Genomic DNA, 115,343 nt, shown 5'->3' with positions numbered 1-115,343 from the left:
TCTGATAATGATTCTTCTTATTTAAATGGGGAAACCAGAAATGTAGGTGAGTTTTCGGGATTAGAAGTAAGTACGGGAGTGGATGTAGTTTTCAAACAGGAAAATGCGACCAATGTAAAAGTATTTGCAGATTCAGACAAGCTTCAATATATTATTACAAAAGTTGAAAACGGCATTTTGAAAGTCTACATCGACAACAAAGGTGCAAAAAAGATGAAATTTAAAAACTTAAGTGTCAACGTTTCTTCGCCAAGAATGGAAAATATAAAAACTTCCTCTGGTGCAAGTTTTTCAACGATCAATAATCTTAACGGGTCAAATATCAATATAGATGCATCATCAGGATCGTCTGTGAAAGGTAAATTTAATATTTCTAAAACGAGTTTTATTGAAGCAAGTTCAGGATCTAATGTAAAAGTTGACATCAATACTGTAAGTATTTCGGTGAAAAGTTCAAGCGGTTCAAATGTTAATGTAGAAGGAAATTCAGACGAAGGGATGATTGATGTGAGTAGCGGAGCGGTTGTAAAAGCAGATAATCTTAGAATAAACAATGCAGAAGTAGAATCTACATCGGGAAGCAGTGCTTCTGTGAATGTGAAAGACAAAATGAGAGTGAAAGCATCTTCAGGAGGATCGGTAAGATACAAAGGAAATCCTAAGATTGATTCTGATGTAAGTAAAATGTCCGGAGGAAGTCTTTCATCAATCAACTAAATACTAAAACCATGAAAATTTTAAAAACAATCTTTATTGCTATTTGTACAATGTTTCTGATGCAGTCATGCATTGTTTCAGAAAAACCAAATATGGCTTTTTTCTCAAAATCAGAATATGATTACAAAGGAGCAAAATTCGTAAGCATCAATGTACCGCTGTTTTTAGCTAAACCTTATATCAAAAAAGCTTTGAGAGAAGAAGGTGACAACGAAGCTGTGATTGCATTGGTGAAAAAAGTTTCTAAAATAAAAGTTCTCACTGTAGAAAACGGAAACAAAAAGATGCTGAAAGATTATGCGAGTTATTTAAATGACAACAATTATGAAGACTGGGCAACCATCAAACACGACGGTAATAACGTCAACATTAGAGTAAAACAAAATGGCGAGTCTATCAAGAATATGCTGATTACTGTAAACTCAGACAAAGATCTTGTCTTTGTGGACGTGAAAGGAAGTTTCACATCGGATGATATCTCTCAGATGATCAGTCATGTTTCAGATAAGTAGAATTCATATTAACTTATTTTTATATTGTAGAAAGTCGTAATCGTTAAGATTGCGACTTTTTTAATAAATATAATTGATTATTAAGTTTTATTTAAACTATTAAAAAGGATTTTCGTATCTCGCTAAAAAGCCTTAATTTTGCAAGAAAGTAAAGATGTCTATTCATAACAAAATTGTAGAGACAGCCATCACTTTCGATGACGTGCTTCTAGTCCCTGCTTATTCTGAAGTTTTACCTAATCAGGTTTCATTAAAATCAAGACTTACCGATAAAATTACGCTTAATGTTCCCATAGTTTCCGCAGCGATGGATACTGTTACAGAAGCTGATTTGGCAATTGCCTTGGCAAGAGTTGGTGGTTTGGGTTTCATTCACAAAAACATGCCGATTGCTGAGCAGGCTGCACAGGTTAACCGTGTAAAACGTTCAGAAAACGGAATGATTTCAGATCCTGTTACGCTTTCAAAAGATCATACTCTAGCTCAGGCTAAAGAAACGATGGCTAAATATAAAATCTCTGGTCTTCCCGTGGTAGATGCAGATAATGTTTTAATTGGGATTATCACCAACAGAGATGTGAAATATCAGGAAAATCTTGATATGAAAGTGGAAGAGATTATGACGAAAGATAAGCTGATTACTTCTGACAAGAGCACAAACCTTGAAAAAGCAAAAGAAATTCTTCTTAAAAACAGAGTTGAAAAACTTCCGATTGTAGATAAAGAATATAAGCTTGTTGGTTTGATTACCATTAAAGATATTGATAATCAGTTAGAATATCCTAACGCAAACAAAGACGAAAACGGTCGTTTAATCGTTGGAGCCGGAGTTGGAGTAGGAGAAGATACAATGGATAGAATCGCTGCATTGGTGAAAGCAGGTGTAGATATTATCGCTATTGATTCTGCGCACGGTCATTCAAAAGGAGTTTTAGACAGAATTTCTGAAATCAGAAAAGCTTATCCTAATTTGGATTTGGTAGGTGGAAATATCGTAACTGCAGATGGTGCAAAAGATTTGATCAAAGCGGGTGCAAACGTTCTTAAAGTAGGTGTTGGCCCTGGATCTATCTGTACAACGAGAGTTGTTGCGGGAGTCGGAGTTCCACAATTATCAGCTATTTATAACGTGTATGAATATGCTAAATCTAAAAATGTAACCGTAATCGCTGATGGAGGTGTTAAGCTTTCCGGTGATATCGTAAAAGCAATAGCAAGTGGAGCAGGAGCTGTAATGGTGGGTTCACTTTTAGCAGGAACGGATGAATCTCCGGGTGAAGAAATCATTTACCAAGGAAGAAAATTCAAAGCTTACCAAGGAATGGGAAGTCTTTCTGCAATGAAAAGAGGTGGTAAAGAAAGATATTTCCAAAGTGAAGCTAAAAAATTCGTACCGGAAGGTATTGAGGGCAGAGTGCCACATAAAGGGAAGTTGGAAGATGTGATTTTCCAATTGACAGGAGGTCTTAGAGCCGGTATGGGTTACTGTGGAGCAAAAGATATTGAAGCTTTACAAAAAGACACCAAAATGGTGATGATCACAGGAAGCGGATTAAAAGAATCTCATCCACATGATGTGATTATTACTCAGGAAGCTCCTAATTATTCTTTGTAATAATCCGAGTTAAAGAAATAATTTTATTTATATAGAATCGGCGGTCGCTTTGCGACCGCCGATTTTTTTAAGGTACATAGTTCACTCTGTGATTGAGTTCTTAAATATGACCTTATTTTTATGATGTTGTTGTAAGGAAACTCACACTTTAGTAAAATAAACTGGCTGAATCTCACTTCTAAGATCTTATTGGCATCTGAAGATTGGTTGTCTGAAAGTCACAAGCTTGTGGTATTTTAAATATGATATTAATTATATATATTTGCAAAAAAAACATGAAAAAATCTTTCCTTTCTTTAGGAATTTTATTAGGAATTCAATTTGGTTTTGCACAGTCTATTGATACTAATTTTGGAAGTAATGGTACTGTAACACATGCCGAAAAAGGTTCTTTTTTCCAGACCACTCTTTTGCCGGATGGGAAAATGATTTTAAGTGGAAGCTATGAAAGCACTACTTCCAAAAAAGCAGTAATTTTAAGATTAAATACTGACGGATCTTTAGATCAAACTTTTGCAACAGCGGGTATTTTTACGATGGATCTTCAGGCAAGTACTGACTATTATGAAGCTTTTTCGAAGGTTTTGGTTCAGAGTGATGGCAAATTATTCTTTGCGTATGGAAACCAACTCGATAATGGTATTGATCCAGAATCTCTTACATTAAATCTTATGAGACTTAATGCTAATGGCACACCAGATACTACGTTCACGAACCCATGGTCTACTACCACTACTGATATTGATAATGCTCCTATTGATTTCAAACTGCTTTCATCAGGAAAATATCTTACCTATGGTCCAAATTACATCATGAGGTTTAATTCAAATGGAAGTCTTGATACAACTTATGGTACAAATGGAATCAGAACAATTACATTTGAGATTAATGAGCTTTTCGTAAGTGGAGATAATGTTTATATTGACGGATACCCAACAAGCAACTCTAATAACAGAACTTTATATAAATTGCTAAACGAAACTACCGGTATTTCGGGTTCTAATAACTATGTAATGGGAAGAGTTTATCAAAATAATTCATCTTTTTACATCGATCAAAATAATTTTAATGTTCACGAATTGCTAAAATTGGATGCTAATCTTGCTCCGGCTGCTGGATTTGGAACTAATGGGAAAGTTTCATTATCATCTCAGCTTTACACCTCTGAAATGCTATTTCAGTCAGGGGGGAGTATTATAATTTATGCTAATGATAATTCTGGTTCACAAACTAACCATACTTTTACAAGATTGAATTTTAATGGTGCTGTCAATACAGGATTTGGACAAGGGGGAACTTTCACAATGACAATCCCTAATTCAGCTGGTTTTCAGCCTTATGCTGAGAATCTCGTACATCCAAACGGGAGTATTTATAATTTGTTTTATGGAAATAATAATACTAATAATATTTTTCTAAAAAAAATTCTCCTTCCAAATGAAGTTCTTGCTCTAAAAGACAATCTTAAGCCAAATGATAAGATAACTATTTTAGAAAATCCGGTAGAAAATATACTAAAACTTTCTGATGATTTAAAAAGTGCCACTATTTATGATGCATCTGGAAAACTTATTATGAATAACCTGAAGGGACGTGAGCATGTAGTAGGTTCACTACCTAAAGGCGTTTACATTATTAATGATAAATCTGATAATGGGCAAGGTAGTAATCTTAAGTTTATAAAAAAATAAGTTTGTATTTATAATAATTTAGAAGGCAAGCAGATGAATTTTTGTTTTCTATTTGAATTTTTTTAAGCTTTTAAAAAAAATATTAAACTATATTTTAAAGCTGTTCAATTAATTGAACAGCTTTTTCTTTTAATATATCAAGCTATTTTGTCTATAAGGATAAAATATTTAGTTTTTTTAATGAATACTTAAAAAAATATTAAAAAAGTATAAAGTATGTAATTAATAGTATTTTAAAAATTTTTTTAAAGATTAACTAGAAATCAAGAAAGTATTACTTTACGGAGCTCTATTATTTTCTATATCCTTAACAGCACAGCAGAAAGAGAGGTTTTACGGTTTTGATCAGACTTTAGAAATTCAGGATAGAAGTAATCCAGGAATGAGACAGGCTTTTGATGACATTGTTAAAAAAAAATCATATTCAAAGGCAAAATAATCAGTCAACAGATTTCGGTAAGGGAATGGTGAACGGAGCCTATGAAATTCCTGTCGTAGTACATGTTGTTTATCCTAACGGAGCTGCAGTTGATAGTGCATATAACAAATCGGATGCACAAGTTCAGGCATGGCTTGATCGTGCAAATCAAATGTATGCAGGTACTTACGCGTGGCCTGCTAGTGGGACTCCCGCTGACTTCGGGACAATCAGCAGTCTTTCCAATCAGATTAGTTTTAGCAAAAAGAGATCCAAACTGTAATGCTACAACAGGTATTGTGAGATATAATAGAGGAACTTTAAGTGGTTATAATACTTATGGGATGGCTTATCAGACGGGAAATGGAGCGAACAGAGCTGCTATTAAAACATTAGCTCCACATTGGCCAGAAGCGTCGTATTTTAATATCTACGTCATCAGTACATTTAACGGAAGTACCACACCTAATGCAGGATTAATGGGATTCGCTGCTTTTCCAAATAATTTCGATTCAAATTATGAATCATTTATGAAAGCTGGCGTGGTGACTAATCCACATGATACGACATTTGCGCACGAATTTGGCCACGCAATGGGGCTATATCTTTTGATGGAGGAGCATATGATGCACTGCCAGGAGATCTAGATTTTTGCCCACCAACTACTGGTGTTTGCACAGATGACGATAATGGAATTTGTGATACTGAAAAAGCGGGAAGTGGATATCAACTATTGCCAGTACCTATCAATTCAGAAATTAATCCATGTACAGGTGTTAATTACGCTGGGGTTCAATATAATATGATGAATTATTCTAATTCTGTTGCGCAAAATTCACTGCTGGGCAAGGGAATAATATCGAAGATTATTTTATGATTGTCAGAGGTAGTTTGACGACTTCAAAATGAGCTACTGTTTTACCTGCAACTCCTGCACCATCTGTTAAATCATCTAAATTAATTATTAAATAATACTTTATTGTATAGTTTCTATTACTGATAATAAAATTATTACAAAGTAAAAGACTCACAAGATTTCTGTGAGTCTTTTACTTTGTTGAAACTGTAATTTATCTTTGAAATAAAAAACCTCTCAGCAAAACTGAAAGGCTTGTATTGAAATTATTTTTTTAAGTTTTCTTTAAAATCATCGATCCTGAAATCAGTTAATACATTTCCTTTTTCAATCTTTTCTTTAGCATATAATCTGAAGTCATTTTCAGTTTTTTCTAAAAGGTAATCATAAGGTCCGACTTGGGAAATCAGCTTCACCAAAACCGGAGAAATTTCCAGACAAATGAAAAGACCCATGATGAATGCAGCAGCAGTTGCTATAATGGCTGAGTTTTTTCCTAATTCATCCAAAGCCTGAAGTCTCGCAGCAAAACCATTAAATTTATCTTCAATAGTTTCGGTTGATTTTCTTTCGGTTTCCAGATTGGTGTAAACTTTTGAAATTTCTTTATCTAAATATTCCAATCTTGGAGCAGCCTGCTTTTGATAATTTTCAAGATCAACTCTGCGTTGTTCTTTTAATTCTTGTTTACGCTTGGCATTAGGCCCATAACCTTCTTTACCACTCGTTAATCCCGATTGTTTCCCTAAAATTTCTTTTTCTAATTCCACAGCTGCAGAATCATAAGATTTTTGGTATTGAGCAATTTTATCAGAGATTTGTTTTTTTTCGGTATCAAAAGGCCCACTTTGCTGAAGTATTCTTCCGCTCATTTCGCCTTGTAATTGTTTTTTATTTCTTTGAATAATGGTATTCAATTGTTTGTTGACTTCCTTTTCGAAAATTTTAAGTTCTAAAGGTTTAGAAATAATAATTCCTAAAAATGTTGCTAAAATCAATCTTGGAATCGACATCAATATCTGATTCCACCACGTTCCTGTTTTTTTTATGGATGAAACAATATATCTGTCTAAATTAAAAATCATCAATCCCCACAAAATTCCAAATCCAATGGAAATTAATAGATCATCAAATACGGTATACATTGCGTAACCAGCAGAAAGTGTTGCGAAAATCGCTGTAAAAAATACAATACCACCAATTCCGGAAAATTTATTCCATTCGCTTGGTGTTTTTCTGAGGATATGAATATTTCCTCCTGAGCAAATCATCAAAAATTTCTGAAACCAATTAATTTGATGACTCGTCTGATTTATAGTTTGTTGACTGTTTTTCATTATCGAAAATTTATACAAAATTAGTATTAAAAACCATACCAATGTTACAAACAGTAATATGTTTTACCAAGTATTTGTATTTTGATATTTAAATAACTGATTATCATTTATTTAAATGTTGTAATCTGCTTGATATTAATTTATTGTTAAATTAAAATTTTTATAAACTGAAGAATTGCTAAAAAAATAGTAGTTTTGCAGTCGAATATTTAAAAATTTAAGTAAAAATGAAAAGAATTGGTACTGTTTTGTTGATTATGTTTTTCGTTAATTCATTTTCACAGGACTTACATAAAGAATGTGGTTTTGATAAAATCATGCAAAAATTGGATGACAGACATCCGGATCAAAAAAGGTTGAGAGAAGAAGGTGAGCAAAAGATCAACAGCATCAATCAACAGGCTTTTCTTAATAAAGTAGGGGCAACTTCTTCGTGGAATGCATTGTATACAGGACAGCTTTATGAGATCCCTGTTGTAGTACATGTAATCGAATCACAGGATGCAGCAAATGCCAACTTAGCGGTAACTGACCAAGAAATAATCAATTGGATTGGAAGAGCAAACAGCATGTATGCCACAACCTATGGTAACGGCTTTTATCCTGAAGGTGCGGGCCCTACCGGCGGAAATGTAATGCCATTTAAACTTGTTTTGGCAAAAAGGTCGCCAACATGTATGCCTACGACGGGTATTATACGCTATAACGGAAGTACTCTTGCTGGTTATGATCAAAATGGAGTAACTGATACCGGAGCCACAGATTCTCAAATTAAAAATCAATTGGCACCACACTGGCCTGAAAACTCATACTTTAATATTTATGTAGTCATTGGTTTTGACGGACAGCAACAATTATCTTATGGGCTAATGGGTTATGCTGCATTTCCAACTTCATATGATTACGATTATGAAAGTTTTATGAAAGTAGCAACGATCAAAAACCAAAATGATACAACACTTACTCACGAGCTGGGGCATGCTTTTGGGCTTTACCATACTTTTCAAGGAATTTCGGCAAATAGTCAAACAACCTGTCCGGTAAATAATAACTGCTCAACAGAAGGTGACCGGGTTTGTGATACTTCACCATCTAGAAGTATGTATGGAGTTGCAATTCCCAACAATAATGCTATCGACCCATGCACATCTCAAAATTATGACGGAACTCAGTATAATGTAATGAACTATACAAATTCTAACCGTAAATTTACGGAAGGGCAGAGAAACAGAGCTGTTCTGCTAATGATGGAATACAGAAAAAATCTGCTCAATTCACTTGCAGGCACAGATCCTGCAACAGTTGTCACTACCCCCGTTTCTGTAGTGAACGCACAATGTAGTCCTTCCGGAATAGTAAATCCTACCAACAGTGCTGTGGGGCCGACAAGAGTAATTTTCGGAACTATCAACAGTATAAGCAACGGATATGATTCTGACGAAGCAACTCCTGTTTACTACGCAAATTATGCTACGGCAAGCTGTGTAAGACCTGCTTATTTTACAGATATTGCTTCAAATACTGCAACACAGTTGAAGGTAACTTATGCGTATGCATTCAACCATGCTGAAAAATTTAGAACGAAAGTTTGGATTGATTATAATAACAATGGGATTTTTGAAAACTCAGAATTGGTAGTAAATAACTTATCAGCCAACTTAACAAATTCAGGACTTACCCTAACCAATAACATCACACCTCCGGCAAGTGCTGTAAAGAATGTATACTTAAGAATGAGAATAGCGGTAGATGCTGCTACATTCAATGGAGTAACTTTCCCTGATTTTGATGCATGTTCGCCATTACAATATGGTCAAATGGAGGACTACGCAGTGAGGATTTTGGAAACATTAAGTACTTCGGATATTAAAAAAGATAACACTGAAACTAAAATTGTTTATACCAAAGCCACTAACAAGCTTCAGATTTTTGGAGCCGGCAAATCTGTATTTGGTGACTATCAAATCTATGAAATGAGTGGGAAACTGATTCAGAAAGGAAATTCAAAAACAAATGAAATCCAGATCAACCAAGAATTAGTAAAAGGTACATATATTGTCAATTATTCAGATGACGACAAACAAGGATCGAAAAAATTCCTTAACAATTAACAACTAAGAAGCCCTTTTATAAGGGCTTTTTTTATATTTAGATTAAAGCAGAAATAGAAAATATATCTACGAAAAAAATAGATCACTTCAATCGATCAGGATTCTGTTTCAAAAAACTTTCCCAGCCTGTGTAAGATTTAGTGTCAGTTTTTGTTCCGGAATTAAAATGATGACATACGGCGACAGCCAAACCATCGGTAGCATCAAGATATTTTGTAGGAAATTCTTTTAGGTTTAAAAGGTTTTTCAGCATTCCTGCGACTTGCTCTTTGCTGGCGTTTCCGTTTCCGGTGATGGCCATCTTTATTTTCTTAGGAGAATATTCTGTAATAGGAATGTCTCTATGCAGACTTGCAGCCATTGCAACGCCTTGTGCGCGTCCCAATTTCAACATCGACTGTACGTTTTTACCAAAAAAGGGAGCTTCTAATGCAACTTCATCAGGATGAAATTCGTCAATTAAAGCCAATGTTTTGTCGAAAATATATTTGAGCTTGGTTTCATGATTGGGATATTTTTTTAAAATCAGTTCATGAATAGAAATCATTTCCATCTTCCCTTTTTTTATCGAAATGAGTCCAAAACCCATAATGGCAGTTCCCGGGTCGATACCTAAAATTATTTTCTCTGTTGAAATCATCGCATCAAAGATAAGGCATTCTTAAATTTATTTAAAAATTTAACTCAACTTAAAGTTTCTTTTTATAATTTAGTAAAAAAACTATCATGAAAATAGCAAATAATTTATTGGCAATCAGTATATTGTTGTGTTGTGGGCTAGGCACTCTCAAAAGCCAGTCTAAAACCTCTCAAAATATCAGTCAGCAAAACGAAAATCAGATTGCTTATCTTTTTTTTAAGATTAGTAAAAACACCAAAGGCGTAGAAAAAATTTCTTTGTATGACAAGAAAATTGTAAAAGGAAAATTAAAATCAATACCAGCTTTTGGTGAGAGAGAAGATTTGCAGAATGATTTTGTAATTACTTTATCTGATGCTAAAGGGAATGAAATTATAAAACAGTCTGTAGAAGATCCGTTAAATCCTGAATTTGAAAGTTATGGTGAGACGATAGAAAGACACAAAATGTCGTTGCAGGAAAGTGAATTCAGTTTTAGATTTTCTTATTCGGATAACATTAAATCTATCAAAATTGAAAGAATTAATAATTCTAAAAAACAAATACTCTTCACCCAAAACTTTTAATCATGAAAAAATATATATTCTTCCTGTTGATGGGCAGCTCCTTTTGCTTATCTCAGACATTTACAACCTCACCGTTACTGCAAAATGGCACCAATGACAAACGCATCAATATCGCAGTATTAGGAGATGGTTTTACTGCGACGCAGCAGACTGCTTTTGTCAGTTCTGCTCAGGCAACGATTAATTATTTATTCACAAAAAGTCCTTATACAGAATACAAAAATTATTTTAATGCGTATGCAATTAATGTAATTTCTGCAGAATCTGGTGTAAAACATCCGGGAACAGCTACAGATGTTACTGAGCCTATTTTTCCGGTTTCTAATCCGAATAATTATTTCAGTTCTACTTTTGATAACGGAGTACACAGATGTTATTATGGAAATGCTACAAAAGTTACACAGACTTTAGCTGCCAATCTTCCGGATTTTGATATAGCGTATATTTTAGGAAATACTACAGAATATGGCGGTTGCGGAGGAACTTATGCTTTTGCTTCGCTCAATGCTTCTGCAAACGAAATTGTGGTGCATGAACTGGGGCATTCATTTGGTAAACTGGCAGACGAATATTGGTTTTCCGGATCTGGTGAAGCTCCGAATAAAACGCAAACTTCCAGTCCTACAACGATTAAATGGAAAAACTGGGTAGGTATTAATAATGTTGGCGTTTATTCACATGCAGAAAGCCCGAACTGGTACAGACCGCATCAAAGTTGCGAAATGAGGTATCTCAACCAGCAATTCTGCTCGGTTTGTAAAGAAGGAATTATTGAGAAAATTCATGGATTGGTGTCTCCTGTTGATTCTTATACTCCTGCTAATTCAAGTTCTGTAAACGCTAATGCTAATGTGACTTTTACCGTAAACGAAATTCTTCCGATCCCTAATACTTTGGTGAATAAATGGACGCTAAACGGAACAGTACTTGCCTCAACAGCAAACACGTTGACAGTAACTCCGGCTCAGCTAAATAATGGAAATAATACATTGCTTTTTTCCGTAACAGATAACACGGCATTGGTAAAAACGGATAATCATAGTACTGTGCATTTTACGAATGTTTCATGGACTTTGAATAAGAGTACTTTAGGAACAGCAGAAATTAAAGCAGAAGAGAGAAGGTTCAGCATTTACCCAAATCCCGCAAATGATGAATTCTTTATCAAAGGAAAATCGAATTTCTCAAAAGATGTAAACATTAATCTTTTTGATGCCTCAGGAAAGTTAGTTCCTGTAAAATTTGAATTGAAAGATGCTACAACTGTTTATGTTGATATAAAAAATCTTCCTGCCGGCGTTTATACGGTAACAGCAACAGAGAATAAAAATCTAATCATTTCTCAGAAGATAATCAAAGAGTAATTCTTTGAAATGTTTTTACTTCAACCGACTTTTTCAGGTCGGTTTTTATTGTTTTTCAAGTTTCTTTTCTGCAATCGAAACCCATTTTCCGTCATGACGAAGGAGGGTGATTTTGTCAACGATGAATTTAGTTTTAAATTCTTTTTCGTTATAAATTTCCCAAGCCTTAAGATAGTTTTCGAATGTTAAATCACGAAATCCTACCGTTACATGAGGATGGAATGAATAATTTTTAAAACTAAATCTTTCTTTTACTTTTAAATGTAAATCTTTCAAATCATCATTTTCTTCAGGTTGTACGTATAAAACCGGATTTTTAGGATTCGGAAAACTTCCAAAACCATTCAGTGTAATTTCGAAAGGGGAAACGTGGGTGTCAATCTTTTGAAAAGCTTCGTGGATATCATTCTCCAAAGCTAATTCTCTCTCAAAAGGTGGAAATAATGTGATGTGCGCATCATTTTTCAAAGCTTTAGAATTATTATAATTTAAAGCTAAATCTTCCTTGAAAATCCTCACTTCATCAATAATTTCCTGTGGCGGATAGATGGCTATGAAATACATTTTCTTCATGCCATAAAAATAAACTTTTTAAAAATTAGATCTAAAAATTTAATGCATAAGAAAATTATACATAGATTTGTTATGTATAAAATTGAGAATTGAAAAAGAACAGTCTTTACAAAGGAACTCTGCAAAATATCATTTTGAAATTACTTTCGAAAGAGGTTAAAATGTACGGTTACCAAATGACACAGCGAGCGAAAGAGCTTACAGAAGGCGAGTTGGAGATGACTGAAGGTGCTTTGTATCCTTTACTGCACAAATTGGAAGGCGACGGCCTCATCACTTCCGAAATTCAGAAATTTAACGGACGAGACCGTAAATACTATCTTTTAACAGAGAAAGGGAAAAAGCAGCAAGCCGCTCAGGAAGCCGAAATGAAAACTTATTTGTTTAATCTAAATACCATTTTCAATATATGATGACTGACTTTCAGGAGCGTGAGATAAAAGATTTTCTACGCAAAAAAAAATTAAGTGCTGTTATTTTAAATGAAATTTATGATCATTTTGTCGTTCAGATTTCAGAATTAATGAAAGAAAATGTAAGTTTTCAGGAAGCATTTCTTAAAACTAAAATGGGCTGGCAATATGAACTGGAAATGGTAAACGCAGATACGTTATCATTCAAAAAAGTTGCAAGAATTGAGAAAACAGTTTTGAAATCAAGATTTAGAAACATTATTTTTTCATCTATTTGTCTTTCTGTGATTGGGTTGGCTGCATTTTTATTTTTGAATGATTATTTTTATATAATACAACTTGGTTTAGCAATTCTTTCATTCTCTATGCTTGCGTACAACTTTGCATTCAAAAAAATGAAGTTCGTAGAATATATGGAATTGAGTTTCCACCCTTTGATTTTGAAAAACCTTGTTATAGGATGTATTTTATTTTTAGGAATAGGCTATTTTACTCAAAGTTCACATTTTTGGGACTTTGGAATAGGTAAAGTTTTTAGTATTTATGGCATGTTGGTGCAAATTCAACTGCTGTATTTCAGAAGCAAAAAAGTGAATGTTTTAATTTAAGTATTTTTTAGAATGATAACCTCAGCAGAAGAAAAGCAAATAGACGAGTATCTGATTCTGAACAAACTTCCATTGGATATTTTGCTGGAAGTCCGTGACCACATGATTTCGCAGATTTTGGATATTCAGGTTCATGAAAATCTGAGTTTTGAACAAGCGTTTTTTAAGACTAAAATTGCCTGGGAAGACGAATTTAAAATGACCACATATTCTTCTTTTTCTCTTGAGCATATTCCTGCAATTTTCAAAAAAATTGTAAAAGCAAACTATCGAAGAATCATCAGAAAGGCTTTGATAATAGCTTTTATTTCTTTTCTGCTGAACTTTGTACTCATTTATATTTCTCCAAATGAAGAAACTTTCAAGTTGTTTTTTAAAATCCAGAATGCTTTTTTCATTGTTGTGCCTGTTTTCTTAATACTAAGCAATTACAAAATTTGGAAGTATATAAAAGCAGATTTTAAGTATAAAGGGAAAGTATTTTACTCAATGTATCAACAGAATCTGGGACTGATGATTTTTAGTATTTCAATGATGATTCAGGCGGTAAATGCTAATGGTAAAGCGTACACGTATTTATTTCTAAAAGAAGGAAATATTAGTCTTGCACCTTTTCTCATTATGCTGTTTGTTCCTTTTCTGCTACAGACACTGGTGGTTTTTTCAATCATTAATTTTCTTGAACACAAAAAATCATTACTGAAAATTCAGAATTTTATTAAAATTTCCGAAAACAATTAATGAATTTTATTAATGAGAAATACTTTCCATCATATCGGTGAAGTTTTTAATCTCACGATGAGGTTTAAATGTGGAGCTTTTTCCTTTTTCTTCATCAGCGATGTTTGAAAGAATGATAACTGAAGTTTTTGTTGCAGGATAATAAATGTTGAGTGAAGGCGAACCTTTTACATAACCACTGTGAAAGTAAGCAGTTGGATTTCTGATGTTCATCATAATTCCGTAGCCGTAACCCATTTTCCCGAAAATAGGATGTTGTCTCTCGGCACTTTTGGTTAAAAATTTATTTAAAGTTTCTGGCTGTATTATTTTACCGGAGTAGAGAGCATTATTCCACAAATGCAAATCGTCAATCGTTGACAGAATTCCGCCTGCCGCAATTCCGATTTCTTTTCCGCCTAATCTTTTGGGCATATTCCCTATCATTTTAAAGTTTTTTCCATTCCCCAAATATGCAGAGGCAAAGTTTTCACCTTGAAATAGATTTCCGGTAGAAGAATTTTTCATCCCCACTTTTTTAAGTAAATCCATCACATTTTCATCATAAGATTTACCCGAAACTTTTTCAATGATTTTACCTAAAGCATTAAAACCATCATTAGAATAATTAAAACCTGTTCCGCTTTTGAACATCAATTTTTCGCCAAAATTATTCAACCCGGAAGTATGATTCAGAAGTTGAGAAATGATAATATTCTCATATCCATTGGATTGGAATTCTTTTAGATATTTTGAAACTTTATCCTCCAAACTCAATTTTCCTTCTTCCATTTTTAACAAAATTAAAACGGCCGCAAACTGTTTGCTGACAGATCCGATGGCAAAAATAGTCTGATTGTCAATGTTTTTTTTGTTTTTAAAATCAGTAAAGCCATTGTTTTTTCTAAAGATTTCAGTTGAATCTTTAAAAACGGCAATACTTCCATTAAAATTATATTTTGAAAAAACCGAGTCGATTTGATTTTGATACAGTTTTTTCTGATAAACTGCCACTGCTGAATCTGCGATTGCTTTTTTATCAACGGGCTGTGTTGTTTCAGGTTTTTGACAGGAAATTAAAAAGATAAAAAGAGAGGAGACGTAGAGTGATTTTTTCAGCATTTAAGATTGTTTTCTTAAAAATATGAAAAATATGATTAACATAAAAACAGTAATTATTTCGAAATCAAATCGCAAAACCAAAAAACATATTCTCCTTCCTCACTGGTTTCGTCTGATTTTGGTTTCGGATAAGTTTTCTTTACGGTATCCCCAATTTCAAATGCAATAGGATTTTTAAAAATAGGACCGTCAAAAGTAAAAGTGTGAAATTCTCCGTTTTCTCCACATGGATCTACATTTTCGGGTAAATCTTTAATGAAATCTTCATCAATTATTCTTCCGGCAAAACTTTTATCGAGATAAGTCTCATTCACGCAGGTGACAATTGTTTTAAATCCCAAATCTAAAAATTCATGGATGAGATCTGAAGTATTTTGTTTCCATAAAGGGAAAACAGCTTTCATTCCGATAGATTGTAATTGTTCTTCACGATACGTTCGCAAATCTTCCAGAAAAATATCTCCAAAAATAGAGTGGGTGACTCCCTGAGATTTAATTTCATTCATGGTTTTAGACATTATCTGTTGATATTCTTCCATCGACGGCTCTTTGGGAATTTCCATTTTAACTAAAGGAAGACCTAAACTTTCTGCCTGTTTTTCCAATAATGAAACAGGAACGCCATGCATCGAGATTCTTTGGAACTCCTGATTGATGCTTGTCAGCAAAGCAGTAATTTCAAATTGATCCTCTTGTAAAATTTTATACAAGGCTAGCGAAGAATCTTTCCCGCTGCTCCAGTTGAAGATGGCTTTTTGTTTCATTGCACAATATTAATATTTAAAGATGATATTACAGTGATTCAAGCAATGTTTTAGAGTGATAAAAATGCAAAAAAAAAATCACTGAGACGTTGAAATATCTAGTCATGGTATTGAAAAATTTTATAATTTTAAAATCTTAAAATAACAATATGAAAAACTTTTTATTGGGTACGGCTGTCTTGTTTTTTACAGGCAGCATCAATCCTGTATTTTCCCAAAAAGCTGAAACTCCAAAATTTGTAAGCAATACCGAAGGTATTAAAGAATATACGTTGAATAACGGGATGAAAGTTCTTTTAATTCCCGATGGTTCTCAAAGCAACATGATTGTCAATATTGTGTACAATGTTGGTTCTAAGCACGAAGGCTACGGAGAAAAAGGGATGGCGCATTTACTAGAGCACATGCTTTTTAAAAGCACTAAAAGATTGGGCGATATCAAGAAACAGCTTTCTGATAAAGGTGGTGATGCGAATGGAACAACGTGGTATGACAGAACTAATTATTACGAAATCTTTCCGTCAAGTGACGAAAATCTAAAATGGGCTTTGGATATGGAAGCCGACAGAATGATCAATGCAACTATTCTGCAGACTGACCTCGATAAAGAATTTTCTGTAGTAAGAAATGAATTCGAAATCGGCGAAAACAATCCGGGTGGTGTTTTGATGGAACGTATTGTTTCAACAGCGTATTTATGGCACAACTACGGAAACAGTACGATTGGAAGCAAAGAAGATATTGAGAGAGTAAAAGCGCCAACTTTGAGGAAATTTTATGAGAAATTTTATCAGCCGGATAATGCTACATTGATTGTTGCCGGAAAGTTTGATGAGAAACAGGCACTCAATTATGTTGCTCAATATTTTTCGGTCATTCCAAAACCTTCAAGAGTGCTCGATCAGCCTTACACGGTAGAGCCGGCGCAGGATGGTGAACGTTTTGTAGAGCTAAAGCGTTCTGGAGAAAGTAAAATAGTTGGAGCATTGTATCATACGGCGCCTTATGCAGATAAAGATTATGCGGCTTTGGATGCTTTGTCAGAGATTCTTACCTCAGATCCTTCAGGATATTTGTATAAAGCAATGATTGATTCCCGTAAAGCGGCGTCTGTATATTCTTATCAGCCAACCGTAAGAGATGCCTCTTTTATGTATTTTGGCTTGGAAGTGCCTGCTGATAAAGATGTAAAAGCTGTACAAAATGATTTCAGAGCAGAGCTTAGTAAAATAACTGCAATCAAATATACTGCTCAGGATGTCGAAAGAGCAAAAGCCAAAATCCTGAAACAGATTGAAAATACTAAAAACAATACCATCAATTTAGCAATTAGTTTGACTGAAATTGTAGGCGCAGGAAATTATAAATTATCTATGCTTTACCGCGATAACATCGAGAAATTAACGTTGGCTGATGTTCAGAGAGTTTCAGATAAATATTTTAAAGATAATAACAGAACAATAGGGGTTTTCATCCCGACGAAAGATGAGGTGAGAGTTAAAAATCTTGAATATTCTGACGATCAAATTGCTGCATTGACGAAAGATTACAAAGGGAAAGCTCTTGAGAAAGAAGTCGCACCATTTGAAGCGAGCGTAAAAAACCTTAAAGCTAATCTTACCGAAGGTAAATTAAGCAACGGAATGAAATATGGTGTCATTAAAAAAGAAATTAAAGGCGGAAAAGTATTGGGAAGCTTCAGATTTCCGGTAAGTAATGGTAAAGATTTAAGCGGTAAATCGCATATAGGTTCGCTGATGGCTCAGGTTCTCAAAACCGGAACAAAATCGCATACTAAAGAGCAAATTCAGGATATGCTTGATCAGTGGAAATCTAATGTGAATTTCGGATTCGGTGGACAAACCTTTTATGTCAACATCAGCACTTACAAAGAACATTTACCAAAAGTAATGGGATTGGTGAAAGAAATTTTAACTGAATCTAATTTCCCTGAAGCTGAATTGGCAAAAACGGTGAACGAATATAATACGTATCTGGAAAGTTCATTAAATGATCCTCAGTCAATTGCCTTTACCGAAATAGAAAAGATGACAGAAACGTATCCTAAAGAAAGTATTTACTACACGTCTTCTACGCAAGAGCAGATTGAAAATAATAAAAAAATAAAAAGAGAAGATCTTATTGATTTCTACAACAAAATTTTAGGAAGCAATAACGGAGTGGGAAGTATGATTGGTGATTTAGATACCAAAACTGCTTCAACATTGCTTGATCAGACTTTCGGTAAATGGAATTCAAAATCTAAGTACGAATACGTTAAACCGGAACTTTTCGCAAAAAAAAAACTAGATAAAGACTTTATCACTCCCGATAAAGAAAACGGGGCTGCTGTAGGGAAAATCAGCTTTACGATGGATACAAAAAGCCCGGATTATCCTGCACTTCTGATTGCCAACGAAATGTTGGGAAGCGGAGGGTTTTTAACTTCAAGAATCCCGACAAGACTTCGTGAAAAAGAAGGGATCAGCTATGGTGCAGGTTCTTACATGAGTGTGCCTGTAAGTAATGATGTAGCATCTTGGGGTTGGTATGCATTTTTTAATCCTACAAAGAAAAATGATGTTGATAAAGCTTTGAAAGAAGAAGTAAATAAAGCAGTGAAAGATGGTTTCACGGAAGAAGAATTTAAGTCTAATTTAAACTCGTGGCTGACTTCCCGAAAAACCAACTTAGGTACTGACGGAGCTTTGATGGGATTGGTCAATCAACAATTGCAATACGGAGTGCCGTTAGAAGATTATGATGCTTTAGAAACAAAAGTGAAGGCATTAAAAGTCAATCAGGTAAATGATGTTTTGAAAAAATACATCAGTGAAGATAAAATGACTTCAGTTTTTGCCGGGGATTTTAATAAGAAGTAATTTCTCGAAGCTAATTTAAAAAGTGAGTCGGCGCAAAATTTATTTTGCGCCGACTTTTGTTATTGAATAATTTAGATTTTAGGATTGATTTTGAAAAGTTCAAATTATCATTTACTCTGAATTTCTTTTATAGGAATGAAGCCTCCGTTTAAGTAGTCGAGTTTTAATTCAAACGGGACTGATGTAGATCCTGATGCGATCAATCCTCCGATAATCCCGAAAAACGCCGAGGCAAGAACAACATCTCCTGTTTTAGCAGTAGATTTTATTTTTCCTATAAAGTAAAAATCTCCATCTCTTTTTTCTGCTTTCATAAAAGCATTTTCTACAGGTAAATAAATATATGGGGAACTTTGGTATACGATTGCAAATACATCATTTTTCTTAATTTCTTTTTCCTTGCCTTCTGCCATTTCATATATTTTAATGATTTTAGAGGTTTTCCCATAAAACTTCACATTAGAAATCGATTTTTCAGATGGCTTCTGATCTTTAAAAGAATTATAATCTGAATATATTCCTTCTTTCAGTTCAGCAGAATTATACAAACTTAGTTTTTGTTTTTCAATTTCATCAAAATTTTTGATGTCCTCAAAACTGTACTGGTTTGTCTGAAGCGCTTTTTTAGAAATGTTTCTGCTTATAAAATCACTTACCATTTCACTCCCTTTCTTCATAGTGGCTTTGGTGACATCCATAGAAGAATGATCAATAACTGAATCTATTTTGTCGAGATATGAATAAGTTCCATCTTCGTTTTTAGCAAATAAGTAAGCCTGGAAGTAGCAATAGCCATGCTCGCTAAATGCTCCGGTGATTTCTGCAAAATAAAATTGCTTAAGATACATCACAACAGTACCCTCATCCGTGTTTTCTCCATTAATTTGATTTAATAAATTTTGGAACTGATCATTAAGATTTTTTGTAGGAACTACTTTCGCTTTTGTGTTGAATGCTCCTTTCTGAACAATTCCTAATGACGTAGAGTCGGCTCTGGCATCAATAAGTTTTATGGTTTTGTAATAACTTTTTTCAAGTTTTTTATCGGGAAAGCTGATTGAGAAATCCTCGGTTCTTTTTTGAGAATATATGGAAGATGACAATATAATTCCTAAAAAAAATAAAACAGACTTCAGACTTTTTTTCATAATAATTGAGATTGTAAATTGTTTTCAGTTGCAAAAATAACACTTATAATGATTTGCTAAAATTAAAACCTCAAAGAAAATCCTTGAGGTTTGATTTATATTTAAACAGTTAGTAGTAAAAATTGCCAATCCGGCTACGGATTACATATTTCTTCTGTACTTACCACCCACTTCAAACAAAGCGTTGGTAATCTGTCCAAGCGAACAGTATTTCACGGCATCCATCATTACATTGAATAAATTCTGCTGATTGATCGCTGCGTATTGCAGAGTTTTTAAAGCGGCTTCTGATCTGTCTTCATTAGATTTTTGGAAATTATGCAGAGTCTCGATCTGAACTTGCTTTTCTTCCTCAGTCGAACGAATAACTTCTCCAGGACGAACCGTTGGCGAACCATCTTTTCCAAGGAAAGTATTTACACCGATGATTGGATATTCTCCGGTATGTTTCAACCATTCGTAATGCATCGATTCTTCCTGAATTTTTGAGCGTTGGTACATCGTTTCCATTGCACCCAAAACGCCACCTCTTTCCGTGATTCTGTCGAATTCTGCGTAAACAGCTTCTTCAACTAAATCCGTTAATTCTTCAATAATAAATGAACCTTGCAATGGATTTTCATTTTTAGCTAACCCTAATTCTTTATTGATAATCAATTGAATCGCCATTGCTCTTCTTACAGACTGCTCAGTTGGAGTCGTAATCGCCTCGTCATAAGCATTGGTGTGCAATGAATTACAATTGTCATAAATTGCATAAAGCGCTTGTAAAGTCGTTCTGATATCATTAAAATCAATTTCCTGAGCGTGAAGCGAACGACCCGAAGTTTGAATATGGTATTTCAACATCTGACTTCTTTCGTCTGCACCGTATTTCAGTTTCATTGCTTTTGCCCAAACTCTTCTTGCAACACGTCCGATCACTGAATATTCAGGATCGATACCGTTGGAGAAGAAAAACGATAAGTTCGGTGCAAAATCATTGATGTCCATTCCTCTTGACAAATAATATTCCACATACGTGAAACCGTTTGCCAAAGTAAATGCCAACTGAGAAACAGGATTTGCGCCCGCTTCTGCAATGTGATAACCGGAAATTGAAACCGAGTAGAAGTTTCTAACCTTTTCTGTAATAAAATATTCCTGAACATCACCCATCAGTCTCAGAGCAAATTCAGTAGAGAAAATACACGTATTCTGAGCCTGGTCTTCTTTTAAAATGTCAGCCTGAACCGTTCCACGAACGGTCGCAATGGTTTTAGCTTTAATTTCAGCATAAGCTTCCGCAGGAATCACTTCGTCTCCGGTTAAACCTAATAATTTTAAACCTAATCCATTGTTTGAAGGTGGTAATTCTCCGTTATATTTTGGTCTTTCTAAACCTTTGTCGTCGAATTTTGCTTTTAAGGCTTTTTCAACATTTTCTTCAAGTTTGTGTTCAGCAATATATTTTTCAACATTCTGGTCGATGGCCGCATTCATAAAGAAAGCCAACAACATCGGAGCCGGTCCGTTGATGGTCATTGAAACTGAAGTCATTGCATTCACCAAATCAAATCCGGAATACAATTTTTTCGCATCATCTAAAGTGGCGATAGAAACTCCCGCATTTCCGATTTTACCATAAATATCCGGTGGTAAAGCTGGATCTTGTCCGTACAAAGTCACCGAGTCAAACGCGGTTGACAAACGTTTTGCATCCATTTCCGCAGAAACATAATGGAATCTTCTGTTGGTTCTTTCCGGTCCACCTTCTCCCGCAAACATTCTCGTTGGATCTTCTCCTGTTCTTTTGAAAGGATAAATTCCCGCAGTGTAAGGAAATCCTCCCGGAAGATTTTCCTGACCTTTCCATTGGATCAAATCACCCCAATCATTATATTTTGGTAAAGATATTTTTGGAATTCTTAAATGTGATAAAGATTCTGTTGAGGTTTCAACTTTAATTTCTTTTCCACGAACGAAATACGAATAAAACTCAGCTTTGAAAGCCTGTTTCGTATCATCCCAATTTTTTAGGAAATCGATATTTTCCTGTTGAAGATCTTTTTCGGCTTTTTGATATTCAGCATCTAAAGTTTCATTCGAGAGGAAATTTTTGACACCTTCGATATGATACATTTTTCGTGCTAATTCAGCCTGTTTTTGAACATTGGCGTCGTATTGTCTGTTATTTTCAACAATTTCGGATAAATAACGGACTCTTTTTGGAGGAATAATTGTTACTTCGTCTGTAATTTCCTGCTCGATGAAACCTTGTAAGTTTAAATCAGAGAATTTCTCATTTACTTTTGCAACTAATCTGTTGTAAAGTTCTGTCGTTCCGTGGTCATTGAACTGAGAAGCTTTTGTTGCATAAACTGGCATGTCATCCAACGGACTTTCCCATAATAAATGGTTTCTCTGGAATTGTTTTCTCACCGCTTGAAGTGCGTCTAAAGCACCACGTTTGTCAGATTTATTTAAAGCAACCAAATCTGCATAATCCAACATATCAATTTTTTCCAACTGCGTTGAAGCACCGTATTCAGGAGTCATCACATACATAGAAACATCCGCAAAATCAGATACTTCTGATCCTGATTGTCCGATACCTGAAGTTTCCAGAATAATTACATCCGGATGAGCCAATTTCAACACATTCAAAGCTGAATGAATGGAAGGCGAAACAGAAACGTTGTTTTCTCTCGTCGCCATCGAACGCATATAAACTCTCGGGTCGTTGATCGCATTCATACGGATTCTGTCCCCCAAAAGTGCACCTCCGGTTTTCTTTTTTGAAGGGTCAATAGAGATAATCGCGATTTTTTTATCAGTATTGGAACGTAAGAAACGTCTTACCAATTCGTCTGTTAATGAAGATTTTCCGGCTCCACCTGTACCTGTAATACCGATAATTGGAATGTTTAAGTCTTTTGATTTTTCATCAATAGCTTTTACCAATTCAGGTTTTTCTTCTGAGAAGTTTTCAACGGCAGAAATGATTTTTGCAATGCTTGTAGAATTTTCAAAACTAATTGAATCTAAATCACTTGCTTCAACATCTCTTCCGGTCGCAAAATCTGATCTTTTTACCAAATCATCGATCATTCCCTGTAAACCAAGCTCACGACCGTCGTCCGGAGAATAAATTCTGTCGATTCCGTAAGACATGATGTCTTCGATTTCTTCAGGCAGAATAACACCGCCGCCACCGCCAAAAATTTTGATCTGCGGAGAGTTTTTCTCTCTTAAAAGGTCATAGATATATTTAAAATATTCGTTGTGACCACCTTGATAAGAAGTTAATGCAATTGCGTTGGCGTCCTCCTGAATGGCTGTATTTACAACCTCTTCAGCAGATTTGTCATGGCCAAGGTGAATGACTTCACATCCTGTTCCCTGAATCACACGACGCATGATATTAATAGCTGCATCATGACCGTCGAATAACGACGCTGCTGTTACAATTCTTACTTTGTTTGTTGGAGTATATTTTTGGGTTTCCATATTGATTGTAGAAAATTTCTAAGTTTCCAAATATAACAATTTAATAAAAACTTATTTTAATTATTCAAGATATTGATATTTAAATATTTAAATAAAATTTTTAAAATCTAAATTTACTGTTTTTGGGTTTTTATTAATCTGACAAATTAAAGTGCAAAGGTTTTCTCTCAAAATAAAATTCGTTATTTTTGCGTCATATTAAAATAGTATGCAGAAAGCATTGATGTATTTCGCTTTAGGAACGGTTCTCAGTTTTGTGATCAATTATTTTTTCATCAGCAGTGAAAATATTGGGTTAGATATTTTTTATGCGATTGCTTTCGGCTCAGCCTGGGGATTGTCTTACTATCTTGATACTCCTAAATTTACTTTAGTTCAAAAGTTATTGAGTTCTTTTGCGGCAATGGGACTCTTGGTTCTAATTGGTTACCTACTATTTAGTCTTGAATTGGCAATTCCTGCCATTCTCAAATTCTCTACGGTTTTTGTGGCGTATTATTTAATTGCAAGTTTAAGAGCTAATAAGTCTTTGCGTAATTAATATTAGCTTCAAAAATTCTTCTTTGAAAACTGTTATTGAAATATTTAAATCTAACCATATATATAGATGCAGATTTATTAAGTTTAAATATGTTTTCACAATCTAAAAATAATTTGTACCTTTGCACACCCTTATGGGGAAAATTATGTTTAATCTTTAACTAAAACGTGTGAATACATTAAGTTACAAAACTGTTTCAGCGAACAAAGCTACTGCAAATAAAGAATGGGTTGTAGTAGACGCTGAAGGACAACCGTTAGGAAGACTAGCTTCTAAGGTTGCAAAGATTTTGAGAGGTAAGCACAAAGCAAACTTTACACCTCACGTAGATTGTGGTGATAATGTTATTGTTTTGAATGCTGGGAAAGTTACCCTTTCCGGAACCAAGTGGGAAGACAAGACTTACATTTGGCATACAGGTTATCCTGGAGGTCAAAAGTCTATGACGGCTACTGAACTTCTAAAGAAAGATTCTTTGAAAGTATTGGAAAAATCTGTAAAAGGTATGCTTCCAAAAACTAAATTAGGATCTGCTTTGTTCAAAAACCTTTATTTATATGAAGGAACTGAGCACAAGCATGAAGCTCAACAGCCTAAAACACTTAATATTAACGAATTTAAATAATTAATATGTCTATAGTTCACAAAATCGGAAGAAGAAAGACTTCTGTAGCAAGAGTTTATGTAAAGCCAGGTTCTGGTGTGATTACAGTAAACGGTAAAGAAGCTGCAACTTATTTCTCTACAGACGTAATGGTTTATAAATTAAATCAGCCGTTTATCCTTTCTGAGACTGTTGGTCAGTATGACGTTACCGTAAATGTTTTCGGTGGTGGTAATACAGGTCAGGCAGAAGCTATCAGATTAGGTATTTCTAGAGCGCTTTGCGAAATCAATGCTGAATACAGATTGTTATTGAAGCCTGCAGGTTTACTTACAAGAGATGCAAGAATGGTAGAAAGAAAGAAACCAGGTCAGAAAAAAGCAAGAAAGAGATTCCAGTTCTCAAAACGTTAAGATTTGCTGTTGGCGAATGGCTATTAGCTATTGGCTACAGAAAGTTAACAACTTTTTATTAACTTATTAACTCGGCAAAAAGCCAATTGCTATTAGCAATAAGCAAATGCCAAATTGCCCGTTACGTTTAGCATCCAAACACTTCTCCCATCTAAAGAAGTCGTTGATTGTTTAAGAAACGGAAAGTAAACTAACAAAAACAGAAAACATGGCAAAAGCAAATGTAAAAGACCTTCTAGAGGCTGGTGTACACTTCGGTCACATGACTAGAAAGTGGAATCCAAATATGGCTCCATACATTTTTATGGAGAAAAATGGTATTCACATTGTAGACTTACATAAAACAGCTGTTAAATTGGATGAAGCGTGCAGCGCTTTAGAAAAATTAACTTCTGCAGGTAAAAAAGTTCTTTTCGTAGCTACCAAAAAGCAAGCGAAAGAAGTAGTTGCTAAGCACGCTGCTGAACTTAATATGCCTTATATTACAGAAAGATGGCCGGGAGGTATGCTAACGAATTTCGTTACAATCAGAAAAGCTGTAAAGAAAATGAACTCTATCGACAAAATGAAAAAAGACGGTACGTTCGAAACTTTATCTAAAAAAGAAAGATTACAAGTTGACAGACAAAGAGCTAACTTAGAGAAAAACTTAGGTTCTATCTCTGACATGGTGCGTCTTCCTTCTGCAATCTTTGTTGTAGATATCATGAGAGAACACATCGCTGTAACTGAAGCTAAGAAATTAGGTATTCCAGTTTTCGGTATTGTTGATACAAACTCTGACCCAAGAAAAGTAGACTTCGTTATCCCAGGAAACGATGATGCTTCAAAATCTATCGATATGATCTTAAACGTAGTTTCAGATTCTATCAAAGAAGGTCAGTCTCAGAGAAAAGCTGATAAAGAAAAATCTAAAGAAGAAGGAGAAGTAGTATCTGCTGATAAAGACGCAGATTTCGACGCTTCTGCTGAATAATTGAAGATTTTATCTTAAATAATAAAAACCGCTAAACTTGTTTAGCGGTTTTTTTATGCTTTAATATTAAATTTTAGTTTAAACTTGATTTTTAAATTGCAACTACAATCAATAGGAACAGGCTTTAGCCCGTTTTCGAATTTTTAAAATCAGTATTGGCTTTAGCCTAAACATACTGTAATTTAATTAATTTGAAAGCTTTATTGAATAGGCTGACGTAATAAATTTAGAAGACTGATATGCTGACTGGCAAACCATTCCCGATAATTTATATGTCTGATTTTTAAGAATCATCAAAGAGCCTATTTTTCCGGCACCGATTGGGATCTTTTTGTAATAATTATTTGAACTAACGGTTAAAACCATATTGCATCTAGAAGTGTTCTCAACCGTCAGTGCTGTTTTGGGATCATTTGGTGATGTTTCATTCAGTAAATAGGTTAATACTTCTGCAGTTTCAGATTTGTAAGTTTTCAACACCTCATTATACTCTCTTTCAGTATTCGATGGTGAACTTATGACAGGATAGTTATTATATGTACTCCCGCAACTATTTAAAAGCAGAAAAATTACAAATCCGATTAGCAGTTTTTTCATATCAACGTTTCTTTTTAGTCTTTTTTTGCTTGGCTAAATTAGTTTTTTTTGTTGAAGATTGATTGTTTGTATCCCTACCTGATCCTTCATTTAAAGCCAATTTTTCATTTTCATTAAATTTATACTGAGGGTTATTGATTGCTATTTGAATATTTTTATTGATCTGCCTTTTTGATGCATACTCCACATCGCATATATTAGATGAAAGAGAGTAATGATCTTTATCTACAACAATAAAATTCTCATTGTGAGCAGGAACGGCTAAATTGTAAAATTTCTTTCCACTGATTTTTAAAACCAAATTACAATCAGAATTATTCCTGAAAAGTAAAATTGCTTCTTTACTGTTAATGTCTTCACTAAACATCGCATTGAGCAATTGTACAGTTTTTTCTTTGTGTTCAGAAGAAGTTTCTGACATTAGTTTCTTAAACTCTTCAGAGTCTTTAGCAATAAGATTAGTTTTGAAGTTTTGCGGAATTTCTGTAATAATAGGGCGAACTTCCATTGGTTTTGCTGTGGCAGAACCTTTTGTCCATTCACTGTTTTTAAGCGCAATTAGTTTTGATTTTAAAATGCGCCTTTTCGGGTCTTCCGGGTGCGCGGTTTTCAAATATTCTTCAATCTCGGTAATGTTTGTGTTTTTTAAAATGTCTTCATGATTACTGGTTTGTGTAGAGCATGAAGAAGTGAGAGTGAAGAATAAAATGATGAGGTAATTTTTTTTCATCAGTTTATTATTTCATTTAATTAATTCTAAATTTTATATAAGTTATTGTTTTTCCTTTTGCTGAAAAAAGTTCTTCGTAATAGGTTTTTATATCTCTTAAATGGGGTGTTCCCGGATCGTACTCTGCAGCGCCATAGATATCATGGTGAGCGCTGATGATTTCGTAACCTGCACCTTGCAGATAACCTAAAGTGTACCCGTGCAAAAACTCTGAATCTGTTTTAAGATGAACAATTCCGCCAGGTTTTAAGAACTTTTTATATCTCTCAAGAAAATCGGGGTGTGTTAGTCTGTGTTTTGTACGTCTGTACTTGATTTGTGGATCAGGGAAAGTAATCCAGATTTCATCAACTTCATTTTCTGCAAAAAAGTGGTCTACCAATTCGATTTGAGAACGAATGAATGCTACGTTTTTCATGTCATTTTCAACCGCTTCTTTGGCTCCAAACCAAAATCTGGCTCCTTTGATGTCGATTCCGATGAAATTCTTTTCGGTGAATGTCTTGGCAAGACCTACGGTATATTCTCCTTTTCCACAGCCTAATTCGAGAACAATAGGTTGGTCATTTTTAAAGAAATCTTTTCTCCAGTTTCCTTTCAGTTCAAAGCTGTTAAGAGCTTCATCTCTGGTTGGTTGAATGACGTTTGGTAATATTTTGTTCTCTGCGAATCTTGCTAATTTGTTCTTGCCCATGTAATATATATGAACCTGCAAAATTAGCAAAAATATGATACAATCTCTTTGATTTTTAAAGAGAAAAACAGATTTGAAAATATGTTTTTAAACTAATTATTTAGATGAGCTCCCCAAAGCGACCATCAAGGGTTTTTGAATCGTTTTTTGTGAAGCGTACTGAGCACCGCAAACGATACTTGTAAATAGATAATCTCCCTTTTGTATAACCATAGAATTGTCGCCATGCGCAGGAACAGGAAGTCTGTATTTTGTGTTTCCAATACCTTCTATTCTTACAATGATATTACAGTCAGATTTGTTCTCAATCATGACAATGCATTCTTTAGCATTCGGATCATTGTCAAAAAGTGAATTAAGAATCTTTACGGTCTTATTTTTATGTTCTACAGGATTATCTGCCATCAACATATTAAATTCTGATGCTTCGTTATCAGCAATTACTGCTGTTGTTTTAGTTTTTGCTGTTGCAGAAGGAGTTACATAAACGTTTTGTGGAGAACTTTTGGTGTACACAATTGCAGACTGCCCCACTTGTAGTTCTTTTTGATATTTTGCAATTTGCTTTTGCTTGATGATGGCATTCATCTCGTCAAAAGTAATTTTGGTAGAAGATTTTCTTTTCAGCATTGCCAGCCAATCTTGCATCTGTCTCACTTTTTGGTCTCCCGGAGGTGCGTTTTTGATGTAATCTTTCATCAATTCCATCACCTTTGGTTTCAAAACTGACCTGCGGGGATCATCAGGATGAGCGTCTCTTAGAAAAGCATTGATTTCGTAAATGCTTTTACTTTTCAAAATATTGCTATAGTCTTTGCCTTGTTTTTGAGCAGAAAGACAGACGAATAAAAGTGTGGTAAAGAGTAAAAATAACTTTTTCATTTAATGTAAAACTGTGGTGAGTCATTTGTGTTTCTTTTGAAATAATCATTTAAAACAAACTGAAAATTTAGATTTATTCCGAAATGTTAGTTTAAATTTTAATATTAAAAATTTCAAATATGTTGATGAGAGAAAAGAACGTGCCATAAAAGGATATTTATTTCAAAACATCCTGCAGGTGGGAATTTCTTAATCTCCGCTGGTAAATAGGTAAATATTTTTCTATAGGAATCTTGATAGCTTCAAAATTACCACTCTGTACATAGCTTTCAATATTTTCAGAAGTATATACAAATTGTAAGAAATTATCAATTAGATTTTCCGGAATTTTAAATCTGGTAAAATAATCTTTACCTAAATAATTTTTGATGTTTACTACAGATTTATTCATTCTTTCATAAGCTACATAACGCTGCTTTTTCTTTCGTTCGCCAGAAAGAATGTCAAAAATACTTTCTAAGCTGAAGGTAAGTCCGCCATCTCTCAGACCAGCCACCGGAAGTTCTGGTGGCGTGCCGTCTCCTTTAGGTTCTGGGAGACCGATTACCTTCTTCAGAGCGTAGGCTTTGTCTTCTTTTCTTAATGAATTAACGTCATATCGCAAATTTCCGGTAGGTCTAAATCTGTTGATCACAACTTCCTGAATATCGTGATAGGCAACTTTCAATTCGATTAAATTTCTTATCCCAAAACTTTTTTCAGATAACGTAACGTCTTTTCTTTCGGTAATGATTGAAGTAAAGCGAATCACATCACCAGGATTTCCCTGTATGGTGTAATCTCCGTTGTAATTTGTAAGAACGGTTTTATATGTGGTAAGATTGGTAACATATACCTGATTGAGATACAATACAGAATTGTCTCTCAAAAATACTTGTCCCGTAAAAATCTGTGCATTAATTTTAATAATAAAAATTAATAACAAAAGGGTAATTGCTTTCTTCATATAATGTGCAAAATTACACAAGAAAAGCATCATTTTATATCTTTAATCGATCGAAAACAGGTTAAAATTATATTAAACTTTGATTTAAACTGTTAATGAATGTTATAAATGGAACATCCGATTTCCAAATATCAAAATTATTTATCCCACAAGCTGTCGTTTCTGTTTTTCACCAAAAGCCAGCTGGTATATTTTACGGTAGTGACCTTCCCGAATTCTGTCCAGGCAAGAAAGTACCAGTAGGTCGCTGTTGATACAGGTCTTCCTTTCATTTTTCCGTCCCAGGTAAATCTATTGGAAGCTGAACCACGGAAAAGTTCCGCGCCATATCGGTCAAATATTCTGAATTCAAGATTATCTTTGTTCATCAAGGATGAGTAATCAATAACGTCATTATGGCCGTCTCCGTTTGGTGTAATGGTATTGATTAAATTAATAATCACGAATTCTTGTTCTACAACATCACAATTTTGTGAATCTCTGATGTACACTTTATGATTGCCACGCTGAACGTTATAAAAGATATTCGAGCTTTGCCAAGTGATATTATCTAATGAGTACTCATATGGTGGAACACCTCCTGTTACGCCAATTGTTACTGTTGTTCCGTTGATGTCGATGGAAGTGATTACAGGCAGTACAGATTCAGAAACATTGACAAATTGCTTGTATACACAGCCGTTAAATGTAAGCTCTACCCAGTAGTCTCCGGCAGGAACATTGGAAATTGATGGGGTAGTGGCTCCTGTACTCCAAAGATAGGCTGTAAATCCTGACCCGGCATCTAAAGTGGTTTGAGCCTTTGGACATATTACTTTATCCGTTAAGATATCAGATTTTTTCGGAATTTTTAAATTAATTCTAATAGTGGCAACATTGGGACAAAACCCGGTTTTTTCAAATCGAATAAAATAGGTTTGTGTGCCCGTTAGATTCACAGCTCCGCTTATGGGTGCTGCGTCGTTTTGAGCATCGAGTAGGGTCAAATGATAACTTACAGATACCAAAGGGTCTGACGTAAACTGTGAAACAAATTGTGAAAGATTTACAGGTTTGATTCCGTCTAAATCGTCATCACAGAAATCAAGAACTAGAGTTGTTGTTATTAAAGGTAGTCTTGAACCAACCGTAAAATTAATGGGCTGAACTACCGTTGCACATCCGTCCGGAGATTCTACCCGAATGTAGATTGTGGTATTCACTGCATAGCTCCAGTTATTAGGAAGTGTATTGGCGTTTCCTAAGTTGGCATCAGCTAATAAAGCGTAATATCTGACATTGGTAAAGTAGGTTGGATTATTCAGTATCAATGGAGTAATATCTGATAAAACGACATTTACTGTTCCGTCAAGATTTTCATCACATTGGTTTCCAAAATTTGCAGGTGTAACTACAGCCAGTGGAAAAAGATTAAGTGTTATTTGTGCAATATTCTTACAGCCTGTAGGATTTTTGACCAAAACATACACAATAGTTCCTGCCGGAGCAGAATGTGATGTGGGAACAAGTATTTGCCCTGCTGCATTTTCTGTCTGTGCCGCCAGTAAGCTGGTATAATAAGTTTTAACGACTGGCGAATTTGTTGTAACATTAGCTGTCGTTAAGTCGAATGTACCTAGACCGTTTATGTTGCAAGAAGTTAAAGTTGCATTGTTAACTGTAACAGGTTGAATATTTATCGTTACGGTCACAGTTTCACAATCTGTAAATATAAGATCGTTACCACAGAAAGTATATACAAAAGTATCTGTTCCTGCTACTGCCGGATTGGTTGGAGTATATGTAATAACCCCTGACGTAGTATTGATGGTTGCAGTTCCGAGAGTTGGAGCTGTAACAATTGAGACTGTTGATGCTACGGGAGTTTGTGTTGAAGTAGTAAATGCAGGTGTAATTACTTTGTTTTCGCAAATATTGTAAGTTACGTTTGTTAGCTTCACACAATTTAAAACTTTATAAACAGCCGTTACTAAAGGCGCGCAACTTCCCATTGTCACAGAGCATGTGTAATTTCCTGATTCTGTAGGAGTGTAAGAGGCTGAAGTAGCACCAATAATGAGAATTCCGTTTCGGTACCATTGATAGGTTTCGTAAATGATTGGGTCAACTGTCAATACAATCCCCGGAACACAATCTCCACCAGATTTTAAAATGACTGGCTGAGTTGAGAAACCCGCAAAGAAACCTCCATATCCTACCGCATCACTTCCTGCTGTGATTCCTGCTGTAATAGCTTTGGTTGAAACTACGGTTATAGTTCCCGTTGTATTTGGAATGCCGTAAGTTACCCACTGATTGAGACCAGTGATGTCAAATGGTCCTGTGCTCGCTGGCGGAAAAGCTCCGTTGACAGTAACAACTGCTCCACGCTCAGTCACTAGATTTAATTTAGTAGGAATATTCAGAATTCCTGCTGGATTGACATTTGAGTGAACAAAATTTTCATTAATTAAACCAATTTCGTCAATTTGTTTAGGAAGATAGCAGCTTAGTGCAGGGATAAAATTAAATCCACCGGTTGCCGATTCACTTCCTCCTAAAGCATCTCCGGCAAGAAGCTGATAAACATAAGCGTTTTTAGTGGTTCTTATGTACAAATTATAATGAGTTGTTCCCTGAAGTTGATACTTAGAATCAGGAACGACATAATATTGACCAGTGTTTAATGTTGTTATCGGTAATCCTTCATTATTAAGAAAAATCTGGGTGTTGTCTTGGGTGGCAATAACCAAAGCACCTTCCATGTTAGTGCCAATACTTCCGTTACCTTTTACGAGCGCAAACTGAGTTCCAAGCTGTTCTATCGGTACGGATTGATCCATCAAAATATCTGAGCTCAGAGGTACATTTCCTGAATACTGACCGTTGAAATTTCCGTTTGTGACATTTACGGCTTTGTCGGCTGTTATTTTTGCTCCTAAAAATCCGTCAAAATTACCGGCAATATTCCCGATACCGTCGATGATGTAAGATTGTCCTTTATTTAAAATAAAAGTCATCGTAGGATTGGTCAATCCTGTTGTTCCGTTTGAAAATTGTACAGTCGGCTTATATCCCGAAATAGTTACGGTTGTATTGTCTTCTGTAGCCAAAATACTGGTCATGAAATTCAGAATACCATTACTCACCGTAATAGGGGCGTTAGCCGCAAAAAAGTTTTTCCCTGTTGATGGTATGCCTTTAGATGTAATGATTTCTGCATGATTTAAGACCGAAAATCTTAAGTTGGCATAAAAAGGAAAATCAGCTTTTACATAAAGACCTTTTGTAGTTGGCGTAAACAGATCAGTCTGCAAAGTTGTGATGATATAATTTCTTAAAACATCAAATTTTTGAGGATTGTTTTTACTGATTGTAACGGTTCCTATAACAACATTGTTGTTATAAATTGTTACAGGAAAAGGCGTTGTACGATTTGTAGAAAGGTATAGTTTCTGGTAAGGGTTTGGGTTTCCTGTTCTATCCACCATCGGCGCAAACCAATGCTCTCTATCTAATTGTGCAAAAGAAATAGAGAATATGTAAAAAATAAGAAAAAAAGATAGAAGTTTCTTCATTCTGTATTTGATTATATCACAAATTTAATAATAAAATACGTTGAATCATTTAAAAATAAACAAAAAAAACCACGACTCAAAGTCGGGAGGTTTTCATAATATTCTGAAAAATAGTGTTATTCTCTGTTTTAACTAAATCAAGTCTGAGAATTTGATTGGAGTTTTGTTTTTACTTTCGTTCCAGCTGATGCTGAGTTAGTAATTCCCGGTAGAAACTTTTTGGGTTTTATTAATGCTTTACATTCCATTTATAACTAGTGTTTTTGTTTCCTTTAAATATTTTAACTCCGTATCTGTCATAAATTCCTAAGATCAAATTAAGCAGAATATTCAAGAACATCGTTTACTCTGTCGCCATTTGATGCAATTACATTGATAATATTCGGAATTGTAACCTCCAATCTAATAGTTCTTAATTTAAATTTACAGATCAAAAAAATGGCCGGAAATTACTCCGGCCAAATTAATTTTCACTTTATTTAGTTATCATAAGTGAAGATGGAAAGATATTTTTTGCCATTATCTTCTTTTACATCTATCCTTTTAACCATTATACTGTAGATATTAGTCTCAGGATTATCAAACACATACCCATCAATCATTACTTTTGTATCTTTAGGTACATTGCTTTGTTCATTAAGAGCTGCTAGTGACATGATATCCGGTGCACCTACATTTTTCTTAAATTTGATTTCCGTCAAGCCATCTTCAGCCAAGTAATTGAACTTTTGTAGATGTTGAGGTAGTTTTGTTGTAGCCTTAAAAAAAGTGGTATTTTCTATATCTTTTTTGTACGGCTCAAACATTTCAGTAGTTCCCACAGCACCATTGCAGATAGCAAATTTAACTTTAGTGTTTTTTTGTCCAAATAGTATTGCTGACGAAAAAATTAAGAATGTGTACAGAATTTTTTTCATAATATTAATTTTTTTCATAGTTATTCTCTGTTTTTCACTAGAATCCAGCCAGAGAATTTGATTGGAGTTTTGTTTTTACTTTCATTCCAGCTGATGCTGAACCAGTAATTTCCGGTAGAAACTTTTTTGGTTTTGTTGATGGTTCCATCCCATTTATAACCAGTGTCTTTGTTTCCTTCAAATATTTTAACTCCGTATCTGTCATAAATCCCTAATAACAAATTAGGTTTGTTTGCTAAAGCAGAATAATCAAGGACATCGTTTATTCCGTCACCATTTGGTGTAATTACATTAACAATGTTCGGAACTGTAACGGTCACTTCTAAAGGTTCGCAATTAAAGAAATCTCTTACATAAACCGTAATATCCCCTCTTTTTATATCTGTGAAAACATTAGAATCCTGCCAGTTGATATTATCAATTGAGTATTTGTAAGGAGCAGTTCCTCCTATTGCTAATACAGTGATGTCGTTAGTAGTAACTTCAATATTCGAAATTACAGGTTGCTGAGTAGCATAAACCGTAACTGTTTGTTTTGTGAAACAATCTCCTTTTTTAAGGATTACGGAGTACGTTCCTACAGTAACGTCACTGATGATTTGTGTTGTTGCTCCTGTGCTCCATTGGTAACCGTCAAAATCAGGGCCTGCATCTAATGTTGTTTTGTTTTCTATACAGATTTCTTTATCAACTAAAACGGTTGATTTTGTAGGCGGGATAACAACTAATGTAATTTCTGCCACTCTGTAACATCCGTTTGCATTGCTTACTCTTACATATACAATACCGTTTGGAGCAACATAATTGGCAGGATTTAGAATTTCATTGGTTTGGTTGTTAGCGTCAGTCAATGAGGGATAATATTTTTTAGTTGTTCCTGGCTGAGTAGTTACGCTTGCATTAGTTAAATTAAATAATCCTGTAGCAATATTTTCTTCAAGGTAGCAAGATCTCAATAGTGCATTATTCACAACTGGGCTCTCTGCTATTGTAAGGGTTAAGGTAATTTGTTCACAATCTACAAATTCAGGATCGTTTCCACAGAATTTGTATGTAATAGTATCAGTTCCTGCAAAACCAAAGTTAGGGACATATCCAATCACTCCCGTAGTAGGGTTGATGATTGCTGTACCATTCGTTGGAGGTGTAATAATCTGTACAGAACTCGGAACAAATGTTTGTGAAGATGAAGTAAAGGCTGGGGCGATATTAAGATAGCCTTCGCAAACAGTTTTTGCATCTGTAGTTTGCTGAAGACATGTAAATACCTTATAAACAGGAGTTGTTGCCGGAATACAAGATCCCACTGTAATTCTTACAGTATAATTTCCTGATTGTGTTGGTGTAAAAGAGTTGCTGTTTGCTCCCGGAATTGCGATACCATTTCTGAACCATTGGTAAGTATCATAACTGTCATCTACTTCCAAAACTAATCCTGGAATACAGTCACCAGTCTGCTTAGCAATAAGCGGAATTGATGAGAATCCGGCGAAATATCCTCCATATCCAGAAGTACTATGTCCTCCGTTAATTCCGGCAGTTACCGCTTTATTAGATTGGATGGCTATATTGCCGTTAATAGGCTGTATTGCATAGGTTACCCAGTTGGTATTTCCTGTCAACGGAAACGGACCCTGTGCAGCTGTTGGGGTTATCGGTGCTCCTCCATTAACGGTGTATGTAACCGTAGCACCCGCTTCAGTTAAAATATTAAGCTTTACAATAGTACCGGTAGGTACAACACTAGCTCCTCCAGTGCCTGTTGGCATTTCACCCACTTTACCAATCTCATCAATTTTTCTCGGTAAGAAGCAGTTTAAAGGGGGAATATAATTAAAACCACAGGTGGCAGTGTCATTATTTACTGAAACCAGTTGGTACAAATAAACATTTTTTGAAGTATTGATGTACATATTAGGGTGTGAACCACCTTGAACTATATAACTACTTCCAGAAATTCTATACCATTGACCAGCATTTAAAGTCGCTGCAGGAGTGGTAGATCCATTCAAATATATTGCTGTATTGTTTTCTGTAGCAATCACAATTCCTCCTTCTAGTTCATTCGCAGTATTTGATCTTGTTCTTACCATCGCAAATTCATTCCCTAATCTATCAAGGGGAACAGACTGATCTAAAATTATATCAGTCCCAGAGGAAGTTGTATTACCAAAATTTCCTGTCACATTTCCGTTTGTAAGGGTGATTGGCTTGGTAGCAACGATTTTTGCTCCCATGAATGGTGCTGCGGGACCTATACCACCTGCAAAAATAAAAGATTGTCCTTTATTTAAAGTAAAAGTATGGGTATTGGTTGGCGGTGTTGCTCCAAAGAAAGTTATCGGAGTAATTGCACTCCAAGTTGCAGTAACTGTTGTATTATCTTCGGTTGCTAAAACTCCTGCCGTAAAATTGTCAGTGGTACGAGTCGTAACAGATGGAGTGTTCGCAACAAAAAATTCTTTACCAATACCAGCTTTACCTTTGCTGGTTACCACTTCAGCATGTTGAGTTGAGTTTACCATTCTAAGGGTACAGTAAAAAGGTCTATCCGCCTTAATGTATAATCCTTTATTAATTACCGTAAAAGCTTCTCCCGCTGTTGTAGCTGCTATATTATTTGCAGGGACTACAAAAACCTGAGGACTTCCTTTGCTGATTGTTACCGTTCCCAATGCAACGTTGTTGCTGTTTATCGTTACCACAAAAGGTGTTACCGAATCTGTAGAAAGATAAAGTGACTGTGCTGTAACGGCTGTGGTTGCATAAAAAGGTGCGATCCAATGCTCTGTATCTCTTTGAGCAGAAACATTGATGCCCAAAATCGTTAAAAGAAAAATAAGTAGAAATTGTTTCATAAGCGTAGAATTAGGATTTTTACAAAAATAGTAGAATATTCAATATGTTTTGTGTTTTTTTTAAGATTTATTAATAATATGTAAAAAAACCACGATTATTAACCGTGGTTTTTTCTATATTTCAGAATTATTCTCTATTCTTTACTAAAATCCACCCTGTGTATTTGATTGGTGTTTTCTGTGCATTTGGCTCTATCCAGTTGATATGATACCAATAAGTTCCTGTGAGAATTCCTTTGCCTGCAAATTTACCATCCCATTTGTAATTGTTTGATCTGTCGCCGGTGAATAATTTATTACCGTATCGATCATATATTACAAATGTAAGATCGCCTTTGTAGGCCAATTCGCTATAGTCTAAGAAATCATTTACATTGTCTCCATTTGGTGTGATAGCATTTACCAGATTAGGTACTGTAATCTCCACAGAAACAGGTTCGCAATTAGCCTCATCTTTTACAAAAAACACATGTTGACCTCTTGTAAGATTGGTAAATACATTAGAGTTTTGCCAATTCGCAGGCGTATCAACTGCGTACTGGTAAGGAGCATTGCCTCCTGTAACGTTTACTGTTGCTGTATTGTTTGATATCTCTATTGAAGTAATTACAGGCTCACCTACTTTCTTCACATTTACAAATTGTTTTATAAAACAACCGTTGTTTTCAAGAGTTACCCAATATTCACCTACTCCAACGCCTTGTAGTGTTTGTGTAGTTTCACCGGTATTCCATTTATAAGATGTAAATCCTGCTCCTGCATCTAATGTGATTCTCTCATCGATGCATATAAATTTGTCTACCAATGTGGTTGATCTCTTTGGAGGAGTTACTTTAAGATTAATTTTAGCTATTGCATAACATCCATTTGAGTTATAAACTCTGGCATATACAGATCCATCACCAGAAATGAATAGGTCTGGAGCCAAAATTTCATTGGTTCCGTTGCTTGCATCAGTGAAAGTAGGATAGTACTTTTTGGTAATAGGAGATTGAGTGCTTATTACCGCTGTTGTTAAATTAAATTGACCTTTAGTCTCATTGTTTTGAATAAAGCATACCGTGAGAGTAGCATCATTCACAACCGGGGTAGGGAAGAAGTCTAGTGTAATTTTTGCAGTTCCGAAACAACCTTCTGAAGTTGTGACAGCTACATATACTGATCCAGCTCCTGAAAAGTAATTTGTAGGATTGCTAATCTGATTGGTATTTGCAGTTAAGTCAGCCAATGTTGGATAGAATTTTTTAGTTGTTGGCACTGCGTTGTCTGTAACGTTTGCCGTAGTTAAATCAAAAAATCCGTTTCCTGAATACTGACAAGCTTTTATCGTTCTGTCTGTCAATACGAATGGAACTAAATTTAAGTTTAAAGTAACTTGTTCGCAATCTACAAACTCAGGTGCATTACCGCAGAATTTATACACAATAACATCTGGTCCTAAATATCCAGGATTTGGAATATAAGTAATTACACCATTTGATGGATTTATCGTAGCTGTTCCGTTTGTTGGTTGTGTAACAATAGTAACAGAACCTGGTGTTGGAGCCTGTGTAGAGCTGGTGAAAGCAGGAGTAATTGCTTTACTTCCACAGATGTACAAAGATTTAGTCGTCTGTTGCAGACAAGTAAATACCTTATAAATTGGTGTAGTAAGCGGAGGGCAAGTTCCCATGGTTACCTTTACAGTATAATTTCCTGCTACTGCAGGAGTATATGTGTAAGATGTTGCGCCAGATATAGCAGCACCATTTAAAAACCATTGATATGTTTCATATCCATCATCTACTTCCAGAATAATTCCCGGAATACACTCTCCTGTTTGTTTCGCAATTAGAGGGATTGATGAAAATCCTGCAAAATATCCACCATAGCCAGATGTGTTATATCCACCGTTTATCCCAGCGGTTACAGCTTTGTTTGATTGTATAGTTAGATTTCCTGCAACACCTTCTATACTATACGTAACCCAAGCGGTGTTACCAGTTAATGGATAAGGACCCTGGGCTGCGGTAGGAGGAGTAGGTGTACCTCCATTGCTGCTAACAGTTACAGTTGCGCCTGCCTCCGTCAATATGTTTAGTTTAATAACCATATCATTCGGTGTAGGGTTTGGTAATGGCATTTCATTAATCTTACCAATTTCATCTATTTTTCTAGGTAGAAAACAGTTCAATGGAGGGATGTAATTGAAACCGCAGGTTGCGCTTCCATTTAAAACTGATACTAGTTGATAAAGATATACGTTTTTGGAGGTGCTTACAAGCATATTATAGTGACCTGAAGTACCTTGAGCTACATAATTGTCGCCTGTAATTCTATACCATTGACCTTGGTTTAATGTTGCTGCCGCAGTACCAGATCCGTTTAGGAATATTTGTGTGTTGTTTTCAGTAGCAATAACAATTGCACCTTCTAAATCAGCAGTTGTAGATCTGGTTCTTACCATTGCAAAGGTGTTGCCTAGTCTTTCGACAGGTACTGACTGGTCTAAAATAGCATCAGATCCCGAGCCTAAAGTATTTCCAAAATTACCGTTCACATTTCCGTTGGTTAGAGTGATTGGTTTATCAGAAATAATTTTTGCCCCAATAAAAGAAGATTGGTTTTGCCCGTTAGTTCCGGGAAGACCAGCGAAAATAAAAGACTCTCCTTTATCTAAAGTAAATGTATGCGTATTAGTAGTTGGAGCACCACCTACGAATGCTACGGTTCCATTCCAAGTTGCAGTAACTATAGTATTGTCTTCTGTTGCCAAAACACCGGCAGAAAAGTTATTGGTTGTAGCGCTTCCGACTGCTGGTGTGCCAGCTACATAAAATTCTTTTCCGATACCTGCTTTACCTTTGCTGGTGACAATTTCTGCATGCGTAGTATTGCTTACCATTCGTAATGTGCAATAGAAAGGTTTACTGGCTTGTAAATAAATTCCTTTATTGATAACATTAAATGCTTCTGCTGCAACGTTAGTAGAAATTCTTTCATTTGGTATTGCATAAGTCATTGGTGCACCTTTGCTAATAGTCACTGTCCCCAAAGCAACATTGTTGCTGTAAATTGTAACTACAAAAGGTGTTACAGAATCTGTTGACAAATAAACTGATTGCGTGTAAGGTTGTGAATAATAGAATGGTGCAATCCAATGTTCAGTATCTCTCTGTGCAAATAAAGAGGTGAACGAAAGAAAAACCATCACTAAACTGAGTAGAAATCTTTTCATAGGTATAGAATTAGGATTTCTACAAAATTAGTATATTATTTAATATATTGTTAATAAATGCTAAAGAAAATGTAAAAATTATTCTCGATTCTTAATTAATAACCATACGGAATGCGAAACTGTTAATTTTGTGTCGGGTTCTATCCATTTCAGAATGTACCGGTAAGTACTTGTTGACAGAGGTCTTCCGCCAGATTTTCCGTCCCAGATGTAATTTTTATCTGAAGATTTATAAATCGGTAAGCCATATCTGTCTATCACTTCAATGCTTATATTTTTTTTATTCTAAGCTCAGAATAGTTCAAAACATCATTATGGCAATCACTATTTGGTGTTATTGTATTTACAAGATTGAGTGATAAATTCTTTTGTTATAGGTTGACATAAGATAGTGTTGAATATTTAAAATAAACTTCATTATTAGTTAATATCTATAATTTGGCTTGCATAAAAAAATCCCGATGAAAAATTTCACCGGGATCATATATTTGTTTGGAAAGATTGATTAAGCTAAGCTTACTCTTACAAATCCTGTAACTTTCAAGTCAGCGTTTACAGATTTTACGTAATCAGCAACAGAAATAGAACTGTCTTTGATGAAATCCTGGTGTACCAAAGTGTTATCTTTGTAGAATCTCTGCATTTTACCTTTCAAAATGTTTTCGATAATGTTTGCAGGCTTACCTTCTTCAGTAAGTTTGTGTCTTTCGATTTCCAATTCTTTATCGATCGTTTCCTGAGAAACTTTAGTTTCGTCAAGAGCGATTGGGTTCATTGCAGCAGCCTGCATAGAAACAGCTTTAGCAGCTTCGTCAGCACCGTCTACTTTTGCAGAAAGTGAAGTGATTGCAGCGATTTTGTTTCCAGCGTGGATGTAAGCTCCCAAGAAAGGTCCTGTAATTCTTTCGAATGCACCGATCTCGATTTTCTCACCGATAACTCCGGTTTGCTCGATCAATTTCTCAGCAACAGTCATTCCGTGGAAATCTGTAGCCAATAATTCTTCTTTTGTAGCAGCGAAAATAGCCATTTCAGCAATTTCGTAAGCTAGCTCGATGAACGCTTCGTTTTTAGCAACAAAGTCAGTCTCACAGTTTAAAGAGATGATAGTACCTAAAGTGTTATCTTCATTTACTCTAGCGATCACTGCACCTTCAGAAGAATCTCTGTCAGCTCTGTTAGCAGCAACTTTTTGTCCTTTTTTTCTAAGGATATCTACTGCTTTTTCGAAGTCTCCTTCTGCTTCAACTAAAGCTTTCTTGCAGTCCATCATACCTGCACCTGTTTGGTTTCTCAATTTTGCTACGTCTGCAGCAGCTGGTGAATAAGACATAATATTTATTATTTTTTTATTTAAAATTATGATTAACTTTAATAGTTTATTATAAAGATGTGCAAAGATAATGATTTTAATGATAAACTAAAAAATGACTTTTCACGTTATAGTATTATTTAATAAATTTTTAAAGGTTTTTACTCGATGAAAAAAATATTTCTAATCTTATTCCTCTCCATATTCTGTCTTGGCTTCTCTCAAAAGAAGAAAAAAGGCAAAGCAAAAGTAGTCGCCGAGAAAGAAACGGTCATTATTTACACAGAAACAGAAGCTGAAACTTCTAACGAACCCAGAATTATTGCAGGTTTTCTAAAACAAAATCCAGGGCACGCAAGAACCGATTTTTTTAAGAAAAGATTGATTACCATTATTATGGCAGACAATTCACCGGAAGCAAAACCTACCATAAAACCAATCAGTAAAGATAAAATTGAAAATATTGTCAACAACAGTGAACTGAATAAGGGTAAAAATTTATCTACAAATGTAAAAAATGCCTCTAAGCCGGAAAGAAACGTGACCTATGCAAGTGTAGGAGGTGCAAGTAAAAAAGCAGAGCCAAGCGATAAAGCGAAAAAAACGGCATCAATGCTGAGCCATCTTTTTAACAACGATCCGAGTGATAAGGAAGCCTATATCAATATTAAAAACAAATCCAACTGCAGACTGATCGTAAAAATAAGCGGAAAAAAATACTATAATCTCGACGTTCCCGCAAAAGGGCAGAATTTTGTTTTGATTGAAAAAGGAGATTATGTACTTACAACAATGGTGTGTGATGCCAAATATTCTTCATTAAAGAAGATTACAAAAGATATTGAGATTCAGCTGGATGTAGCTGATTAACAACAAACAGGGTAAGAAATTTTCTTACCCTGTTTGTTATATTTTGTTTTATTTATTCTTTATTATTTTCAGTTCTTCTTTCAATTCTTGAACCTGCTCTTTTAATTCCTTAATGCGTTCTTCGTATTGTTCTACAAGTTTTTCAGGAAATTGATTCTGATAAATAAAACCACTATGGTCACCATTTGTACTGTTGATTGTTACGTTATCACCACTTAGGAAATCTAAAACGCTCATTTCTAAAACATTGGCAATATCCTCTACCTGCGCAAAAGCAGGTTTACTTTTGTCGTTCTCAAAATTTGAATAGGTCTTTTGCGAAACATTAAGAACCTCTGCAAGATATTCTTGTGTAAAGTTTTTGTTGATTCTCGCTCTTTTCAGTTTATCGCCTAATGTCATGACTCGAAGTATTTTTTTCAAAAGTACATATTTTTTCTTTTAGAAAAATAATACGGAAATCAGTATTTTTCTTCCGGTTCTTTTTCGAATATTTGTCACATATTTGTGGAGTTACAAAAATTTTATATATTTAATCACTTAAAACACAAAACGTTTATGAAGAAAAATCTATTGCTCAGGCTCTGCCTGATAATGATAGCTTTGCTATCTTTCCACTCCTGCCGACAGGATTTACTTCCCGAAAAGGAAACTTACAATAACAGCAGCGCATTTCAGTTGACTCCCAAAAGAATTTCTTTAAACGAAGCCAAGCACAAGGCAAAGCTTCTTCCGGAATTGGAAAAAGCAGAAAAAGAAGTTGAAAAACAAAAGCTGAACATTCAGGGGAAACTCGTGAATGTAGGAAACGGAATTATTATAGACACCGATGAGGTAGTTTATATAGAAAACGGGCCAGGCTTTCATACCTATACTTTCAGTGTAATCAGGGAAAATATGTCTGTCAATGCACCTGTAGAAAACCTTCTCCTTACTCCACAGCCTGACGGAACTTACAGAACATTTCATATTGTTCTGAGCCTTTCTGAATCTGATAAAGCTAAAATTGCAAACCGACAGTATGTAGACTATAAAAACAAAGCAGAGGTAACAGAACTGGCAAGTGTAAACTTTTCGTCCTTAGCGCAGAGGTCAAACTGTACCCCGGAATACTATTCTTACCCGGTGCCATGTGCAGATGCAGGCTACCGTCACTTGCCGGGACAGTCTTGTCAGTTATCCGGCACATCGGGAGCCGCTTATTGGGGCACGGGAGTTTTCTGGAATTGCCAGAATATTCCCGGGCCCGTCGATCACGTTATAACACCGGTAGATAACTCGGGACCCGGAGGAGGTGCGGGAGGCAATGGTCCTGATCCATGTACTACAGTAGCTGGTAACCCAGGTGAAGTAGGTATTATAGATGAATTTGGTTGTAATATAGGGGTGCCGACTGAGACCATAATACCCAACCCTGCTGATGACCCATGCAGAAAAACAAAAGCATCCACAAAAGCTGCGAATGATATTTTGCATGAACCCAACATTTCAACAGAAGTTAGTACATTAGAAGGTCATGCAGCTAATAGCTTCACAGAATATGGTATGGCAATTATTAATACAGGAACGACTACAATAGCCCAAGATCCTTATAGTAATAATGATCCCTCCAATCCTGGAACTGTAAGTATAACAGTTCCACCTGTCGGAAATTATCTTGCCAGTGCTCATTCACATCCTAATTATGGAGCCCCGCCTCCATCAGTTGCAGATCTTTATAGTACTTTGGCAAACTCGAAGAATTATCCTACTTTTCAGACGTCATTAATCTTTGTTTATAATGGTACTAAATATGCTTTAGTTGTTAATGATAGAGCAAAGGCTATAGCTTTTTTGGATGCATATCCCTCTTCAAGTAATACAATAACTGTGGACGGTAAAAAAGTGTTTAATAGAAATTCACAAGTTGGTAATGACTTTAATAAAATATATGATAATTATATGCAAGGAAGATTGCCATCTTATTCAGGAAGTAGCCAAAATGACGGATTGGAATCTGCATTTGCGGAAATATTACAAAAATATGATGCAGGTGTAAGCATAGCAAAAACAGATGCTAATGGCAATCTGAAATCTCTTCGGTCTGTTTCTTTTGATTATATAATACCTGCTTCAGGAGGTAAAAAGATAATCGGACATAAAGTAGAAAATTGCCCTTAATTTAAAAAAATCCAATATTATGAAAACAAGAATATTTATATACTTTATAGCAACATTTTTTTTTACTTCATATAAAGCACAAACAAGTCAGCCTATTAATATGACCGACTATCCTAATTTTTACAATCAAACAATTGATAAGTTAGATAACATAATTCCATATAAAACAAATTATTATGGACAGCCACTCTCACTTTTTCTTCAAGCCTTATCCCAAAACGGTTTAATTATAAATGCTTACGATCCAGGTCCATTTAGTAATAAGGCTATAAAATTAATGTTTGTTAATGACGCGGAAACTAAAGGTGAGATATGGGATAATAGCTATGTAGAACCTCATATACAAATAACTTTTCAACAACCTTTTAATTTTCAGCATGCCAGTATGCTAGTTGATCAGTACCATTGGTTTTGGAGCCCGACTTCTGAAAATTTCTACAAAAACCTTATTGTAGGAAAAATAGAATTTTGGTATGTGAGAGGGTTGACAGATAATAGTGTGAATCCCAAGTAATGAAAATCACATTATATTTTTCTCTTATACTAATTATCTTACTTAGTTGCAATGTAAAACAAAAACACTTAGAACACTATCTGTCACCGGGTGTAGAAAATATGAAGCTTTTTCCTTCAAATAAATTAGATTCTTTAAAAATTAACACCTTTTATACGAATGCTGAAAAATGTCTTAAAGCAGGAGGATTATATTGCGACGTGTGCAATCCTGAGGTTTGGGCTAATTTTAAAAATGGAATGTATAATTTTAGAATTGAATTATTTAAAAATCTTAAGCTTCCAAAAAATGCGAAAGAAGGAGAAAGCCGGGTAAGAGTAATTATCGGTACTCATGATAATCTCGAAAAAATAGAAATATTAAAATATACAGATGAAAAAACCAGAGAAGCTATTGAACATGTTTTTAGATTAAAAGAACTTAATGCTTGGACATCTGCAAAAATTTATGGTATTCATGTTAAGGAGCAGTTTGAGATCAGTGTTTTTGTTATTCGAAAGTGATTTTTTGAAATTGCAATAATCAATTTAAAAATGAAAAAAATATTTTCCGTCATTATAATCTGTGTTTTTCTTATTAGTTGTAATACAGTAAGAAAGAAAAACTTGGTTCATTATCTTCCAACTTTGGAAAATATAAAAGTATTATCTCCCACAGAAGAAGAGTCTATAATAATTGATAGTTTAACACTTGCTAGTAAAAAGTTTCTCGAAAAATGTGAAAAAAATGGTGGAAATTGTATTGTTGATAATCCAAGGCAAGATGCATATTTTAAAAATGATATAACAGCATTCAGAAACATTATATTTGAACAATTCAAAACAAATTCAATATCAAAAGAAGGAGAAAATAAAATTCTTGTTACTATTGGTAAAAAAGATAGTATTGAAAGTATAATATTTTTAAAATATACAGATGAAGACAGCAAAAGACAAATTGAAGATATTTTTAAATTAAAAGAACTTAATACATGGAAATCTGCTACAACATATGGTATTCCTGTAAAAACACAATTCGAAATAAGTATTTTTATAGAGAAAAGATAATTTGATTTAATTGCAAAAAAATAAACCGCAGAACACTCTGCGGTTTATTTTATGATATAAAAGAATCTTTTATCCTTTAAATTGCCCCATCGCAATAAATTTGTCCTGTCTTTGTGTTTCCAGTTCTTTGCCTGTGAATTTTGAAAATGCTTTGATGTTTTGCAAGATCGAAGCTTTTAAATTCAAATACGTAGTTTCCGGATCATAATGAGCGCCACCAAGTGGTTCTTCAATAATTCCGTCGATGAATTTCTCTCTTAAAGCATCTTTTGGAGTCAAGTTTAATGCATTGGCAGCATCTTCTTTGTGATCCCAGTTTCTCCATAAGATTGAAGAACAGCTTTCCGGCGCAATTACGGTGTACCAAGTGTTTTCCAACATGTAAACTTTGTTACCAACACCAATTCCTAAAGCTCCGCCACTCGCTCCTTCACCGATAATGTAAGTGAAAATAGGAGTTTTGAGCATGGTCATTTCAAAAATATTTCTTGCAATAGCTTCCCCTTGTCCTCTTTCTTCAGCTTCCAAACCTGGGTAAGCTCCTGGTGTATCAACTAAAGTGATCACAGGAATTTTGAACTTCTCGGCTAATTTCATTAGTCTTAAAGCTTTTCTGTATCCTTCAGGATTCGGCATTCCGAATCTTCTGTGTTGTCTTTCTTTGGTGGTTCTTCCTTTTTGAGTACCAATAATCATTACTCGTTGACCGTCTAAAGTCGCCAAACCTCCGATCATTGCAGGATCGTCTGCGAAATTTCTGTCACCGTGAAGTTCTAAGAAACTTCCTTTGTCTACCATACCATTGATGTAATCTATAGTATAAGGGCGATCCGGATGACGCGATAACTGTACTCTTTGCCAAGGCGTAAGATTTCCATAGATCTGTTTTTTGGTATCTATGATCTTATCCTCGATCTGACTGCATGCTAATTTTACATCAACACCACTTTCTTCTCCTACCAATGAACAGGTTTGATACTGATCCATCAGTTCTTTTATAGGAAGTTCGAAACTTAAATATTCCATTCTTGAAGTAAATTAAATCTTTCAAATGTATGAAAAATTATGAAATTTTATTTAAAATTATTTACAGCATTGCTTATTCTGGCGATACTTTCTTCTTTACCAACGAGTTCCACGATATCGGGAACATCTGGGCCTTTCAATTCTCCAACTAACGCTAAACGCAGTGGCATCATGACTTTACCCATTCCTACACCCTTGTTTTCTGCAAAATCGTGTAAGTTTTGTTTAATATTTTCTGAAGTGAATGCTTCGACTCCGCTCAGCATGACAGAGAATTCAGTCAAAATATTGGATGTTTCGTCGTTCCAAGCTTTTTTCGAAGCCTTTTCATCGTAAGAAGTTGGAGCTTCAAAAAAGAATTTTCCGTTTTCGTAAATATCTTTAGGAAATGTTGCTCTTTCTTTCATCAGATGAATAATCTTCAATAATTTTTCATCTTCTATATTTAAATTTAAATCTGATTCTTTTAGAATGTTTAATAATTCTTCATCCGATTTTAATTGAATATATTGATGATTAAACCATTCTGCTTTTTCTTTATTGAATCTTGCTCCGGCCTTGTGAACTTTGTTTAAATCAAATTCTTTTGTCATTTCATCCAAAGATAAAATTTCTTTATCGTCGGCAGGAGACCAACCTAAAAGCGCAACCATATTGATGAAAGCTTCAGGAAGATAACCTTCTTCACGGTATCCTTTAGAAATATTTCCGGTTTCCGCATCTTTAAAATTTAAAGGAAATACAGGGAATCCGAATTTATCGCCGTCTCTTTTGCTTAATTTTCCTTTACCTTCAGGTTTTAAAATCAAAGAAAGGTGGGCGAATTCAGGAGCTTCCCAGCCCATTGCTTCATATAATAAAATATGCAATCCTAAAGATGGCAACCATTCTTCACCGCGGATGACGTGAGAAATTTCCATTTCGTGGTCATCAATAATGTTGGCGAAATGATACGTCGGCATTCCGTCATTTTTTACTAAAACTTTATCATCCAATGTATTGGTATTTATAGCTGTATTTCCACGGATGATATCTACTAAACCTAAAGTTCTGTCAACAGGCATTTTGAATCTTACCACATAAGGCGTCTTTTCGTCCAGCAACTTCTGAACTTCTTCTTCAGAAAGAGCAATGCTGTTTTTTAAATGGTTTCTTGTGACGTTGTTATATGAAAAAACATCACCTTTAGCTTCAAATTCAGCACGGATGGCATCTAATTCTTCTGCGGTGTCAAAAGCGATGTAAGCGTAATCTGTTTTTAAAATCTGTTCGGTGTATCTGTCGTAGATGTCTCTTCTTTCAGACTGTCTGTATGGAGCGAATTTTCCGCCTTTTTTAGGGCTTTCGTCAGGGATGATTCCACACCATTCCAAAGCTTCTTCGATATAATCTTCAGCACCTTCTACATATCTTGCAGTATCGGTATCTTCTATTCTCAATACAAATTCACCGCCTTGATTTTTAGCAAAAAGATAATCATATAACGCAGTTCTTACACCTCCCAAATGCAACGGCCCCGTAGGACTTGGTGCAAAACGGACTCTTACTTTACTCATTTCTTTGAAATTAAGGTGCAAATTTAAGCATTTCAAAAAAGTTTATGCTTAAAAGGGATGCTTTTTTAGAAAAACTATTTAATCTTTTTAAGTAAAATGTAATTTTTGTATTCTCCGATTCTTATTTTAAGCAAATCTTCCAGTGGCTGAACCAATTTGTCTTTTTTGTCCCAAACTGCCTGAGATTTATCGTGTTCAAAAACAAAATCGTGTTCGGAGATTGCCTTTGCCATTACTTTTGGATGAGTACCTAAAAATTTCCCAACTCTGTCGACCGTATGATAATTATATTCTTCTTTCGGTGTTTCGACCAATTTTTCTTCTTTATGACCGTAGTAGTACTCAAAATTATTGGCTTTCAACATCATTTTCTTTTTCGATCTCACCGAATTATAGTGGTAAACAGGAGCGTTCAGCTTCAAAACTTTTAGTTTTTCACCTCTATCACTGCCATTTTGATATCCTTCATTGGATTTAAACTTTCTGAAACCTTGTGAATCTATATAAGATCTGATTTCAGAATTGTTTTTGAAAATTCTGATTTCGTTTTTGTGTACGGCACGGCTATTTCTGATGTGATTGTAATCTCCCCAAAAATGGATGAAAGGCTGCAAGAAACCTTCTACAATAGGATTGTCGTTGTATTTTTTTATATTTTCAAGAATTTTAGGCAAATCATTTTCATGAATTACCTCGTCTGCCTGAATATGAAAAACCCAGTCTCCGTTTACATGATCTAAACCAATATTAGATTGCTGGGCGAAAATCTTACCATGAAGTTTAAGATTATCATCCCAAATGGTATCAACAATTTTGATTTTCGGACTATTCAAGTTTACAATAGCTTCACGAGTGCCATCTGTAGAATCGCCAACTACTGCGATAAATTCGTCACATATCGGTAAAACAGATTGTATAGATTCTAAAAAAGGAACTCCGTATTGGAATCCGTTTCTCACATAGCCGTAACCACTAATTTTCATTTGATTAATTTATTGCAAAATTCTTGATTTTTTTTTAATAATAGCTTATTTAATAATTTAAGTTTTTATTTTTGTGCTTAAAGATTACAAAGAATGTTAGAAATCGGAGAAAGACCTTGGGGAAAGTATTTTGTTTTGGCAGATGAGCCACACTATAAATTAAAAAGGATTGAAGTAAGTCCTGGGCAGAAATTATCTTATCAGTACCATCACAAAAGACAAGAACAATGGACAATCATCGAAGGTGATGCTACAATTGTGTTAGACGGTAAAGAAATTAAACTGTCTTACGGAGAAAGTATTTTCATTCCATTAGAAGCTAAACACCGCATCATGAATCTCTCTGAAAAACCAGTCGTTTTCATTGAAGTACAAACCGGAACTTATTTTGGAGAGGATGATATCGTGAGGTTGGAGGATGAATATGATAGAAGCTGATTACTTGTAAAGAATGTATACATTAATGCCCGTATTATTGTTTGCGTATTTCCGCTATATTACAATATTTTTAATTAAAATTTAACTCTCTATTTGGTGATATTTTTCATGTATGAATGTTGTTGTCAAAGATATGTGAATTTTATATTTGCAGCGAATTAACAAAATATTTATTTATGAAAAAACAAATTTCACTTTGCTTTAGTACATTGCTATTGCTATTCGTGACCTCATGAGGTAGAGAAGAAACTACAGATTCTATCTCAAAAAGTCTCTCAGAAAATGAACATTCTGCAGCTAAATATGCTGGTGATGATATTTATAATTTTCTAGGTCATAGTTACGATGGTGCCGGAGAATATGCAAATGCCAATTCTACGGGTTTTAAAGTTATTGATACAGAAAGATTTAAAATTGAACAAACTGCAAGATTAATCTCAGGAAATCCTTTTTCCCAAGACTATATCGAGGAATATGTGGAAAAATGCAGAATCTTATTCCAAAATGGTTTCAACGAAAGTTGGAGCTTAAGAATATTTGTCAGATAGAACATACCCGTCACAGAAGTTTTGACAACTTTGTTCTCAATATTCTCTCGGCCTTGGCAGCTTATTCATTCTTTGATAAAAAGCCATCAATCAACAACAATTGCGACATTATTGATGAAGATAGATTAATTGCGGCTTAAATCGAACTCACGTTATTTTATATCCTTAAAATTAATGTATCTAAAAAATCATTTAAAGATGTAGTTGAAATTCTAACGGCATCTTTTTTTTAATTCATTGTATCTTTAAAGGTACAATCATTACCTTTTTTTGGGATGATAATATTGTGAGACTATAGTATAAGATTTGTGTTTTGATACCTTGTAGTAAGTGCATAGTGCAAAAAATCACAGGTATAGTTTTGTAGATAAAGAAAATCTTGAGTGTCCGGGAAATGTTAATAAGATAATTGTTGCAAAAATTACATTTTTGAGTATAGAAAAAATAAATGCGTAAACAGCTAATTTTTCTTTGATTTTATTTATATTAAGAAAATGAATGAATTCTCAGCGTAGAAAATCATTCCAGATATTGAGTATATCTTTTTCTTCATTTTCAGAATTATAATTTGATTGAACAAAATCTGAGGCAAGTTTTCCCTTAAAAACCATATTATGAAGATTGTTATCAAAAGTTTTTGTAGCATTTTCAATTTTTTCTACATAATCAATAATATCACCTTCTTCTACAGATGAAGTAAATTCTGGATTGAAGTATTCTTTTCCTGCCTGACCTTTATATCCTATAACATAACATCCACAAGACATTGCTTCTACAGGCGGTAAACCAAATCCTTCTCTATGGTTGAAACTTAAGAAGATGCTACTTTTTCTAAGTATTTCAGCCACTTCATTTTCTGACTTGTTGTCAATTGGGGTAAATTCCCAATTTGAATTTGGATTTCTTAATCTAAAGATATTGATTACCTGATTAATATCGTCAGAAAGTTTTCTAGGCATAAAAGCAATTTTTCTCTCTTTTTTATCAGAATAGTAAAAAAGTTGCTCATTAATTCCTAATCTTATTCTTTTAATATTTGAATTAGGAAAAGCTTTGAGAAGATATTTTTGGGAATCATCAGAAACTGTGATTGTTCCTATTGTGTCTTTATGGTTATAGGGTAAGCCATTAAGCTTAGCATCTAGTGAAAAACCGTTGAAGGTATAATAGCAGTTTTGGTTAAAAATAACTTTTTTACTAAAAGGCTCAATTAAATTAATATTACTATAAATTTCAGGAAATACAAGAATTGAATTCTCATCAATAGTAAAGCTAATTTTTTTTAAATAAGCTAATTTTATCTTTTTGCTGAAACTTAGTTTTTCTCTATTTAAATATTTTAAGAGTTTAAATATGTACGGATTATGAATAATTTTAGTATTATTACGAAACCACGTCTCACTTTTTTTTTTCTTATGCAAAACAAATGCCTCGTATCCATTTTTATTTAAAACATCAACCATTCTATAAATTTGTTTCACTCCTCCTATAGGAGTAGAATTTGAAGGGCATACAAAGTAAATTTTTCTCGTTGTCATAAATCTAAAATATTATTTATCCAATTTTCGAAAGAATATTTTTGAAGTATCTTAGCTGGTAGCTCTTTATATGGTGTTGTAAAAAATTCAAGTGGTATATTTATATCATCAATATTTTCTATAACAAAAATATTTTCAGGATCATAAAAGTCATAATTTTTAATGTTTTTATTAGTTGTGATAAGCTTTCTTCTACAACCAATAGCTTCAAAAGGTCTAAAAGATAAACCAGATTGATTCTCATGTGCTAGATCTAAAAAAAAATTACCTTTTTCATTAATTTTGTACGATTCTTTAAAGGGTATGATTTTTTCGAGCTTGGTTATATTTTCTTGAAATTCATCTTTAATAATAAAATCTCTATGATGATAAATAAATGAATGAATGTTGATATTGTCTTTTTTGAGAGCCTGAGTAATACGTAATAAATCATTAAAACGTTTGTCAAACGTACCAAGAAAAATAACATCAAACATAGGATTATTATTGTAAAGTTTCTCGTTGAAATAAAAATTATTAATTTTTTTTAATCCAAATTCTTTACAGTTTTCTGCATCAAAGCTGTATTTAATATCATAATGTTTTAATGATTCTTTTTGTCCTTGTATTTTTTCTAAACTGTCCCAAAGCACTACAATTTTTTTTCCTCCCTTATTGTTTAGCAAGTTATAAATTTCTGCATCCAAGATATCCGGTCTGTTGACAAGGATTATATCATATAAGTCATGAGTATTTATTTCAGAAATAAATTTCCTACGCTTTTGTGTTTTTTTTAAATTTTTATTTAAAAAAGTTTTTGAAAAGAAGTTTTTTAATCTTTCACCAAAGTTTCTGTAAATATATCTTTTTGTTGACACGCTTAATGCCATTGTAATTTCGTAGTCAGAATACTCATTCAAACCATACAAAATTACCTCATCAAATCCATAATAATCAGGCGCAATAAAAAGCAATTTCTTTTTCATTTCGAGAGTACAGTTGTAATCCAATTAGTAAAGCTATATTTCTGATATATCTCATCAGCTAAATCTTCATAAGAATTGCTGACAAAATGATCAATCCCTTCCAAATTATTATTTTCTATCACAAATATATTTTTAGAATTGTAAAAATCAAACTTTTTTACTAAAATATTGTTAGTTATTAATTTTTTTCTAAATCCTATACTTTCAAACACTCTCATTGAAAGTCCGTTATGTATTTCATTAGTAAAATCAATTATAATTTTAGACTGAGATGAATTAATTAGGTTAGTTTTAAACGATATCGGCTTATCAATTATCGTTATCAAATCTGGGTTAAGATTTTTAAATTTGTGTGAATATCCTATGCTTAAGTTTATAGATAATTTCTGTCCCAATTCATGCAGTTTTTTTGATAAGTTGAGCAGAAGATTGATTCTGTCATTCATAAAAGAACCTACGAAATAAGCGTCTATAGTATTGTTTTTGGGATTAATATCGTCAAAATAAAAATTGGTAATAGGTAAAACATTTTCACTCTTATTAAGATCGTCTTCATCGAAAACAAAAAACCTGTCAAAAAAATCAATTTTTTTATAGACAGAGGGAAATCTGTCTAAACCATCCCATTGGTAAGCGCACATTACATTTGACTTACTTTTTAAACTTTGGAGTAGATGGTTACTGAATAAATCTGGACGTATAACCAACACATAGTCATATTTTGTGATTAATTCCTTATTGATTAAATCAATTTGTTTTTGAGTTCTAAATTCTATTTTCTTCTCTCTTTTATAAGACTTCGTTTTAGTGAAGATTTTTTTTATGATATGAATTACTTGATTCTTAATTCCTATACTGACATTTATGTCATCTGGAATAGCAATCGTATCAAATCCTATAGCTTCGAGGTTTTCTTTGAATCTATACAATAACCCGTAATGATTAGGAGCCGCAATAATTATTGATTTACCTTTGAATTCATACATACATCAAATATTCTATCATTAGCCAAAAGGCTTTGTGTTTAGCAATTTTCAAAATTACAATTTTTTACTCAACCAACTCATCAACCCAGTTTTCAATAAGATATTTACCCAAAATATTTTCCGGAATATCAACATAAGCAGTTTCAAAAAAAACTTCCGGAATTGTCATATCATCTACATTTTCAATCACAAATATATTTTCTGGATTGTAAAAATCATAGTTGACAATATCTTTATTCGTAGTAATCAGTTTTTTCTTTAATCCTAAGCTTTCAAAAACTCTGAAACTTAATCCTTCCTGTCCATTTCTGCTTACGTCGAGCATGATTTGAGCTTCTTTCAAAAATTGATTGTTTTCTTCGATAGACAATGTTTTTTTTGAAAATTCGATGTATGGTTCTTCGTTTTCTCTTGATGTAAAAATAATGATTTTACTTTTTATTTTCATATCATATAACGCTTTTGCTATTTTTTTAATAACAGGAAATCGATTGTCAAATGAACTGATATTGAAAACTTTATACTTGTAATTTTCAGATACGCTATTGGTTTTTTTATAAATGAAATTAGTTTTAAATCTCAGATTATACTTTTTGCAATCCTTTTTTTCAAAAGAGAAAACTTTATCAAAAAGGGAAAGAATATTTTTCGTCTTTGGATATCTGTTAATAGAATCACTGATAATCAATACCGACTGACGAGATTTTTTATTAACGGTTTCTATCGTTTTTTTAGATAAAAAATCAGCTTTTATGTAAATACTGGTGTCAATAGATTTGATGTTTTTAATCTGATCTAATATAACTTTATTATAATGAATGTGTTTTAGATTTGATATTCCTAAATTTTTCGTGAAAAAATTAAGAGATTTATGATAAAAACTCGGATATTTATACCTGAAACTGTGAAAGTTAATATGCTTTACGTCATAATTTTTTTCTTCCAAAGCATTGGCAATATATTGGTTAAATCCCCAATTGTCATACGTTATGAGCAATATGATTTTTTTTTCTTCTTCCATTCTATAATTTCAGTTGTTACACAATCGTTTGATCCAAAAACTCTTCTAAATCGGTTTTTAAAAATGATGGCTTAAAATCCGAATAGTTTTTAGAATTCTTTACGAAATCATTGATATGCAAAAATTTATCCACTTCCGGTTTGCTTGTCCATGCCCAATCGGATTTACGGATGTGTGGCGAAAAAATAGTAAAAGTAGGAATGTCGAGAGATTTGCTCACATTAGTTGCTCCACCTTCGTTACCGATCAAACATTTGCATAAACTTGTAACAGCAGCAAACTCACGAAGATTTTTAGTGTCAAAATTCTTAATAATTGAACTCTTAGCTCTATCAGAAAGTTGAGAATATAATGTTCCAAAAAGTTTTTTCTGAGAAGGGAGATAATTGCACAATATTTTTGCGTTGGATTTGTAACCAGTAATATATTCAAGCAATTCTACCATATATTCAATCGGATAAGTTTTCTCTTCAGAACTTCCGAAAGTGCTTATCATGATGAGATTATCTGTTGATGATAATCCGTTTTCATCTAAAATTTGCTGTGCGTTTTTAAGCTCATCTTCCTGTATATAAACTTTAGGGAAAACTTCCTGAAATTGAATTCCCAACGGTTCCAACATCTGCAAACGATGCTCAATTCCTAAAGTCGTATTTTTTGATTTTACTTTTGTTGATCTTTTTACTGGGTAATTGTAGAAAAACTGAGTATATTTTTTGAAGAAACCAATTCTTGTTTTAGCTCCCGAAAAAAAAGTGATAATTGCAGTTTCTATTTTTGAATAAAGGTCGATTACCAAATCAAATTTGTATTGCTTTATCTCAGACAGAGTTTTTGTACTATCATTACTAAAAAACAAAAAATGATCGATATTTGGATTACCAATCAGGATTTGAGAATGTTTTTCTTCCAAAAGAAAACTGATTTCAGATTTTGGATATTTATTTTTCAGTAAAGACAGTATTGTACTCGTCACGAGTACATCACCCATGAATTTTTTTTGGATGATCAAAATCTTCATATTATTTCCCAAACTCCAAAACTGTTTTTTCGATAATCTTCACACAGTCCAATAATTGCTCTTCTGTAATCACCAATGGTGGAGCTAGTCTTATAATGTTTCCGTGGGTTGGTTTTGCCAATAATCCGTTTTCTTTTAATTGTAAACAAAGATTCCAGGCAGTTGAACTCTCTGGTGTATCGTTGATTAAAATGGCATTTAACAAACCTTTTCCTCTTACTTTGGTAATCAAATCAGATTTCTCAATCACTTTTTCAATTTCAGATCTGAATAATTGACCCATTTCTTCCGCTCTTTCCGAAAGTTTTTCTTCTTCTACAAGATCTAAAGCGGCAATGGCAACTGCACAAGCGATTGGATTTCCTCCGAAAGTAGAACCGTGCTGCCCTGGTTTGATAACATTCATGATTTCGTCGTTCGCCAAAACTGCAGAAACAGGATACATTCCTCCTGAAAGAGCTTTGCCTAAAATCAAAATATCGGGTTGCACATTTTCGTGATGACAGGCAATCAATTTACCTGTTCTTGCAATTCCGGTTTGAACTTCGTCTGCGATGAAAAGAACGTTATATTTTTTACAAAGCTCAGAAGCATCTTTCAAGAAGTTTTCGTCCGGAACGTAAACTCCGGCTTCTCCCTGAATTGGCTCAACTAAAAATGCTGCAATATTTGATGCCTCATTTTTCAGGACTTCTTCTAAAGCTGCAAGGTCATTGTACGGAATTTTTACGAATCCCGGTGTGAAAGGACCATAGTTTTTGTTTGCATCGGGATCATTTGAGAAAGAAACGATTGTCGTGGTTCTTCCGTGAAAATTATTTTCACAAACAACAATTTTGGCAGCGTTTTCTGCAATTCCTTTTACTTCGTAACTCCATTTTCTTGCTAATTTCACCGCAGTTTCCACCGCTTCAGCTCCGGAATTCATAGGTAAAACTTTATCAAATCCGAAAAGGGTAGTGATTTTTTTCTCGTATTCTCCTAAACTTGAATTGTAAAATGCTCTTGATGTTAAAGCCAATTTCTTAGCTTGATTAACTAAAGCTTCCACAATTTTCGGGTGAGAATGTCCTTGATTAACAGCTGAATATGCTGAAAGAAAATCATAATATTTTTTACCTTCAACGTCCCAAACAAATACGCCTTCACCTTTATCTAAAACCACAGGAAGCGGATGGTAGTTATGTGCGCCATGTTTTTTTTCGAGCTCGATGAAGTATTGTGAATTTTTTGTTTGTTCTGCTGTTGACATATTCTTTTTGCTTTTTTACAAAGTTAAGAATTCCTAATTAAACATTGCGACAGAAGAATAACATTGAATTTTGACGGATTATAGAAGGATAACATATTAGAAACTCTTAAATTAGGAATGTTTTTTTAATTTTTGACCACCCGCAGTTTTTATATCTTTTGTCAGCATTCAAAACGCAAAATTTTATTTTAGTAAAAATCGTAACGTTTTGTTTATTGTTATGTTTTTGTAAAATATGCCCTCAAGAAAGCAGTAATCTGAAGCTTAAAAAACTTGTTAGAAAAAAATGTAATTTTGTGAGAATACGTTTAAAATCAAATGATGAAAAATAAAAAATATTCAATACAAATCTGTATATATCTATTTCTTTTTTTTATCTGGCTTCCTTTTAAAAGTCAGGATCAATTATATTACAACCCGGCTACATCAGGATCTAGTATTGCTGAGTTTTATAAAATTAACGCTGATAGTTCTATTTCATACACCAGATATTCCTACGGAAAGGGTAAGGAAGAGATAAGTACGGGTAAAAACAGAAATGCAGATAAGGAAAACTGGAAGAAGTTTTTAAGCAGTGGGAAACTTACCTCCTCAATAAAGACTGCTACACCGGAGGATTTTAAAAAAGAGATGATGCTAAAAAGGTTTTCAGTAAAAAGATATGGTGAAACTACGCCTTTATATTTTTACGGAAACGCTGTTTTGCACGGATTACCGAATGCTGATCGCAATATGAGACTTGTTTATTCAACTGGTTCTTACCGGGAGAACGCCAATAATCTTATTAACAAATTTGAATTAAAAGAAATACATGGAGTCTGTTTTTTTATTTATCAGCAACACATCTATTTGCTGGAAAAAGAAAATTTGCTGAAAAAGATTTTTTATGACGGAGAAGTAGTTACCGAAGATAAAAAAAATGTGGGCAATTTTGTAATGGCCTCCCAGCTGGAAGTGGTAGAGATGGGTGAAAAGTATGGCGTGCACGATCGACTCGGTAACGTAATTCTTCCTGTAGAATATCAGAATGTTATGATCTGTGCAGACGCCATTTTGGCAAAGAAAAATAATCTTTGGTATTTCTGTGATTTCTTTGGAGTGTTGCTTTCAAAAAAAGGATACAGAAAAATCTTACCCCTTTCTGTGGTAGATCTGGAAGTTGTGCAGGATCAAACTATTCAGAAAAATGGTGGGTTGCTGAAATATGTTGTTTTGGATGGTAAAAATCTTAAAACTATAGATGATATTTATGCTGGTCATCCGAAATCCAATTTTGCGTATCAGCACGGCGAATATTCTGTCTGCGGTACAAGGTCGGGTTCATACAGCTCGCAATCTCTTAATCTGCAGCTGAATGATAATGTCTTTACTGTTAAAGAGAAAACATACTTCCAAAATTATCCATATACAGACTTGGGAAATTCTGAACGCAATTTTGAAACCGAAAAAATTCAGAGGATGAAAGTAGATCTTGATTTTGGTAAGATAGAGTTTCTGCAGAAAGAAGATGAATTTTCTACCTATGGTTATTCCAATAATCGATGGGTAATGTTACTGAAACGCACATATCAGGGAAAAGAGTTTCTCTATCCAGTATCTTTTAATAAAGAAATACCGGATTACTATTCATTTAGTAAACCTTATTTTGAGCCTCACGCGTTTGATAAGATTGAAGTGAAAAAAGTTAACACAAATTTGCTTCCTTTTCAAGGGGATTATAATTACTATAATTTAAACTATGAAGACCTGATGATTAATAATAATTTTAAATCAGATGCGTATTTTAAAGTAACAGATAATGGAAAATTTGCTTTTTATTCGCCTTTAAGCAGATTTATGAATAATCTCGAAGTAAAATATACCTCGTTGGGAGATTTAGAAAACAGATTCATGCGGTTTTCCGATTGTAAAGGAAAAACAGGCTGGATCAGTGAAGATGGAGAAGAGTTTTATGACCTGTAACTTCTATTATGTAATGAAATCACTGCTTTTCCTACTTGTCTTTTTAGTTTCTGAACGTTTTTTTTCGCAGAGGAATTATGACGAAGATTCTCTGAGAAATGCTGAAAGAAACAGATTTATTTTTGAAAAAAATAAAAAATATGGTGTATTAGATGGAGCTGGTAAAAAACTTACTAAGCCGCTTTATAATAATATAAGTTTTGTTTACAACAATCTATTTATAGCTACAAAAGATACCTTGAAAGGTGTTCTGAATAAAAAAGGACAGTTTATTTTACCCTTAGTTTATAAGGATATTGACACTAATATTGGTTATTTAACAGACTCAAAAACTTTTTTCGCAGCAGATTTTAATGATGAGGGTTTTATCTACAATAAAAAGGGAGAAAAGATTTCTAATTTGAAATTTAGTTTAGGAAAACTTAGCAGTAGCAGAGGAAATCATTTAGCTGAAATGATTCTCATCAATAAAGAAGGTTATCGGCAGCGAAAGCTGGTTAAAGTTCTTGATGAAAGTGCTTCAGTAATAGAAATTCCAGGTTATGAAAATGAAAAGCTTACAGGTATATTTGTAAATTTTGAAGGTTTCGACAAAGAAAATGTTTCTGCAAGAGACTTTGTAAGAAACAATCGTTCTGTTATTTCTTTTTATAAAAATCATTCTCACGTAGGATTATTTAATATACATACCAATAAAGTGATCCCGGCGATTTATCAAGGGTTGAAATATGATTCTTTTTCTAAAAGAATCTACTTGTTGAAAGATAAATTTTACAGTTTTTCTGTGGATGGCCATCTCGAAAATCCAATTGAAAATAATGATAAAATAATAAAAATTCATTCGGATAATTTTTTCTGTATCAACGGAAAAAATAATATGATTATAAAGCGAAATGGTATTGAAGTTCCTTTTTCTTACCCAAAATTAGAAGAATATCACGATGAGTCAAGAGTTCATTATAATCAGATTTCTTATCAAGATCATTTGTATTATAGAAATTTGTTCAAATATTATCTTAACAGTGACGATAAAAAGCATGGGCTCATCAATTTTCAGGGAAAAATATTAACAAAAGCTGAATATGATGAAATTACTCTGCTTTTTTATAGTGACGACTCAAATTATGATGCTGTTGAGAACAATAAGTTTTATGAGGAGAACAAAATTGATATTGTCTCAGTAGCACAAAATATTCTATCTGATGGGTCAAAAAAAATTGATGTCATTAACAGAAAAGGAAATGCTATTGTGACTCTTAATCTTCCTAAAAATCTTTTTTTATATTTATCAGGAGTTAAACTTAGTCACTTTACGAAAAATGGCAACCTGTTTCTTGAATCTTATTCCAAAAGTGATAAAGGACATTCTGTAGATAAGTTTTATATGTTTAACTTTTACACCGGAAAACTGATAATTGAAACAGATAAAGCTCCAATTTCTGAGGTCTCAAATGTTGGATACAAAACTGTTTTTCATGACACGGATAAGAAAGTTAAAATAATTACCGTGTACAATCTCAAGGCTGAAAAAATAGGGATCTATACTTTAAAAAACGACTGGCAAAATAATGACTACGAAAATGATTTCGACGGAGTTTTCCCATATAAAGAAAACGGAAAAGAAGGTCTTAAAAACTTTAGTAATGAAATAATCGTTAAAGCAGTTTACGATAAAATTAAAGCTGTTGGTAATGAGTTCTATATTGTGATTAAAGACAATAAATACGGCGTTCTTAATAATAAAGGTAGTTTGCTTGTAAATGAAAAGTCGGAGGAAATTGTTTATGATTTTTATACCAAATGTTTTAAAGATGTAGTAACTTGGAAGTCTTATTTCTGTTTGGATAACAAAAAGTAAAGTTTCAAATTAGATATTCTGAAAAAAATAAATCGGCTTCAAGTTGAAGCCGATTTTTATCTTAATGATTATCATATTTCTTGTCCATTACAAAACTCTCCATGAATTTTGTCGTGTAGTTTCCGGAAAGATAAGCTTCATCTTCCATCAACTGTCTGTGGAAAGGAATAGTTGTTTTCACACCTTCAATATAGAACTCTTCTAAAGCACGCTTCATTTTTGCAATTGCTTCTTCACGGGTTTGTGCCGTAGTAATAAGCTTTGCAATCATTGAATCGTAGTTAGAAGGAATGGTGTAACCTGAATAAACGTGAGTGTCAACTCTGATTCCGTGTCCGCCAGGAATGTTTAATCCTGTGATTTTTCCCGGTGACGGTCTGAAATCAGCGTAAGGATCTTCCGCATTAATTCTACACTCGATGGAGTGTAATTTCGGATAATGGTTAATTCCTGAAATAGGAGTTCCTGCAGCCAAAAGAATTTGTTCTCTGATCAAATCATAATCAATCACTTGCTCAGTAATTGGGTGCTCAACCTGAATTCTCGTATTCATTTCCATGAAATAGAAATTTCTGTGCTTATCAACAAGGAATTCAATCGTTCCTACACCTTCGTAACCGATGAATTCTGCTGCTTTCACTGCTGCTTCACCCATTTTCTCACGAAGCTCGTCAGTCATGAATGGAGAAGGAGTTTCTTCCGTTAATTTCTGGTTTCTTCTTTGTACAGAACAGTCTCTTTCAGAAAGGTGACAAGCTTTACCAAATTGGTCACCTGCAACCTGAATCTCGATATGTCTTGGCTCTTCAATCAGTTTTTCCATGTACATACCTCCGTTTCCGAAGGCTGCAACAGCTTCCTGAATGGCAGATTCCCAGTGCTCTTTAAGGTCTTCGGCTTTCCAAACAGCTCTCATTCCTTTACCACCACCACCGGCAGTAGCTTTGATCATGACAGGATAACCTGTTTCTTCAGCTGTTTTTACTGCGTGCTCGTAAGATTCAATTAAACCTTCAGAACCTGGTACGCAAGGTACGTTAGCCGCTTTCATGGTCGCTTTAGCATTCGCTTTGTCTCCCATTCTCTCGATTTGCTCAGGACTCGCACCAATAAATTTGATGCCGTTTTTCTGACAGATTCTTGAGAAATTGGCATTTTCAGATAAGAAACCGTAACCAGGGTGAATGGCGTCTGCATTGGTAATCTCAGCAGCAGCAATAATGTTAGGGATTTTTAGGTAAGAGTCTTTACTCATTGCAGGACCAATACAAACTGCCTCGTCAGCAAATCTTACGTGAAGACTGTCTTTGTCGGCAGTAGAGTATACCGCAACGGTTTTGATTCCCATTTCTTTACAAGTACGTAAAATACGCATTGCAATTTCGCCACGATTGGCAATTAATATTTTTTTGAACATCTTTTTCAATTTGAAAATTAGATAATTTGAAAATTAGATAATGTTATTTTAATGTAGAATTTAATCTAACATCTAATGTCTAACATCTAACTTCTACTTAAGATGGATCTACTAAGAATAATGGTTGGTCATATTCTACAGGTGTAGCGTCGTCAACTAAAATTTTAACGATTTTACCGCTTACTTCAGACTCGATTTGGTTGAATAACTTCATTGCTTCGATTACACAAACTACTTTTCCGTTTGATACTTCATCACCTACATTTACAAAAACGTCTTTATCTGGAGAAGGTTTTCTGTAGAAAGTTCCGATCATTGGAGATTTAATTGTTACATATTTACTATCATCAGATACCGCTTCAGCTTTTTCTGTAGATCCGGAAACAGCAGCTGGTGCGTGACCAGGAGCTACTTGTTGAGGAGCCTGCTGATACATTTGCGGTTGCGCAACGTAGCTTACCTCATTGCCTCCCAGCGGAGTTTTAATAGTAATTTCGAAATCTTTGGTCTTGTACTTCACCTCAGAAACTTCAGCTTTAGATACAAACTTGATAAGATTCTGTATGTCTTTAATGTCCATAAAATTGATATTTGATTTGTCGTCAAAGATACCAAAAAAACACAAAAAGCAACAAAAAACCACTCATTTTTATTAAAATTGAGTGGTTTTTGTATTAAATAGGGCTTTTTAAGGTAAAAAGCTCTTAGTTTTCTTCTGTAGTAGTTTCTACTGTTTTTTCTAATACTACTTTTCCTCTGTAGTATAATTTTCCTTCATGCCAGTGTGCTCTGTGGTATAAATGCATTTCTCCTGTAGTTGCATCTTTTGCCAATTGAGGAACTACTGCTTTGTAATGAGTTCTTCTCTTATCTCTTCTTGTAGACGACTGTCTTCTCTTTGGATGTGCCATTTTGTAATAACTTTTTTAATTTGATGAGCGATGAGATCTTTCATCATCTCATCATATTATTATTATTTTTAATTTTTATCTTTTAATTTCTTCAAAGCTTCCCATCTAGGGTCAACTTCTTCTTCTTCTTTTTCCTCAATTTCTTTCGGGCTGAATTTATCAAGAATTGCCAAATCTTCATCACTTATGTTCGGTGATACTTTCTTCATAGGTATTGATAGTGCCACATTTTCATAAATTAAATGTGCTACGTTGAAGGCGTGATCATTTGCAAGGATTGTTACTACATCTTCCTCACTGTCGTCATATTCTTCTCCGAATTTTACTAAAATACCGATTTGGTTTTCAATGTCGTGGTCAAAACTGTCGTTTGTAATATCACAAACCAATTCTACTGTTCCATTTACTTTTACTTCAAATTCTAAAAACGTAGTATGTTTATTTAAAAATACTTCTACATCGATTTTAGGATTTGTAAATTCCTGTTCAGTGTCGAATAATTGAAAGAACTCTTTATCTATCTCAAACCTGAACTCGTGCTTACCGATTTTCAGTCCGGAAAAGCTTATATCGTAGTTTCTTAACTTGTCCATAAAATGAGTGTGCAAAAATATGCATTTATTTTAATATTACAAATAAAATAGGTAACAAAATTAATTTTAATTAAGTCAACGTTTTACATTTCGCTTTCTACAGGAAGATCTTCATCAATTCCGTTGTCTGAAGGCATTCTTCTTGGCTGAAGTCTGTTGGCCATCATTTCTTTATAATCGCTTCTGTTTTTAAAAATCTTAATTGCCATGAAAATTGCTTCCATAAAACTTTGTTCATCGGCTATGTTTTTCCCTGCAATATCATACGCAACGCCATGATCTGGTGAAGTTCTGATAAATGGAAGTCCTGCGGTGTAATTTACGCCTTCTTCGTAAGCTAAAGTTTTAAATGGTGCTAAGCCTTGATCGTGATACATCGCTAAAACGGCGTCAAAACTTTGATATTTGCTCGGTTGGAAGAAGCTGTCAGCAGGAAAAGGCCCGAAAGCCAAGATTCCCTGATCTGAAAGTTCTTTAATGGCTGGCGAAATGATTTCAATTTCTTCATTTCCGATGACGCCACCATCTCCAGAGTGTGGATTTAAACCTAAAACCGCAATTTTTGGTTTAGATATAGAAAAATCTTCAATCAAAGTTTGGTTTAATGCCTTAATCTGTTTCTTGATTTTTTCTTTTGAAATATTTTCGGCAACCTGAGAAATCGGAATGTGATGCGTAGAAACGGCTACTTTCAAACCATCTGTTACCAAAAACATCAGTCCTTTTTTGTTGAATTTTTCTTCAAAATAACCGGTATGACCTGCGTGTTTAAAGCCCATCTTCATCATTTCGTCTTTGTTGATTGGTGCAGTGACTAAAACATCAATTTCGCCTTTCATCAAAGCTTCAGTTGCAGCTTCCAAAGAATCAATAGCCATTTTGGTAGATTCTTCTGATGGTTTCCCTAGTTCTACATTAGAATTATCTTTCACCAAATTAAGCATATTCAGCTTTCCGTTTTGAGCCTGTGAAGTTTCTGTGATATAGTTGAAATTTAAATTGAGCTTAAAAATATTCTTCTGGTAAGTGAATAATTTCCCTGAGCCGAAAATAATTGGGGTAAAAAAGTCGGTAATGGTTTTGTCTTTCAGAGATTTCATGATGATTTCCGGGCCAATGCCGTTGAAGTCACCAATTGAAATTCCTACTCGTACTTTATGGTTTTTTGGGCTCATTTTGATTATCTTTGAAGATTATAATTTTACAAATTTAGCAAAAAATAATATGTTCACAGGAATTATTGAAGCGATAGGGGTTATTGAAAAAATTGAAGAAAACGGCAGCAACATTAATTTTACTTTAAGTTGTCCGTTTACTCATGAATTAAAGATTGATCAGAGTCTTGCTCACAACGGCTGTTGTCTTACGGTGGTTGAGATTACCGAGAGCCAATACGTTGTTACTGCAATCAATGAGACATTAGAAAAAACCAATTTAGGAAAGTGGGAAGTAGGAAGTGTAGTGAATCTTGAGCGCTGCATGATGATGAATGGAAGACTTGATGGCCACATCGTTCAGGGACATGTAGATCAAACCGGTGAAATAATTGACATTGAGAACAAAGATGGCAGCTATTTTGTTACTGTACAGTATAGTTCAGAAGGGGGTTTCGTAACAGTTCCGCAAGGTTCAATCACTGTAAACGGAATCAGTCTTACTGTTGCCAAAAGCGGAGATTTTCAGTTTTCGGTAGCTATTATTCCTTACACTTGGGAGTTTACCAATATGAAAAATGTGAAAATCGGTGATAAAGTCAACCTTGAATTTGATATCGTTGGTAAATACATTGCTAAATTAATTAACAACAAGAATGTCGTTTAATAAATATAAAGGATATAGTTTAAGAAACCGGGTTTTTTTTGGTTTCCTACTCGTATGTCTTTTGAGTGTTGCTGCTTCTTCATTGGTGCCCTACTTTGTTTTGAGAAATAATTCTCTGCAGCAAAGTAAAATCGATATGCAGGAGAAGACCAATGCGGTGATGAGGTATCTGGATTACGCAGTCAGTCAGTCGACGGTGCGTACAGAAGATCTTCCTGTGGTTTTGAAGAATAAAATTTTTGAAATTGCAGACATCAATCAACACGATATTATTATTTATGATTTAAAAGGAAACTACTTACTTTCCAGTAGGGACGGAAATTTAGTTGATAAGAAAAAGATTCCGATTAATATTGTGAATAAACTTCTTTCTACGGAAGCGAGATATGATTTTCGGGAGGTAGATGAGTCAAAAGATGCCGTTTTTACGTCATCTTATTTGCTCTTAAAAAACAATATGTGGGAACCGATTGGGATTATCTATATTCCTTTGTATCACAATGAATCTGCTTATCTTGATGTTCTTCATAAATATGTCATTTATATTTTGATCGTTGATATTTTACTGATTGCATTCAGTATTTGGCTGAGCTGGGTGACTTCCACCAATCTTGCAAAAAATATCACCAAATTTTCGGATATGATTACGAGGATTACGCTTTTTGAAAACGAAATGCGTCCTATTAAATATTATAAAAATGACGAGCTCAATGCGTTGGCGAGAGCTTACAATCGCATGATTCTTCAGATTCAGGATCAAAAAGAAAGGCTTCGTTTCAAGGCGTCAGAAGAAGCTTGGCGTGAAATGGCAAAACAGGTTGCGCACGAGGTTAAAAACCCTTTGACACCGATGAAACTGACGATTCAGAATTTTGAAAGAAAATTTGATCCCAATGATCCTGATGTAGGCGAAAAGGTTAAAAGATTAAGCAAAACAATGGTTGATCAGATTGACCTGATTGCTACAGTTGCCTCAGCATTCTCTGAATTTGCCAAGCTTCCAGAAAAAAATAATGAAGTCATTAATTTAAATACAGAAATTGATGATATTCTAAGAGTTTTTAACGATGATCAGATATTTGTGCATTCCAATAAAAGCAATATCATGATCAGTATGGATCGAATTTATCTTTCCAGAATCATTACCAATCTTGTAACCAACGCAAAACAGGCGCAAAGCGATGATCGCAATCTTCTCGTAAATGTAGATATTGAGCAACACCAAAGAAAAGTTATAATCTCAGTTCAGGATAACGGAATTGGAATTGCTGAAAATATGTTTGAAAGAATTTTTGAACCCAATTTTACTTCAAAAAATAGCGGAATGGGTTTAGGTTTATCGATGGTTAGAAAAATGGTGGAAGATTACAAGGGTCAAATTACCGTTAAATCTGAAATTGGTAAGGGTTCTACATTCATTATTACATTACCTACAAATCTTTAGTGAAACCTTTTAAATTTAAACAGTTTGAAATTCAACAGTCAGCTGACGTTTTCCGTGTGGGGACGGATGGTGTTTTGTTGGGTGCTTTGGCGAATATTAATTTTGCTAAAAATGTTCTGGAGATTGGTACGGGAAGTGGTTTGATTTCTTTAATGCTGGCTCAAAGAAATTTAAATGCAATTTTTTTAGGTATTGATATCAATGAAGAAGCTGTCAATCTCACAAAATTTAATTTTGAAAATTCTCCATTTCATTTAAGATTAAAAAATAGTCTCCAGGATTTTAAAACTTTTGAAACTGATGAAAAGTTTGATCTAATTGTATCAAATCCGCCTTATTTTGAAGAAAACTCTTCAGGTAAAGATGTTCTCGCCAGGCAAACCGTTGAATTGAATTTCCAGCAATTGATCTCAAAATCTTCACAATTACTTTCCGAAAACGGGATTTTTTCTGTAATTATCCCTTTTGAAATTGGTGCTTATTTTATTGAAATTGCTAAAGAAAATCAATTGTTTCTCAACCGAAAAGTTAATATTTACGGAATTGAAAATTCAAAAATAAAAAGATTAGTATTAGAATTTTCTCAAATTGAGAAAGCTCTGGAAGAATCTGATTTTATCATAGAAAAAAGTCCGAGAAATTACTCGGACCAATATCTTGAACTCACCAAAGAGTTTCATGTTTTTAAAGAATAATTTATTCAAATAATTCCGCTGTATCAAGCACAGAAACTTTACCGTCTTCACATCTGATGGCTTCCCCAGGGAAGTTCTGAATCATGTGATAATCATGTGTTGCCATTACAACAGCAGCTCCATTTTCAGCGGCAACCTGCTTCAGTAAAGTCATGATTTCGTTCGAAGTTTCAGGGTCAAGATTTCCCGTCGGCTCATCGGCCAAAATCAAATCAGGATGATTCAAGAGTGCTCTTGCGATGGCAATACGTTGCTGCTCACCTCCAGAAAGTTCGTGCGGCATTTTGTGTTTCTTTCCTTTCATATTTACGCTGGAAAGTACTTCATTGATGCGCTCATCCATTTTTGGCTTATCTTTCCATCCGGTAGCTTCCAAAACGAATTTCAGATTCTTCTCAACGGTTCTGTCAGAAAGTAATTGAAAATCTTGGAAAACGATTCCTAATTTTCTTCTCAAATTGGGAACGTCAGAAGCTTTTAATTTAGCCAAATCAAATCCTACCACTTCGCCAACGCCAGCAACCAAAGGAATGTGTCCGTATAAAGTTTTGAGAAGTGAGCTTTTTCCGGAACCTGTTTTCCCGATTAGATAGCAGAATCTGCCTTTCTTGATGTTTAAATTAACATCAGTAAGCACGGTAAAATTTTTCTGTGTAATTTTTGCGTGTTGTAGGTTGATGATATTGTCTCCAGATATATTTGTATGTGGCATAAACTCGATTTTTAGAGGCTTTTTCCAAAAAGTTTTTTCAGATTTTAAAAATAGAAAAAAGAAGCTTTATAAACCTAAAATTTAGGAAAATTTAACAACAAAAAATGCTTGAAAAAACTTATTTTCAAGCATAATCTGTATATTGTAAGTTAAGAATTATCTCTTAGCTCTTGCAGAACTCACTGTAAGGCTTTTTCTGCCTTTAGCTCTTCTCGCTGCCAAAACTCTTCTTCCGTTTGGCGTAGACATTCTCTCTCTGAAACCGTGTTTGTTTCTTTTCTTTCTTTCTGATGGCTGGAACGTTCTTTTACTCATTACTATATATTTTAGTCGTAATTATCTATTAATTTTCAGGTTGCAAATATATGTATATTTTTATTAAGTGCAAATATAATCTTAAATTATTTTAATGAAATATTAGTTCAAAACTTTACTAGTGCAATAGAGGTATTTTTACTTTTTAAAGATTGATACACCTAAAAACTTTATCTTTGAAAACTCAAATTTAAAGAAAATGTTTACACCTGCCGAACTTTTAGAAATCAATAAGCTTCTTATCCCGGAAAATAAAATCGTAATCCTTACCCATTACAATCCGGATGGTGATGCCATTGGTTCAAGTTTAGGTCTTAAACATTATCTGCGTGCAAAAGGTATTGGAGCTGAGGTTGTAACTCCAAACGATTTCCCGAAGTTCCTGAAATGGATGCCTGAAGCAAAGAAAAACATCATCGGAGAATACAAAAGAAAATTAGCTTTTGATCTCATCAACGATGCAGATGTGATTTTCTGTTTAGATTTTAATTCTCCTGCAAGAATCGGGCTTTTGGGTGATTGGCTGATGAAGGCGAGGGCAAAGAAAATTTTGATGGATCACCACCAGCAACCGGAAGATTTTGATTTTGTGTATTCAGATACGATTATTCCCGCAACCTGCCAGATGATTTATCATTTTATTGAGGCGATGGATGATGAAGATTTGGTGAATAAAGAAATTGCAGAATGTCTGTACACCGGAATTATGACAGATACCGGCGGTTTTCGTTTCCGATCTACAAGTGCGGCGACGCATAGAATTGTGGCTAATTTAATTGAAAAAGGAGCAGATCCTTCTGTGATTACTTCAAATACATGGGATACCAACACGGTTTCACGTTTACACTTATTGGCTCTTGTTTTAGGGCGAATTGAAGTGGTGAATGACGGTAAAGTAGCTGTTTTATCTCTAACGAGAAAAGAACTTCAGGAATACGGTTTCCAGAAAGGTGATACGGAAGGTTTTGTAAATTACGGATTGAGCATTGTCGGTGTGAGAATGTCTGCTTTCTTCATGGAAGATCTATATGAAGATTTTATTAAAATTTCTTTCAGAAGTAAAGATGAAGTCGACGTGAATCAGTTCTCTAGAAAATATTTCAGCGGTGGCGGCCACATCAATGCTGCAGGAGGGAAATCTATGGAGTCTTTGCCAGATACGATTGAGACGTTTAAAAAGAGATTGGTTGATGAGAATTTGTAGTTAGTATTAACTCATCATTAATAACTCAAAACTTATAACTTAAACTTCGTATATCCTTTTTTCTCAAGCTCTACACACGTATATTCATAAACTTCTTCAAACATTGCGTCTAAAGAGTTTTTTTTGAATAAACTGAACTTGGTCATTTTCGGAGGATCTAAAAAAATATCACAGGATTTGGCTTTAGAATAAACAGATTTTGCGATTGCTAAATGTAAAATACGGTCAAATTCTTTCATTAAACTCATATTTTCAAGGCTGTCATAGCTGATAGAATTGACGTGTGAAGCAATTAGAAAATCACATTTATCAATAATTGGTTCTATAGGCAAATTGTCTAAAACTCCACCATCCACATAAATTTTTTCGCCCATTCTTACGGGAGGCAATACAAAAGGAACGCTCGATGATGCCAAAAGCGGTCTGAATAATTCGCCTTCCGAGAAAAAATCTACAATCCCATGAGTCATTTCTGTCGCTGCAACATAAACGGGAATTTTTAAAACTTTAAAATCATCTTCAGGAATATAATCCATTAATAATTTCAAAATAAATTTTGAACTGAAAATTCCGTTTTTGGAAAGTTTTAAATATGAACGAGAGAAAAAAGTTGTTTTCCTTACAATTTCCATCATCTCATCGGGTGAAGTTCCGATAGAGTAGAATGCGGCAATGATAGAACCTGCACTGGTTCCCGAGATGATTTGAGGCTTCAGATCGTATTCTTCCAACGCTTTGAGGACAGCGATGTGGGCAATTCCACGCATTCCGCCGCCCGATAAAGTAAGACCTATAATTGGTTTCTTTTTTTTGAAAGAGAATAATCCCATTGAAAATTTTAAGCTATACTAAGTTAAGTGAATTTTATAGAAATACTACGGTTCATCACATTCTGAATCTATTTTTATAAACAAATTATCAAATTCTTTGTTCATCTTTTCATCATGCTGCGGATTTTCAATATCTGAGTTGGCGCAGTTCCCCCAACCGAATGTAATCAAATCTATTATCGCATAATCTTTCCAATTTGAGGATTTAAGATGATTTTCAAATTGATTGATAATCCTTTGCGGATCGCCATTCTTTTCACTCATTTCTTCACGGAGCTTTCGCCATTCAGCAATCATTTCATCATCATTAGAATTTAAAGCTTTCGCAAAATTTCTACAGTTTCCCGTAAATTTATTATTGATTAAAATTGAAGGATCAGAATAAGCTGCAATTTGAAGTTTCTTCTTTTCATATTCCTGATACAAAGATTTTGCCTGTAGTTTTTTTATATCTTGCCAATAAGGAACATTAACAACTTTCAGATTCTCAATGATTTTTTTCTTTACAGCAAAATCTTTATCAAGTTGATTTAAAATTTGATTTTTGTTTTGCCTTACTTTCTGCAAATCATCAAAATCAAAAACCGATGGCGTATCTAGTTGAACTCCGCCCATTTGAAACCAAAGCTTATAAGTTCCTTCCAATTCTTCAAGAGAATATTTAGCAGCGTCAAAATACCCTTTACTGTCGCAAAGTTCTGTGACAAAAGCGAAAATTTCGGGCTGAGCTGATTTTATGGCTAAAGAATCAGGTTTAGATTTTTCAGCAATTGATGTTGTATCTTTTTGATTTATAGTAGAATCCGATGATTCTTTTTTGCAACCGATTAATGAAACGAAAAGCACAGAAAATATCCAGATTCTCATAAATGATTTTTTACAGAAGAAATTTTTTCGGAAGATGATGAAGTAGTTCTGTATTGATAATTTCTGCACAGATGATTGGTTTTTCCCAATGACCATTGTGTCCGCAATCGACAATATATGATTTTATATTGGTTCTATCCGGAAGGTTGTTGATGGTTTTGTCGGTTTTTACGGCGTTGTCGTGTTTTCCGGCAATGACTAAAATTTTGGCTTCCAGATTTTCAAGAATATGCTTTTTATCGGTTCTTGCTACCATACCTTTTACGCAGGCTAAAGCGCCCAAATTATTGGTGGAAAGTGCAACTTCTAAAGCAGTTTCTATTTTTCCTTCCAGAACATCTCTTTCGTTTTGATTGAATAAATTCGGAATTCCGGCTCTCGCATAATGCTGAAAAGCATCCTTGATGATTCTGTAACTTTTTATACGCTGCTCTTTTTTTTCTTCGTCATCTGCGAAATAAGTTGAAAAAAATAAGGTTAAACTTTTCAGGTTTTCAGGAAACTTTTCGGCAAAAGCTAATGAGGTGTAGCCGCCCATCGAATGACCAAGAAGATGAAAGTTTTCTAAATTTTGATTATCAACTAGCTTTTTCACTTCGTCAGCTATCAGTTCCATGGTGTGAACTTCAGCTAAAATATCAGACTTTCCGTGACCGGGAAGATCAATTTTTAATAAAGTAAAATCTTTAGAAAGATGCGATTCCATGTCACTCCAGATGCTTAGGTTTTCCATAAAACCGTGTAGCAGAACCAATGTTTCCTTTCCGTTTCCTTTCTTTTCGAAGTTGAGCATAGTGTAGATTTAAAAATGAATATCAATGTAATCTACAAAACCCGAACCATTTACCATATCCTGAAGTCGGTAGGTTTTTCCGCCATCTTTAGACATAAACGTTTTTGTGCCTTTTCTGGTGTATGGCTTTCCGTTATCGTTATCAGAAATGCTTTGAGTGATTTCTCCGGTGAAATTCATGTGTTTAGCAGTAACAACCTGTACAAAACCTTTTAGATTAACTGAATTATTACCAGACTTTATGCTTCCTGATACAGTATAATTATCTCTTTCGCCTTCAATTTTTGTAAAATTTACCGAGCCTGAATATTTTGGTGAACTGTCATTCTGATAAACGAATTTGTGACTTCCGCTGAAATCTCTGAAACGGTTTTTGCTGTTTAAAGCTTTGATGCTGTCATTGATTTTTGTTCTTTCGGCGTTGATGGAGTCTGTGATTTTGGTGCTGTCAGATTTTTCAGGAGTTTTTTGAGTTTCTTTTTTCGAACATGAAAAAGTGAGAATTCCTGCGATGGCTATGATTAAAGTTTTTTTCATCAATACATAAATTATATTCTCAAATTTAAATAAAAAAAGAGCATTATAAAAATGCTCTAGAGTATTATTTGATTACGTTTTCGTAAACTTTCTTTTCCCAGGGTTTAATATCGCTTATTCCGTATCTTTCTTTTTTCGAAATTGAAATATTATCCATCATGTCTACAAAGTTTTTGTAATTCGATTCGTCTGTAGGTTTTACGATGATAGTGAAGATTTCTTTTTTGGGAGCTTTTTCGTAAGCATCAGAAATAATCTTTGAAACATTCACACCATTGTAGTCTGTTTCCTTTAAACCAGCCTCTGTAAGATCTTTTGCATTACTTTGATGATAAAAGACGCGGTTGTTTTCTCCGATGATGAAAGTGATTTGGTTTTTATCTCCAATCACATTTTTTGGTTCATGAACAGGGTCTTTTCCAGGTAATCCCAAATCCATCACGTTGGGTTTTGAAAAGCTTGATGTAAACATGAAAAACATGAGTAATAAAAAATTTAAATCGACCATCGGAGTCATATCGATTTTAACGTTTTTCTTTTTTTGTCTGCCTCCGGATTTTTCTTGTGGAATAATTTCTGCCATAACTTAGATTTTTAATGTTGAACAATTATAAGAATCAGTGTTTTTCTAATTCACCATAAATTGATCGATACAAAGTTTATGCCTGTTTTGTGGATTTGATTGTTTATTTTTTGTTATAGTAAGATTTTAAATAAAAAAAACCTTGCATTAGTTTTATTATCGCAAGGTTTTATGATGTTTTAATATTTTGAGCTTATTTTTTAATAATCAATTTTTCAGAACGAACGTTTTTTTCTGCGCTGTCAATTTGAAGAATATATATTCCGTTTGCAAATGTTGAGGTATTAATTGAAATATTTGCCTGAGAATACTTTTTACCGAAAATCTTTCTTCCAACAGCATCAAAAATAGTCACGGTACTTTCTTTTGGAAGATGATTGATATAAACAAAATCTTTTGCAGGATTGGGATAAATTTCAGTTTTTTCAGAATCATTGTTCTCGACGGTTCCCAATTCTTTAGAGCCTTGTAGCTTTAAAATCCAAAAATCAGATTGCCCGTGGTTTCCAGTAACATCTCCACTGTCGGGATTTGATGATGAATATCCTGCTGCAGCCAATCCGCCGTCTGTGGTTGAAATAATGCTGTTTGCTGTTTCAGCGCCATTTCCTCCGTATGATTTTTGCCAAAGTAAATTGCCGGAAGTATTTAATTTTGTGATCCAAAATTGTGTAGAAGCAGCGGGTTCAGACTCCAGAATTCCGGTGTTTGAAGATGCGTACCCTGCAGCGATATAGTTTCCATCCGGTGTTTGTTTTACCGAATAAGCCTGATCGTAGGTCATGGTTCCAAGGGTTTTTTGCCACTGCAGATTGCCTGATGCATCAAGCTTAAGAATCCAGAAATCTCCTTGTCCGTTATTGAACGTTATATTTCCGTCGGTAGAGTTGGTGCTACCCGCTACAATATAACCATTGTCTGAAGTTTGGGCTATGGAATAAGCGAGATCTTCTGCGGAACCTCCGAAACGTTTTTCCCAGATAATATTACCTGTGTTTCCTAACTTTACAATCCAGAAATCTCTTACGCCCAAGGCGGTGCTGGAAATGTTTCCGTTGTTTGCAGAATTGGTTTCTCCTGCTACTATATACCCACCATCATTGGTTTGCTGAATCTCATACGCTCTTTCTTCGCTGGTACCCCCGAGAGCTTTTTGCCATTGAAGGTTTCCTGAGGAATCTAATTTTAACACCCAATAATCGTTTGAGTATGAACCGTGGTTTCCGCTAATGTCGCCGTTGTTTGAACCTGAATGTCCTGCTACCACATATCCTCCGTCAGCAGTTTGCTTTACAGAAGTTGCAACATCCTGAAATGTGCCGCCATAGGTTTTTTGCCATTCAATATTTCCAAGTGCATTCAGTTTTACAATCCAATAATCTGCATATCCTTTGTTCAGGGTAATGTCGCCATCAGTTGAGGTAGATGATCCTGCAACCACATATCCTCCATCTGCGGTGTTGCAGATCGAGTTTGCCTGGTCGTCACCAGATCCGCCAAGAGATTTTTGCCATTGAAGAGTTCCTGAAGCGTTCATTTTTACGACCCAGAAATCATTATTTCCCTGATTCATGATTGCATTTCCATCGGAAGATTTTGAATATCCCGCAGTAATATACCCTCCGTCAGGTGTTTCTATAATAGATTTTGGTATGTCAATATTTGACCCTCCAAATGATTTTTGCCACTCAATATTTGGAATGGTAGATTGGGAGTAGGTGCAGATTCCATAATGGGCAAAGAGGAGTAATAAAATAAATTTATATTTCATAGTATTATAATTTATATTATTGATTATCAAATATAATTAAATTTAAGAAATATAAAAAGAGGTATAATTGTTTAAATAAAAAACTCATGCCTTTCGACATGAGTTATGTTTAGCTTTTGAAGTCTTTACTTATTATTTTTAAAATAATTAACGCCGCACTCTAAGAATTTTTTGAAATCTTCTTTCGGCATATATCCGGAAACCGGCGTGTTAATTACTTTTCCGTCAGGCGTGATCAAAACATAATGTGGCTGCGAGTTATTATTAAAGTTTACTTGTTGAAATAAACTCCATCTGTCACCAATTGTTTTTACTTTTTTCACCTGACCCTCACCAAGATCAATCTTTGTTTTTTGGTGTTCAGGAAGTTCTTCTTTGTCGTCTACATAGAGAGAAGCAAGCACAATGTCGTTTTGAAGAATCGGTAAGATGTCAGGTTCGCTCCAGACGAATTCTTCCATTTTTCTACAGTTTTCACAACCATAGCCTGTGAAGTCAATCAAAATGGGTTTGTTTTCTTTTTTTGCTAATTCAATAGCGTTAAAGAAATCATGTTCGGGCTTCATTCCTAGAATTCCGTCTTTTTCGTTGTGGAAATAACTTACATTCAACGGAGGCAAGATTCCGCTTAATAACTGAAGTTTTGGTCTTTCTGCAGGCACTAATCCCTGAATTAAATAAATCACAAAACCAATTCCTAAAGCTCCAAGAATCTTTCTTGACCAAGATATTTTCGGTTTTTTATCGTCATGCGGAAATCTGATTAATCCGAATAAATATAATGCTAAACCTATCGCAATCACGATCCAGATTGCAATGAAAAGTTCTCTTTTAATTAAGAATGTTTTTGAAACTAAATCTGCCTTCGATAAGAATTTTAAAGCTAGAGCTAATTCCACGAAACCTAAAACCACTTTCACTGTATTCATCCATCCTCCCGATTTTGGAAGACTTTGTAAAGCCTGCGGGAATAATGCTAAAAGTCCGAAAACAATTGCCCACGCAAATCCGAAACCGGCCAAAGCAAACGTCAGCAACATGGGAACGTTGGTAGAACCTGTCACGGCGCTCCCCAATAAACTTCCTAAAATAGGTCCTGTACAAGAGAATGAGACAATCACTAATGTCAGCGCCATAAAGAAAATTCCAATGATTCCTCCAGCTTCCTCGGCTTTTGAAGATTTGTTGGCTATTGAGCTTGGTAAAGTGATATCGTAGTATCCAAAGAAACTTCCTGCGAAGAAAATAAAGATGATAAAGAACACCACATTCAGCCAGACACTGGTTGAAATTTCATTAAAAACGTTTCCTGCAATTCCGTCAATTAAGTGGAAAGGAAGACTTAATAGAACAAAAATAATCAGGATGAAAAATCCATAAATCAATGCATCTCTTTTGCCTTTTGCTTTGTTTTTATTTCCTTTTGTAAAGAACGAAACCGTCAATGGAATCATCGGGAAAACGCATGGTGTAAGCAAAGCGATCAATCCGCCAATGAAACCTAAGAACAAATAGGTCCAATAGTTTTCAGATGCCTCAATCGTTTTGGTTCCGCAATCAGTCAAAGGTTTTTTGAAATCTATCGATGCTATTTTCAGCTGTTTTGGGTCGAGCTTTGAAGTTTTTGTGACCGTAATTTCTCCTTTTGTCGGATTTTCAACTACCGTTTCAGTAGTTTTTACAGAATCTTTTACTTCTTCAGTTGGCGCAACAGCGTCTTCTGAAACTCCTTTTGGAGTAATTTTTTGATTAAATTCTAATGTGTTCGGAGCCAGACAGACTCTGTCATCACAAGTCTGGTAGGTGATTTCAGCAACGACTTCACCTGGTTTTGTTCCGTCCTTTAATTTGAATTTTTGTTTGAATGCTACATTGTTTGCATAATAGGCAATTTCTCCACCGAAGGCATCAGAAAATTCCTGAATTTTTTTACCAGATTCAATTACCTTTCCAACTGTTGTAATGTTTGATCCTGAAAGTTTTAATTCTGTCGGAATTGCTGTGTCATCAGGAATATCCTTCGAGTTAATATGCCAGCCGCTTTCCAAAGTTGCATTAAGAACGGCTTCGTATTGGTTGTTACCCAATTCATTCACTGTGAATTTGAACTTTACAGGATTTTTGATCTGTGCAGAAAAACTGAGAGTGAGAAAAAAGAAAAGGAGAAACGAAATTTTATAAATCGAAGAGAATCTCATATTTTTATTTTATGTAAATACTATGATACAAAAGTAATTGTTTTTTGCAGATTAATCAACCGAAGAAAGCTTCCTCAGTCTTTTTTCTACGGCAAGATTATTTTTTAAAGCTAAAAATCCCTCTTTTACGTCAAGATAAGGAAAACCTGTTTCGTGATTTTTCCTGCTGATTTCTGCCATTATTTTCCAGTGTTTTGTGATTTCTTTCCACGCAAAAAAAAGAGAATGTTTGGGGTCGTACATGTGCGTTGGTTCACTTTTAGCACCATTTATTTCAATGATTGTAAAGCTTTTGCCTACTTGCAAAAGTTCCAGATTCTCAAACATGACATCAAGTCTTCCGAAATAAAAGCCATTCACTTTGGTACAGATTTCATCTATTTTTTGTTCTAACTTTTCTGTAACTTCACTTGAAATGTCAATGAATTTTGCTCCTCTGGTATGACTTCCAAACGGAATGAGAATAATTTCTTCGTTTTCAGGAACTATTTTCTGCATTTCGCTTCCCATTTTCTGTTCTATGGCTTTGATCTGGAATGCACTTCTGGGATTTTCCATCACAAGTTCTCTCAACGTTTTTCTGCCGTTTCCTTTTACGGAAAGAAATTCTTTCTTCACCATTCCTGTGATTTTTCCCGATTTTTGGTCCGGAAATCTGTAGTAAAAAATTCCGACTTCATTCTGATAATTTATTTTTTCCTGAATCAGAAAATAGCAATCGCTGTTCTTTTGATAATCTTCTAATTCATTTAAATCTTCAAGTTGAACAACTCCTAATCCTTTCAGCCCAATGTTTGGTTTTACGATAACTGGGAAGTGGATGGTTTTCGATTTTAATTCAGATGAAATTTCCTGAAATGACTTTTCTGAGGAAGCAAAAATAGTTTTTGGAATCCAGTTTTCGGGAATCAGATCGTAGATTTCTTTTTTGCTTTCCATTGCCATTCCTCCGTATTTTATGGAAGGATTTGCACCGTGAAAAAATAAAAGTGTCCTTGCTTTATACGCGCAATACAGCCAAACCGGAAATAGCGGAAGATAAATAGAATAAACTGACCAATATTCCCAGTTTGTAATTTTATGAAGTCGATATTTGAGTTTCATTTTTAAGGAAAATTTTTTTCAGTTTTTGAAGATAAATTCAGTCGATCGTAATGTTTCAGGGCAATTTCATCAGCAATGATAACCTGTGTTGTACTGATGGTTTGTATCGTATTTTGCCTTTTGATGGTGATTCCGTTTTCCAGATCATCGGTTTTCTGATGGTGGAAATCTAAAATATCTTCTTCGGAAATCGGCTCGATTTGCAGAAATTCTTTGAAAATTTCCCTTCTTTTTTCCTGTGCTTTTGCATCGTACAAAGTTGCGGAAGACCAGATGTACGGAAGATAAGCGTCTAATCTTTTAAAATGTTTTTCGGTTCCGTCCCAGCGAAATTCTGCCAATTGTTTTTCATGAAAAATTACCAGTGTGAAAGGTTCAATGTTTTCCAAATCAATTAATTCTATTGACTTGAAAATATCTTCTTCCGCTATCAGATCCAAAACAATCAGTCCACGGCTTTTTCGGTATTCCTTTTTTACCGGATGATTTTCAAAAGCACCGTTTAATAAAATGAGGGCATTTCCGTTTTCTGAAACTGCAAACCACGTTCCGTTTTTGGTAGCATCTTTCGGATAAAAGATACCTTTTTCACGATGAATTTCCTGTGCAGAACGATTCGGTTTCTCATCCCGGTTGGAAGTCAGAACAATTTTATTTTTAAGCGGAAAATACGTTACAGTACACATTTAGTTTAAATTTTGGGTTTCTCTGTATTGAATCGTTGAAGGGGCAATTCCGAAATTTTTGTTGAGCAAATGACTCATTTTAATTTCGTTAAAAGCTACTTTTATCAACGCCTGATGATGGATGCAATGTGCGATATTGTACAAAAGTTCCCGAAAGAAATTGGTCGGAATTTCCAAAGAAATAGTTCCCACAGTTTGATGCATCATCAAATTTTTGTTGGGCAAATTAATGCTGAAAAGTATTTCGGAAATAATCTCTATCGCCTTTTCAGGATTGTTTTCTAATTCCAGATTTCGTTGTCTTTCATCATAATTAATCTGATTCGTATGGTAAGAATTCCGTAAAATTTCCAGAAACTCAATAATGTGTCTCGTGTGTCCACCAATCGTAGAGCCGTCCAGAGAAGGAATACTCTGAGTGTACATTTTTGCCGAAACTTTTCTCAGTAAATTCTGTTGTTCGGTAAGGATCTCGTGTAAGATCGCATAAACCGATTGGTCTTTATTCATACTTTACTTCTTTTAAATTTAAACAAAAGAATCACACAGAAAACAAAAACGGTAAGTGCAAGGTAAAACAATTTTCCGCCATCGTTATTGGTATTGATTCCCAGAATGAAAATGTGTGAGACAATTGCTCCAATCATCGTTACAAGTCCCAGAACGGCTCCCCAAAAAGTGGTTTTAGGGTTCAGAATTAAAACTGCCGTGATGAGTTCCAGAATACCGGAAAAAATCCTTCCGAAAGGTTCTGCGTGAAGTTGGGAAAAAATGGCGACAGAATCCGGATGAGCCGTAAATTTGAAGAATAAAGTCTGCAGTAAAATTAGGGTGGGAATTAATCGTAATGCCCAATTGATATAGTTTTTCATATCTCGTTATTTTTTCTCCAATAAAGCGTGAGAAAATAAATGATTGTACTGTTGGCAATGAACAACGGCATATTTGTATTCATCAAAGTTTACGGGGCTTGTAAAAGTATAGGTTTGTCCGCCATTCACAGATTTCAGTTTTCCAAGCGAAATAAATTGTGCTGGCTCCTGTTCTTTGCTTACATAAACGTACAAATCCGGACCGTTGCTCACCGTGAAAGCATCATTGAAAACCAAGGTAAAAGTTCCGTCTTTCTCATAAATTTCGGCTTTTCCGTTGACGTTATTTCCGTAAGGTCCCTGCATAAAATTTCCGGAATATTTTAAAATTGCATTTTCGGGAGCCATTTCCATTAAATCTTCAGTTGCGGTGCTTTCTCTAACGCACGACACCAAAAGAACAGCTGTAATCAAGGTAATGATAATTGTTTTCATAATTTCTGATGTTTTTATTTGTTTTAAATTTTTGATTGAATGAATTAAAACCTGATTCTGTATTCTAAATTAGCGATGAAACTTCTCGTTAATCCATCGGGTCTGGATGTTCTCACGACAAAAGGAACACCTACATTAAGCTGAAGTCCATTTCTCCGGTTGATTTCGTAATCCAGATAGACATTTCCGTTCAGTGTAAGTCCTTTCGAATTGTTAATTTCCAGTTCTACATTGTTTTGGTTGGTAAAACGGTCGTTCTTCAGGTGATAAATAGGCAAAATACTTGGCGTAAGTCTTATTTTCGGATGAATCATTAAAGGATAAGAAACTCTCAGTAAAACATCGCCGCTTCTTTGGAATTTATTGGTGGATAAAAATCCTCTCAGCGCTGAACTTGCGGGATACTGTGATGCCAGAAACTGATTCTCGTTCTGCGTTAGAGGCTGTTGAAGAGCGGCAACTAACTGGATTTTTTTGATTTCGTAACCCACTCCCACAATTAAATCCAGCGTTCCTAAGCTGGACTGATAATCCATTGGCAACGGCAGATTGTTTTTGGAATTTCCTGCATCTGACAAAGGAATTTTTGCGCCTAAAGTAAATTTTAGTTTTTCGCTGGCTTTATAATTGGCGTTCAGAAACAAATCAGAAAGTCCAAAAGTAGAAACATCATTGCCGTTTTGTGCCAAAGTAGTCAATTTTGTATCAAAGCCAAATCTGTTATTGATTTGTCTGTTGTATTCTACGTAATTTCCAAAAACAGAAATCGAATTATCTGCTTTTCCAAAGAAAATTCCGGTCTTGATTTGATTATGGTAAGTTTTGATGCTGTCGTTGCTATTCGGCTGAAAACTGTTAACCGTACAGAATCCGGCGTCACTGCATCCCTGTGCAATTAGATGATTGCTTTGCAAAAGCAGTAAAAATGCAGTTCCCAGGAAAATTTTAAAGGTTTTCATATGTAGATATTTATTTTTTTAAGGTCATATGTTATCGCCCAATCTTCATAAGTGTTCTTTGTAAAGTTGGTTAATGGTGATTTCATAATGTTATTTTTTTTGTGAGGATTAATTGGTCAGTTTTTTCCAGTTTTGGTCTGCACTTTTTTTCAGTTTTGCCTCGTTCTTGTTCCAGGAAGTCAGGGTATTGTTGAAAAATTTATTGTAGAACAGGTGGGTTTTTCCGTCAATGATTTTAAAAGTGGTGGGATTGATTTCTACTTTCTCACCATCATCTCCCATTGCAAAAGCACACCAACCGCCGTAAACAGGTTCGTATTTTGCGGGATCTTTTTTCAGGAGTTCTTTATTTTTTTCCGAAGAAGTATAATAAATGGCTCCGTTTACATTAACTGCAAATTCTTTTTTCCCTTTTACCGCTTTTTTCTGTTCGATGTAAGAAACGGGATCATAGCCTTGAATTGCCAGTTTGTTTTCTAAATTTCTGTGTTCATTTTTTTGAGAAAATGCCAAAAAAGGAAGCAGAAAAATGAGAGTGAGTGTGATTATATTTTTCATATTAAAGTTGTTTTAAAATATCTTCCAATGAAGCTCTTTCTTTATAATCAGTATTGAAATGTCTCCAGATAATTTTTTGATTTTCATCTAAAATGTAGGTGGCAGAAACTGGTAATCTTCCTGATTCATCGGAACGGCTTTTCTTGAAATCGTCTCCAAGATGTTTTTCGTAGAAATCGGTCGTTTTCTTTTCTGGCGTGTAAAGCACATCAAAAAGTTCGGCGATTCTGTAGTTTTCATCATACAAAACGGAATACGCGGTTTTTGTTTTGCTGATGGTTTTTTCTATAAATTCAGGTTTTTCGGGAGAAATGATGACCAACCTTGTGTTTTTGGATTCTAATTCAGGCGCTAGGTTTTGAAGACTTTCGATGTATTTGTTACAATACGGACACCATTGTCCACGAATGAAAACCAACACCGTTTTCTTTTTTTCCTGAGACAGAGAAAATGTTCTTGCAAACTGATCTTTTGCTGTAAAGTTGGGAATCATTTCACCCACCATTTTGCCCTTCACTTCGCTGATTGTCGGCGTTTTTTTGTCTGAATTTCTTTTCTCTGTAACCGACTGTCCGATATTTAAAAATTGTGCAGCGTTGTAATATCCATATTCGTACTGCACCAATTCGCCGTTTTGGTCTAAGAAAAGAAAGGAAGGATAATTAACGATTTTAAATTTTTTGGCAAGCTCTGTTCCTTCTTTTTCGGCATCAATATAAAGACTGATGAAATTTTTATTGAAAAATTCTCCCAGCTCAGGATTCGGGAACGTGTTCTTTTTCATCAGCTTGCACGGACCGCACCAAGTAGTGTACAAATCGATGAAGATGAGCTTATTTTTCTGTTGTGCCAGTTGTTTGGCTTCTTCTAAATTTTTAGTCTGAAATTGAATTCCGGTTTTGCTTTGTGCATTGAACGAAATGACAACCAATAGAAAGAACGTATAAATTATTTTTGTGAACATAACATAAAGTATTTACTATGAAGTTCCCAAAAACAGAAAAAATCACCCGGCGAAAAGGTGATTTTTAATTATTTCATTTAAAGCGTTGATAATCAGTTTTAAAATTTATCTTCTTTTTTTATTTTCCGGATTTGCTCTACACATTTATGCTTTTGGTTTTGTGCATTGTGCTTGGTGGAATAATTGTATTTTTCCTGTATTTCTTCCATATTTTTATTCTTCATAAAAATATCGTGAATCAGAGTTTGGCAATGTGAAGAAATTTTATTGATATAGTCATTGAGTTTATCGTAATAATCTCTCTCGTTTTCTATGGCTTGGTTGATTTCTTCTTTGTTTTCAAAATAATAACTTTCGTGCATTTCCACAAAAAAGTTTCGGTTACGCAATTTTTTCAGCCAAAGGTTTTTGGAAATTCCGGTTACATAATTGGCAAGACAAGTATAGGCTTTAAAATCGTCATCGTACAATTTTTCGTACAAAATAATCAAAGCATCCTGAAAAACATCTTCCGCATCTTCAGAATTTCCTTTGTTGGAAAGAACAAACTTACGGGTGTAGCCAAAATATTTTTGATACAGAACACCAAAGGCAACATTGTTGTCTTTTTGGAAATCTGCGATAGCTAAAGTGTTTGTCGTTCTTTTATTCATTTAATAGTCAGAAGTCTCTGTGTGTCTTTTGTTGCCATACATCTTCGATCCTGTCTGAAAGGAATAATTCCCAAAATAGTATTTTTTCCATCAATTAAAATCCAGATTCTTTGCTTTACTAAAATAGACAATTTTTCGTCCTTAAAAAACTTCGAAACTTTCTTTTTTCCCGAAAAACCAATCGGATAAAACACATCTCCTTCCTCTTTTCTGCGAAGCTTTAATGGAAACGTGATTTTTTCGGCATCAAAATCCCATCGGAATGTTTTATTGATTTCTTCAATATTGGAAATTGTACCTGAAAGATTAAGTTCAACGATGCTTTGATTCAAATCAAACGCTTGAGTTAAAATAATTTCTTCCGTATTTTCTTTTTCTTGATTTAATTCATTTAAAATCAATTCGTTTCGGTTGATGATGAGTTGGAAGTCTTTTGAGAAAAACGAACTTCCGGTTTCAGATGTAAAGATTTTTTTAATTTCTTCTTCTTTTTCAAAACCATATTTTTTTAAAATTTCAAATTTCACAAAACCACTTTCGAGGTTGAGTTTTTCTTTATCTAAAATTTTATTTTCGCTGCTTGAAATTGCAATTCTGTTTTCAATGTCTTCAATTTGCTGCTGAACAAAATCTTTGGTTTGATTTAAATAAGATAAAGATTTTTTAAAATTTTCAAGAAAATGGTCATTCGTTTCTAAAAGTTTCGGAACAATCTCATTTCTGATTTTATTCCTTAAATAATCACTTTTTTTGTTGGAAAGATCTTCCCGATATTCAATTTGATTCTTTTTAGCGAAATCATAAATTTCGTTTTTAGAAAAATACAAAAGCGGACGGAGAATTTTATTGTCGTTTGCAGGAATTCCGCTCAAACCTTTTATTCCGGAAGCTTTAGATAAATTAATGATGAAAGTTTCAAGCTGATCATTCAGATGGTGTGCCGTCACTAAAAGCTCCGGATTTTCTTTTTCCTGAATCTGCTTAAAGAAGTGATATCGAAGTTCTCTTGCCCAAAGCTGAATGGAATTTTCAGGCTTGTTATCTTTTTCTGAAACTTCATATAAATGAAATTTAATCTTGTTCTCAAAACAAAAATCCTCAACCACTTTTTGATCCGCATCAGAATCTTCTCCACGAAGCTTGTAATTCACATGTGCAATTTGGAAATTTAAACCTAAAACATTAAAAACATATGCTAAAACCATAGAATCTGCACCTCCGCTAACGGCTAAAAGGTAGTGCTGATTTTCGGGAAATGAAATAAGGTTTTCGAGTTGTTTTTTGAAGGTTGATTTTTCCAGCATGAGGCTCAGAATTTCTTTTGTACAAAGATAAACCATATAATTAAAATGAATTTTCCTAAATTTGACTCGTCTAAAAAAGATTATTTATGAAGATTATTAAAATTTTAGTAGTTTCTGCAATGGCGTTGGGTGCAACATCTTGTGTAAGTAAAAAGCAATATGACGCATTGAGCGGCAACTACAAACAGTGTATCGAAAATATCGGCGAAAGACAAAGAGAAATTCAGGATCTAAAAGGCCAGAATTCAACGCTGACCGCTGAAAATAACCTATTAAAAAGTCAGCATGATGCTCTGAAATCATCTTTGGATGCATGTCTTTCAAATACAGGAAAAAGCTCTGCAAACATTGATAAATTGGTGGGAGAGATTAATTCTTCAAACATGTATATCAAGCAGCTTATTTCTTCTAATGCGAAAAATGATAGCTTAAATTTAGCTTTGTCAAACAAGTTGAAGAGATCTTTGGATAACGTAACTGACGATGATGTTCAGGTAAAAGTGTTGAAAGGAGTTGTAATGATCTCACTTTCTGATAAAATGTTATACAAAGTTGGAGATTACAACGTGCTTCCGGCAGCTCAGGAAGTTTTGGGAAAAGTAGCTAAGGTTATTAACGATTACGACAAATATTCTGTATTGATCGAGGGTAATACGGATAATTCTCCTTTAAGCTCTGCAAATCTACCTAGAGATAACTGGGATCTTTCTGCTTTGAGAGGAACTTCAATTGCAAAAGTATTGCAAAGCCAGTTTGGTGTTGATCCAGCGAGAATTACAGCAGGTGGACGTTCAGAATACAATCCGAAAGCAACAAATATGAGTGTTTCCGGAAGAGCTGAAAATAGAAGAACAGAGATCATCATTATGCCTAAGCTTGATGAGTTTATGAAACTGATGGATATTACTCCTAAGAAATAATTGCTTTCAAAATAGTACAAAGAATCCCGATAAAATTTTTATCGGGATTTTTTTGTTAGACAATATCATCCTTTTTAAGTTTAAAGAAGCTTTCTTTTAAAAGGAAATTGCATTCTCTTCCTAGGAATTGTTTTTTGTCTGAAGGATCAGTTTGTTTCATCGACTTGTTTTTACCTCCTTTTTCAATAAATTTTTTTCACCATCATGTGCTAGGTTTCTTGCTCGTGCAAATCTAATACGAGAAACCGTTACCAGGCATCCGTATTTATACGGATATTTTGATTTTAACATTTAAGAAAAAATTGTTTATATTTAAGTAAATTTGAATCGTAAAAATTATCAATATGAGCTTTTTTGAAGAAGAAAATGCTGAGATGGACAGGTATTTGGAGAATCACGCTTCCAGCGAACCCGAAATCCTGAGAAAACTGAGAAGAGAAACTTTTCAAAAGACTACTCAGCCTCACATGATCTCAGGTTATCAACAGGGAAGATTATTGACCATTATTTCAAAAATTTTACAGCCGAAAAATATATTAGAAATAGGAACTTTTACTGGTTATGCTGCATTGTGTATGGCTGAAGGATTGTCAAAAGATGGAAAGCTGACAACTTTGGATGTGAATGAGGACTTAGCGTATCTGCCTAAAAAATATTTTTCGGAAAGTCAGTTTTCTAGTCAGATTCATTTTAAACTTCAGGATGCAAAAGAATTTTTAAAGGAAACCGATGAGGTTTTTGACTTGGTTTTCATTGATGCTGATAAAGAAAATTACGCTGAATATTTCAGATTAATTAAACCAAAAACAAAATCAGGCTCCGTTGTGATGTTTGACAATGTGCTTTGGTACGGGAAAGTTTTAGAAGAAAACCCGAAACAGAAATCTACACAAGTCATCAAAGAACTTAATGATTTGGCGGCGAAAGATGAAGATTTTGAAAATCTTATTTTACCTTTGCGTGACGGAGTAAATCTGCTTCGAAGAAAATAATTTAACTATTAAAAGATTAAATGATTGAAAGATTGGTTGAGCTTATTTTTTAATTTTTAATTTTTAAATCTTTTAATTCAAAAACTAAATGGATAAAGGAATTTGTGTGGTAACAGTGGCGCCGGTGCGTGCAGAAAATTCTGACAGAGCAGAAATTGTTACTGAAATATTGTTTGGTGAAAGTGCAGATATTTTGGAAGTGAATAAAAACTGGACCAAAATTAAAATGCACTACGACGGATATGAAGGCTGGATGGATACCAAACAAATCAAACATGTAACCGATGAATATTTGGCGAGCAGAAAAGTAACTCTAATTACTGAAGATTTCGCATCGATCATGACCAATGACGGCCGCACTTTGCTTTCTATGGGTTCTGAGGTAGAATATCCTGCTGTTGCGTCCCGTAGAAGTCATGACTTACGTGAAAGCATCGCTCTGACAGCAAAAGAATTCCTGAATGTTCCCTATTTATGGGGCGGAAAAAGTTTCTTTGCAGTAGACTGTTCTGGCTTTGTGCAGTTGGTGTATAAAATTCATAACGTGAAAATGCCGAGAGATACTTATCAGCAGGCAGAAGTTGGTGAGGTTTTAAGTTTCGTGGAAGAAAGCCAACCTGGCGATCTTGCATATTTTGAAAATTCTGAAGGGAAAATTATTCACGTTGGAATTATGCTTGAAAATCAAAAGATTATTCACGCATCAGGAAAAGTGAGAATAGATACGCTTGATTCTACCGGAATTTTCAATAAAGAAATGAATAAACACACGCACAAACTGAGAGTGATTAAAAGTGTTTTGTAATCTCAAACAGAGCTTCGAATGGAAGATGCATTATTTATAGTATTTGATTTGCTCAATCTCGGATTGGTTATCTTTCTTTGGTGGTTTACCTTGAAAAACTATAAATCTTTACCGCAAGTTATTCCTACGCATTTTGATGTTGAAGGCAAAGCTGATAATTTTGGAAACAAAAAATGGTTTTTCTTTACACCAATTCTTAGCGTTATTTTTTACATAGGCATTTTCTTTTTGATACGTTCCCCGGAATCTGCCAATTTTCCTGTTGAGATTACTGACGAAAACAGAGATGTGCAGTTCTTTATCATGAATTTTTTTATAAGATGGCTGTTTCTTTTAATTGGTTTGATTTTTTTAAACAATCAGGATTTTACATTCAGATATGCGTTTGATGAAGATACAAAAGCAAAAGTTCCTTTTTCAACGATGTTGCTTTCTGTTATTGGTAGTCTAATTGCCGTTTTTATCATTACGGCTCAGTTTAAATAATTAAATATGGCTTTCCTTTACAATCTTTTTATCCAACTTCTCATTTTCGGGATGAAAGTTTTCTCATTGTTTAATGATAAAACTAAAAAAGGCGTTGAAGGAAGGAAACAATCTTTGAATATCATTAAATCAGCATTCTCAGCCCATGACAAAGTGATCTGGATGCATGCTGCTAGCTTAGGTGAATACGAGCAAGGTCTACCTGTTTTAGAAAAGCTTAAGAACGAATTTCCTAATCATAAAATTTTGATAACTTTCTTTTCTCCATCGGGATTAGAGAATGTTGTTAAAAAGAAAAATATAGCTGATGCAATCTGTTATTTACCTTTTGATACAGAGCGAAATGTAAAAGAATTTCTTGCTCAGATGAATGTTGAACTATTTTTTACGGTGAAATATGACTACTGGTATAATCTTCTTCATGAACTGAAAAATAAGAAAGTGAAAACGTTTGTGATTTCTGCTTTATTTTATGAAAGTCAATCATTCTTCACGTCGTATGGGAAATGGTTTGTAAAGCAATTGAAAAAGAATGTTGATTGGTTTTTTCATCAGACAAAACAATCTTGTCTTTTGGCTAAAAGCATCGGTTTGCAGAACGCTTCAGTGACTGGCGATACAAGATTTGACCGAGTAAAGCATTTAAAAAATCGTGATAATCATGTTGATTTTATCAAAGAATTTGTTGATGATAAACAAACAATTATCTTCGGAAGTTCTTGGCAGGCTGAAGAGAAATTAGCGAGAATGATTTCAGAAAAAAATCAAAATGTAAAATTAATCATTGCTCCTCACGATTTAAAAAGAGTGGAACATTTAAAAGGAATATTTCCAAACGCAATTCTTTATAGTAACTTAAAAAACGCTCAAACTTTCCAACATTCAGACTCTCAAACTTTAATCATCGACAGTATCGGTTTGCTTTCAAAACTGTATTCGTATGCAGATGTCGCAGTCGTTGGTGGTGGTTTTCATAATTCGGGATTACATAATATTCTTGAAGCCGCAACTTTCGGTATTCCTTTAGTTTTTGGAAATCATTACAAGAAAAATCCTGAAGCGGATGATTTAATTAAAGCTGAAGGCGGAAAATCTTTCGAGCATGAAAATGAAGCTGCAGAATTTGTTCTTTATCTTTTAAATAATGAAGAAGAGTTGAAAAGTATGTCAGAAAACGCCGGAAAATTTGTTGCTGAACAACCTAATTCTTCAGAATTAATCCTAAAGAAAATTCTCTCACTTTAAAAATCCTTGGCTTTTTATGTCTTTTACCATTAAATCTAAATGATCGGGAATTTTTTCAATCGTCAGCCAATTAAAATCAAAGCCATTATTGATGCAGAGTTTTTCAAAATATCTGTTTTCATGAATTTTTGATTCTATACTTTCTAAAACTTCATTCAGTTCCATCCAATAATCTTCATCCAATTTTTTAATCGAAATGATGGCTTTCAAAAGTTTATTAATGAGATAAATATAAAGCTTATAGATATTATCAAACCTTTGATGATTGAGTTTGTCGTTGTTTTCCAGAATTTGATTAACGAGGAATAGCTGAAGGTAAATATCTCCGAATTTGTCAGTCGTGATTTTCACATGCTCCGTAATTTCTGCACTTATTTTTCTGATGAGAACCAAAAAATATTTAGGATTTCCGATGTATTTTGATGCCAGAAGAACTCTTTCCTCGATTAGCTCTTCCATCTGACTTCTTTTCTGATCGGTCGTTTCCGTATCTATCAGTTCAAAATAAAGTTTCTTAGAGAGTAATTTATCTTTTTTCAGCAAACGGAAAATAAGTCGGTCTTTTTCTATTGCTGAAAAATTGCTTAGTGCCGCTTTAAATTCTTTAGAATATTCCATTAATTAAATATTTTAGAGTATTTCAAAAATCCATTGATTGCCCAGTTGGCGGTGTAATATAAAGATTTCACGGTAGAAAATTTCATGAAATCTTTGTAAACTAAATATTGGTCTTTCACGATGTTTTGCTTTTTTCTGGAAACGCTTGTCGCGTGCATTCTGTACTTTGCCATGGTCTTTGGAAGAGGTTTTCCGATCGGGATTTTCTTTAATAAATTCAGCCACATCACATGGTCTTCACGTTTACTTCCTTCCGGAAAATATTCTACACCAACTCTTTTAGAATCGTACATTGATGAAAGCAGAGACAGTCTGCAAGTCTTGAGTAAGTTTTCAAAAGTAACTTCTTTGTCCGCTTTAAAATCTTCAATTTTCGGAACTAAATTTTCATCACATCTAGCATAATTAGAATAGGCGATTTCTGCATTTTCTTTCTTCATAAATCCAATCATTTCTTCCAAAAAATTAGGCTCCCAAAAATCATCCGCATCCAAAAAAGTAATGAATCTTCCGGTTGCATTTTTTAAAGAAATATTTCTAGCATGTCCGGCGCCTCCGTTTTTTTCGGCAACTGTAAGCTTTATTCTAGGGTCGCTAAGTTTTTGAATAATTTCCACAGAATTATCGGAAGATTTGTCATCCGTAATCAGCCATTCCCAATCTTTAAAGGTCTGATTTTTTACAGATGCGATGGTTTCTTCCAGAAATTTTGAAGAATTATAGCAAGGCGTGATGATGGAAACTTCAGGCATTCAGTATTTTTTGCAAATATAAGGCTTTGGAAATGGTCTTTAAAAGCGGTATTTTTAAGAAAATGTAAATTATGATTCCAAAATTCAAAAAAAATGATTGATTTTTAATAAAAAATCATAATTTTATGCCTTGAAAAATTTGATCTATGAAGAAATTAGCATTATTGTTTGCAGGTTTATCATTAATGGTAGCTACTACCGCATGTAAAGATGACGAAGAAACTGTGCAGGAGTTTCCAATCGTGGGAACCTGGAAGCCGGTAGCAGAAGTAAGAACAGAAGTTGATCTTGACGGTGTCGGGATTTCTGATGAAATTACATACACTACTTGTCAACAGGAATCTAGATGGGTATTTAATGAAAATAATTCAGGGAAAAGAACAAATAAAGATGAAGCAGGTTCTCCGTTAACTTGCTCTACGATTTCTGAACGTAACTTCAGTTATACTTATAACAAAACGGAAAAGAATTTTGAAATCAAATATCAGGGAACGGTAGTGTCTGAAAAAGGAAAAATTGTTGATCTGACTGCAGAAACAATGAACCTTAAAATTGAGGATAATGTAGATCCTACAGTTTACAAAGCAACAACATATACTTTCAAAAGAGTAGCTCCGTAATATTTAAATTAATAACATTTTATATAAATCTCATCTGCGGATGAGATTTTTTGTTTAGAGCAACGTTCAATTAGTTTAAAATTAAATAACCAATTCTTTTAAAATCATTAAATTTGTGAATCTTGATTTTAAATTAAATCTAAAATTCATCAAAGTCTAACAACAAATATCATTATAATAACGTGTTTTACGATCATCAGCAGATAGAAAAAAAGTGGCAGAAATACTGGGAAGACAATCAAACTTACAAGACTTCCGATAAAACAGATAAACCTAAATTTTACGTACTCGATATGTTTCCCTATCCATCGGGAGCTGGGCTTCACGTAGGTCATCCGCTGGGATATATTGCATCAGATATTTATGCGAGATATAAAAGACATCAGGGTTTTAATGTTTTGCATCCTGTAGGGTATGACAGTTTCGGACTTCCTGCAGAACAATATGCCATTCAAACTGGGCAGCATCCTGCGGTGACTACAGAGCAAAATATCACGAGATATGAAGAACAGTTAAGAAAGATTGGTTTTTCATTTGACTGGAGTAGGGAAGTGAGAACTTCCGATGCTTCCTATTATAAATGGACGCAGTGGATTTTTATTCAATTGTTTCATTCGTGGTATAATAAAGATACAGACAAGGCAGAATCTATCGAAACTTTAATCAAACATTTTGAGGAAAAAGGAACTGAAGGTCTTAATGCCAATCAAAACGACGAATTAAATTTTACTTCAGAAGAATGGAAAAATGCTTCTGAAATTGATAAAGAAGATATTTTATTAAATTACCGTCTGTCTTTCCGAGCTGAGACCACTGTCAACTGGTGTCCGGCCTTAGGAACCGTTTTAGCCAACGACGAAATTAAAGACGGGAAATCTGAAAGAGGAGGCTTCCCTGTTTTCCAAAAGAAAATGATGCAGTGGAGCATGAGAATTTCTGCTTACTCTGAAAGATTATTACAAGGTTTGAAAACTCTGGACTGGCCACAGCCTTTGAAAGATGCTCAGGAATATTGGATTGGAAAATCTCAGGGAGCACAAGTGAAATTTCAGGTAGAAAATCACGAAGAAGTTATCGAGGTTTTCACAACAAGACCTGATACTATTTTTGGTGCAACCTTTATGGTGTTGGCACCCGAAAATCCTTTGGTAGAAAATATTACAACGGCAGAACAAAAAGTTGAGGTAGATAATTATATAGAAGAAACTTCTAAGAAAACCGAACGTGATAGAATGGCTGACGTGAAAAACGTTTCAGGTGCTTTCACCGGAACTTATGCAGTTAATCCGTTTAGCGGAAAAAAGATGCCGATTTATATTTCAGATTATGTTTTGATGGGTTACGGAACGGGAGCTGTAATGGCTGTTCCTGCGCACGACGAGCGTGATCATAGATTTGCAAAGAAATTTAGTTTAGAAATTATAAAAGTTGTAGAAACTGAAGAAGACATTCAGGAAAAATCTTTTGATTCTAAAGATTCTGTCTGTGTGAATTCTGATTTTTTAAACGGTTTAAATTATAATGATGCAAAATCAAAAATAATTGCTGAAATAGAAAACAAGGGAATTGGTCACGGAACAACGAACTACAGACAGCGTGATGCCATTTTCTCAAGACAACGTTATTGGGGTGAGCCGGTTCCTATATATTATAAGGAAGGAATGCCTTACACATTGCCGACTTCTGCATTGCCTTTAGAACTTCCTGAAGTTGAAAAATATTTGCCGACAGAAGACGGAGATCCGCCATTAGGAAACGCAAAAACGTTTGCCTGGGATGAAGCGAATCAAAAAGTGGTTGCGACAGATTTAATTGATGACAAAACAGTATTTCCTTTAGAATTATCTACAATGCCGGGTTGGGCGGGAAGCTCATGGTATTTCCTTAGATATATGGATCCGAATAATGATGAGGTTTTTGCTAAAAAAGAACTTTCGGATTATTGGGGACAGGTTGATTTATACATCGGCGGTAGCGAGCATGCAACAGGTCATTTATTATATTCCCGTTTCTGGAATATGTTCTTAAAAGACAGAGGGTATATTAATCAGGATGAGCCTTTCCAAAAGTTGATTAATCAGGGGATGATTTTGGGGATGAGTGCTTTTGTTTATAGGCTAAGTGGAAGTTATACTCAAGAACAAGTTAATGGAAAGCCTGCATATGAAAATATTAAAGAACCATTGAATATTTTTATTACTTCTAATTATAAGAAAATACTTGACAATTATAAATCGAAATTTTATGAATTACAATTAAAAGGTAAATCTACTTTTGATTTAGATAAGCCCAACGAAATAGAATTTTTAGAAGAAGAATATTTTAAAAGGTTAAAAGAATTAAATCCTGAATCTCAACAATTAAGTTTAGGGACATTAAATCTTAAAATTGGTGTTCAAGCAATCCACGTTGATGTATCTTTATTAAAAGGAACATCGGATGAATTAGATACTGAAGCGTTCAAATCTTGGAGGCCAGATTACGCAGACGCAGAATTTATTTTAGAAGACGGAAAATACATCACAGAACGTGAAGTAGAAAAAATGTCCAAATCAAAGTACAATGTTGTAAATCCTGATGACATCTGTGAAGAATACGGAGCAGACGGTTTAAGATTGTATGAAATGTTTTTAGGTCCGTTAGAGCAATCCAAGCCTTGGAACACACAAGGTCTTAGCGGGGTTTACGGTTTCCTGAAAAAATTCTGGAATTTGTATTTCAACGAAGATGTTTTTGAAGTTTCTGAAGAAGAGCCTACAAAAGCGGAATATAAAATTCTGCATACCTTAATAAAGAAGGTGGTTTATGATATTGAAAATTTTTCTTTCAATACGTCAGTTTCTTCATTTATGATTGCTGTCAACGAGTTACAGAAATTAAAATGCAACAAACGCAATATATTAGAACCTTTAGCCGTTATAATTTCCCCTTACGCCCCACACATCTGTGAAGAGGTATGGAATTTGCTTGGTCATAAAGATTCGATAGAGTTTGAAAAATTCCCTATTTTGAATGAGGAATATTTGGTTGAAGACGAAATTAATTATCCGATAAGCGTAAATGGTAAGATGAAATTTAAAATTTCTCTTTCGGCTCAGCTTTCTGCAGCAGATGTTGAGGTTTTAGTGCTTCAAAATGACAAATTGAAAGAGATTTTAGACGGTAAAACTCCTAAAAAAATCATTGTGGTACATAAAAAGATAGTAAATATTGTAATTTAAAATAAATTTAACATTGGTAATTTCAAAAAATTAGAGCATTAAATTTTTTGATTTTTTAATGTAATTACAATAAGTGATAAAAATCATTAATAATTTTGGATATAATTACAATATCGGAATCGTATTAATTTTTCGTTATCAAAAAAAGACAAAATGTTTATTTAAGACTATTGCATTTTAAGTAATTTTGCCTTTATTTTACAACTTTAAAATTTTTAAACAATATAATTTAGTTAAATATGGAAATGAATGTTTCAAAAAATGATGAGCAAGTAGTTGCTAGAAAGGCAGGAGGTTTAAATCCAGCTGTAATTATTCCTATCCTATTGGTATTGGGGATTTGTATTTGGTTATTCGTATTGGGTAGCCCAGGTAATTTTAAAGCTGATCCTAGATTAACAGGAGGTTCAGTAGCTTTTTCTGATGTAGAAGGTAAAGATCTTCATCCAGAAGGGTTCATGGGAATGATTTATATGGGAGGTGTTATTGTACCATTGCTTGTTACATTCATGATTACTGTAATCGTTTTCTCATTTGAAAGATATTTTGTTTTAAACAAAGCTTCAGGTGCAGGAAATGTAGACAACTTCGTTGTAAAAGTTAGAAGTTTGCTAAACCAGAACAAAGTTGATGAAGCTCTAGAAGAGTGCGACAGACAACAAGGTTCTGTAGGGAATGTAGTAAAAGAAGGTTTGACGACTTACAAAGCGTTGGCTCACGATACTACATTAAACAAAGAACAAAAAATGATTGCTCTAAACAAAGCTATCGAAGAGGCTACTACTCTTGAGATGCCAATGTTAGAAAAAAACATGATGATTCTTTCTACTTTAGGTACAGTTGCAACATTGGTAGCACTATTAGGTACTGTAATTGGTATGATTAGAGCGTTCTTCGCTTTAGGAGCTAGTGGTGGTACACCTGATGCTGCTGCATTATCAATTGGTATTTCTGAAGCATTGATCAACACTGCATTAGGTATTGGTACTTCAGCTGTAGCGATTATCCTTTATAACTTCTTTACTTCTAAAATTGACGGATTGACTTACAAGATCGACGAGATCGCAATGAGCATTCAGCAGTCTTTTGCAGAATTTCACTAAGAATTAAGTGAATCCGTGTTTTACACAAAAAGAAGTTTATAATTTAATTAGATAATAATAATGGCGAGAATAAAACCAAAAAGACATGGGGTAGTTACGGATATGACCGCAATGTGCGACGTTACGTTCCTACTACTTACATTCTTTATTATGACCACTCAGTTCAAAAAGCCTGATGTGGAGCAAATCAAACCGCCATCTTCAATCTCAGAAAAATTACTTCCTGATGCTAGTTTAATGACTATTAATGCTACACCAGACGGAAAATTTTATTTCCAGCCGGTAGAGAATGCAACAGAAAGATTAGAGCTTTTGGATAAAATGGGACAAAAGTACGGTGTTACTTTTGACAACAACCAGAAAGCTGCATTTCAGAGAGTTCAGACAATTGGGGTTCCTATGAACCAACTTAGAAGCTATCTTTCATTGTCTGAGGATGAGCAGAAGAATTTTAAAAGTCCAAAAGGTATTCCTATGGATAGTACAAATAAACAGTTAGTAGACTGGGTAGAGCAGAGTTTAAGCGTTAATCCTGAATACAAATTAGCGATTAAGGGTGACGTTACTACAGAATATCCAAAAGTTAAAAGTTTATTTGAGGGTTTAAGAGATATTGATTTTCTTAAATTTTGGTTGATAACGTCACAAGAAGGTAAACCTACTGAATAATTAGAAGAAATGGCAGAAGTACAGGTACAAGAGAAAGGCGGCAAAGGCGGCAAAGTACGTTCCAAGAAAAATAACCCCCGAGTTGATATGACTCCGATGGTGGATTTGAATTTCTTACTATTGATGTTCTTTATGTTTACATCAACGTTTAGTAAACCAAATGTAATGGATTTAGGTCTTCCTGGTAAACCAAAACCAAACGATCCAATTCCACCTAAGACGGAAATTAAACTTTCTAATTCAGTTTCTTTATTATTAGGAAAAGACAACAGAATTTTTTGGCATCAGCAGGATAATACATCTTTAACTGACCAAAACTTAACTGAAACATCTTTTGATAGAGAAGGCATTAGAAAGATTATAGAGCAAGCAAAAGCAGGAGCGGCAGATAAAGAAAAATTTACAGTAATTATCAAGCCAACTGACGATGCAGTATATAAGAACTTTGTAGACATTCTAGACGAAATGGCTATTACCAAAAGCGAAAGATATGGTGTTACCGATTTGAAGCCTTGGGAAAAAGCTATTTACGATAAGAAAGTTGGTAACAAATAATTACTACAAAGTAATTAACCATTAAATTTATATTACAATGGCAGATGAAAATGCTTACAGTCAAAATCTTACATTAGACGAGATTGTATTTGAAAATAGAAATAAAAACTATGGAGCTTATGATATCAGAACTCAGTATCCTAGATTACTGACAAAATCTTTTATCATTGGTACATCTATCTTTTTATTGATTGCTTTATCTCCTCTTATTTATTTAACCATTAAAAACCTCGCTGCTGAAGAGCAGGTAGAAGTAAAGGCAGATTTGGTTGATATTATTCAGGAAGATAAAATTATAGAGCAGCCTAAGGAAGAAGAACCACCTCCACCACCTCCACCAAAAGAGGAGGAGAAGATTGAGATTATTCAGAATGTGGTTCCGGAACCGGTGAAAGCTCCAAAAATTGAAACTCCACCGCCGCCAATTTCTAAGCAATTAGAAACAACTACAGGTGTTACAGCTCAGGAAGGTGTGAAAGCTCCGGCTTATACACCGCCGCCGCCACCACCTTCTACAGGTACTAAAGCTTCAACAGCTGAAGTTAAGCCTCAGGTAAGTGATACGCAAGTATACAGCGAGGTAGAGCAAACTGCAGAATTCCCTGGAGGTATCAATGCATTTAGAAATAAAGTGTCTGGTAACTTCGACGGTTCAGCAATGAACGGTGATGAGGGTACTGTAAAAACTGAAATTACTTTCGTTGTCGAAAGAGATGGATCTATTACAGATGTAAAAGCTAACGGTAAAAATGCAGATTTTAATTCTGAAGCGGTTAGAACAATTAAGTCAATTAAAAATAAATGGACTCCTGCAAAAATCAATGGTCAATCTGTACGTTACAGATTCAGATTACCATTAACAATGAATTTTGAAGGATAGTATTTATCTTTAAATATTATTAAAAAAGAGAAGCTTATGCTTCTCTTTTTATTTTTTTTAATACTTTTGTTATATGGTTTTCAAATATTTATCCTTAGTAACGGGATTTTGTTATATAGTCTTAGGGCTCATCATTATTTTTTATAAAGCATCTTTTGCCAGTTTTGATCCTACAATGATTTTGGTGTTCGGTATAGCAATTATTTTATACGGAATATTCAGAATTTGGAGAGGATTTTTAAATTTAAAAAATACAACTGATGAAGAATAGTATAAAAGTTATCTTTCTTTTTTTGCTCGTGACAATCATAAGTTGCTCAAAGAAAAGTGAAAAGTCTTTGTCTTACAAAGATGGTGAGATGACTATTCTTACCGATGAATCTTTTAAGAGTGTAACAGAAGCATTGGCTGAAGGGTATATGATCAGTTATCCTGAAAGCAAAATAAAAGTTGTTACAAAGAAAGAAGACCTCGGGTTTTTAGATCTTTTAAATAATAAAGTAAAGATTGCTGTAATGTCTAAGGACTTATCTCCTGAAGAAAAAAAGGCTTACGAGGAACAAGTTGATTTAAAATTTATACCAGCAAAATTCGCTGCTGATGCGGTTGTTTTTGTAGTTCCAAAAGATTCTGAGAAAACCAGTATTACCATGGAAGAGATTGTAAAAGGTATGCAGTCAGAAGAAAAAAACTTTATATTCGACGGGGCTAATTCAAGTAACTTGAATTTTGTAGCGCAAAAATTAAAAAAACTTCCTAAAGATCTGAAATATTCTATTATTCCCGGAAGTGCAAATGTAATTGAGGAATTGAGTAAATATCCTGAAAAAATCGGTGTGGTTGGTCTAAATACCATCAGCAGGCCGTATGATAAAAACGCAGAAAAATTAAGAGAATTAATAAAAGTTTTGCCTGTTGTTAGTAATGGGAAAACCTATTCAGCAGACTTTGAAGGTATGCGTGAGATGAAATATCCTTTTACAAGAGTCTTGTATTTCTTAACAAATGAGGGTAATTTTAACATTGCGAATGGTTTTATAAGATATTCTTGTACTCATTTAGGCCAGAAAATCGTTCAAAAAGAGGGCTTACAGCCCTATAATATTTATCCACGAGAAGTTCAGATGCGTTAAATAATATTAAATTCATCTGATTGCCAATTTAATTCATTTATTTTGGTCTGAAAATTGTGTGTAAATTATAGTTCAATTTAGAAAATATATAATGAAAGATATAATGATTATGAATGTAAAGAAAGTTGCTTTTGGAGCGGCGGTTGTATTTTTTAGCAATTTTGCGATTGCACAAACGTTACAGGATGGTATCAACAGCATCGATAGTGATAAATTTGCTCAGGCAAAGAATAATTTCACTCAGATGATTGCCAAAGAACCAAAAGCTGAAAACTATTTCTATTTAGGAAATACATTTTTGAGACAGTCTGAACCGGATTTTGCTCAGGCTACTGAAAGTTTTAATAAAGGTCTTGCTGCAGACAGCAAAAGCTATTTAAATAAGTTAGGTTTAGCTACGGTTAAGCTTGGTAAAGGAGATAAAAGTGCTATTGCTGAAATTCAGAAAATAGTAACTGACTCAAGAGAGAAAGATGCTGAAGTTCTTTTCAGAGCTGCAGAAGCTTTAACGTTATTTGAAAAAAACAACTCACCTGATTTAGCAATTCAATTCTTGAATAAGGCAATTGAAAGAGCCGCTAGAAAAGAAGTTCCTGCAAACTACTATTATACCTTAGGAGATGCCTACAGATTAAAAAAAATTCCGGGTGATGCAATGTCCGCTTATGATAAAGCGCTACCTTTAGCTAAAAACAAAGCTTCTGTTTATACAAGAATCGGAACGCTTTGGATGGCTGCTCAACAGTGGCAACAAGCTAAAACAAGTATTGAGAAAGCGATTTCTACTGACGCAACGTATGCTCCGGCTTACAAAGCCTTAGCTGCTTACAATATCAAATATCAGGAAAATGCGAAAGCAACTCAGGATTTGATCAACTATACAAAATATGCTGACGAAGATCCTTATACTCAATTGGAGATTGCAAAATTGTATTTCACCAATGAAGATTATGCTAACTCAAAAATGATTTTAGATAAGATTTTTGATAAGGTTAATGATCCAATCAAGTTTAAATTAAGATCGTATGTAAATTATGCAGATGGACAGTATGCTGAAGCCAAACAAAACATGGATACTTTCGTGTCTCAGGCAGAAAAATCTAGAGTTCAGCCTGCTGATCAGGGATTGCAAGGTCTTATCGCTGCAGGTTTAGCTAAAACTGAAACAGATGCAGCCAAAAAGGCGGCTTTAACAGCAGAATCTCAACAAAAAATTGCGATTGCAAAAGCGGCTAAAGACGAGACAATGAAGTGGGATATGGAATTAGCTAAAATCAGTGGTGGAGGTCCAGCATCTCAGGCTTCTGTAGACGCTGGTCCTACAAATCCACAGATTGAGGCATTGAAAAAACAAGTTGCAGCAAACGCTCAGGATTCTGACGCATTGTACAAATTGGCAACAGCTTACCAAGATGTTAAAAACTGGAATGGTGCGATTGCAACTTGGCAAAAAATGAGTACTATTTTACCAGATTGGGCTCCTGCTTACTACAGTTTAGGGTATGCTTATCAGCAAGCAACAAATAATGATGCAGCAAAAATTGCTTACGAAAAGTATATTGCAACAGTAAAACCTGCAGAAGTAGAAGCTAACAAACAGACCTTAGCATATGCTTACTTTGCAGTTGCTTATTTATCTAAAGATTCTGATGCAGCAAAGGCAAAAGATTATGTTGCTAAATCTTTACAACTAGATCCAACTTATCAGGATGCTGTAAAATTAAATACAGAAATCAATAAGTAATTTAAATTTTAAATTAAACATATTAAAACTTCCCATTCCTCAAGTCTGGGAAGTTTTTATTTTAAATCTTATATTTGAAAAGTTATGAAAACAGATATACTTGCATTTGGTGCACACCCTGATGATGTTGAACTAGGTTGTGGCGGAACTGTCGCAAAATTAATTTCGGAAGGAAAGACCTGCGTAATCGTTGACCTTACAAGAGGTGAATTGGGAACTCGCGGAACAGATGAGATAAGACATGAAGAAGCGACCGAATCTGCAAAGATTTTAGGGGTTTCCGCCAGAGAAAACTTAGGAATGAAAGACGGATTTTTAGTCAACTCAGAAGAGTATCAGTTAAGCATCGTGAAAATGATCCGCAAATACCGCCCGGAAATCGTTTTAGCCAACGCAATTGATGACAGACATCCTGATCACGCAAAAGCAGCGAAATTAGTATCGGATGCGTGCTTTTTATCTGGCTTAAGAAAGATTGAGACAAATATTGATGGGGAAAGCCAAGACGTATGGAGACCAAAACAGATTTTCCATTATATTCAGTGGAAAGATATTAAACCGGAATTTGTCATTGATATATCAGAGCATTTAGATAAAAAGTTGGAAGCGTGTATGGCATTCAAAACACAATTTTATGATCCAAAATCTAAAGAACCCGAAACACCTATTACTTCAAAAGATTTTTATGAGAGCCTTACCTACAGAGCTCAGGATTTAGGAAGACTTTCCGGAGTTACTTATGCTGAGGGATTTACGTCTGAGAAGTTAATGGCGTTGAAAAATTTTGATGGAATTGTTTGGTAGTTAAAAAATCTTCCTTATATTTGCACCACCAAAAACGGTGATTGTAGCTCAGTTGGTTAGAGCGCCGGATTGTGGTTCCGGAGGTCGGGGGTTCGAGACCCCTCATTCACCCCACATAAACACATTTTCTTTTTGAAAGTGTGTTTTTTTTATGCACAAAAAAAGCACCTGAAAAGATGCTTGTGTTTTTTATATACTTGGTTTGGGTTACTTGTTTTTAAACTTCGTCGTCAGAATCTATTGTGTAAGTTCTGCTTTTGAAATCTTTATCATGTTTTTCAGAGATTACATCTTCTCCTTTTTCATTAATGATAAAATCTGTAGATTCATTAAACATCTCCTGAAAACTCTTAAAATCTTCCTTGTAAAGGTAAATTTTATGCTTCTCGAATGTAGCCTCTCCATTCTCCCCGAAATTCTTTTTGCTTTCGGTAATTGTAAGATAATAATCTCCTGCTTTCGTCTCGCGCACATCAAAGAAATACGTTCTTCTTCCTGCTTTTAACACCTTCGTGAAAATTTCATTCTCATGGCGTTCCTTGTATTCACTCATTATTAGATATTTTTTAATCTTGTTAAGAACAAATATAAAATATTTCTTTTAATCACAAAATTTTTTTTATGATTTATTTAACATTTGTGAACAAATAGGCTAAGCAGTTACAGAATTGGTAATTTCGGTAAGATTGATGATTTTATCTGCGCGTTGGGCGCTAGACTCTCTGTGTGTGATGATTATAGAAGTTGCGTTGTGAATTTTAGTATCTATGTTTTCTAAGATATTCTGTTCAGTTTCTGTATCTAAAGCAGAGAGCGAATCGTCAAAAATAATGATGTTTGGGTCTTTTATTAACGCTCTGGCAATACAAATTCTCTGCTTCTGACCTCCCGAAAGCATCACTCCACGTTCTCCAACCATCGTTTTGTAACCATCTTTGAATTCTACAATGTTTTTGTGAACATCAGCTATTTTAGAATATTCGACCACTCTTTCGTGGGTGGGATTGTCGATTGAGAAACCGATATTATGCTCAATAGAATCTGAAAATAAATAACTTTCCTGTGGAATATAACCAATGAAATCTCTGTAGTTATCCAGATTATGGTCTTTTAGATTTTTTCCATCGATAAGGATTTCTCCTTCTGTCGGGTCAATCAGTCGGCAGAGAAGAAGAGCGATAGTCGATTTTCCGCTTCCGGTTTTACCCATAATGGCTAGAGATTGTCCTGCGTCAATTTTAAAACTTAAATTATCTAAAGCTTTAATGCCAGTATTTGGATAGACATAAGACACATTTCTGAATTCTATATTTCCTTTAATTGGCTGCTTTTCAAAATTCTTATTAATGACATCAGATTTTTTATCTAAAAACTCATTAATTCTCTGCATCGAAGCTTCAGCTCTCTGATTGACAGAAGTTACCCAACCAACCATTGAAAATGGCCATATCAAGATATTGATATACATAAAGAAATCAGCAATCTTTCCTACGCTCAATTCGCCTGCAATATATTTCTGTCCGCCAATCAGGATGATCGCAACATTTAATAATCCGATTACAAATAAAATAATGGTAAAGAAATATGCTTCTGTTTTTGCTAAATCTAAAGCTTTATCCTGATAATCGGTAACCTTGGCTCCGTAATTTTTCTTGATGTAATTTTCTTTAGCAAAAAATTTAACAACACGAATTCCTGAAAAGCTGTCCTGAACGAAAGTGGATATCGACGATTGGCTTTTCTGCATGATTTTCGATTTTTTATTGATAATCGAACTTACTTTAAAAATGATATAAGAAAGAACAGGAAGTGGAAATAAAGTCCAAACCGTCATTGAAACATCTGTCTTCAACATGTAAATACAGGTAATCGTCAGTAAAATTAATAAGTTGACAACATACATTACACCCGGACCGAGGTACATTCTTACCGCCACAACGTCTTCACTTAAACGATTCATTAAATCTCCGGTTGTGGTCGTTTTGTAATCCGTTAAAGATAAATCCTGGTAATGTCTGTAAATTTTATTTTTAAGCTCATATTCGATTCTTCTTGATGCAACAATAATCGTCTGTCTCATCATAAAAGTAAAAAATCCTGTCAAAAGTGAGCAGCCCACAATAATGGCCACGTAAATGAGAACCTGCTTGTTAAAACCTAAATTCCCTTGTTTGGTAAGCTCATCAACAGATTTTCCTACAAACTGTACTTTATAAATATTAAAAAAGTTGCTGGCGATGATGAAGAGTAACCCCCAAAACAATAATATTTTGTGCTTCCAAAAGTAAGGGTTCAGAGTTTTCAGTGCTTTCATAAACTTTCGCAAAATTACGAAAATTGATAGAGACTAAGAATTTCATAAACTTTAAATTTCATATCTTTGCACCCATAAAAAGCTCTTTGAATGTTAGGAAGAAGACAAATCCGTGAGAAAGTAGTAGAAAACGTGTATTCATACTACCAAAATCCAATTAAATTTGATGTTTTAGAAAAAAATATGTTCTCGAGTATAGAGAAAATCTATAATCTTTATGTGTTGGAACTCAACTTTTTGGTTGCCCTTAAAGGTCTCGCAGAAAATCAAATGGAAATCGGTAAGAATAAGTACATTAAAACTGATTCTGATATTAACCCCAATCAAAAATTTATCAATAATCAAGTATTGATTAAGTTGGAAGAAAACCCGGAAAGACTTTTCTTTTCTGGTCAGCACCAGGATTTGAAGTGGGATTTGCATGATGATTTTTTAGTAAGAACTTTCCAGAGAATGACTTCAGGAAAGCGTTACCAGGATTTCATGAAGGTTGATGAATATTCTTTCGAAGAAGATCAAAAGTTTATTGGTAAGCTGTTTTTAAGATATATTGCTGAAAACGAAGATTTTCATGATTACGTAGGGGACAGAGAACTTTCTTGGTCGGATGATATTCATATTGCGAACTCAATGGTTCAAAAAACGATTGGTTTTATCAAAGAAAATGAAGACAGCCGCACGTTGATCAAAATGATTAAAGATGAAGAAGATAAAAACTTCGCCGGAAAATTATTGAGAGATACATTAAACAATTGGGAAGCTAATGAAAAGAAGCTTTCTGAGAGATTAGAAAACTGGGATTTGGATAGAGTAGGTTTGATGGATAAAGTGATTCTTACTATTGCTATCTCTGAGCTTGATCACTTTCCTCTTACACCTTCAAGAGTAATCATTAATGAATATATTGAGATCGCTAAAGTATTTGCAACAGACCGTTCAAATATATTTATTAATGGAATTTTAGATAAATATTGTAAAGACTTAAATAGAATTTAAAAAAAAATAAAATGAAAAAGACGTTATCAATTATCGCTTTATCAATCATAGGTTTTGGTTTGGTTTCTTGTAAAAAAGAAGAAAAAAAAGAAGTACAGGGCGCTGGAACTGAAACAATCGAACTTGATACTGCTGGTTTGAAAAGAAATGTTGCGCCTTTGGGAACAGTTTCTGATTCTGCGAAACAAACTAAAGCTTCAGTATCAAACCAACCATTAACGACTATTGCTTTGTCACAAAGCAATTATGATTTTGGAAACATTAAAAAAGGAGATAAAGTAAACCACGTTTACGAAATTACTAATACAGGTAAAAATCCTTTGATTATTTCTGAAGTGAAGCCTGGATGTGGATGTACTGCTCCTGAATTTACGAAAGAACCAATTTTACCTGGTCAAAAAGGGAAAATTACTTTAAGCTTTGACTCAACAAGCTTTGACGGTGCGGTTCAAAAGTATGCAGATGTTTTTGCAAACGTAGAAAAATCACCTATCAAACTAACGTTCAATGCGAACATTCAACCTTAATTAAACTATTATGTTAGCAATATTTTTACAGGCAGCACCTGCAGGAGGATCTTCTCCAATGATGCTCATCATGATGGGGGTAATGTTTGTTGGGTTTTATTTCCTGATGATCAGACCTCAGATGAAAAAACAGAAGCAAGAGAAAAAATTTCAGGAAGAGCTGAAAGTAGGAAGCAGAGTGGTGCTTACTTCTGGCCTTCACGGAAGAATTGCTCAGATTCACGATGACGGAGTTGTCATTGAAACACTTTCCGGAAAATTAAAATTTGAGAAAGCAGCCATTTCAAGAGAATTTACTGCTAACAGATTTGGGGATAAAGCTACAACAACAGTTGACAAAAAAGAAGTTATAGAAACTGAAAAGAAATAATTTTTAGTTTTAAATAATATTACGAATCGGCGCTGTGACCAAAGGTCACAGCGCCGATTCTTTTTTTTAGACTGTAAAAGATCCAAAATTCTGATAATCAAATTTGTGGTCATCCGTGCAAAAACATTCGTACACTTTGTGTTTAAGCAACGAAACGATTTGCCCAACTAATCTTTAAAAAATATCTTTGCCTCATGAATCAAAACAAAGCCAAAACCGTTCTCATTCTCGGTGCCAATTCCGATGTTGCCAAGCAATGCATTTTGCAATATGCTGATAAAGGTTTTGCAATTATCGCTGCTTCACGAAACACCGATGCACTGAACGATTTTGTGGCTAAAAATAATTTGTCTGAAAAGGTTGAAGTTTTACATTTCGATGCAGCAGATTTTGATTCTCACCAAAAATTTTATAATGAACTTCCGACAAAACCTCATATTGTTGTTTACTCTGCAGGATTTTTAGTGGAAAACGTTGATGCCTTGCAAGATTTTAAAGGAACTCAGCAAATGATGCAGGTTAACTATATGGGCGGTGTTTCTATTTTGAATATCGTGGCAATGGATCAATCCAATAAAAATTTAGAAAGAATCATCGGACTGTCATCACTTTCCGGAGTAAGAGGAAGAAAAAGTAATTTTGTTTATGGAAGTACGAAAGCAGCTTTCACGACTTATTTGGCGGGTTTAAGACAAGAATTAGCTGATAGAAATATTACAGTCAACGTTTTGGTCAGCGGATATATCAATACGAAAATTAATGCGGGTTTAGAACTCAATAAAAATCTTTTGATGGAACCAGATTACGTGGCAAAACATATAGTGAGTGCCGGAAATTCTTTCACCATCGTTCCCAATTTTAAATGGAAATTCATTTATTTTATTTTGAAAATTTTACCAGAGGGTTTGGTGGCGAAGTTGCCTTGATTGTTTATTTTAGTTCACCAGCACTCAGTTTGTCACCCCGTAGGGATCTCAGTATAGCATTAAAAAATCAATATATAGCAATTGATGCTTAGATTCTTTCAGAATGACAAACTTACCGTAAAAAAAATGGATTGTTATTATTGACGGATATCAATTTATCCCTTCCAACAGCTCCAGTGCCTTCATCATATCAATTCCCTTTCCCAAAACAGTCTTAAACAAATCTCCTTTTGCTTTAATTCTTTCCAAAGCATTTTCAATATTGAAGTCGGTTGGTTTCAAACCTTTTTTCAGTTCATCCCACTCAATCGGCATCGAAACAGCGGCACCTTCTTTCGGTCTGAGACTGTAAACGCTCGCTAAAGTTTGGCCCTGGCGGTTTTGAAGATAGTCGAGGTAGATTTTATTGTCGTCTCTTTTTTGAAGATTCCTTTCCAGCGTTGTAATTTTTGGAAGTTTTTCGTGGACTTGCTGCATCAGGATCAGCGCAAAATCTTTTACCTGATTGTAATCGTATGCTCCACCCATCGGAATGTAAATATGAATTCCTGTGCTACCCGAAGTCTTGCAATAACCTTTTATTTTAATTAAATCTAAAACTTCCTTCACAGCTTGAGCCGTTTCAATAACATGATCAAAAGTGTTTTTCTTCGAAGGATCAAGATCTAAAACCAAATAATCCGGATGATCAAGATCAGGAAGTGAAGAATTCCAAGGATTAAAATCGATACAACCTAAATTATTCAAATAAGCTAATGTCGCTTTGTCATTACAAATGGCGTAATCAATGTATTTGTCGGTAGATTCTGAATGTACTTTTGTCGTTTTTATCCAGTCCGGAAATGAGTCTCCCGCATCTTTCTGGTAAAATCCTGAATGATCGATGCCACTTGGAAAACGGTTGAGAGAAAGCGGTCGGTTTTTCAGATGCGGTAAAATGTAATCTGCTACCGACTGATAATAATCCACCACGTCACCTTTACTGATTTTATTTTTTGGAAAATAGATTTTGTTCTGATTGGTGAGGTTTATTTTGTGACGGTTCAGTGTAATTTCTGTGTCTTTGTCTTTTTCATCTTCTGTGTTTTCGGATAATTTTTTAGTCGTCATAGTTTTGGATTTTGAAGTTTTCTGAGCAGGTTTCTTTACTGAATTGCTGATTTCTTTTGCCTCTTTATCTTCCCGAAGTGCAACAAAAACAGGGTGGCGAAACATCCCATCTTTCGTGATTTCTGAAAATTTAATTTCACAGACCAATTCAGGTTTCGTCCATGTTACAGGCATATTTGTTTTTGGGGCAGTCTCAAACGGTGACGTTTTTACAACTATCTTTTTCAATTTTTCATGGAGTTGCATTAATAATTCATTATTAAAGCCTGTTCCTGTATGTCCCGAGTAAATCAGTTTTCCATCTCTATATTTTCCCAGAATTAATGCTCCAAAACCTTGTCTTGAGCCTTTTGGTTCTGTGAAACCACAAATAATAGCTTCTTCGGTATTGGTAAATTTTATTTTGAGCCAATCTGTACTTCGGCTATTTTGAGAATAGATACTATCAGCTTTCTTGGCAATCATACCTTCAAGTTGCATTTTTTTCATTTGATTAAAGAAATCGATTCCCTTTTCTGGAATATGATCGCAAAATTTAATCAGATCAGTCTCAACCAAAGCATCTTTTAGAAGTTCTTTTCGTTGAATTAAAGGAAGTTCTTCGGTAGAATGACCGTTGAGCCAAAGCAAATCAAAAACCTGATACGTTAAAGCCAAATCCGGATTATCACCGATTTGCTGCAATAGCTGAAAGCTTGGTTTACCATTTTCGTCGTAAGCAACAATTTCACCATCCACGATCATTTTGTGTTTTTGCTGACTTAAATCTTCTGCAATGGTATCAAATTTAGATAGAAATGAAATTCCGTTTCGGGAGTAGAATAGCGGTTGTTTTTTGCTGAGATCTGCAACGGCTCGGTAACCGTCCCATTTAATTTCAAAAATCCAGTCTTCGTCGTCAAACGCATTTTCAGAAAGCTTTGCCAACATTGGTTTGATGAAATTTTCGAGTTTTTTCTCATCACCCAAAGAGTTGTAACGTTTAAATTGTGATTTTGTATCTGATTTTATGATTTCTTTTTGCTGCTTTTTAGGCTTTTTTTTTCCTCGATAAATTTTGTAACTAAAGATTTCGGCGAAACGTTTTCTTCGGCATCATACTTTTCTTCAGCAAATTTATCTTTGTGCTTGATTAAAAGCCACGAATTGTTTTCAGCATTTTTCATTTTCACTAAAGCAAATTCACCTTTTAATTTTTTTCCGTGTAAAATGAATTTGAGTGAACCGTCTTTCAGTTCCTTCAGTAATTCTTTTTCATCTGAGAGTTTAATGGTACCATCCAACGGTTCATAAGTTCCGCTGTCCCATATTTCAACTTGTCCGGCTCCGTAGTTTCCTTCGGGAATATTTCCTTCAAAATCTTTGTAATCATACGGATGATCTTCTACCATCATTGCCAAGCGTTTGTCTTCAGGATTTAAAGACGGACCTTTCGGTACCGCCCAACTCTTCAAAACACCATCCATCTCCAAACGAAAATCATAATGAAGTCGCGATGCAGCATGTCTTTGAATTACAAAAATCAGTTGGTCTTCACTTTTTTTTGTTTTTCCCTTGGGTTCGGTAGTTTTATCGAACTTTCTCTTTTCGTTGTAATCTTTAAGTGCCATGATTAGGAAGCATTTTTAGATTTCGGACTTTGTAAACTGGCTTTTAGCTGTGCCATCAAATCGACTACCTTACCTTGTTTTGCGGGTTCTGACTTTTTGACTTTAACCGATTTTCCTTTAGCTTTCTTCTTAATGATTTTAAGCAATTCTTCGGAATATGTATTTTTGTAAAATGTAGGATCAAATGGTTCTGAAAGTTGCTCAATCAGGTTTTTCGCCATCTTTAGTTCGGCTGGTTTCGGTGCTTTTTTAGCAGGAATTTTTAGGTCTTTATAATCTCTTATTTCCTGATCAAATCGTAATCTATTTAGAACTAAAACTTCGTCATTATACGGACGAATCATCCCAATTGCTTCGGTGTCTCGCAAAACGAAAGTTCCGATACCAACCATTTTGGTTTGTTGCAACGCTTTAATTAAAAGTCTGTAAGCGTTTTCACCGTTTTTTTGTGGCTCTAGAAAATAGGGGGTTTCAAAATAAACAGAATCTACTTCTGCTTCTTTCACAAAATGTTCTATAGAAAGAATTTTTGTTTTCTCAGGACTTGCAGCTTCGTAGTCTTCATCTTCGAGAACGACATATTTATCATCAATCAGATAACCTTTTACAATGTTCGCCCACTTTACTTCCTTGCCTGTTTTTTCGTTGACTCTTTTAAATTTAATATTAGAAAAATCAGATTTATCCAGCATATCAAGATCCAGTTTGCTGGTTTCTGTCGCAGAATAAATCTTTACAGGGATATTGACTAAGCCAAAACCAATGGCACCGTTCCAAATTGCTTTCATTGTCTTACTTTTTAGTGAAACTTGCAATGATTGTGCCGTGAGGGAATTATTGCTGAATTGTAATAGTTATTAATACTTTCTTGGAATTGGGATATAATTTTAAGAACATTATTGATTTTGTCCTTCGTTTATTCTTCTATACATCAAAACTTTATCAACATAATAGCCATAGTTAAATGAAACAGTTTTGGAATGTTCTTCCTTGAGCAGTTTTTTTTCTTTCAAATATTTTCTCCATTCCCAAGCTCTGTCTGAAGGTGGACAAATATACATTCCTGCTGAATTACAAAGTTTATCAGGATATCCTAATGCTGTTTTTTGATCTAATTCTAAAAGTTTAATTATCGCGCCAACTTCATTTTCAAGCTCTGAACTGCCTGTAAAAGGAGTTACAATGTTGAATTTCAGAATTTCGTAAACTTTATCGTAATCTATATTTCCGTTTTTATTTTTATAATCAATTCCTGCAAGATCCAGATAATATCTATAAAGTTCCTGTTCGGTGTGTGATTTGTATACAGATAAAAATTCATCTCTCACTTTTTTATCTTTCCAGTTTTTAATCATAAAAAATCCGAAATCTCTTTCAAAAAGTGAATATTTATTTCTGTAATTTTTTTCATTGAATTTCAAATTCTCTAAAACTTGAAGAGCTTCCGGAATTTGTGAATAACCAATTTTTGAAAAAAGTTTTAAAATATCACGTTCAAAATCATCATTATCTTTTGCAGTAAGTCTCAGTCTTTCAGATTCAGTTTTTAAATCAACTTGCTGGCTATTGAAATTCCCTTCAAATGTTTTTTTTGTTTCTATTGGATAATCAAAATTTTCTAGACATATTTTCTTTGCTTTTTCTATCTGCAAAGTGATATCTGGATCGTTGGATTTAATTTTATCTAAGAGTTTTATTACTTCATTCCCATTTTCTGTAAATTTAAAAAGGTAATAATTAAGATTTCCATTGATACCAACTTTGCTGTATAATAATGATTTTTTTAGATATAAAGTCAGATGGTTTTCATCGTTGAGAATTTTATTCCAATTTTTTGTGTAATAAATGTCTAAAATTCTCGAAACAGATTCAGATAGTTCCGGTCTTTTTTCATAAATCAATGACCAATATTCTAGTGGGATCAAATCTTGTAATGCCAAATAATCGATCAAATAATTTTCATACTCTCTTCTTTCTCTAAAAGAAAGCTCAGAACTTAATTTTTCAATATGTATATGAAGATCTTTTGTTCCTTGAAAATCAATATTATTTTGTTTGTAATATGATGTAAGCTGAGATAACTGACTCAGAAATCTAAATGGAAAAGTAGGTAATGAATAATTGGCTCTGCTAAGAAAATTTCTCTCTTTTTCCGCACTAAGTTCATTTACTCTTTTGACATCGCTTTGGGAAAGTTTAATAAACGTATTAAATGCAATAGAATCGTTTTCGTTGTAAAGATCTTCAAAAAGATTTGCGAGATCATCTATTTTTTGAGATTTTAAAGATTTGTTGATAAAACAATTGGATGAACTATCCCAAACAAAATTTTTATAATTTTTTGAAAAATAAATAATTAAATTAAGGATTGCGTCATTATTAAAGTTAGAATCCTCAGTATCCCAGACTCTGTAGTCATCTCTTCCTACAGAACCAATGTCTTTATGAATCAATAATTTTAGAAGGTCTAAAAAATCTTCTTGATCTCTGTTAAAAAAATTAAATTTATCTCTTAGACGGTAAAATTCTTCGCAAATTTTTAGAAGAGCTTCTGGATTGTTTTGATTTATTAAAATATCAATTCTTTTTCCTTTTACCCAATCTTTGGTTAGAATTTCAGAGCGTCTTTTAATAAGTTTCTGCAGTTTTGCAACAGGTAATTCTCTAAATTCTACGAAATCCTTTCTATCTTTAAGCGGTGTAATGTAAAACGTTTGTAATTCTGGATAATATTTTATTTTGTCATCATTCTTTTTTAAAAAATCAGAATAATTTTCAGCACTTTTTATTTCTGTAAAATTAATTGCAGCTTCAGGAAATATGAAATTTTCTTCAACGGCTCGTTTTGCAAGATAAGATTCCTCTGTTTCCAGATAATGGTGTCCCAGATTCTCAGAGAGAATTTTTTTACTGTCAAAGTAAGGAATTAATTCATAAAAAGCCTTGTCGTCACCTTTTTCAATTCTTAATTTTAGTTTATAAATTTCACTTTCAGAATATTGTCCTTCTGCATATTGACAATTGAACAGATTAATAAAAAGTAAAAAAAGTAGTGGTGTTAGTTTTTTCATAATAAAAAAGCGGAGAAAAAATCTCCGCTTCTAATTTATGCTTTTAAATTTAATTTCAGTTCCAGTTCATCGAGTTGTTCATTAGCAATTGCAGCCGGAGCGTCAATCATTACATCTCGTCCTGAATTATTCTTAGGGAAAGCGATATAATCTCTGATCACTTCGTTTCCGTCAAGAATTGCCACCAAACGGTCAAAACCGAAAGCTAAACCACCATGAGGAGGTGCTCCATATTTGAAGGCATTCATTAAGAATCCGAACTGTGCTTCTGCTTCTTCTTTTGTAAATCCTAAAAGATCAAACATTTTAGATTGAAGATCTCTGTCAAAAATTCTGATAGAACCTCCACCGATTTCATTTCCGTTAAGAACCATATCGTACGCATTGGCTCTTGCTTTTCCGGGATCGGTTTGTAATAAATGAATATCTTCAGTTTTTGGAGAGGTGAAAGGGTGGTGCATCGCATGATAACGTCCGGTTTCTTCGTCAAATTCCAATAATGGGAAGTCAACAACCCAAAGTGGTGCGAAAACATCACCTTTTCTTAATCCTAAGCGATTTCCAAGCTCCATTCTCAAAGCAGAAAGCTGAGTTCTTACTTTGTGCTCGTTTCCTGAAAGAATCAACATTAAATCTCCTTCTTTCGCTCCGAATTTCTCGATTATTTTTGCTAAATCTTCTTCGTTGTAGAATTTATTCACAGAAGAAGTTTTCACGCCATCATTTTGGAATTTAGCCCAAATCAATCCTGTGGCTCCGATTTGAGGCCTTTTTACCCAATCAACAAGCTCATCGATTTGTTTTCTTGTATAATCTGCACATCCTTCAACATTGATTCCGACAACCAATTCTGCATCATCAAATATTTTAAAATCTTTTCCTTTTACTAATTCATTCAATTCCACGAATTCCATTCCGAAACGGATGTCCGGTTTGTCGTTTCCGTATTTTTTCATAGCTTCAGCAAACGTCATTCGTGGGAAATTTCCAAATTCCTGACCTGTAATATCTTTAATCAAGGTTTTTGTCATTCCTTCAAAAACATTCATTACATCTTCCTGATCTACAAATGCCATTTCGCAATCGATTTGTGTAAATTCAGGCTGTCTGTCTGCTCGCAAATCTTCGTCACGGAAACATTTTACAATCTGGAAATATTTATCCATTCCACCAACCATCAACAATTGTTTGAAAGTCTGTGGAGATTGTGGCAATGCGTAAAACTGTCCCGGGTTCATTCTGCTTGGTACAACAAAGTCTCTCGCTCCTTCCGGAGTAGATTTGATTAAAACCGGAGTTTCAACCTCGATAAATCCTTCGTCTGAAAGATAATTTCTCACTTTCTGCGCCATTTTGTGACGGAAAATCAATTTATCTCTTACCGGAGCTCTTCTGATATCCAGATAACGGTATTTCATTCTTAATTCTTCACCACCATCTGTTTCGTCTTCAATCGTGAAAGGCGGAAGCTGAGATTCATTCAGAACGATTAATTTTTCAACTAAAATTTCAATTTCTCCTGTCGGAATATTTGGGTTTTTGCTTACTCTTTCAATGATTTTTCCTGTAACCTGAATGACGAATTCTCGTCCTAGTTTTTTTGCATTTTCCATCAATTCCGCTGAAGAACGATCCTGATCAAAAACCAACTGAGTAATTCCGTAACGATCCCGAAGATCTATCCAAATCATAAATCCTTTATCACGAATGGTTTGTACCCATCCTGAAAGTGTAACTTCTTCATTGAGATTTTTCAGAGATAATTCTCCGTTTGTGTGCGATCGAAACATAATTATTCGTTTAAAGTTCAAGGTTGAAGACTCAATATTTAGAGTCTTTATTTTCCGTTTGCAAAGATAAGATTTTTGAAGGTTTAAAAAACAAAAAAACTTCCCGAAGGAAGTTTTAAAATATATTTAATGGAATTTTTAGAGAGTTATTTCTATTTTTATTTAAGTGAAATTATTTCTTGATAAATTTAGAAGAGAATTTCCCATCTTTATTTTCTAACGTCAGAATATAATTTCCTTTAAGCAATGATGATATATTTACTCCTTTGCTTCCGTCTACATTATCTTTAGAAATTACTAATTTTCCTTCGGAAGAATAAAT

108 protein-coding genes, 1 tRNA gene and 1 pseudogene (2 of these 110 cut by a window edge) are annotated in these 115,343 nt (G+C 34.2%); 48 read left to right on the top strand and 62 right to left on the bottom strand.

What is annotated here, in order from left to right:
* The 5 genes from LNP04_RS09220 to LNP04_RS09200 form a co-directional block, all read left to right on the top strand.
* Positions 1-717: the 3' portion of a DUF4252 domain-containing protein gene (locus LNP04_RS09220; protein WP_229986193.1), read on the top strand. Its footprint begins 552 nt before the window's first position; 717 of the gene's 1,269 nt are visible here — the last part of the coding sequence; its start codon lies beyond the left edge, outside the window; the stop codon is at positions 715-717.
* 11 nt (positions 718-728) lie between these two features.
* The gene (locus LNP04_RS09215; protein ID WP_229986192.1) at positions 729-1,229 is read left to right on the top strand and encodes a DUF4252 domain-containing protein; all 501 of its coding nucleotides are present in this window, start codon (positions 729-731) and stop codon (positions 1,227-1,229) included.
* A gap of 154 nt (positions 1,230-1,383) precedes the next feature.
* Positions 1,384-2,844, top strand: a complete 1,461-nt coding sequence (gene guaB, locus LNP04_RS09210; RefSeq protein ID WP_229986191.1) for an IMP dehydrogenase — start codon at positions 1,384-1,386, stop codon at positions 2,842-2,844.
* A 275-nt stretch (positions 2,845-3,119) separates the two neighbouring features.
* Positions 3,120-4,535 carry a T9SS type A sorting domain-containing protein gene (locus tag LNP04_RS09205; protein WP_229986190.1) on the top strand — a complete coding sequence of 472 codons (1,416 nt, stop codon included), beginning with the start codon at positions 3,120-3,122 and terminating at the stop codon, positions 4,533-4,535.
* Between the two features lie 594 nt (positions 4,536-5,129).
* A complete protein-coding gene (locus LNP04_RS09200; RefSeq protein WP_229986189.1) occupies positions 5,130-5,600 on the top strand; it encodes a hypothetical protein in 471 nt (156 codons plus the stop codon).
* A 475-nt stretch (positions 5,601-6,075) separates the two neighbouring features.
* Here LNP04_RS09200 and LNP04_RS09195 read toward each other — a convergent pair whose 3' ends face one another.
* Positions 6,076-7,146, bottom strand: a complete 1,071-nt coding sequence (locus LNP04_RS09195; protein ID WP_229986188.1) for a DUF4407 domain-containing protein — start codon at positions 7,144-7,146, stop codon at positions 6,076-6,078.
* A gap of 227 nt (positions 7,147-7,373) precedes the next feature.
* Here LNP04_RS09195 and LNP04_RS09190 point away from each other — a divergent pair, with 227 nt between their 5' ends.
* Positions 7,374-9,257 (top strand): zinc-dependent metalloprotease, encoded by a 1,884-nt coding sequence (locus tag LNP04_RS09190; protein ID WP_229986187.1) that lies wholly within the window; start codon positions 7,374-7,376, stop codon positions 9,255-9,257.
* 82 nt (positions 9,258-9,339) lie between these two features.
* Here LNP04_RS09190 and ruvC read toward each other — a convergent pair whose 3' ends face one another.
* Positions 9,340-9,894: a crossover junction endodeoxyribonuclease RuvC gene (gene ruvC / locus LNP04_RS09185; protein WP_229986286.1), complete on the bottom strand. Its 555-nt coding sequence runs from the start codon at positions 9,892-9,894 to the stop codon at positions 9,340-9,342.
* 89 nt (positions 9,895-9,983) lie between these two features.
* On the opposite strand from ruvC, the gene LNP04_RS09180 reads away from it, so the two are divergent.
* Positions 9,984-10,463 carry a hypothetical protein gene (locus tag LNP04_RS09180; protein WP_229986186.1) on the top strand — a complete coding sequence of 160 codons (480 nt, stop codon included), beginning with the start codon at positions 9,984-9,986 and terminating at the stop codon, positions 10,461-10,463.
* A gap of 2 nt (positions 10,464-10,465) precedes the next feature.
* Positions 10,466-11,827 (top strand): M64 family metallopeptidase, encoded by a 1,362-nt coding sequence (locus LNP04_RS09175; RefSeq protein WP_229986185.1) that lies wholly within the window; start codon positions 10,466-10,468, stop codon positions 11,825-11,827.
* Positions 11,828-11,872: 45 nt separating this feature from the next.
* Here the strand turns inward: LNP04_RS09175 and LNP04_RS09170 are convergent, their stop codons facing one another.
* Positions 11,873-12,391 carry a 2'-5' RNA ligase family protein gene (locus LNP04_RS09170; protein WP_229986184.1) on the bottom strand — a complete coding sequence of 173 codons (519 nt, stop codon included), beginning with the start codon at positions 12,389-12,391 and terminating at the stop codon, positions 11,873-11,875.
* A gap of 98 nt (positions 12,392-12,489) precedes the next feature.
* Between LNP04_RS09170 and LNP04_RS09165 the strand changes: the two genes are divergently transcribed.
* Genes LNP04_RS09165 through LNP04_RS09155 form a run of 3 tightly spaced genes read left to right on the top strand, consistent with a single transcriptional unit; the run spans position 12,490 to position 14,162 of the window.
* Positions 12,490-12,813: a PadR family transcriptional regulator gene (locus LNP04_RS09165; protein WP_229986183.1), complete on the top strand. Its 324-nt coding sequence runs from the start codon at positions 12,490-12,492 to the stop codon at positions 12,811-12,813.
* Positions 12,810-13,421: a hypothetical protein gene (locus LNP04_RS09160; RefSeq protein WP_229986182.1), complete on the top strand. Its 612-nt coding sequence runs from the start codon at positions 12,810-12,812 to the stop codon at positions 13,419-13,421. Before LNP04_RS09165 ends, LNP04_RS09160 begins: the two co-directional genes overlap by 4 nt.
* A gap of 12 nt (positions 13,422-13,433) precedes the next feature.
* Positions 13,434-14,162: a hypothetical protein gene (locus LNP04_RS09155; protein ID WP_229986181.1), complete on the top strand. Its 729-nt coding sequence runs from the start codon at positions 13,434-13,436 to the stop codon at positions 14,160-14,162.
* Positions 14,163-14,171: 9 nt separating this feature from the next.
* Here LNP04_RS09155 and LNP04_RS09150 read toward each other — a convergent pair whose 3' ends face one another.
* Both LNP04_RS09150 and LNP04_RS09145 read right to left on the bottom strand, forming a co-directional pair.
* Positions 14,172-15,263: a serine hydrolase gene (locus tag LNP04_RS09150; RefSeq protein WP_229986180.1), complete on the bottom strand. Its 1,092-nt coding sequence runs from the start codon at positions 15,261-15,263 to the stop codon at positions 14,172-14,174.
* A gap of 53 nt (positions 15,264-15,316) precedes the next feature.
* Positions 15,317-16,027, bottom strand: a complete 711-nt coding sequence (locus LNP04_RS09145; protein WP_229986179.1) for a diphthine--ammonia ligase — start codon at positions 16,025-16,027, stop codon at positions 15,317-15,319.
* Between the two features lie 149 nt (positions 16,028-16,176).
* On the opposite strand from LNP04_RS09145, the gene LNP04_RS09140 reads away from it, so the two are divergent.
* Entirely contained in the window at positions 16,177-18,909 is a 2,733-nt protein-coding gene (locus tag LNP04_RS09140; protein WP_229986178.1) for a pitrilysin family protein, read from the top strand.
* Between the two features lie 107 nt (positions 18,910-19,016).
* Here the strand turns inward: LNP04_RS09140 and LNP04_RS09135 are convergent, their stop codons facing one another.
* Both LNP04_RS09135 and LNP04_RS09130 read right to left on the bottom strand, forming a co-directional pair.
* Positions 19,017-20,057: a hypothetical protein gene (locus tag LNP04_RS09135; protein ID WP_229986177.1), complete on the bottom strand. Its 1,041-nt coding sequence runs from the start codon at positions 20,055-20,057 to the stop codon at positions 19,017-19,019.
* Between the two features lie 141 nt (positions 20,058-20,198).
* Positions 20,199-23,546 carry a methylmalonyl-CoA mutase family protein gene (locus tag LNP04_RS09130; RefSeq protein WP_229986176.1) on the bottom strand — a complete coding sequence of 1,116 codons (3,348 nt, stop codon included), beginning with the start codon at positions 23,544-23,546 and terminating at the stop codon, positions 20,199-20,201.
* A gap of 208 nt (positions 23,547-23,754) precedes the next feature.
* Between LNP04_RS09130 and LNP04_RS09125 the strand changes: the two genes are divergently transcribed.
* The 4 genes from LNP04_RS09125 (at position 23,755) to rpsB (ending at position 26,080) form a co-directional block, all read left to right on the top strand.
* Positions 23,755-24,087 (top strand): hypothetical protein, encoded by a 333-nt coding sequence (locus LNP04_RS09125; protein WP_229986175.1) that lies wholly within the window; start codon positions 23,755-23,757, stop codon positions 24,085-24,087.
* 169 nt (positions 24,088-24,256) lie between these two features.
* The gene (gene rplM, locus LNP04_RS09120; protein ID WP_047445148.1) at positions 24,257-24,712 is read left to right on the top strand and encodes a 50S ribosomal protein L13; all 456 of its coding nucleotides are present in this window, start codon (positions 24,257-24,259) and stop codon (positions 24,710-24,712) included.
* A 5-nt stretch (positions 24,713-24,717) separates the two neighbouring features.
* Positions 24,718-25,104 carry a 30S ribosomal protein S9 gene (gene rpsI / locus LNP04_RS09115; RefSeq protein ID WP_129535866.1) on the top strand — a complete coding sequence of 129 codons (387 nt, stop codon included), beginning with the start codon at positions 24,718-24,720 and terminating at the stop codon, positions 25,102-25,104.
* A gap of 208 nt (positions 25,105-25,312) precedes the next feature.
* Positions 25,313-26,080 (top strand): 30S ribosomal protein S2, encoded by a 768-nt coding sequence (rpsB, locus tag LNP04_RS09110; RefSeq protein WP_229986174.1) that lies wholly within the window; start codon positions 25,313-25,315, stop codon positions 26,078-26,080.
* 186 nt (positions 26,081-26,266) lie between these two features.
* On the opposite strand, the gene LNP04_RS09105 is transcribed toward rpsB, so the two are convergent.
* From LNP04_RS09105 to tsf, 11 genes are all read right to left on the bottom strand, one after another.
* A complete protein-coding gene (locus LNP04_RS09105) occupies positions 26,267-26,677 on the bottom strand; it encodes a DUF6759 domain-containing protein (RefSeq protein ID WP_229986173.1) in 411 nt (136 codons plus the stop codon).
* Between the two features lies 1 nt (position 26,678).
* A complete protein-coding gene (locus tag LNP04_RS09100) occupies positions 26,679-27,407 on the bottom strand; it encodes a DUF6759 domain-containing protein (RefSeq protein ID WP_229986172.1) in 729 nt (242 codons plus the stop codon).
* Between the two features lie 16 nt (positions 27,408-27,423).
* Positions 27,424-28,101 carry a tRNA (guanosine(46)-N7)-methyltransferase TrmB gene (gene trmB / locus LNP04_RS09095; RefSeq protein WP_229986171.1) on the bottom strand — a complete coding sequence of 226 codons (678 nt, stop codon included), beginning with the start codon at positions 28,099-28,101 and terminating at the stop codon, positions 27,424-27,426.
* A gap of 96 nt (positions 28,102-28,197) precedes the next feature.
* The gene (locus LNP04_RS09090) at positions 28,198-28,983 is read right to left on the bottom strand and encodes a DUF6759 domain-containing protein (protein WP_229986170.1); all 786 of its coding nucleotides are present in this window, start codon (positions 28,981-28,983) and stop codon (positions 28,198-28,200) included.
* Between the two features lie 157 nt (positions 28,984-29,140).
* A complete protein-coding gene (locus tag LNP04_RS09085; RefSeq protein ID WP_229986169.1) occupies positions 29,141-29,929 on the bottom strand; it encodes a hypothetical protein in 789 nt (262 codons plus the stop codon).
* Between the two features lie 137 nt (positions 29,930-30,066).
* A complete protein-coding gene (locus tag LNP04_RS09080; RefSeq protein ID WP_229986168.1) occupies positions 30,067-33,486 on the bottom strand; it encodes a T9SS type B sorting domain-containing protein in 3,420 nt (1,139 codons plus the stop codon).
* Between the two features lie 479 nt (positions 33,487-33,965).
* Positions 33,966-34,403 (bottom strand): hypothetical protein, encoded by a 438-nt coding sequence (locus LNP04_RS09075; protein ID WP_229986167.1) that lies wholly within the window; start codon positions 34,401-34,403, stop codon positions 33,966-33,968.
* Between the two features lie 20 nt (positions 34,404-34,423).
* On the bottom strand, positions 34,424-37,261 hold the full coding sequence (locus LNP04_RS09070; protein ID WP_229986166.1) for a gliding motility-associated C-terminal domain-containing protein: 2,838 nt from the start codon (positions 37,259-37,261) through the stop codon (positions 34,424-34,426).
* 127 nt (positions 37,262-37,388) lie between these two features.
* Positions 37,389-40,478 carry a T9SS type B sorting domain-containing protein gene (locus LNP04_RS09065; RefSeq protein ID WP_229986165.1) on the bottom strand — a complete coding sequence of 1,030 codons (3,090 nt, stop codon included), beginning with the start codon at positions 40,476-40,478 and terminating at the stop codon, positions 37,389-37,391.
* Between the two features lie 78 nt (positions 40,479-40,556).
* A complete protein-coding gene (locus LNP04_RS09060) occupies positions 40,557-40,739 on the bottom strand; it encodes a gliding motility-associated C-terminal domain-containing protein (protein ID WP_229986164.1) in 183 nt (60 codons plus the stop codon).
* Positions 40,740-40,983: 244 nt separating this feature from the next.
* Positions 40,984-41,811 carry a translation elongation factor Ts gene (gene tsf, locus LNP04_RS09055; RefSeq protein ID WP_229986163.1) on the bottom strand — a complete coding sequence of 276 codons (828 nt, stop codon included), beginning with the start codon at positions 41,809-41,811 and terminating at the stop codon, positions 40,984-40,986.
* A 147-nt stretch (positions 41,812-41,958) separates the two neighbouring features.
* Between tsf and LNP04_RS09050 the strand changes: the two genes are divergently transcribed.
* Positions 41,959-42,660, top strand: coding sequence for a DUF6759 domain-containing protein (locus tag LNP04_RS09050; protein ID WP_229986162.1), 702 nt, complete (start codon positions 41,959-41,961; stop codon positions 42,658-42,660).
* 48 nt (positions 42,661-42,708) lie between these two features.
* Here LNP04_RS09050 and LNP04_RS09045 read toward each other — a convergent pair whose 3' ends face one another.
* Positions 42,709-43,083: a helix-turn-helix domain-containing protein gene (locus LNP04_RS09045; RefSeq protein WP_229986161.1), complete on the bottom strand. Its 375-nt coding sequence runs from the start codon at positions 43,081-43,083 to the stop codon at positions 42,709-42,711.
* A gap of 135 nt (positions 43,084-43,218) precedes the next feature.
* Between LNP04_RS09045 and LNP04_RS09040 the strand changes: the two genes are divergently transcribed.
* From LNP04_RS09040 to LNP04_RS09025, 4 genes are read left to right on the top strand one after another with little or no spacing between them, the layout of a single operon-like run.
* Entirely contained in the window at positions 43,219-44,820 is a 1,602-nt protein-coding gene (locus tag LNP04_RS09040; RefSeq protein ID WP_229986160.1) for a hypothetical protein, read from the top strand.
* A gap of 19 nt (positions 44,821-44,839) precedes the next feature.
* Positions 44,840-45,334 carry a hypothetical protein gene (locus LNP04_RS09035; RefSeq protein ID WP_229986159.1) on the top strand — a complete coding sequence of 165 codons (495 nt, stop codon included), beginning with the start codon at positions 44,840-44,842 and terminating at the stop codon, positions 45,332-45,334.
* Positions 45,334-45,837 (top strand): hypothetical protein, encoded by a 504-nt coding sequence (locus tag LNP04_RS09030; protein ID WP_229986158.1) that lies wholly within the window; start codon positions 45,334-45,336, stop codon positions 45,835-45,837. The genes LNP04_RS09035 and LNP04_RS09030 overlap by 1 nt, the downstream gene beginning before the upstream one ends.
* 30 nt (positions 45,838-45,867) lie before the next feature.
* The gene (locus LNP04_RS09025) at positions 45,868-46,380 is read left to right on the top strand and encodes a hypothetical protein (protein ID WP_229986157.1); all 513 of its coding nucleotides are present in this window, start codon (positions 45,868-45,870) and stop codon (positions 46,378-46,380) included.
* A gap of 69 nt (positions 46,381-46,449) precedes the next feature.
* On the opposite strand, the gene LNP04_RS09020 is transcribed toward LNP04_RS09025, so the two are convergent.
* The 3 genes from LNP04_RS09020 to LNP04_RS09010 form a co-directional block, all read right to left on the bottom strand.
* Positions 46,450-47,406: an acetyl-CoA carboxylase carboxyltransferase subunit alpha gene (locus tag LNP04_RS09020; protein WP_229986156.1), complete on the bottom strand. Its 957-nt coding sequence runs from the start codon at positions 47,404-47,406 to the stop codon at positions 46,450-46,452.
* A 47-nt stretch (positions 47,407-47,453) separates the two neighbouring features.
* The gene (gene gltX / locus LNP04_RS09015) at positions 47,454-48,962 is read right to left on the bottom strand and encodes a glutamate--tRNA ligase (protein ID WP_229986155.1); all 1,509 of its coding nucleotides are present in this window, start codon (positions 48,960-48,962) and stop codon (positions 47,454-47,456) included.
* Between the two features lie 74 nt (positions 48,963-49,036).
* Positions 49,037-49,945, bottom strand: a complete 909-nt coding sequence (locus LNP04_RS09010) for a glycosyltransferase (protein ID WP_229986154.1) — start codon at positions 49,943-49,945, stop codon at positions 49,037-49,039.
* Positions 49,946-50,038: 93 nt separating this feature from the next.
* On the opposite strand from LNP04_RS09010, the gene LNP04_RS09005 reads away from it, so the two are divergent.
* Entirely contained in the window at positions 50,039-50,383 is a 345-nt protein-coding gene (locus LNP04_RS09005) for a phosphomannose isomerase type II C-terminal cupin domain (RefSeq protein ID WP_229986153.1), read from the top strand.
* Positions 50,384-50,906: 523 nt separating this feature from the next.
* Positions 50,907-51,071: pseudogene (locus LNP04_RS09000) on the top strand (IS982 family transposase); the annotation flags it as partial.
* Between the two features lie 366 nt (positions 51,072-51,437).
* On the opposite strand, the gene LNP04_RS08995 reads toward LNP04_RS09000, so the two are convergent.
* The 6 genes from LNP04_RS08995 to rocD all read right to left on the bottom strand — a co-directional run bounded on the left by LNP04_RS08995 (position 51,438) and on the right by rocD (position 57,714).
* Positions 51,438-52,469, bottom strand: coding sequence for a glycosyltransferase (locus LNP04_RS08995; protein WP_229986152.1), 1,032 nt, complete (start codon positions 52,467-52,469; stop codon positions 51,438-51,440).
* Complete coding sequence (locus LNP04_RS08990; protein WP_229986151.1) at positions 52,466-53,434, bottom strand: lipopolysaccharide core biosynthesis protein rfaS; 969 nt, start codon at positions 53,432-53,434, stop codon at positions 52,466-52,468. Before LNP04_RS08990 ends, LNP04_RS08995 begins: the two co-directional genes overlap by 4 nt.
* Positions 53,431-54,420, bottom strand: coding sequence for a hypothetical protein (locus LNP04_RS08985; protein ID WP_229986150.1), 990 nt, complete (start codon positions 54,418-54,420; stop codon positions 53,431-53,433). Before LNP04_RS08985 ends, LNP04_RS08990 begins: the two co-directional genes overlap by 4 nt.
* A 64-nt stretch (positions 54,421-54,484) precedes the next feature.
* On the bottom strand, positions 54,485-55,441 hold the full coding sequence (locus LNP04_RS08980) for a hypothetical protein (protein WP_229986149.1): 957 nt from the start codon (positions 55,439-55,441) through the stop codon (positions 54,485-54,487).
* A gap of 16 nt (positions 55,442-55,457) precedes the next feature.
* A complete protein-coding gene (locus LNP04_RS08975; RefSeq protein WP_229986148.1) occupies positions 55,458-56,432 on the bottom strand; it encodes a glycosyltransferase family 9 protein in 975 nt (324 codons plus the stop codon).
* 31 nt (positions 56,433-56,463) lie between these two features.
* Positions 56,464-57,714, bottom strand: coding sequence for an ornithine--oxo-acid transaminase (gene rocD, locus LNP04_RS08970; protein ID WP_229986147.1), 1,251 nt, complete (start codon positions 57,712-57,714; stop codon positions 56,464-56,466).
* Between the two features lie 321 nt (positions 57,715-58,035).
* Here rocD and LNP04_RS08965 point away from each other — a divergent pair, with 321 nt between their 5' ends.
* Both LNP04_RS08965 and LNP04_RS08960 read left to right on the top strand, forming a co-directional pair.
* Complete coding sequence (locus tag LNP04_RS08965; RefSeq protein WP_229986146.1) at positions 58,036-59,676, top strand: hypothetical protein; 1,641 nt, start codon at positions 58,036-58,038, stop codon at positions 59,674-59,676.
* Positions 59,651-61,534, top strand: a complete 1,884-nt coding sequence (locus LNP04_RS08960; RefSeq protein WP_229986145.1) for a WG repeat-containing protein — start codon at positions 59,651-59,653, stop codon at positions 61,532-61,534. The genes LNP04_RS08965 and LNP04_RS08960 overlap by 26 nt, the downstream gene beginning before the upstream one ends.
* A 61-nt stretch (positions 61,535-61,595) precedes the next feature.
* Here the strand turns inward: LNP04_RS08960 and accC are convergent, their stop codons facing one another.
* The 5 genes from accC to pdxA all read right to left on the bottom strand — a co-directional run bounded on the left by accC (position 61,596) and on the right by pdxA (position 65,630).
* The gene (gene accC, locus LNP04_RS08955; protein WP_129535887.1) at positions 61,596-62,951 is read right to left on the bottom strand and encodes an acetyl-CoA carboxylase biotin carboxylase subunit; all 1,356 of its coding nucleotides are present in this window, start codon (positions 62,949-62,951) and stop codon (positions 61,596-61,598) included.
* Positions 62,952-63,048: 97 nt separating this feature from the next.
* Entirely contained in the window at positions 63,049-63,531 is a 483-nt protein-coding gene (gene accB, locus LNP04_RS08950; protein WP_229986144.1) for an acetyl-CoA carboxylase biotin carboxyl carrier protein, read from the bottom strand.
* 124 nt (positions 63,532-63,655) lie between these two features.
* Positions 63,656-63,862 (bottom strand): 50S ribosomal protein L32, encoded by a 207-nt coding sequence (rpmF, locus tag LNP04_RS08945; protein ID WP_047445089.1) that lies wholly within the window; start codon positions 63,860-63,862, stop codon positions 63,656-63,658.
* Between the two features lie 68 nt (positions 63,863-63,930).
* The gene (locus LNP04_RS08940; protein WP_229986143.1) at positions 63,931-64,455 is read right to left on the bottom strand and encodes a DUF177 domain-containing protein; all 525 of its coding nucleotides are present in this window, start codon (positions 64,453-64,455) and stop codon (positions 63,931-63,933) included.
* Positions 64,456-64,538: 83 nt separating this feature from the next.
* Positions 64,539-65,630, bottom strand: a complete 1,092-nt coding sequence (pdxA, locus tag LNP04_RS08935) for a 4-hydroxythreonine-4-phosphate dehydrogenase PdxA (protein WP_047445085.1) — start codon at positions 65,628-65,630, stop codon at positions 64,539-64,541.
* A 49-nt stretch (positions 65,631-65,679) separates the two neighbouring features.
* On the opposite strand from pdxA, the gene LNP04_RS08930 reads away from it, so the two are divergent.
* The 3 genes from LNP04_RS08930 to LNP04_RS08920 are packed head-to-tail and all read left to right on the top strand — an operon-like array spanning position 65,680 to position 68,415.
* The gene (locus LNP04_RS08930; RefSeq protein WP_229986142.1) at positions 65,680-66,276 is read left to right on the top strand and encodes a riboflavin synthase; all 597 of its coding nucleotides are present in this window, start codon (positions 65,680-65,682) and stop codon (positions 66,274-66,276) included.
* The gene (locus tag LNP04_RS08925; protein ID WP_229986141.1) at positions 66,266-67,720 is read left to right on the top strand and encodes a HAMP domain-containing sensor histidine kinase; all 1,455 of its coding nucleotides are present in this window, start codon (positions 66,266-66,268) and stop codon (positions 67,718-67,720) included. The genes LNP04_RS08930 and LNP04_RS08925 overlap by 11 nt, the downstream gene beginning before the upstream one ends.
* A complete protein-coding gene (locus LNP04_RS08920; RefSeq protein WP_229986140.1) occupies positions 67,720-68,415 on the top strand; it encodes a tRNA1(Val) (adenine(37)-N6)-methyltransferase in 696 nt (231 codons plus the stop codon). Before LNP04_RS08925 ends, LNP04_RS08920 begins: the two co-directional genes overlap by 1 nt.
* Position 68,416: 1 nt before the next feature.
* On the opposite strand, the gene LNP04_RS08915 is transcribed toward LNP04_RS08920, so the two are convergent.
* Together LNP04_RS08915 and rpmH are read right to left on the bottom strand one after the other, a co-directional pair.
* Positions 68,417-69,127 (bottom strand): cell division ATP-binding protein FtsE, encoded by a 711-nt coding sequence (locus tag LNP04_RS08915; protein WP_229986139.1) that lies wholly within the window; start codon positions 69,125-69,127, stop codon positions 68,417-68,419.
* A 156-nt stretch (positions 69,128-69,283) separates the two neighbouring features.
* Complete coding sequence (gene rpmH / locus LNP04_RS08910) at positions 69,284-69,442, bottom strand: 50S ribosomal protein L34 (RefSeq protein ID WP_034679005.1); 159 nt, start codon at positions 69,440-69,442, stop codon at positions 69,284-69,286.
* Positions 69,443-69,641: 199 nt separating this feature from the next.
* Here rpmH and LNP04_RS08905 point away from each other — a divergent pair, with 199 nt between their 5' ends.
* Positions 69,642-70,646, top strand: coding sequence for a bifunctional oligoribonuclease/PAP phosphatase NrnA (locus tag LNP04_RS08905; RefSeq protein WP_229986138.1), 1,005 nt, complete (start codon positions 69,642-69,644; stop codon positions 70,644-70,646).
* A 32-nt stretch (positions 70,647-70,678) separates the two neighbouring features.
* On the opposite strand, the gene LNP04_RS08900 is transcribed toward LNP04_RS08905, so the two are convergent.
* From LNP04_RS08900 to tilS, 17 genes are all read right to left on the bottom strand, one after another.
* On the bottom strand, positions 70,679-71,476 hold the full coding sequence (locus LNP04_RS08900) for a patatin-like phospholipase family protein (RefSeq protein WP_229986137.1): 798 nt from the start codon (positions 71,474-71,476) through the stop codon (positions 70,679-70,681).
* Between the two features lie 45 nt (positions 71,477-71,521).
* Entirely contained in the window at positions 71,522-72,343 is an 822-nt protein-coding gene (locus LNP04_RS08895; RefSeq protein ID WP_229986136.1) for a hypothetical protein, read from the bottom strand.
* Between the two features lie 10 nt (positions 72,344-72,353).
* Positions 72,354-73,136 (bottom strand): alpha/beta fold hydrolase, encoded by a 783-nt coding sequence (locus LNP04_RS08890; protein WP_229986135.1) that lies wholly within the window; start codon positions 73,134-73,136, stop codon positions 72,354-72,356.
* A gap of 9 nt (positions 73,137-73,145) precedes the next feature.
* A complete protein-coding gene (locus LNP04_RS08885) occupies positions 73,146-73,673 on the bottom strand; it encodes a hypothetical protein (RefSeq protein ID WP_229986134.1) in 528 nt (175 codons plus the stop codon).
* Positions 73,674-73,737: 64 nt separating this feature from the next.
* The gene (locus LNP04_RS08880; RefSeq protein WP_229986133.1) at positions 73,738-74,256 is read right to left on the bottom strand and encodes a biopolymer transporter ExbD; all 519 of its coding nucleotides are present in this window, start codon (positions 74,254-74,256) and stop codon (positions 73,738-73,740) included.
* A gap of 193 nt (positions 74,257-74,449) precedes the next feature.
* Positions 74,450-76,027: a T9SS type A sorting domain-containing protein gene (locus LNP04_RS08875; protein ID WP_229986132.1), complete on the bottom strand. Its 1,578-nt coding sequence runs from the start codon at positions 76,025-76,027 to the stop codon at positions 74,450-74,452.
* 125 nt (positions 76,028-76,152) lie between these two features.
* A complete protein-coding gene (locus tag LNP04_RS08870; RefSeq protein WP_229986131.1) occupies positions 76,153-78,225 on the bottom strand; it encodes a thioredoxin family protein in 2,073 nt (690 codons plus the stop codon).
* A gap of 51 nt (positions 78,226-78,276) precedes the next feature.
* Complete coding sequence (locus tag LNP04_RS08865) at positions 78,277-79,329, bottom strand: D-alanine--D-alanine ligase (protein WP_229986130.1); 1,053 nt, start codon at positions 79,327-79,329, stop codon at positions 78,277-78,279.
* 2 nt (positions 79,330-79,331) lie between these two features.
* On the bottom strand, positions 79,332-80,015 hold the full coding sequence (locus LNP04_RS08860) for an NRDE family protein (protein WP_229986129.1): 684 nt from the start codon (positions 80,013-80,015) through the stop codon (positions 79,332-79,334).
* The gene (locus LNP04_RS08855; RefSeq protein WP_229986128.1) at positions 80,016-80,525 is read right to left on the bottom strand and encodes a DinB family protein; all 510 of its coding nucleotides are present in this window, start codon (positions 80,523-80,525) and stop codon (positions 80,016-80,018) included.
* A complete protein-coding gene (locus LNP04_RS08850) occupies positions 80,522-80,887 on the bottom strand; it encodes a DoxX family protein (RefSeq protein ID WP_229986127.1) in 366 nt (121 codons plus the stop codon). Before LNP04_RS08850 ends, LNP04_RS08855 begins: the two co-directional genes overlap by 4 nt.
* A gap of 6 nt (positions 80,888-80,893) precedes the next feature.
* Positions 80,894-81,322 (bottom strand): DM13 domain-containing protein, encoded by a 429-nt coding sequence (locus LNP04_RS08845; RefSeq protein ID WP_229986126.1) that lies wholly within the window; start codon positions 81,320-81,322, stop codon positions 80,894-80,896.
* A 44-nt stretch (positions 81,323-81,366) separates the two neighbouring features.
* Complete coding sequence (locus LNP04_RS08840) at positions 81,367-82,281, bottom strand: hypothetical protein (RefSeq protein ID WP_229986125.1); 915 nt, start codon at positions 82,279-82,281, stop codon at positions 81,367-81,369.
* Between the two features lie 108 nt (positions 82,282-82,389).
* Positions 82,390-82,839, bottom strand: a complete 450-nt coding sequence (locus tag LNP04_RS08835) for a YHS domain-containing (seleno)protein (RefSeq protein WP_229986124.1) — start codon at positions 82,837-82,839, stop codon at positions 82,390-82,392.
* A gap of 1 nt (position 82,840) precedes the next feature.
* The gene (locus LNP04_RS08830; protein WP_229986123.1) at positions 82,841-83,803 is read right to left on the bottom strand and encodes a redoxin domain-containing protein; all 963 of its coding nucleotides are present in this window, start codon (positions 83,801-83,803) and stop codon (positions 82,841-82,843) included.
* Positions 83,804-83,901: 98 nt separating this feature from the next.
* Positions 83,902-84,456, bottom strand: a complete 555-nt coding sequence (locus LNP04_RS08825; RefSeq protein WP_229986122.1) for an RNA polymerase sigma factor — start codon at positions 84,454-84,456, stop codon at positions 83,902-83,904.
* A complete protein-coding gene (gene tilS / locus LNP04_RS08820) occupies positions 84,453-85,760 on the bottom strand; it encodes a tRNA lysidine(34) synthetase TilS (protein WP_229986121.1) in 1,308 nt (435 codons plus the stop codon). The genes LNP04_RS08825 and tilS overlap by 4 nt, the downstream gene beginning before the upstream one ends.
* A gap of 86 nt (positions 85,761-85,846) precedes the next feature.
* Here tilS and LNP04_RS08815 point away from each other — a divergent pair, with 86 nt between their 5' ends.
* From LNP04_RS08815 to LNP04_RS08795, 5 genes are all read left to right on the top strand, one after another.
* Positions 85,847-86,680, top strand: coding sequence for an OmpA family protein (locus LNP04_RS08815; protein ID WP_229986120.1), 834 nt, complete (start codon positions 85,847-85,849; stop codon positions 86,678-86,680).
* Positions 86,681-87,024: 344 nt separating this feature from the next.
* Entirely contained in the window at positions 87,025-87,672 is a 648-nt protein-coding gene (locus LNP04_RS08810) for an O-methyltransferase (RefSeq protein ID WP_229986119.1), read from the top strand.
* 88 nt (positions 87,673-87,760) lie between these two features.
* Complete coding sequence (locus tag LNP04_RS08805; RefSeq protein WP_229986118.1) at positions 87,761-88,477, top strand: C40 family peptidase; 717 nt, start codon at positions 87,761-87,763, stop codon at positions 88,475-88,477.
* A gap of 18 nt (positions 88,478-88,495) precedes the next feature.
* A complete protein-coding gene (locus tag LNP04_RS08800; RefSeq protein WP_229986117.1) occupies positions 88,496-88,963 on the top strand; it encodes a DUF1648 domain-containing protein in 468 nt (155 codons plus the stop codon).
* 6 nt (positions 88,964-88,969) lie between these two features.
* The gene (locus LNP04_RS08795) at positions 88,970-90,208 is read left to right on the top strand and encodes a 3-deoxy-D-manno-octulosonic acid transferase (RefSeq protein ID WP_229986116.1); all 1,239 of its coding nucleotides are present in this window, start codon (positions 88,970-88,972) and stop codon (positions 90,206-90,208) included.
* Here the strand turns inward: LNP04_RS08795 and LNP04_RS08790 are convergent.
* Both LNP04_RS08790 and LNP04_RS08785 read right to left on the bottom strand, forming a co-directional pair.
* Positions 90,200-90,826 (bottom strand): deoxyuridine 5'-triphosphate nucleotidohydrolase, encoded by a 627-nt coding sequence (locus LNP04_RS08790; protein ID WP_229986115.1) that lies wholly within the window; start codon positions 90,824-90,826, stop codon positions 90,200-90,202. The genes LNP04_RS08795 and LNP04_RS08790 overlap by 9 nt on opposite strands.
* A complete protein-coding gene (locus LNP04_RS08785) occupies positions 90,826-91,578 on the bottom strand; it encodes a glycosyltransferase (RefSeq protein ID WP_229986114.1) in 753 nt (250 codons plus the stop codon). The genes LNP04_RS08790 and LNP04_RS08785 overlap by 1 nt, the downstream gene beginning before the upstream one ends.
* A 146-nt stretch (positions 91,579-91,724) precedes the next feature.
* On the opposite strand from LNP04_RS08785, the gene LNP04_RS08780 reads away from it, so the two are divergent.
* The 10 genes from LNP04_RS08780 (at position 91,725) to LNP04_RS08735 (ending at position 102,421) form a co-directional block, all read left to right on the top strand.
* Positions 91,725-92,198 (top strand): lipocalin family protein, encoded by a 474-nt coding sequence (locus tag LNP04_RS08780; RefSeq protein ID WP_229986113.1) that lies wholly within the window; start codon positions 91,725-91,727, stop codon positions 92,196-92,198.
* Positions 92,199-92,380: 182 nt separating this feature from the next.
* Positions 92,381-95,419, top strand: a complete 3,039-nt coding sequence (locus tag LNP04_RS08775; protein WP_229986112.1) for a leucine--tRNA ligase — start codon at positions 92,381-92,383, stop codon at positions 95,417-95,419.
* A 239-nt stretch (positions 95,420-95,658) separates the two neighbouring features.
* Positions 95,659-96,522: a MotA/TolQ/ExbB proton channel family protein gene (locus LNP04_RS08770; protein ID WP_229986111.1), complete on the top strand. Its 864-nt coding sequence runs from the start codon at positions 95,659-95,661 to the stop codon at positions 96,520-96,522.
* Between the two features lie 60 nt (positions 96,523-96,582).
* Positions 96,583-97,191, top strand: coding sequence for a biopolymer transporter ExbD (locus LNP04_RS08765; protein WP_229986110.1), 609 nt, complete (start codon positions 96,583-96,585; stop codon positions 97,189-97,191).
* A 9-nt stretch (positions 97,192-97,200) separates the two neighbouring features.
* Positions 97,201-97,746, top strand: a complete 546-nt coding sequence (locus LNP04_RS08760; protein ID WP_229986109.1) for a biopolymer transporter ExbD — start codon at positions 97,201-97,203, stop codon at positions 97,744-97,746.
* 37 nt (positions 97,747-97,783) lie between these two features.
* A complete protein-coding gene (locus LNP04_RS08755; RefSeq protein ID WP_229986108.1) occupies positions 97,784-98,626 on the top strand; it encodes an energy transducer TonB in 843 nt (280 codons plus the stop codon).
* 260 nt (positions 98,627-98,886) lie between these two features.
* The gene (locus LNP04_RS08750) at positions 98,887-99,759 is read left to right on the top strand and encodes a PstS family phosphate ABC transporter substrate-binding protein (protein WP_229986107.1); all 873 of its coding nucleotides are present in this window, start codon (positions 98,887-98,889) and stop codon (positions 99,757-99,759) included.
* A gap of 91 nt (positions 99,760-99,850) precedes the next feature.
* Positions 99,851-101,503 carry a tetratricopeptide repeat protein gene (locus tag LNP04_RS08745; RefSeq protein ID WP_229986106.1) on the top strand — a complete coding sequence of 551 codons (1,653 nt, stop codon included), beginning with the start codon at positions 99,851-99,853 and terminating at the stop codon, positions 101,501-101,503.
* An 84-nt stretch (positions 101,504-101,587) separates the two neighbouring features.
* Positions 101,588-102,307 carry a bacillithiol biosynthesis deacetylase BshB1 gene (gene bshB1, locus LNP04_RS08740; RefSeq protein ID WP_229986105.1) on the top strand — a complete coding sequence of 240 codons (720 nt, stop codon included), beginning with the start codon at positions 101,588-101,590 and terminating at the stop codon, positions 102,305-102,307.
* A 37-nt stretch (positions 102,308-102,344) separates the two neighbouring features.
* Positions 102,345-102,421: transfer RNA gene (locus LNP04_RS08735), tRNA-His, on the top strand.
* Positions 102,422-102,524: 103 nt separating this feature from the next.
* Here the strand turns inward: LNP04_RS08735 and LNP04_RS08730 are convergent.
* On the bottom strand, positions 102,525-102,860 hold the full coding sequence (locus LNP04_RS08730) for a DUF3276 family protein (protein WP_029295477.1): 336 nt from the start codon (positions 102,858-102,860) through the stop codon (positions 102,525-102,527).
* 99 nt (positions 102,861-102,959) lie between these two features.
* Complete coding sequence (locus tag LNP04_RS08725) at positions 102,960-104,621, bottom strand: ABC transporter ATP-binding protein (protein ID WP_229986104.1); 1,662 nt, start codon at positions 104,619-104,621, stop codon at positions 102,960-102,962.
* A 90-nt stretch (positions 104,622-104,711) separates the two neighbouring features.
* Between LNP04_RS08725 and nusB the strand changes: the two genes are divergently transcribed.
* The 4 genes from nusB (at position 104,712) to LNP04_RS08705 (ending at position 107,440) form a co-directional block, all read left to right on the top strand.
* Entirely contained in the window at positions 104,712-105,617 is a 906-nt protein-coding gene (gene nusB, locus LNP04_RS08720; protein ID WP_229986103.1) for a transcription antitermination factor NusB, read from the top strand.
* Positions 105,618-105,628: 11 nt separating this feature from the next.
* On the top strand, positions 105,629-106,144 hold the full coding sequence (locus tag LNP04_RS08715) for a DUF1573 domain-containing protein (protein WP_229986102.1): 516 nt from the start codon (positions 105,629-105,631) through the stop codon (positions 106,142-106,144).
* A 10-nt stretch (positions 106,145-106,154) separates the two neighbouring features.
* Positions 106,155-106,514, top strand: coding sequence for a preprotein translocase subunit YajC (gene yajC / locus LNP04_RS08710; protein ID WP_229986101.1), 360 nt, complete (start codon positions 106,155-106,157; stop codon positions 106,512-106,514).
* 194 nt (positions 106,515-106,708) lie between these two features.
* Positions 106,709-107,440, top strand: coding sequence for an SDR family NAD(P)-dependent oxidoreductase (locus LNP04_RS08705; RefSeq protein ID WP_229986100.1), 732 nt, complete (start codon positions 106,709-106,711; stop codon positions 107,438-107,440).
* Positions 107,441-107,590: 150 nt separating this feature from the next.
* On the opposite strand, the gene ligD is transcribed toward LNP04_RS08705, so the two are convergent.
* From ligD to LNP04_RS08675, 6 genes are all read right to left on the bottom strand, one after another.
* Positions 107,591-109,519: a DNA ligase D gene (ligD, locus tag LNP04_RS08700; RefSeq protein ID WP_229986099.1), complete on the bottom strand. Its 1,929-nt coding sequence runs from the start codon at positions 109,517-109,519 to the stop codon at positions 107,591-107,593.
* Positions 109,520-109,557: 38 nt separating this feature from the next.
* Entirely contained in the window at positions 109,558-110,160 is a 603-nt protein-coding gene (locus tag LNP04_RS08695; protein WP_229986098.1) for a DNA polymerase ligase N-terminal domain-containing protein, read from the bottom strand.
* A gap of 2 nt (positions 110,161-110,162) precedes the next feature.
* Positions 110,163-110,948: a Ku protein gene (locus tag LNP04_RS08690; RefSeq protein WP_229986097.1), complete on the bottom strand. Its 786-nt coding sequence runs from the start codon at positions 110,946-110,948 to the stop codon at positions 110,163-110,165.
* Positions 110,949-111,056: 108 nt separating this feature from the next.
* Complete coding sequence (locus LNP04_RS08685; RefSeq protein WP_229986096.1) at positions 111,057-113,231, bottom strand: hypothetical protein; 2,175 nt, start codon at positions 113,229-113,231, stop codon at positions 111,057-111,059.
* A 35-nt stretch (positions 113,232-113,266) separates the two neighbouring features.
* Positions 113,267-115,021, bottom strand: coding sequence for an aspartate--tRNA ligase (aspS, locus tag LNP04_RS08680; RefSeq protein ID WP_229986095.1), 1,755 nt, complete (start codon positions 115,019-115,021; stop codon positions 113,267-113,269).
* Between the two features lie 172 nt (positions 115,022-115,193).
* Positions 115,194-115,343 carry the 3' portion of a T9SS type A sorting domain-containing protein gene (locus LNP04_RS08675; protein ID WP_229986094.1) on the bottom strand. Its footprint extends 630 nt past the window's final position, so 150 of the gene's 780 nt are visible here — the last part of the coding sequence; its start codon lies beyond the right edge, outside the window; it ends in the stop codon at positions 115,194-115,196.

It is taken from the genome of Chryseobacterium sp. C-71 (assembly GCF_020911865.1).
In the GTDB taxonomy this organism is placed as follows: Bacteria; Bacteroidota; Bacteroidia; order Flavobacteriales; family Weeksellaceae; genus Chryseobacterium.
The sequence above is the reverse complement of the archived record's forward strand: the minus strand, read 5'-3'. Positions and strand labels throughout refer to the sequence as shown.

Bases quoted from the DNA above. Each gene is read 5' to 3' on its own strand.
- LNP04_RS09215 (WP_229986192.1), top strand. From the start codon at position 729: ATGAAAATTTTAAAAACAATCTTTATTGCTATTTGTACAATGTTTCTG.
- guaB (WP_229986191.1), top strand. From the start codon at position 1,384: ATGTCTATTCATAACAAAATTGTAGAGACAGCCATCACTTTCGATGAC.
- LNP04_RS09205 (WP_229986190.1), top strand. From the start codon at position 3,120: ATGAAAAAATCTTTCCTTTCTTTAGGAATTTTATTAGGAATTCAATTT.
- LNP04_RS09200 (WP_229986189.1), top strand. From the start codon at position 5,130: ATGCAGGTACTTACGCGTGGCCTGCTAGTGGGACTCCCGCTGACTTCG.
- LNP04_RS09195 (WP_229986188.1), bottom strand. From the start codon at position 7,146: ATGAAAAACAGTCAACAAACTATAAATCAGACGAGTCATCAAATTAAT.
- LNP04_RS09190 (WP_229986187.1), top strand. From the start codon at position 7,374: ATGAAAAGAATTGGTACTGTTTTGTTGATTATGTTTTTCGTTAATTCA.
- LNP04_RS09180 (WP_229986186.1), top strand. From the start codon at position 9,984: ATGAAAATAGCAAATAATTTATTGGCAATCAGTATATTGTTGTGTTGT.
- LNP04_RS09175 (WP_229986185.1), top strand. From the start codon at position 10,466: ATGAAAAAATATATATTCTTCCTGTTGATGGGCAGCTCCTTTTGCTTA.
- LNP04_RS09170 (WP_229986184.1), bottom strand. From the start codon at position 12,391: ATGTATTTCATAGCCATCTATCCGCCACAGGAAATTATTGATGAAGTG.
- LNP04_RS09160 (WP_229986182.1), top strand. From the start codon at position 12,810: ATGATGACTGACTTTCAGGAGCGTGAGATAAAAGATTTTCTACGCAAA.
- LNP04_RS09155 (WP_229986181.1), top strand. From the start codon at position 13,434: ATGATAACCTCAGCAGAAGAAAAGCAAATAGACGAGTATCTGATTCTG.
- LNP04_RS09150 (WP_229986180.1), bottom strand. From the start codon at position 15,263: ATGCTGAAAAAATCACTCTACGTCTCCTCTCTTTTTATCTTTTTAATT.
- LNP04_RS09145 (WP_229986179.1), bottom strand. From the start codon at position 16,027: ATGAAACAAAAAGCCATCTTCAACTGGAGCAGCGGGAAAGATTCTTCG.
- LNP04_RS09140 (WP_229986178.1), top strand. From the start codon at position 16,177: ATGAAAAACTTTTTATTGGGTACGGCTGTCTTGTTTTTTACAGGCAGC.
- LNP04_RS09135 (WP_229986177.1), bottom strand. From the start codon at position 20,057: ATGAAAAAAAGTCTGAAGTCTGTTTTATTTTTTTTAGGAATTATATTG.
- LNP04_RS09130 (WP_229986176.1), bottom strand. From the start codon at position 23,546: ATGGAAACCCAAAAATATACTCCAACAAACAAAGTAAGAATTGTAACA.
- LNP04_RS09125 (WP_229986175.1), top strand. From the start codon at position 23,755: ATGCAGAAAGCATTGATGTATTTCGCTTTAGGAACGGTTCTCAGTTTT.
- rpsI (WP_129535866.1), top strand. From the start codon at position 24,718: ATGTCTATAGTTCACAAAATCGGAAGAAGAAAGACTTCTGTAGCAAGA.
- rpsB (WP_229986174.1), top strand. From the start codon at position 25,313: ATGGCAAAAGCAAATGTAAAAGACCTTCTAGAGGCTGGTGTACACTTC.
- LNP04_RS09105 (WP_229986173.1), bottom strand. From the start codon at position 26,677: ATGAAAAAACTGCTAATCGGATTTGTAATTTTTCTGCTTTTAAATAGT.
- LNP04_RS09100 (WP_229986172.1), bottom strand. From the start codon at position 27,407: ATGAAAAAAAATTACCTCATCATTTTATTCTTCACTCTCACTTCTTCA.
- trmB (WP_229986171.1), bottom strand. From the start codon at position 28,101: ATGGGCAAGAACAAATTAGCAAGATTCGCAGAGAACAAAATATTACCA.
- LNP04_RS09090 (WP_229986170.1), bottom strand. From the start codon at position 28,983: ATGAAAAAGTTATTTTTACTCTTTACCACACTTTTATTCGTCTGTCTT.
- LNP04_RS09085 (WP_229986169.1), bottom strand. From the start codon at position 29,929: ATGAAGAAAGCAATTACCCTTTTGTTATTAATTTTTATTATTAAAATT.
- LNP04_RS09080 (WP_229986168.1), bottom strand. From the start codon at position 33,486: ATGAAGAAACTTCTATCTTTTTTTCTTATTTTTTACATATTCTCTATT.
- LNP04_RS09075 (WP_229986167.1), bottom strand. From the start codon at position 34,403: ATGAAAAAAATTCTGTACACATTCTTAATTTTTTCGTCAGCAATACTA.
- LNP04_RS09070 (WP_229986166.1), bottom strand. From the start codon at position 37,261: ATGAAACAATTTCTACTTATTTTTCTTTTAACGATTTTGGGCATCAAT.
- LNP04_RS09065 (WP_229986165.1), bottom strand. From the start codon at position 40,478: ATGAAAAGATTTCTACTCAGTTTAGTGATGGTTTTTCTTTCGTTCACC.
- tsf (WP_229986163.1), bottom strand. From the start codon at position 41,811: ATGTCTTATTCACCAGCTGCTGCAGACGTAGCAAAATTGAGAAACCAA.
- LNP04_RS09050 (WP_229986162.1), top strand. From the start codon at position 41,959: ATGAAAAAAATATTTCTAATCTTATTCCTCTCCATATTCTGTCTTGGC.
- LNP04_RS09040 (WP_229986160.1), top strand. From the start codon at position 43,219: ATGAAGAAAAATCTATTGCTCAGGCTCTGCCTGATAATGATAGCTTTG.
- LNP04_RS09035 (WP_229986159.1), top strand. From the start codon at position 44,840: ATGAAAACAAGAATATTTATATACTTTATAGCAACATTTTTTTTTACT.
- LNP04_RS09030 (WP_229986158.1), top strand. From the start codon at position 45,334: ATGAAAATCACATTATATTTTTCTCTTATACTAATTATCTTACTTAGT.
- LNP04_RS09025 (WP_229986157.1), top strand. From the start codon at position 45,868: ATGAAAAAAATATTTTCCGTCATTATAATCTGTGTTTTTCTTATTAGT.
- LNP04_RS09020 (WP_229986156.1), bottom strand. From the start codon at position 47,406: ATGGAATATTTAAGTTTCGAACTTCCTATAAAAGAACTGATGGATCAG.
- gltX (WP_229986155.1), bottom strand. From the start codon at position 48,962: ATGAGTAAAGTAAGAGTCCGTTTTGCACCAAGTCCTACGGGGCCGTTG.
- LNP04_RS09010 (WP_229986154.1), bottom strand. From the start codon at position 49,945: ATGAAAATTAGTGGTTACGGCTATGTGAGAAACGGATTCCAATACGGA.
- LNP04_RS09005 (WP_229986153.1), top strand. From the start codon at position 50,039: ATGTTAGAAATCGGAGAAAGACCTTGGGGAAAGTATTTTGTTTTGGCA.
- LNP04_RS08995 (WP_229986152.1), bottom strand. From the start codon at position 52,469: ATGACAACGAGAAAAATTTACTTTGTATGCCCTTCAAATTCTACTCCT.
- LNP04_RS08990 (WP_229986151.1), bottom strand. From the start codon at position 53,434: ATGAAAAAGAAATTGCTTTTTATTGCGCCTGATTATTATGGATTTGAT.
- LNP04_RS08985 (WP_229986150.1), bottom strand. From the start codon at position 54,420: ATGTATGAATTCAAAGGTAAATCAATAATTATTGCGGCTCCTAATCAT.
- LNP04_RS08980 (WP_229986149.1), bottom strand. From the start codon at position 55,441: ATGGAAGAAGAAAAAAAAATCATATTGCTCATAACGTATGACAATTGG.
- LNP04_RS08975 (WP_229986148.1), bottom strand. From the start codon at position 56,432: ATGGGTGATGTACTCGTGACGAGTACAATACTGTCTTTACTGAAAAAT.
- rocD (WP_229986147.1), bottom strand. From the start codon at position 57,714: ATGTCAACAGCAGAACAAACAAAAAATTCACAATACTTCATCGAGCTC.
- LNP04_RS08965 (WP_229986146.1), top strand. From the start codon at position 58,036: ATGAAAAATAAAAAATATTCAATACAAATCTGTATATATCTATTTCTT.
- LNP04_RS08960 (WP_229986145.1), top strand. From the start codon at position 59,651: ATGGAGAAGAGTTTTATGACCTGTAACTTCTATTATGTAATGAAATCA.
- accC (WP_129535887.1), bottom strand. From the start codon at position 62,951: ATGTTCAAAAAAATATTAATTGCCAATCGTGGCGAAATTGCAATGCGT.
- accB (WP_229986144.1), bottom strand. From the start codon at position 63,531: ATGGACATTAAAGACATACAGAATCTTATCAAGTTTGTATCTAAAGCT.
- rpmF (WP_047445089.1), bottom strand. From the start codon at position 63,862: ATGGCACATCCAAAGAGAAGACAGTCGTCTACAAGAAGAGATAAGAGA.
- LNP04_RS08940 (WP_229986143.1), bottom strand. From the start codon at position 64,455: ATGGACAAGTTAAGAAACTACGATATAAGCTTTTCCGGACTGAAAATC.
- pdxA (WP_047445085.1), bottom strand. From the start codon at position 65,630: ATGAGCCCAAAAAACCATAAAGTACGAGTAGGAATTTCAATTGGTGAC.
- LNP04_RS08930 (WP_229986142.1), top strand. From the start codon at position 65,680: ATGTTCACAGGAATTATTGAAGCGATAGGGGTTATTGAAAAAATTGAA.
- LNP04_RS08925 (WP_229986141.1), top strand. From the start codon at position 66,266: ATGTCGTTTAATAAATATAAAGGATATAGTTTAAGAAACCGGGTTTTT.
- LNP04_RS08915 (WP_229986139.1), bottom strand. From the start codon at position 69,127: ATGCCACATACAAATATATCTGGAGACAATATCATCAACCTACAACAC.
- rpmH (WP_034679005.1), bottom strand. From the start codon at position 69,442: ATGAGTAAAAGAACGTTCCAGCCATCAGAAAGAAAGAAAAGAAACAAA.
- LNP04_RS08905 (WP_229986138.1), top strand. From the start codon at position 69,642: ATGTTTACACCTGCCGAACTTTTAGAAATCAATAAGCTTCTTATCCCG.
- LNP04_RS08900 (WP_229986137.1), bottom strand. From the start codon at position 71,476: ATGGGATTATTCTCTTTCAAAAAAAAGAAACCAATTATAGGTCTTACT.
- LNP04_RS08895 (WP_229986136.1), bottom strand. From the start codon at position 72,343: ATGAGAATCTGGATATTTTCTGTGCTTTTCGTTTCATTAATCGGTTGC.
- LNP04_RS08890 (WP_229986135.1), bottom strand. From the start codon at position 73,136: ATGCTCAACTTCGAAAAGAAAGGAAACGGAAAGGAAACATTGGTTCTG.
- LNP04_RS08885 (WP_229986134.1), bottom strand. From the start codon at position 73,673: ATGAAAAAAACTTTAATCATAGCCATCGCAGGAATTCTCACTTTTTCA.
- LNP04_RS08880 (WP_229986133.1), bottom strand. From the start codon at position 74,256: ATGGCAGAAATTATTCCACAAGAAAAATCCGGAGGCAGACAAAAAAAG.
- LNP04_RS08875 (WP_229986132.1), bottom strand. From the start codon at position 76,027: ATGAAATATAAATTTATTTTATTACTCCTCTTTGCCCATTATGGAATC.
- LNP04_RS08870 (WP_229986131.1), bottom strand. From the start codon at position 78,225: ATGAGATTCTCTTCGATTTATAAAATTTCGTTTCTCCTTTTCTTTTTT.
- LNP04_RS08865 (WP_229986130.1), bottom strand. From the start codon at position 79,329: ATGAAACTCAAATATCGACTTCATAAAATTACAAACTGGGAATATTGG.
- LNP04_RS08860 (WP_229986129.1), bottom strand. From the start codon at position 80,015: ATGTGTACTGTAACGTATTTTCCGCTTAAAAATAAAATTGTTCTGACT.
- LNP04_RS08855 (WP_229986128.1), bottom strand. From the start codon at position 80,525: ATGAATAAAGACCAATCGGTTTATGCGATCTTACACGAGATCCTTACC.
- LNP04_RS08850 (WP_229986127.1), bottom strand. From the start codon at position 80,887: ATGAAAAACTATATCAATTGGGCATTACGATTAATTCCCACCCTAATT.
- LNP04_RS08845 (WP_229986126.1), bottom strand. From the start codon at position 81,322: ATGAAAACAATTATCATTACCTTGATTACAGCTGTTCTTTTGGTGTCG.
- LNP04_RS08840 (WP_229986125.1), bottom strand. From the start codon at position 82,281: ATGAAAACCTTTAAAATTTTCCTGGGAACTGCATTTTTACTGCTTTTG.
- LNP04_RS08835 (WP_229986124.1), bottom strand. From the start codon at position 82,839: ATGAAAAATATAATCACACTCACTCTCATTTTTCTGCTTCCTTTTTTG.
- LNP04_RS08830 (WP_229986123.1), bottom strand. From the start codon at position 83,803: ATGTTCACAAAAATAATTTATACGTTCTTTCTATTGGTTGTCATTTCG.
- LNP04_RS08825 (WP_229986122.1), bottom strand. From the start codon at position 84,456: ATGAATAAAAGAACGACAAACACTTTAGCTATCGCAGATTTCCAAAAA.
- tilS (WP_229986121.1), bottom strand. From the start codon at position 85,760: ATGCTGGAAAAATCAACCTTCAAAAAACAACTCGAAAACCTTATTTCA.
- LNP04_RS08815 (WP_229986120.1), top strand. From the start codon at position 85,847: ATGAAGATTATTAAAATTTTAGTAGTTTCTGCAATGGCGTTGGGTGCA.
- LNP04_RS08810 (WP_229986119.1), top strand. From the start codon at position 87,025: ATGAGCTTTTTTGAAGAAGAAAATGCTGAGATGGACAGGTATTTGGAG.
- LNP04_RS08805 (WP_229986118.1), top strand. From the start codon at position 87,761: ATGGATAAAGGAATTTGTGTGGTAACAGTGGCGCCGGTGCGTGCAGAA.
- LNP04_RS08800 (WP_229986117.1), top strand. From the start codon at position 88,496: ATGGAAGATGCATTATTTATAGTATTTGATTTGCTCAATCTCGGATTG.
- LNP04_RS08795 (WP_229986116.1), top strand. From the start codon at position 88,970: ATGGCTTTCCTTTACAATCTTTTTATCCAACTTCTCATTTTCGGGATG.
- LNP04_RS08790 (WP_229986115.1), bottom strand. From the start codon at position 90,826: ATGGAATATTCTAAAGAATTTAAAGCGGCACTAAGCAATTTTTCAGCA.
- LNP04_RS08785 (WP_229986114.1), bottom strand. From the start codon at position 91,578: ATGCCTGAAGTTTCCATCATCACGCCTTGCTATAATTCTTCAAAATTT.
- LNP04_RS08780 (WP_229986113.1), top strand. From the start codon at position 91,725: ATGAAGAAATTAGCATTATTGTTTGCAGGTTTATCATTAATGGTAGCT.
- LNP04_RS08770 (WP_229986111.1), top strand. From the start codon at position 95,659: ATGGAAATGAATGTTTCAAAAAATGATGAGCAAGTAGTTGCTAGAAAG.
- LNP04_RS08765 (WP_229986110.1), top strand. From the start codon at position 96,583: ATGGCGAGAATAAAACCAAAAAGACATGGGGTAGTTACGGATATGACC.
- LNP04_RS08760 (WP_229986109.1), top strand. From the start codon at position 97,201: ATGGCAGAAGTACAGGTACAAGAGAAAGGCGGCAAAGGCGGCAAAGTA.
- LNP04_RS08755 (WP_229986108.1), top strand. From the start codon at position 97,784: ATGGCAGATGAAAATGCTTACAGTCAAAATCTTACATTAGACGAGATT.
- LNP04_RS08750 (WP_229986107.1), top strand. From the start codon at position 98,887: ATGAAGAATAGTATAAAAGTTATCTTTCTTTTTTTGCTCGTGACAATC.
- LNP04_RS08745 (WP_229986106.1), top strand. From the start codon at position 99,851: ATGAAAGATATAATGATTATGAATGTAAAGAAAGTTGCTTTTGGAGCG.
- bshB1 (WP_229986105.1), top strand. From the start codon at position 101,588: ATGAAAACAGATATACTTGCATTTGGTGCACACCCTGATGATGTTGAA.
- LNP04_RS08730 (WP_029295477.1), bottom strand. From the start codon at position 102,860: ATGAGTGAATACAAGGAACGCCATGAGAATGAAATTTTCACGAAGGTG.
- LNP04_RS08725 (WP_229986104.1), bottom strand. From the start codon at position 104,621: ATGAAAGCACTGAAAACTCTGAACCCTTACTTTTGGAAGCACAAAATA.
- nusB (WP_229986103.1), top strand. From the start codon at position 104,712: ATGTTAGGAAGAAGACAAATCCGTGAGAAAGTAGTAGAAAACGTGTAT.
- LNP04_RS08715 (WP_229986102.1), top strand. From the start codon at position 105,629: ATGAAAAAGACGTTATCAATTATCGCTTTATCAATCATAGGTTTTGGT.
- yajC (WP_229986101.1), top strand. From the start codon at position 106,155: ATGTTAGCAATATTTTTACAGGCAGCACCTGCAGGAGGATCTTCTCCA.
- LNP04_RS08705 (WP_229986100.1), top strand. From the start codon at position 106,709: ATGAATCAAAACAAAGCCAAAACCGTTCTCATTCTCGGTGCCAATTCC.
- LNP04_RS08695 (WP_229986098.1), bottom strand. From the start codon at position 110,160: ATGGCACTTAAAGATTACAACGAAAAGAGAAAGTTCGATAAAACTACC.
- LNP04_RS08690 (WP_229986097.1), bottom strand. From the start codon at position 110,948: ATGAAAGCAATTTGGAACGGTGCCATTGGTTTTGGCTTAGTCAATATC.
- LNP04_RS08685 (WP_229986096.1), bottom strand. From the start codon at position 113,231: ATGAAAAAACTAACACCACTACTTTTTTTACTTTTTATTAATCTGTTC.
- aspS (WP_229986095.1), bottom strand. From the start codon at position 115,021: ATGTTTCGATCGCACACAAACGGAGAATTATCTCTGAAAAATCTCAAT.